This window comes from Caulobacter sp. Root343, from assembly GCF_001425745.1.
Classification (GTDB): Bacteria; Pseudomonadota; Alphaproteobacteria; order Caulobacterales; family Caulobacteraceae; genus Caulobacter.
In genome coordinates, this window is the sequence record NZ_LMDF01000007.1 from 561,642 (window position 1) to 676,984 (window position 115,343).

The 115,343-nt window shown below is 66.4% G+C and carries 92 protein-coding genes and 1 pseudogene (2 of these 93 cut by a window edge); 51 read left to right on the forward strand and 42 right to left on the reverse strand.

What is annotated here, in order from left to right; all coding sequences use genetic code 11:
* From ASC70_RS15255 to ASC70_RS15285, 7 genes are all read left to right on the forward strand, one after another.
* On the forward strand, positions 1–611 hold the 3' portion of the coding sequence (locus ASC70_RS15255) for a TonB-dependent siderophore receptor (RefSeq protein ID WP_056052797.1). Its footprint begins 1,804 nt before the window's first position; the window shows 611 of its 2,415 coding nt (coding positions 1,805–2,415); its start codon lies beyond the left edge, outside the window; the stop codon is at positions 609–611.
* A 62-nt stretch (positions 612–673) separates the two neighbouring features.
* A complete protein-coding gene (locus tag ASC70_RS15260) occupies positions 674–1,978 on the forward strand; it encodes a CynX/NimT family MFS transporter (protein WP_056052800.1) in 1,305 nt (434 codons plus the stop codon).
* 18 nt (positions 1,979–1,996) lie between these two features.
* The gene (locus ASC70_RS15265) at positions 1,997–3,061 is read left to right on the forward strand and encodes an LLM class flavin-dependent oxidoreductase (protein ID WP_056051471.1); all 1,065 of its coding nucleotides are present in this window, start codon (positions 1,997–1,999) and stop codon (positions 3,059–3,061) included.
* Complete coding sequence (locus ASC70_RS15270) at positions 3,058–3,711, forward strand: cysteine hydrolase (RefSeq protein ID WP_056051473.1); 654 nt, start codon at positions 3,058–3,060, stop codon at positions 3,709–3,711. The genes ASC70_RS15265 and ASC70_RS15270 overlap by 4 nt, the downstream gene beginning before the upstream one ends.
* A 2-nt stretch (positions 3,712–3,713) precedes the next feature.
* On the forward strand, positions 3,714–5,102 hold the full coding sequence (locus tag ASC70_RS15275) for a hypothetical protein (RefSeq protein ID WP_056051475.1): 1,389 nt from the start codon (positions 3,714–3,716) through the stop codon (positions 5,100–5,102).
* Positions 5,099–5,593, forward strand: coding sequence for a flavin reductase family protein (locus ASC70_RS15280; RefSeq protein WP_056051477.1), 495 nt, complete (start codon positions 5,099–5,101; stop codon positions 5,591–5,593). Before ASC70_RS15275 ends, ASC70_RS15280 begins: the two co-directional genes overlap by 4 nt.
* A gap of 15 nt (positions 5,594–5,608) precedes the next feature.
* Entirely contained in the window at positions 5,609–6,421 is an 813-nt protein-coding gene (locus ASC70_RS15285) for a TauD/TfdA family dioxygenase (RefSeq protein ID WP_047407018.1), read from the forward strand.
* An 18-nt stretch (positions 6,422–6,439) separates the two neighbouring features.
* Here ASC70_RS15285 and ASC70_RS15290 read toward each other — a convergent pair whose 3' ends face one another.
* Genes ASC70_RS15290 through ASC70_RS15300 form a run of 3 tightly spaced genes read right to left on the reverse strand, consistent with a single transcriptional unit; the run spans position 6,440 to position 8,642 of the window.
* Positions 6,440–6,931, reverse strand: a complete 492-nt coding sequence (locus ASC70_RS15290; protein WP_056051479.1) for a VOC family protein — start codon at positions 6,929–6,931, stop codon at positions 6,440–6,442.
* Positions 6,932–6,952: 21 nt separating this feature from the next.
* The gene (locus tag ASC70_RS15295; protein WP_056051481.1) at positions 6,953–7,777 is read right to left on the reverse strand and encodes an oxidoreductase; all 825 of its coding nucleotides are present in this window, start codon (positions 7,775–7,777) and stop codon (positions 6,953–6,955) included.
* Positions 7,778–7,784: 7 nt separating this feature from the next.
* Entirely contained in the window at positions 7,785–8,642 is an 858-nt protein-coding gene (locus ASC70_RS15300; RefSeq protein WP_056051482.1) for a TauD/TfdA family dioxygenase, read from the reverse strand.
* A gap of 268 nt (positions 8,643–8,910) precedes the next feature.
* On the opposite strand from ASC70_RS15300, the gene ASC70_RS15305 reads away from it, so the two are divergent.
* The 5 genes from ASC70_RS15305 to ASC70_RS25795 all read left to right on the forward strand — a co-directional run bounded on the left by ASC70_RS15305 (position 8,911) and on the right by ASC70_RS25795 (position 13,380).
* Positions 8,911–10,134, forward strand: coding sequence for an aromatic ring-hydroxylating dioxygenase subunit alpha (locus ASC70_RS15305; protein WP_056051484.1), 1,224 nt, complete (start codon positions 8,911–8,913; stop codon positions 10,132–10,134).
* Complete coding sequence (gene ygiD, locus ASC70_RS15310) at positions 10,131–10,925, forward strand: 4,5-DOPA dioxygenase extradiol (RefSeq protein WP_056051486.1); 795 nt, start codon at positions 10,131–10,133, stop codon at positions 10,923–10,925. Before ASC70_RS15305 ends, ygiD begins: the two co-directional genes overlap by 4 nt.
* Before the next feature lie 13 nt (positions 10,926–10,938).
* The gene (locus ASC70_RS15315) at positions 10,939–12,015 is read left to right on the forward strand and encodes an acetamidase/formamidase family protein (RefSeq protein ID WP_056051488.1); all 1,077 of its coding nucleotides are present in this window, start codon (positions 10,939–10,941) and stop codon (positions 12,013–12,015) included.
* A gap of 4 nt (positions 12,016–12,019) precedes the next feature.
* Positions 12,020–12,988, forward strand: coding sequence for an AraC family transcriptional regulator (locus ASC70_RS15320; protein WP_047405537.1), 969 nt, complete (start codon positions 12,020–12,022; stop codon positions 12,986–12,988).
* A gap of 266 nt (positions 12,989–13,254) precedes the next feature.
* Positions 13,255–13,380, forward strand: a complete 126-nt coding sequence (locus ASC70_RS25795) for a hypothetical protein (protein WP_255355035.1) — start codon at positions 13,255–13,257, stop codon at positions 13,378–13,380.
* Between the two features lie 72 nt (positions 13,381–13,452).
* On the opposite strand, the gene ASC70_RS15325 is transcribed toward ASC70_RS25795, so the two are convergent.
* Positions 13,453–14,331, reverse strand: a complete 879-nt coding sequence (locus ASC70_RS15325) for a transglutaminase family protein (protein ID WP_056051491.1) — start codon at positions 14,329–14,331, stop codon at positions 13,453–13,455.
* Between the two features lie 102 nt (positions 14,332–14,433).
* Positions 14,434–15,363 (reverse strand): transglutaminase family protein, encoded by a 930-nt coding sequence (locus ASC70_RS15330; RefSeq protein ID WP_056051493.1) that lies wholly within the window; start codon positions 15,361–15,363, stop codon positions 14,434–14,436.
* Positions 15,364–15,437: 74 nt separating this feature from the next.
* Between ASC70_RS15330 and ASC70_RS15335 the strand changes: the two genes are divergently transcribed.
* A complete protein-coding gene (locus tag ASC70_RS15335; protein WP_200939222.1) occupies positions 15,438–16,163 on the forward strand; it encodes an N-formylglutamate amidohydrolase in 726 nt (241 codons plus the stop codon).
* Positions 16,164–16,233: 70 nt separating this feature from the next.
* Here ASC70_RS15335 and ASC70_RS15340 read toward each other — a convergent pair whose 3' ends face one another.
* Entirely contained in the window at positions 16,234–17,409 is a 1,176-nt protein-coding gene (locus tag ASC70_RS15340) for an SGNH/GDSL hydrolase family protein (RefSeq protein ID WP_056051498.1), read from the reverse strand.
* Between the two features lie 324 nt (positions 17,410–17,733).
* On the opposite strand from ASC70_RS15340, the gene ASC70_RS15345 reads away from it, so the two are divergent.
* Positions 17,734–21,585, forward strand: coding sequence for a glycoside hydrolase N-terminal domain-containing protein (locus ASC70_RS15345; protein WP_082539729.1), 3,852 nt, complete (start codon positions 17,734–17,736; stop codon positions 21,583–21,585).
* 17 nt (positions 21,586–21,602) lie between these two features.
* A complete protein-coding gene (locus ASC70_RS15350; protein WP_235519410.1) occupies positions 21,603–22,997 on the forward strand; it encodes a glycoside hydrolase family 27 protein in 1,395 nt (464 codons plus the stop codon).
* 134 nt (positions 22,998–23,131) lie between these two features.
* Here the strand turns inward: ASC70_RS15350 and ASC70_RS15355 are convergent, their stop codons facing one another.
* On the reverse strand, positions 23,132–23,899 hold the full coding sequence (locus ASC70_RS15355; RefSeq protein ID WP_056051502.1) for an alpha/beta fold hydrolase: 768 nt from the start codon (positions 23,897–23,899) through the stop codon (positions 23,132–23,134).
* A gap of 194 nt (positions 23,900–24,093) precedes the next feature.
* Here ASC70_RS15355 and ASC70_RS15360 point away from each other — a divergent pair, with 194 nt between their 5' ends.
* The 3 genes from ASC70_RS15360 (at position 24,094) to ASC70_RS15370 (ending at position 26,386) form a co-directional block, all read left to right on the forward strand.
* Positions 24,094–24,621 carry an RNA polymerase sigma factor gene (locus tag ASC70_RS15360; RefSeq protein ID WP_056051504.1) on the forward strand — a complete coding sequence of 176 codons (528 nt, stop codon included), beginning with the start codon at positions 24,094–24,096 and terminating at the stop codon, positions 24,619–24,621.
* Positions 24,618–25,655, forward strand: a complete 1,038-nt coding sequence (locus tag ASC70_RS15365) for a FecR family protein (protein ID WP_056051507.1) — start codon at positions 24,618–24,620, stop codon at positions 25,653–25,655. Before ASC70_RS15360 ends, ASC70_RS15365 begins: the two co-directional genes overlap by 4 nt.
* A gap of 119 nt (positions 25,656–25,774) precedes the next feature.
* The gene (locus ASC70_RS15370; protein WP_056051509.1) at positions 25,775–26,386 is read left to right on the forward strand and encodes a hydrolase; all 612 of its coding nucleotides are present in this window, start codon (positions 25,775–25,777) and stop codon (positions 26,384–26,386) included.
* A gap of 52 nt (positions 26,387–26,438) precedes the next feature.
* Here the strand turns inward: ASC70_RS15370 and ASC70_RS15375 are convergent, their stop codons facing one another.
* The 4 genes from ASC70_RS15375 to ASC70_RS15390 all read right to left on the reverse strand — a co-directional run bounded on the left by ASC70_RS15375 (position 26,439) and on the right by ASC70_RS15390 (position 31,750).
* Positions 26,439–26,921, reverse strand: a complete 483-nt coding sequence (locus tag ASC70_RS15375; protein ID WP_056051511.1) for a cupin domain-containing protein — start codon at positions 26,919–26,921, stop codon at positions 26,439–26,441.
* Positions 26,918–27,853, reverse strand: coding sequence for an alpha/beta fold hydrolase (locus tag ASC70_RS15380; protein ID WP_200939223.1), 936 nt, complete (start codon positions 27,851–27,853; stop codon positions 26,918–26,920). Before ASC70_RS15380 ends, ASC70_RS15375 begins: the two co-directional genes overlap by 4 nt.
* Positions 27,854–27,944: 91 nt before the next feature.
* Positions 27,945–31,040, reverse strand: coding sequence for a TonB-dependent receptor (locus tag ASC70_RS15385; RefSeq protein WP_056051513.1), 3,096 nt, complete (start codon positions 31,038–31,040; stop codon positions 27,945–27,947).
* 236 nt (positions 31,041–31,276) lie between these two features.
* The gene (locus ASC70_RS15390; RefSeq protein WP_056051515.1) at positions 31,277–31,750 is read right to left on the reverse strand and encodes a GatB/YqeY domain-containing protein; all 474 of its coding nucleotides are present in this window, start codon (positions 31,748–31,750) and stop codon (positions 31,277–31,279) included.
* Positions 31,751–32,109: 359 nt separating this feature from the next.
* Here ASC70_RS15390 and ASC70_RS15395 point away from each other — a divergent pair, with 359 nt between their 5' ends.
* On the forward strand, positions 32,110–33,021 hold the full coding sequence (locus ASC70_RS15395; protein WP_056051517.1) for a hydroxypyruvate isomerase family protein: 912 nt from the start codon (positions 32,110–32,112) through the stop codon (positions 33,019–33,021).
* A gap of 157 nt (positions 33,022–33,178) precedes the next feature.
* Here ASC70_RS15395 and ASC70_RS15400 read toward each other — a convergent pair whose 3' ends face one another.
* Both ASC70_RS15400 and ASC70_RS15405 read right to left on the reverse strand, forming a co-directional pair.
* Positions 33,179–33,778: an NADPH-dependent F420 reductase gene (locus ASC70_RS15400; RefSeq protein WP_056051519.1), complete on the reverse strand. Its 600-nt coding sequence runs from the start codon at positions 33,776–33,778 to the stop codon at positions 33,179–33,181.
* Between the two features lie 53 nt (positions 33,779–33,831).
* Positions 33,832–34,566: an SDR family NAD(P)-dependent oxidoreductase gene (locus ASC70_RS15405; protein WP_056051522.1), complete on the reverse strand. Its 735-nt coding sequence runs from the start codon at positions 34,564–34,566 to the stop codon at positions 33,832–33,834.
* Positions 34,567–34,745: 179 nt separating this feature from the next.
* Here ASC70_RS15405 and ASC70_RS15410 point away from each other — a divergent pair, with 179 nt between their 5' ends.
* On the forward strand, positions 34,746–35,663 hold the full coding sequence (locus ASC70_RS15410) for a LysR family transcriptional regulator (protein ID WP_235519413.1): 918 nt from the start codon (positions 34,746–34,748) through the stop codon (positions 35,661–35,663).
* Positions 35,664–35,852: 189 nt separating this feature from the next.
* Here the strand turns inward: ASC70_RS15410 and ASC70_RS15415 are convergent, their stop codons facing one another.
* The 3 genes from ASC70_RS15415 to ASC70_RS15425 form a co-directional block, all read right to left on the reverse strand.
* Positions 35,853–38,330 (reverse strand): glycoside hydrolase family 3 N-terminal domain-containing protein, encoded by a 2,478-nt coding sequence (locus tag ASC70_RS15415; protein ID WP_082539732.1) that lies wholly within the window; start codon positions 38,328–38,330, stop codon positions 35,853–35,855.
* A gap of 130 nt (positions 38,331–38,460) precedes the next feature.
* Complete coding sequence (locus tag ASC70_RS15420; protein WP_082539733.1) at positions 38,461–41,439, reverse strand: TonB-dependent receptor; 2,979 nt, start codon at positions 41,437–41,439, stop codon at positions 38,461–38,463.
* A gap of 874 nt (positions 41,440–42,313) precedes the next feature.
* A complete protein-coding gene (locus tag ASC70_RS15425; protein ID WP_056051526.1) occupies positions 42,314–43,981 on the reverse strand; it encodes an MHYT domain-containing protein in 1,668 nt (555 codons plus the stop codon).
* Positions 43,982–44,323: 342 nt separating this feature from the next.
* Here ASC70_RS15425 and ASC70_RS15430 point away from each other — a divergent pair, with 342 nt between their 5' ends.
* From ASC70_RS15430 to ASC70_RS15445, 4 genes are all read left to right on the forward strand, one after another.
* On the forward strand, positions 44,324–46,075 hold the full coding sequence (locus ASC70_RS15430) for a PAS domain S-box protein (RefSeq protein WP_056051528.1): 1,752 nt from the start codon (positions 44,324–44,326) through the stop codon (positions 46,073–46,075).
* A 979-nt stretch (positions 46,076–47,054) separates the two neighbouring features.
* Complete coding sequence (locus ASC70_RS15435) at positions 47,055–49,970, forward strand: TonB-dependent receptor domain-containing protein (RefSeq protein ID WP_082539735.1); 2,916 nt, start codon at positions 47,055–47,057, stop codon at positions 49,968–49,970.
* Positions 49,971–50,038: 68 nt separating this feature from the next.
* Entirely contained in the window at positions 50,039–51,646 is a 1,608-nt protein-coding gene (locus ASC70_RS15440; RefSeq protein ID WP_056051533.1) for a carboxylesterase/lipase family protein, read from the forward strand.
* A gap of 14 nt (positions 51,647–51,660) precedes the next feature.
* Positions 51,661–53,916, forward strand: a complete 2,256-nt coding sequence (locus ASC70_RS15445; RefSeq protein ID WP_056051536.1) for a beta-glucosidase — start codon at positions 51,661–51,663, stop codon at positions 53,914–53,916.
* A 102-nt stretch (positions 53,917–54,018) separates the two neighbouring features.
* Here ASC70_RS15445 and ASC70_RS15450 read toward each other — a convergent pair whose 3' ends face one another.
* Both ASC70_RS15450 and ASC70_RS15455 read right to left on the reverse strand, forming a co-directional pair.
* The gene (locus ASC70_RS15450; RefSeq protein WP_056051538.1) at positions 54,019–54,969 is read right to left on the reverse strand and encodes a LysR family transcriptional regulator; all 951 of its coding nucleotides are present in this window, start codon (positions 54,967–54,969) and stop codon (positions 54,019–54,021) included.
* Positions 54,970–55,131: 162 nt separating this feature from the next.
* The gene (locus tag ASC70_RS15455) at positions 55,132–55,902 is read right to left on the reverse strand and encodes a DeoR/GlpR family DNA-binding transcription regulator (protein WP_047405431.1); all 771 of its coding nucleotides are present in this window, start codon (positions 55,900–55,902) and stop codon (positions 55,132–55,134) included.
* 174 nt (positions 55,903–56,076) lie between these two features.
* Here ASC70_RS15455 and ASC70_RS15460 point away from each other — a divergent pair, with 174 nt between their 5' ends.
* From ASC70_RS15460 to ASC70_RS15475, 4 genes are all read left to right on the forward strand, one after another.
* Positions 56,077–57,594: a glycerol-3-phosphate dehydrogenase gene (locus ASC70_RS15460; protein WP_056051542.1), complete on the forward strand. Its 1,518-nt coding sequence runs from the start codon at positions 56,077–56,079 to the stop codon at positions 57,592–57,594.
* Complete coding sequence (glpK, locus tag ASC70_RS15465) at positions 57,591–59,111, forward strand: glycerol kinase GlpK (RefSeq protein WP_056051544.1); 1,521 nt, start codon at positions 57,591–57,593, stop codon at positions 59,109–59,111. Before ASC70_RS15460 ends, glpK begins: the two co-directional genes overlap by 4 nt.
* Positions 59,112–59,221: 110 nt before the next feature.
* Positions 59,222–61,567, forward strand: coding sequence for a TonB-dependent receptor (locus tag ASC70_RS15470; protein WP_056051545.1), 2,346 nt, complete (start codon positions 59,222–59,224; stop codon positions 61,565–61,567).
* Positions 61,568–61,661: 94 nt separating this feature from the next.
* Complete coding sequence (locus tag ASC70_RS15475) at positions 61,662–62,594, forward strand: alpha/beta hydrolase (protein ID WP_056051548.1); 933 nt, start codon at positions 61,662–61,664, stop codon at positions 62,592–62,594.
* A 60-nt stretch (positions 62,595–62,654) separates the two neighbouring features.
* On the opposite strand, the gene ASC70_RS15480 is transcribed toward ASC70_RS15475, so the two are convergent.
* The 3 genes from ASC70_RS15480 to ASC70_RS15490 all read right to left on the reverse strand — a co-directional run bounded on the left by ASC70_RS15480 (position 62,655) and on the right by ASC70_RS15490 (position 68,652).
* Positions 62,655–65,072, reverse strand: a complete 2,418-nt coding sequence (locus tag ASC70_RS15480; protein ID WP_056051550.1) for a TIM-barrel domain-containing protein — start codon at positions 65,070–65,072, stop codon at positions 62,655–62,657.
* Positions 65,073–65,074: 2 nt separating this feature from the next.
* Positions 65,075–66,322, reverse strand: a complete 1,248-nt coding sequence (locus ASC70_RS15485) for an MFS transporter (RefSeq protein ID WP_056051553.1) — start codon at positions 66,320–66,322, stop codon at positions 65,075–65,077.
* A gap of 677 nt (positions 66,323–66,999) precedes the next feature.
* The gene (locus tag ASC70_RS15490) at positions 67,000–68,652 is read right to left on the reverse strand and encodes an alpha-L-fucosidase (protein WP_056051555.1); all 1,653 of its coding nucleotides are present in this window, start codon (positions 68,650–68,652) and stop codon (positions 67,000–67,002) included.
* Positions 68,653–69,193: 541 nt separating this feature from the next.
* Here ASC70_RS15490 and ASC70_RS15495 point away from each other — a divergent pair.
* The 11 genes from ASC70_RS15495 to ASC70_RS15545 all read left to right on the forward strand — a co-directional run bounded on the left by ASC70_RS15495 (position 69,194) and on the right by ASC70_RS15545 (position 85,261).
* Positions 69,194–72,295 carry a TonB-dependent receptor gene (locus ASC70_RS15495; RefSeq protein WP_056051556.1) on the forward strand — a complete coding sequence of 1,034 codons (3,102 nt, stop codon included), beginning with the start codon at positions 69,194–69,196 and terminating at the stop codon, positions 72,293–72,295.
* Between the two features lie 503 nt (positions 72,296–72,798).
* Positions 72,799–73,707 carry a LysR family transcriptional regulator gene (locus tag ASC70_RS15500; RefSeq protein WP_056051558.1) on the forward strand — a complete coding sequence of 303 codons (909 nt, stop codon included), beginning with the start codon at positions 72,799–72,801 and terminating at the stop codon, positions 73,705–73,707.
* Between the two features lie 82 nt (positions 73,708–73,789).
* A complete protein-coding gene (locus ASC70_RS15505; protein WP_056051560.1) occupies positions 73,790–75,004 on the forward strand; it encodes an MFS transporter in 1,215 nt (404 codons plus the stop codon).
* Complete coding sequence (locus ASC70_RS15510) at positions 74,994–76,073, forward strand: alpha/beta hydrolase (protein ID WP_156396225.1); 1,080 nt, start codon at positions 74,994–74,996, stop codon at positions 76,071–76,073. Before ASC70_RS15505 ends, ASC70_RS15510 begins: the two co-directional genes overlap by 11 nt.
* 72 nt (positions 76,074–76,145) lie before the next feature.
* A complete protein-coding gene (locus ASC70_RS15515; protein ID WP_056052818.1) occupies positions 76,146–76,556 on the forward strand; it encodes a cyclophilin-like fold protein in 411 nt (136 codons plus the stop codon).
* Positions 76,557–76,780: 224 nt separating this feature from the next.
* On the forward strand, positions 76,781–77,290 hold the full coding sequence (locus ASC70_RS15520; protein WP_056051562.1) for an RNA polymerase sigma factor: 510 nt from the start codon (positions 76,781–76,783) through the stop codon (positions 77,288–77,290).
* Entirely contained in the window at positions 77,287–78,264 is a 978-nt protein-coding gene (locus ASC70_RS15525; protein ID WP_056051564.1) for a FecR domain-containing protein, read from the forward strand. Before ASC70_RS15520 ends, ASC70_RS15525 begins: the two co-directional genes overlap by 4 nt.
* A 100-nt stretch (positions 78,265–78,364) precedes the next feature.
* Entirely contained in the window at positions 78,365–80,869 is a 2,505-nt protein-coding gene (locus tag ASC70_RS15530; RefSeq protein WP_235519414.1) for a TonB-dependent receptor, read from the forward strand.
* 66 nt (positions 80,870–80,935) lie between these two features.
* Positions 80,936–82,651: a sulfatase-like hydrolase/transferase gene (locus ASC70_RS15535; protein WP_056051566.1), complete on the forward strand. Its 1,716-nt coding sequence runs from the start codon at positions 80,936–80,938 to the stop codon at positions 82,649–82,651.
* On the forward strand, positions 82,648–84,297 hold the full coding sequence (locus tag ASC70_RS15540; protein WP_056051568.1) for a sulfatase: 1,650 nt from the start codon (positions 82,648–82,650) through the stop codon (positions 84,295–84,297). Before ASC70_RS15535 ends, ASC70_RS15540 begins: the two co-directional genes overlap by 4 nt.
* 19 nt (positions 84,298–84,316) lie before the next feature.
* Positions 84,317–85,261 carry a formylglycine-generating enzyme family protein gene (locus tag ASC70_RS15545; RefSeq protein ID WP_056051570.1) on the forward strand — a complete coding sequence of 315 codons (945 nt, stop codon included), beginning with the start codon at positions 84,317–84,319 and terminating at the stop codon, positions 85,259–85,261.
* A gap of 367 nt (positions 85,262–85,628) precedes the next feature.
* On the opposite strand, the gene ASC70_RS15550 is transcribed toward ASC70_RS15545, so the two are convergent.
* A complete protein-coding gene (locus tag ASC70_RS15550; RefSeq protein ID WP_056051572.1) occupies positions 85,629–86,003 on the reverse strand; it encodes a helix-turn-helix domain-containing protein in 375 nt (124 codons plus the stop codon).
* A 104-nt stretch (positions 86,004–86,107) separates the two neighbouring features.
* On the opposite strand from ASC70_RS15550, the gene ASC70_RS15555 reads away from it, so the two are divergent.
* Positions 86,108–86,842, forward strand: a complete 735-nt coding sequence (locus ASC70_RS15555; RefSeq protein ID WP_056051573.1) for an NADPH-dependent F420 reductase — start codon at positions 86,108–86,110, stop codon at positions 86,840–86,842.
* Positions 86,843–87,231: 389 nt separating this feature from the next.
* On the forward strand, positions 87,232–87,582 hold the full coding sequence (locus tag ASC70_RS15560) for a lysozyme inhibitor LprI family protein (RefSeq protein WP_056051575.1): 351 nt from the start codon (positions 87,232–87,234) through the stop codon (positions 87,580–87,582).
* A 60-nt stretch (positions 87,583–87,642) separates the two neighbouring features.
* Here ASC70_RS15560 and ASC70_RS15565 read toward each other — a convergent pair whose 3' ends face one another.
* The 3 genes from ASC70_RS15565 to ASC70_RS15575 form a co-directional block, all read right to left on the reverse strand.
* Positions 87,643–88,173 (reverse strand): DUF4303 domain-containing protein, encoded by a 531-nt coding sequence (locus ASC70_RS15565; protein WP_162247229.1) that lies wholly within the window; start codon positions 88,171–88,173, stop codon positions 87,643–87,645.
* A gap of 70 nt (positions 88,174–88,243) precedes the next feature.
* Positions 88,244–88,837 (reverse strand): hypothetical protein, encoded by a 594-nt coding sequence (locus tag ASC70_RS15570; RefSeq protein ID WP_056051579.1) that lies wholly within the window; start codon positions 88,835–88,837, stop codon positions 88,244–88,246.
* A 160-nt stretch (positions 88,838–88,997) separates the two neighbouring features.
* Complete coding sequence (locus tag ASC70_RS15575; protein ID WP_056051581.1) at positions 88,998–89,828, reverse strand: SEL1-like repeat protein; 831 nt, start codon at positions 89,826–89,828, stop codon at positions 88,998–89,000.
* A gap of 227 nt (positions 89,829–90,055) precedes the next feature.
* Between ASC70_RS15575 and ASC70_RS15580 the strand changes: the two are divergent.
* The 6 genes and pseudogenes from ASC70_RS15580 to ASC70_RS15605 form a co-directional block, all read left to right on the forward strand.
* Positions 90,056–90,373: pseudogene (locus ASC70_RS15580) on the forward strand (tyrosine-type recombinase/integrase); the annotation flags it as partial.
* Between the two features lie 424 nt (positions 90,374–90,797).
* Entirely contained in the window at positions 90,798–92,510 is a 1,713-nt protein-coding gene (gene kdpA / locus ASC70_RS15585; protein WP_056051585.1) for a potassium-transporting ATPase subunit KdpA, read from the forward strand.
* Positions 92,511–92,537: 27 nt separating this feature from the next.
* Complete coding sequence (kdpB, locus tag ASC70_RS15590; RefSeq protein WP_056051587.1) at positions 92,538–94,622, forward strand: potassium-transporting ATPase subunit KdpB; 2,085 nt, start codon at positions 92,538–92,540, stop codon at positions 94,620–94,622.
* 28 nt (positions 94,623–94,650) lie between these two features.
* A complete protein-coding gene (gene kdpC / locus ASC70_RS15595) occupies positions 94,651–95,223 on the forward strand; it encodes a potassium-transporting ATPase subunit KdpC (RefSeq protein WP_056051589.1) in 573 nt (190 codons plus the stop codon).
* Positions 95,224–95,227: 4 nt separating this feature from the next.
* Positions 95,228–97,906, forward strand: coding sequence for a sensor histidine kinase KdpD (locus ASC70_RS15600; protein WP_056051592.1), 2,679 nt, complete (start codon positions 95,228–95,230; stop codon positions 97,904–97,906).
* A gap of 7 nt (positions 97,907–97,913) precedes the next feature.
* Positions 97,914–98,606, forward strand: coding sequence for a winged helix-turn-helix domain-containing protein (locus tag ASC70_RS15605; protein ID WP_056051593.1), 693 nt, complete (start codon positions 97,914–97,916; stop codon positions 98,604–98,606).
* Positions 98,607–98,783: 177 nt separating this feature from the next.
* Here ASC70_RS15605 and ASC70_RS15610 read toward each other — a convergent pair whose 3' ends face one another.
* The 5 genes from ASC70_RS15610 to ASC70_RS15630 form a co-directional block, all read right to left on the reverse strand.
* Complete coding sequence (locus ASC70_RS15610) at positions 98,784–99,533, reverse strand: DNA-binding domain-containing protein (protein WP_056051596.1); 750 nt, start codon at positions 99,531–99,533, stop codon at positions 98,784–98,786.
* Positions 99,530–100,369: a DUF692 domain-containing protein gene (locus ASC70_RS15615; RefSeq protein ID WP_056051598.1), complete on the reverse strand. Its 840-nt coding sequence runs from the start codon at positions 100,367–100,369 to the stop codon at positions 99,530–99,532. The genes ASC70_RS15610 and ASC70_RS15615 overlap by 4 nt, the downstream gene beginning before the upstream one ends.
* A gap of 67 nt (positions 100,370–100,436) precedes the next feature.
* The gene (locus ASC70_RS15620) at positions 100,437–100,706 is read right to left on the reverse strand and encodes a hypothetical protein (RefSeq protein WP_056051600.1); all 270 of its coding nucleotides are present in this window, start codon (positions 100,704–100,706) and stop codon (positions 100,437–100,439) included.
* A gap of 289 nt (positions 100,707–100,995) precedes the next feature.
* The gene (locus ASC70_RS15625; RefSeq protein ID WP_056051603.1) at positions 100,996–102,342 is read right to left on the reverse strand and encodes an ATP-binding protein; all 1,347 of its coding nucleotides are present in this window, start codon (positions 102,340–102,342) and stop codon (positions 100,996–100,998) included.
* A 2-nt stretch (positions 102,343–102,344) separates the two neighbouring features.
* Positions 102,345–103,064 carry a response regulator gene (locus ASC70_RS15630; protein ID WP_056051605.1) on the reverse strand — a complete coding sequence of 240 codons (720 nt, stop codon included), beginning with the start codon at positions 103,062–103,064 and terminating at the stop codon, positions 102,345–102,347.
* Positions 103,065–103,221: 157 nt separating this feature from the next.
* On the opposite strand from ASC70_RS15630, the gene ASC70_RS15635 reads away from it, so the two are divergent.
* From ASC70_RS15635 to ASC70_RS15650, 4 genes are all read left to right on the forward strand, one after another.
* Positions 103,222–103,629 carry a hypothetical protein gene (locus ASC70_RS15635; RefSeq protein WP_056051606.1) on the forward strand — a complete coding sequence of 136 codons (408 nt, stop codon included), beginning with the start codon at positions 103,222–103,224 and terminating at the stop codon, positions 103,627–103,629.
* Positions 103,630–103,710: 81 nt separating this feature from the next.
* Positions 103,711–104,127 carry an EF-hand domain-containing protein gene (locus tag ASC70_RS15640; RefSeq protein ID WP_056051608.1) on the forward strand — a complete coding sequence of 139 codons (417 nt, stop codon included), beginning with the start codon at positions 103,711–103,713 and terminating at the stop codon, positions 104,125–104,127.
* Positions 104,124–105,053 (forward strand): alpha/beta hydrolase, encoded by a 930-nt coding sequence (locus ASC70_RS15645; RefSeq protein WP_056051610.1) that lies wholly within the window; start codon positions 104,124–104,126, stop codon positions 105,051–105,053. Before ASC70_RS15640 ends, ASC70_RS15645 begins: the two co-directional genes overlap by 4 nt.
* A gap of 71 nt (positions 105,054–105,124) precedes the next feature.
* On the forward strand, positions 105,125–105,988 hold the full coding sequence (locus tag ASC70_RS15650) for a S9 family peptidase (RefSeq protein WP_162247230.1): 864 nt from the start codon (positions 105,125–105,127) through the stop codon (positions 105,986–105,988).
* Between the two features lie 151 nt (positions 105,989–106,139).
* On the opposite strand, the gene ASC70_RS15655 is transcribed toward ASC70_RS15650, so the two are convergent.
* From ASC70_RS15655 to ASC70_RS15705, 12 genes are all read right to left on the reverse strand, one after another.
* Complete coding sequence (locus ASC70_RS15655; protein WP_056051614.1) at positions 106,140–106,754, reverse strand: recombinase family protein; 615 nt, start codon at positions 106,752–106,754, stop codon at positions 106,140–106,142.
* A gap of 433 nt (positions 106,755–107,187) precedes the next feature.
* Entirely contained in the window at positions 107,188–107,757 is a 570-nt protein-coding gene (locus tag ASC70_RS26005; RefSeq protein ID WP_082539740.1) for a 4'-phosphopantetheinyl transferase superfamily protein, read from the reverse strand.
* Positions 107,732–108,547 carry a hypothetical protein gene (locus ASC70_RS15660; RefSeq protein ID WP_056051617.1) on the reverse strand — a complete coding sequence of 272 codons (816 nt, stop codon included), beginning with the start codon at positions 108,545–108,547 and terminating at the stop codon, positions 107,732–107,734. Before ASC70_RS15660 ends, ASC70_RS26005 begins: the two co-directional genes overlap by 26 nt.
* 9 nt (positions 108,548–108,556) lie before the next feature.
* Positions 108,557–109,189, reverse strand: a complete 633-nt coding sequence (locus ASC70_RS15665) for a C1 family peptidase (RefSeq protein ID WP_056051618.1) — start codon at positions 109,187–109,189, stop codon at positions 108,557–108,559.
* Positions 109,186–110,088 (reverse strand): ImmA/IrrE family metallo-endopeptidase, encoded by a 903-nt coding sequence (locus ASC70_RS15670; protein WP_156396228.1) that lies wholly within the window; start codon positions 110,086–110,088, stop codon positions 109,186–109,188. The genes ASC70_RS15665 and ASC70_RS15670 overlap by 4 nt, the downstream gene beginning before the upstream one ends.
* Positions 110,089–110,194: 106 nt before the next feature.
* A complete protein-coding gene (locus tag ASC70_RS15675; RefSeq protein WP_056051621.1) occupies positions 110,195–110,551 on the reverse strand; it encodes a helix-turn-helix transcriptional regulator in 357 nt (118 codons plus the stop codon).
* A gap of 10 nt (positions 110,552–110,561) precedes the next feature.
* Positions 110,562–110,951, reverse strand: a complete 390-nt coding sequence (locus ASC70_RS15680; RefSeq protein ID WP_156396229.1) for a hypothetical protein — start codon at positions 110,949–110,951, stop codon at positions 110,562–110,564.
* A gap of 76 nt (positions 110,952–111,027) precedes the next feature.
* A complete protein-coding gene (locus ASC70_RS15685; protein WP_056051625.1) occupies positions 111,028–112,323 on the reverse strand; it encodes a hypothetical protein in 1,296 nt (431 codons plus the stop codon).
* A 61-nt stretch (positions 112,324–112,384) separates the two neighbouring features.
* A complete protein-coding gene (locus tag ASC70_RS15690) occupies positions 112,385–113,587 on the reverse strand; it encodes a nucleoside triphosphate pyrophosphohydrolase family protein (protein ID WP_056051627.1) in 1,203 nt (400 codons plus the stop codon).
* Between the two features lie 9 nt (positions 113,588–113,596).
* The gene (locus ASC70_RS15695; RefSeq protein WP_056051629.1) at positions 113,597–114,049 is read right to left on the reverse strand and encodes a hypothetical protein; all 453 of its coding nucleotides are present in this window, start codon (positions 114,047–114,049) and stop codon (positions 113,597–113,599) included.
* Positions 114,042–114,824 carry a hypothetical protein gene (locus ASC70_RS15700; protein WP_056748837.1) on the reverse strand — a complete coding sequence of 261 codons (783 nt, stop codon included), beginning with the start codon at positions 114,822–114,824 and terminating at the stop codon, positions 114,042–114,044. The genes ASC70_RS15695 and ASC70_RS15700 overlap by 8 nt, the downstream gene beginning before the upstream one ends.
* Positions 114,825–114,897: 73 nt before the next feature.
* A protein-coding gene (locus ASC70_RS15705) for a nucleotide kinase domain-containing protein (protein WP_162247232.1) crosses the window boundary here: on the reverse strand, positions 114,898–115,343 show its final stretch. The gene runs 562 nt beyond the window's last position; the window shows 446 of its 1,008 coding nt (coding positions 563–1,008); its start codon lies beyond the right edge, outside the window; its stop codon occupies positions 114,898–114,900.

A 115,343-nucleotide genomic window follows, 5' to 3' on the forward strand; every position in this document is an offset into this window, starting at 1 on the left:
GGTCGCTGGCGGGCTATCGCCAGAACCGCACCCAGCTGACCGGCATCACCGGCACGCCGACCGGCACGCGGGCCAAAGGCGTGGAACTGGAAGTGCGCTGGCTGGCCAGCGAGCACCTGAGCTTCACCTTCGCCGGCAATACGCAGCACACGACCGTGAAGGGGCCCGACAATTCGTTCCAGTACATCCCGGCCTATACCGCCGGCGTGTCCGGCGCGCAGGGCTATGGCGGAACCTATGTCGTTTGGGCCTTCAGCAGCCTGCCGGGGCGGTCGGGCGACTACGACTACACCCTGATCCCGAAGTCCGTGGTCAGCCTCTATGGCGCCTACACCGGCGACGAGCACGACTGGGGCAAGGTCGGCGGCGCGCTGGGCGTCACCCACGTGACCAAGACGTCGGGCACGGTCCAGAATGCGGTGACCTATCCCGCCTACTGGGCGGCCAGCGGCAGCGTCTATTACGAATACGGCCCGTACACGGCCACGCTCAACGTCGATAACCTGTTCGACAAGCTCTACTTCACGCCCGACGCGGACAGCTACGCCAACCTTGGCGCCCTGCCCAGCAAGGGCCGCGAGTGGCGCGTGACCCTGGCCCGGAAGTTCTAGTTCCCCACGCGGCGCGTCCCCGCGAGGGCCGCGCCGCGAGCTTGCATGGAGGCTCGATGGCGATGTCGACGATCCAATGGCGTTCCTGGACCTTGCTGGGCGCGCTTTCCCTGCTGTTGTTCCTGATCACCGCCTCGACCTTCTCGTCGCTGGGCGTGGTGCTGCCGGCCATGATCAAGGACCAGCGGTGGAGCTTCGCCTCGGCCTTCCTGGGCTTTACTCTGCTGGGCGCGTTCTGCGGCGGCTCGTCCTGGCTGCCGGCCCTGCTGATCCGCAAGGTCGGCGTGCGGGCCACGATCATCGCCGGCTCGGCCGTGATGATCGCCGGCTTCGTCTGCCTGACCCTGGCCCACGGGCTGCCGGTCTATCTGACGGGGACGGCGCTGCTGGGCGTCGGCTACCAGATGATGGCGCTGATCCCGGGCACGCACCTGCTGTCGATGCTGTTCAAGAAGCGCGCCCTGCCGTTCGGGATCTATTTCACGATCGGTTCGCTGGGCGGCGTCGTCGGTCCCTGGATGGCTCTGGTGGGCCTGGAGATCGCCGGCGGCGCCTGGCGGCCGTACTGGGCCTGGCAGGCCATCGCCTCGGCCGTGGTCGGCGCCCTGGCCGCGGCCCTGGTCGGCGGCAAGGCCTGGCTGGAAAGCGCCGCTGTCGAGACCGACAAGGCCGTGGCCGAGGCGGCCGCCGTTCAGCCGGCCAACGCCCGGATCTACCGAACCCAGGTCGATTGGACAGTGAAGGAAGCGATCCGCACGCCGCAGTTCTACGTGATCGTCGCGGCCTATTTCGCCCATCTCCTGGGCGGGGTCACCGCCGTCAGCCTCGCGCCCAGCCACTTCGGCGAGATGGGCGTGGCCTCGGCCGTCGCCATCGCCGCGCTGAGCCTGGAATCCCTGATGCAGGTGGCGGCCCGGATGAGCGGCGGCCTGCTGGCCGACCGGATCGATCCGCGCTGGCTGCTGGCGGGCGCCCAAGGGATGATGGCCGCGGGCCTGCTGGTCCTGGCCCACGCCACGACCTGGCCGATGATGGTGATCTTCGCCCTCGGCGTCGGTGTCGGCTTCGGCATGACCGTTCTGGCAGTCAGCATCCTCCTGCTCAACTACTACGGCCGGAAGAACAATCTCGAGCTCTTCTCGATGGTCTGCCTGGTCGGCGCCGTCTCGGCCCTGGGCCCGGTGATCGGCGGCTTCATGCGCGACCGCCTCGGCGGTTTCGCGCCGACCTTCCAGATCTTCGCCGCCGTCATCGGCGTGATCTTCGTGGCGGCGCTGTTCATGCGTCCTCCGCGCAAGACGAGCCAGGAGACCGCCGCCGCGCCGGTTCCGGCCCCCACGCCCGTCCTGCTCAGCGACGCGGCCTAGATTTCGGAGAGTAGCGCCATGTTCCACCGTCCCTCCCAGCACAAGGACTTCGGGGTCTTCCTGCCGGTCGCCAACGGCGGCTGGATCATCTCCAAGACCGCCCCGACCCTGGACGGCCTCTATGCCCAGAACCGCGCCGCAGCCGTGAAGGCCGACGAGGTCGGCATGGATTTCGTGATGTCGATGGGCAAGTTCCGCGGCTTCGGCGGCGAGACCGACCATTGGGGCACGGCCCTGGAGTCGGTCACCATGATGGCCGGCATCGCCGAGGCCACCAAGACCGTGAAGATCTGGGCGACCATCCATCCGCTGCTGCAGAACCCGGCCGTGGCCGCCAAGATGATCGCCACCCTGGACCACATCAGCGGCGGCCGCGCCGGCCTGAACATCGTCGCCGGCGCCTACAAGGGCGAGTTCGATCAGATGGGGGCCTGGGACGAGCGCCTTTCGCACGATGACCGCTACGCCTTGACCGAGGAATGGACGACGATCGTCAAGCGCCTGTGGGCCGAAGACAGCGTCGACTTCGACGGCAAATACTTCCAGATGAAGGACTGCCAGTCGAAGCCCAAGCCCCTGTCCAAACCACGTCCAGATCTCGTCTGCGCGGGTATGTCGGATCGCGGCTTCCAGTTCTCGGTGCGCGAGGCCGACATCTGCTTCATCGGCGGCCGCACGCCGGACGAGCGCCGCGACGCCTCGCTGCGCGCCAAGCAGGCCGCCGAGGCCATGGGCAAGACCATAAAGACCTTCGCCATGTGCACGGTCGTGCACGGCGACACCGACGCGGACGCAGAGGCCAAGGTCGAGCAATACAAGAGCGGCGCCGACATGGGTGCGATCCTGGCCATGCTGGAGAGCTGGGGCGTGCCGGCCGAAAAGCTCTCGACCGTGGCCAAGGCCCAGGGCGCCTTCATGACCCACACCGTGGTCGGCTCGCCCCAGACCTGCGGCGCGCTGATCGAGGACTTCCTCCGCTACTGCGAGCTGGACGGCCTGATGATGATCTTCCCCGACTATGTCGAGGGGCTCACCATGTTCGGGGCCGAAGTTCTGCCCGGCCTTCGGGCGGTGTTCTCGTGAACGCCGTCGCGACTAGATCCGGAGTCCGCGATGACTTCGCCGCCTGGATCGCGCCGTCGCGGACGGCGGTGCTGATCATCGACATCCAGGTCGACTTCGCCTCGCCCGACGGAGCCCTGGGCGCCTATGTCGACATGGCCGTCGTGCAGCCGGCCGTCGCGGCCGCCGGGCGGCTGGTGGAAGCGGCTCGCACCGCCGGAACGCCGGTGATCTTCATCGGCCTGTTCACCATGCCGGAGACCGACTCCTCCAGCTGGAAGGAACGGATGCGTCGTCGCGGCGGCGATCCGGACGGTGAAAGCGCCCTGTGCCGCGTGGGCCAAACCGGCTCCGACTTCTACGGACCCAAGCCGTTGCCCGGCGAACCGGTGGTGAAGAAGACCCGCTACAGCGGCTTCGTCGGGACGGATCTCGACGCGCGGCTCAAGGCGCTGGGCGTCGACACCCTGATCGCGGCGGGCCTGACCACCGAGTGCTGCGTCGACAGCACCGTCCGAGACGCCTTCAGCCTGGACTACCACGTGTTCGTCGCCGCCGACGCCTGCGCCGCCTACGAGCCCGACATCCACGCCGCCTCCCTGAAGGTGATGGACCTGAACAGCGCGATCCTGACCGACACGGCCGCGATCGCGCACGCCTGGAGCGCCTGACCATGGCCGACGGATTTCCGGACCTGGGGGCCGGCGCGCCCTACGCCGTCACCGAAGCCGACCGCGCGGCGATCGCCGCCGCCATCGACGAGGCCGAGATCGTCGAACTGGCTCTGACCCTTGGCAACATTCCCGCCCCCTCCGGCAAGGAGCTGGCGGTGGCCAACTACGTCCACGACTGGATGGCGCGCGAGGGCTTCTCACCGCGCAAGGTCGGGGCGACGCCCGAACGGCCGAACATCATCGGCACGCACGGCGGCAAGGGCGTTGGGAAGAACCTGCTGTTCACCGCCCACCTCGACACCGAGGCGCCGACCTGGAACCCCGACCTCGACGCCTACAAGTACAGTCCCGACACCCTGGCCAATCCCGAATGGGAGACGTGCTGGCTGGAGGACGGCAAGCTCTACGGCTATCCGATTGCCAACGATCGCGGGCCGATGAGTTGCTTCCTGATCGCGGCCAAGGCCTTGAAGACGGCCGGCTACGAGCTGGCCGGCAAGATGTACCTGACCGCCTGTCCTGGCGAGATCGGTCCCGAACCGATCGAGGAGCATCGAGGCGTCGCCTATATGGGCAAGGACATCGGGGCCCACTACCTGTTCCACCACGGCGGCGTCGCGCCCGACTACGCCATCGCGGCGGAGGGCTGCGACTTTGGCCTGACCTGGGTCGGTTGCGGCTATGCGGTGTTCCGTTTTCAGGTCTGGGGGGAGGGCGTCTTCACCCCGCTGCTGGAGCATCCGGCGACGGCGGCCCAGCATCCCAATCCGATCTACAAGATCGGCAAGCTGACCGAGGCGATCCACGCTTGGAGCGGCGCATACGAGAAGAACAATCGCTACGACAGCCCCGGCGGCGTGGCCCAGCCGAAGTCCCAGATCGCCTCGATCCGTGGGGGCATCCCTTACGCCTTCGGGGCGGGCACCGAGCTGGTGAACCTCTATCTGGAGGTGGGCCTGACGCCCAGGCAGCGGGTCGCCGACGTCCAGCATTCGCTGGAGGCCATGGTTCGCGAAGCGGGCCTGGGCCGCGTCGACATCGAGCCGGTGGTGGTTCGCCACGGCTTCGAGGCCGACGCCCAGGAGGTGGCGCCGTTGGTCGGGGCCGTGGACGTCGCCACCCGCCTGGGTCTCGGCCATCCCGTCGCCTTAGCCAACCCGGTCTATTCCAGCATGTGGCGCGACCACAACGTCTTCAACATGCACCGGATTCCGGCCATCACCACCGGCTTCCGCCGCTGGCGGCCGACGCCCAAGGATTTGGTCGACAGTGCTCTGATCTACGCCCTGACCGCTCTGGCGATCTGCGGCCGGGCCGATCCCGACGATAGCGCGCCGCGCGCCGCCTCGGCGGTCTATCCCGACAACCCGTTCGGGAACGAAGGATGAGCGCCGCAACCTCGTCCCACGCGCCGGCCTCGGCGGACTTCCGCAAGGCCATGGGCGGCTTTCCGGCCGGCGTGACGGTGGTCACTGCTCGCCACGACGGCCGGCTGGTCGGCACGACGGTGAGCGCCTTCAGCTCGGTGTCGATGGATCCGCCGCTGGTCATGGTCTGCCTGAAGCGCGACAGCCGAACCCTCGCGACGCTGAGCCTGGCCCGCGCCTTCTGCGTCAACATCCTGGCTCGGGAGCAGGGCGACCTGGCCCACCGCTTCGCCAAGAGCGGGGCCGACGATCGCTTCGCCCTGACCGCCGTCGAGCCCGGCCTCTGTGGCGCGCCGCTGCTGGCTGGGTGTGTGGCGAATGTCGAGTGCGAGCTGCGCGCCGTCCACGACGGCGGCGACCACGAGATCCTGGTCGGGCGCGTCCTGCGCGTCGTGACAGACGAAACCAAGACGCCGCTCGTCTATGTGCGCGGCGGCTTTCTCGATATTTAGTTGGAGTTTCGCCGCATGGCCTATGACGTGCTGGACGTGAAGCCCATGACCCGCCGGATCGGCGCGGAGATCTTCGGCGTCGATCTGGGCAAGCCGCTGTCGAACCACCAGTTCGAGGAGATCCACCGGGCGCTGACGCAATACCAGGTGATCTTTTTCCGCGACCAGGAGATGTCGCACGAGGCGCACAAGGATTTCGGCCGCAAGTTCGGGAACCTGGCCATCCATTCCGGCGTGCCCGGCCTGGCGGACCATCCCGAGATCGTGGCCATCCATGCCGACGCCAATTCCAAGTTCGTGGCCGGCGAGAACTGGCACTCGGACCTGACCTGCGACCCCGAGCCGCCACTGGGCAGCATTCTCTACATGAAGGTCCTGCCCGACGACGGCGGCGACACCTGTTTCGCCAGCATGTACCGGGCCTATGAGACGTTGTCGGACCGGATGAAAGCCTATCTGGAAGGCCTGTCGGCTGTGCACGACGCCAATCCGGTCTACAAGGCGATCTTTCCGGACATCGATCGCAAGTACAATTGCTCGACCCACCCGATCGTGCGGACCCACCCGGTCAGCGGCCGGAAGAGCTTATTCGTCAATCCGTCCTACACCACCCACATCGCGGGCGTGTCCAAGGCCGAGAGCGCGGCGATCCTGGGTTACCTCTACCAGCACGCCAGCAACCCGGATTTCCAGGTGCGCTTCCGCTGGAAGCGGAACTCGGTGGCCTTCTGGGACAACCGCTGCACTTGGCACCAGGCGATCTGGGACTATTTCCCCGACACTCGCACCGGCTACCGGGTGACGGTCGCGGGGGACAAACCGTTCTGAGCCGGGGCGAGGGGAAGACTATTCCCGCGTGAAGTCGTCTGGCACTTGCGGATTCTGGCCGGCCTTGCCCCACAACACGATCTCGTTGCCCCACGGGTCGCGGAAGGCGTGGTTATAGCCGTTGAATTCTTGCCAGTAGTGGTTCCGCCACAGCACGGTCGCGCCCAGGCCTTCCGCCGTTCCGAGGATGCGGTCGGCGCTGTCGTCGTCGCTGATCAGCACCCAGACGCGCGGCTTGCGCCCGTCCGTGCCGAGCGTCCGCGGATCGACGCCTTCCGGCTCCGGATGGGGCCGAGCGTTGGCGGCCTTGAAGATCCCCAGGTGCAGGTTGCCGATCTCGCTATCGGTCCCATCCGGCTTCTGGAAGAAGCCGCCGGGCACCATGCGATGGTAGACTCCCTGGGGGCGGGCGTCGTTCTGCCAGCCGAACACCTGGGCGTAGAAGTCGCCGGCGGCGGCCGGGTCTTGGGAAGCCAGGTCGACGAAGATCAGAGTGTTGGGCTTGGTCACGGAAAAGGCTCGCGTTTCGGGTCAGTCGTTAAAGTTTATGGAGAGGGAAAGGTCCCTCCAGGTGTCGATGTCGGCGGCCAGGCCCTGGGCGGCGTAGCGGGCGTATTTCAGGGCGTCCTCGCCGAGCAGCAGATGCATCGGCGGATCCTCGGCGTCGGCGATCGCCAGGATCGCCCGGGCCGCTTTGGCCGGATCGCCAGGCTCATGACCGGCGTGGTCGGCCATGATCCGCTCGGCGTCGCGCGCCAGGCCCTCATAGTCGGGAAGCTTGGTCGCCACGATGGCCTTGGAGCTCGAGGCGAAGCCGGTGCGCAGACCGCCAGGCGCGACGTTGACGACCTTGATCCCCAGTTCGGCGACTTCCTGGGCCAAGGTTTGGGTCAGGCCTTCCAGCGCCCACTTGCTGGCGCAATAGACGCCCGTGCCGGCCCAGACCGCCAGGCCAGAGACCGAGGTGATGTTGATGATCCGCCCCGCACGGCGGGCGCGCATGGCGGGCAGGGCGGCCTTCAACACCGCCAGCGGGCCGAAGACGTTGGTCTCGAACTGGGCGCGAACCTCGTCCAGCGAGGCCTCCTCGACCGCGCCCACCAGGCCGTAGCCGGCGTTGTTGACCAGTACGTCGATAGCTCCGGTCACGCCTTCGGCCCGAGCGACGGCGGTCCTCACGGCCGCCCCGTCGGTGACGTCGAGGATCAACGCATGGCCGCCCAGCGCCTCAAATGCGGCGGCCGCTTCAGGCTTGCGCACCGTGCCTATCACCACGTCCCCACGCGCCAGCGCGGCGAGAGCGATCTCGCGCCCCAGGCCGCCGGAGACGCCGGTAATCATCCAGGTCTTGGTCATGTCGGCCTCAATAGGGCTTGTCGCCCTTGACCCACAGGCGATGCATGGTCCGGGTGTACTTGGCGTCGTCGTAGAGCGTGCCCGTGTGCAGGGTGCAGCGGTTGTCCCACATCAGCAGGTCGCCGACGCGCCACCTGTGGCGATAGACGAACGCATCCTGGGTCATGAACGCGACCAACTCGTCGAGGAGCGCCAGGCCCGCCGGGCCGGGCATGCCGATCACCTCGGTCACCGTGCCGGTGGACGGCCACAGCGCCTTCCTGCCGTCCGCGGGATGGGTGCGGATCAGCGGGTGCTCGACGTCGGGATTGGCCGCCTCCAACTCGGGCGAGAGGGTCTGCTGCTGGCCGAACTGGCGGGTGGCCATGAAGTGTTTGTAGCTGTGGTGCAGCCGCAGTCTTTCCAGCATCGCTTGCCGTTCAGCGGGCAAGGCGTTCCAGGCCGCGCAGCCGTCGGCCAGCAGGGTGTCCGAACCCTCGCCCGGAACCTCGACCGCATAGAGCATGGTCAGCATGACCGGCTCGGGCTTGTAGCTGTAGTCGGTGTGCCAGCCGACCCCGTCGTTGTGGGCGCCGATCGGCTTGCCGTCCACGACCCGGTTGCTGAGGATAAAGATCTTCGGATAGCCGGGCAGGGTGAAGCGGGTCTGGGTGTGATCCTCGGGATCACCGAACCGAGCGATGAAGCGCATCAGGTCGTCGGGCGTCATCTTCTGATCGCGCAGGGCGATGGCGCCGTGGCGGTGGAAGGTGTCGACGACCTGGTCCAGGGTCGCGTCCGGGGCGGAGGCCAGGTCGATCCCCGAGATCTCGGCGCCGAAGCCGGCCTTCAGGTCCTTGATGGCGATGTCGGCGGTCAGCGTCATGAGGTCTCTCGGGGTGCGTATCCGTGAAGGCTAGGCCCGGGGAGGGGCGCGGTCTTGTCCCAGCGCGCACGACAGCTTTCCCGGCGGCGCGGGGAGTGACCCCTGTTTGGGCGCCCATCGGGACATCGGGGCGCCGAGCGCCCGCGAAAACGGCGTCGCGGCGCGCGGCGTGTCCGCCGACCAACTCTTCGTGCGCGCTGAGGCAAGACCGGTCCACGGTGGGGTCCTAGCGTGATGGTCGATTTCCGACCTCGTAGAGCGCTTGCCGATGACCCCGCGCCCATCCGTCCTCAGCGACGTCTTCTTCGACGGCCTTTCGCGCTCGACGCTCGGCGTCGAGGCGGCCGAGACCCTGCCGCCGGCCTGCTATGTCGATCCGGACTTCTACGCGTTCGAGAAGGAGGCGCTGTTCAATCACGAATGGCTGTGCGTGGGCCGCATCGATTGGATCAAGGAGCCCGGCGACTATTTCACCACCCGGATCATCGGCGAGCCGGTCATCGTGGCGCGTAACCGCGACAACCAGATCAAGGCGATGTCGGCGGTCTGCCAGCACCGGGCCATGCTGGTGGCCGAGGGGCGGGGCAACGCCCGCGGCTTCGTCTGCCCCTATCACCACTGGGTCTATTCGCTGAACGGTGACCTGGTGAATGCGCCGGCCATGGAACGCACCTGCGATTTCGACAAGAAGGCGGTCAAACTGCCGGCCTTCAAGGTCGAGGTCTGGCTGGGCTTCATCTTCGTCAACTTCGACGCCGAGGCCCCGCCGCTGGCCCCGCGCCTGACGGCGGTCGAGGCGGCCGTGGCCAACTACGATCTCGAGCGCGCGGACGGCCTGACGCCGCCGATGACCGGCCAGTTCGCCTGGAACTGGAAGGTGATGTTCGAGAACAACAACGACGGCTATCACGCCAGCAAGCTGCATCGCGGGCCGCTGCACGACTTCATTCCCAGCGAGCTGTGCAGCTTTCCCGAGGCGGGCGAGCGCGACGCCGGCTTCCTGCGTTACAACGGCACCCTGCATCCCGACGCCAGCTTCAATCCCACGCAGAAGGCGGTGTTGCCGCTGTTTCCGAGGTTGACTGACGAGGACCGCAACCGCGCGACCTTCGCCAACATCCCGCCGACGCTGTCGCTGGTGATGACCAGCGACATGGTCATCTACCTGATCCTGCGCCCGACCGGCCCCGAGACCATGGAGCAGGACACCGGCATCCTGGTCGCGCCCGGCGCGATGGAGAGCCCGGGCTTCGAGGAACGCCTCGAGATGATCATGACCTCGGCGGGCAAGATCATCGCTCAGGACATGCATGTCGATGCGCTGGTCCAGCAGGGCCTGCGCTCACGCTTCGCCATCCGCGGTCGTTACTCCTGGCAGGAGGGGGCGCAGGTGCAGTTCAACCGTTGGCTCGCGCCGCGCTACCAGAAGGCCTGGGCAGCCCTCAAATCCGGCGAACCGTCCGCGATCGCCGGCGCGGAGGCCGCCGCATGAGCCGCTTGCCCGTCATCTTCTTCGGTCACGGCAGTCCGATGATCGCGCTGGAGACCAACGACACCACCCGGGCCTGGAAGGCCATGGGCGAGGCGATCGGCAAGCCGAAGGCCATTCTCTGCGTGTCGGCCCACTGGCTGACCCAGGGGACCCTGGTGACGGCCATGACCCGCCCACGCACCATTCACGACTTCGGAGCATCCTTTCCCAAAGCTTTGTTTGATCAACGGTATCCGGCTCCTGGCTCTCCTCCGCTGGCCGCGCGGGTGCGTGATCTCCTGGATCCCACGCCGGTGGCGCTGGATGAGCAAGGCTGGGGCCTGGACCACGGGACCTGGTCGGTGCTGGGCAAGGCGTTTCCCGAGGCCGACGTGCCGGTGGTGCAGCTGAGCATGGACGCGACCAAGCCGCCGGCCTGGCATTTCGAGATTGGTCAGCGCCTGGCGCCGTTGCGCGACGAGGGGGTGCTGATCGTCGGCACCGGCAACATCGTCCACAACCTGCCGGCCATGGACTGGGGCGACCGAAATCGTGCGCCCTACGACTGGTCTCAGCGGTTCAACGACTACGTCAAGACTGCCATCCTCGAGGACGCGCCTCAGCGAGCGGTCGCGTTCGAGAGCCAGGGCCAGGACGCGGCCCGTTCGGTCCCGACGCCCGATCACTACTGGCCGCTGCTCTATGTGCTGGGCGCGCGCCTGCCGGGCGACGCGCCGACCTTCGCCCCCGACCACATCGAGCACGGCTCGTTGAGCATGACCAGCGTGACGCTGGCGAGCCCTGTCGCCTGACCCGGAGATCCCGATGCCCTTCATCTGCGAACCCGGCCAGACCCGTGCGGATATCGTCCCTAGCGCTCTGCACCACCTGCCGGCGACGCCACAAACCGTCCATTGGGGTTATTTCGACCCGTCGATCGCGCCGGCGTTGCGGATCAAGAGCGGCGACCTCGTCCAGGCCGAGGCCATCACCCACCACGCTGGCGATGCGCCCGAGCTGATGATGGACGAGGCGGTCACGCGGATCTTCAACGAAATCCCGGAGGATGACCGCAACCCGGGCGTCCACATCATGACCGGCCCCATCCACGTGGAAGGCGCCAAGCCCGGCGACGTGCTGGAGGTGCGCTACCTGCGCATGGTCCCGCGCAACAACTACGGCTCCAACCTCGCGGCAAACTGGGGCTATCTCTACAAGGAGTTCGGCGAGAAGGAGCGGGTGACGATCTACGAGCTGGACCCGAACACCAACACCGCCAGCGCCCTCTACGCCTATGATTTCGAGGGCAAGTACCTGATCCCGGGGACGATCACCCATTGCCCGGCGTGCGACCGTCAGCCGGCGCTGAAGGGCGTCCGTATTCCAGCCCGCCCGCACCTGGGCACCGCCGGCGTCGCGCCGGCCGTCGACGGTCGCGTCAGCACCATTCCGCCCGGCGAACACGGCGGCAATATCGACAACTGGCGCATCGGGGCCGGGGCCACGATGTACTACACCGTGCAGGTCGACGGCGGGCTATTCTCGATCGGCGACCCCCATGTCAGCCAAGGCGACGGCGAGCTGTCGGGCACGGCGATCGAGTCGTCGCTGAACGTCCTGCTGCAGATCGTGCTGCGCAAGGACATCCAGACTCCCGGCCCGCTGCTGGAGACGCCGAAGTGGTGGATCGTTCACGGCTTCAACGAGGACCTGAACCTGGCCATGCGCGACGCCTCGACCAAGATGCTGAGCCTGCTCAGCGATCAGGTCGGGCTATCCAGGAACGACGCCTATTCGCTGATGAGCGTTGCGGCCGACTTCGGCGTCACCCAGGTGGTCGACGGCACCCAGGGCTGTCACGTGCGCATCCCCCGCGACATCTTTCCGAAACTCAGGGAATAGGCGCGTGAGGGCCTGGTCGTTCAGCACCGAGAGCCATCCCCGCGCCCAGCGCGCCGAGGCCTGGCGCGAGGCGATGAACCGTCTTGGCCTGCCCATCGAAGGCCTTTCGAACGGCGAGCCGGCGGCCGCCTCGGTCGTCTGCCTGACGTCGCCGCTCGGCCTTGAATTCGCGCTGGTCGAGGCCGGCGCTCAGACGATCTCCGGGCGTCTGACGGGCCAGCCCGCGGCGGTCTGGCTGGCCGTCCTGCTGCACGGGGAAGCGACCCTGGTCACCGACGAGCTGGCCGTCAGCGTCGCCTCGAACGATATCGCCTTCGGGCCCACGGGGCAGGCGGCGGCCTTGCGGCTGGACACCCGCTCGCGCCTGCTTTTCGTCCGTGCGCCGCGGGTGGCGCTGGATCACCGGCTGATCAGGCCCTTCAACCTGCGGGTCGGATGGCTGGATGGCTCCAAGGGCGTCCCGCGCATCCTCTCGGGCCTGCTGCGCGCCACCGCCGAGGAATTGGAGAACCTCTCGGTCGACCAGCTCCGGCCGGTGGACCTGGCGTTCACGGAGTTCCTGGCCCAGTGCCTGCTGGAGCAGGGCGCGGCGGTCTCCGACAGCCTCGACGCCTCGACGCCGACGGCGCACCTCCAGCGCCTTTGCCAGACCATTGAGACCCTGCTGCCTGATCCCGAACTGTCGCTAAGGCGGGTGGCGAACGAGGAGGGGGTCTCGCCGCGCTATGTGCAGAAACTGTTCGCTTCGGCCAACGAGACCTTCAGCCACTATCTGCGGTCCCGCCGGCTCGAGCGCTGCCGGATCGACCTCGCCAGCCCCCAGCACGCCCGGCTGTCGATTTCCGAGATCTGTTTCCGCTGGGGCTTCAACGGCTCGGCGCATTTCAGCCGGGCCTTTCGCGAGCAGTATGGCCAGTCCCCGCGGGAATTCAGGCAGGGGCGCGAACCGAGCGGCGCCGAGACCTTGAACTGAAGCCGCAGCGTAGCGCAGCGCACCCACCTCCGCGAAGCGTTTCTCCGCGGCCCCTACGAAGCATGGCGCAAGGCGCGGGACTAGGTCATCGTCGACCACACTGCCCGCGTGCGATGTTCGGGAGCGGGCTGACCGTCAGGCGAGAGGCCTTGGGCGATGGCGGGGGCGATCGCTGGAGCGCCTTGATCGACTAGCGCCTCGCGGGGGAGGAGAGCGGCCTCGACATCGTTCGCGCCATCCGCGCCCGTCACGGCGAAGCCATCACGATGTCGCTGATCACCGGCGAAGCGGACCCTGAGATCTTCACCGCCGCCGAAAGCCTGGGAATGCGAATGCTGCACAAGCCTTTAAAGCCAATCCGCCTATGCGCCCTGCTGTCTGGGGGCGGTTAGTCTGGGCGTGTTTCATGGGCCGGATGTGCGCCGTCTTGGGCGTCGAATGGCTTCCAAAGGCGATTGGCGCACCTACAGCGGCGAGCGCGCACGAACCTCGCGGCCGGCCGCGCCGGTGGTGTCGATGATCCCGCCGGGCAGGGCGCCGGCTTCGGTCTCATAGGCCCAGACCCGGAAGCCGTTCAGCTGGTGCGGCCCGAATGAGGTCAGCATGGCGACGTCGGCGGCGTCACGGCCGTGGGCGATTACGATCCGCCCGATACGCGGGATGTTGTTTCGCGGGTCGAACGCCCACCACTTGCCGCCGAGATAGACCTCCATCCAGGCGCTGAAGTCCATCGGGTCGACGCGCGGCACGCCGATGTCGCCAAGATAACCGTTCACGTAGCGGGTCGGGATGTTCAGGCAGCGGCACAGGGCGACGGCGAGATGGGCATAGTCTCGGCACACGCCGACGCGACCTTCATAGACCTCGTAGGCGGTGCGGGTGGAGCTGGCGGTCTGGTAGTCGAAGGCGATGTGCCCGTGCACGAAGTCGCAGACAGCCTGGGCCCGCGCCCAGCCCTGCTGGATGTGGCCAAATCGGTCCCAGGCGATCTGGCTCAGGCGATCGGTTTCGCAATAGCGACTGCCCATCAGATAGACCAGGCAATCGTCCGGCAGGTCTGCCACCTCGTGCAGCGCGGCGTCGGGCGCGGCCGGGTCAACCGCGCCGCTGTCTTCGATGACGCTGTCGCTCCACAAGGTCAGGACGCCGGTCGGGGCCACGAAACGTCGGCAAACATTGTCGAACAGGTCGCGATAGGTCGCGGTGTCGATCTGGGGCGAGGTGAAGAACGACTCCGCGATCCGCAGCTGGCGCTCGCGTCCATCCCGAAGGCCCAGCAGCGTCACCATCGCGGTCGGCTGCTGGCAGTGAACGCTGATCTCGTAGCCGTAGCGGATAAGCATGGTGGTCTCACGGTGCGAGCCGGCGCACCAAACAGGCGAATCCGGGATTGAAGCGAGCAGGCCTGATGCGAACGCGCGGACGCGGTGAAAGGTGCGGTGTCTTCAGCCGAAGGCGCTGAAGGACGCCGCCGGATAGGCCTCGCCTTCCAGATCGGTGACGTCGACCTCGACATCCATGCCCAGATAGTCGGCGGAGAAGCCGGACCAGGTCCCGTGCACCGGCGGCGCTTGGCGTGGATCGCGCACCACGGCCACACGGATCAGGTCGGTATTGCCGACAATGCCGTTGGTCGGGTCGAACTCCACCCAGCCGCACGACGGCAGATACACTCGCAGCCAGGCGTGGGTGTGGCCGCCGCCCGTTCGCTCGGCCTGACCCTGCTTGCGCGAGGGGCTGTGGATATAGCCCGAGATGAACTGGGCCGCGAGACCCAGGCTCCGCACCGCCTCGATCATCAGCACCGCGAAATCGCGGCAGGTGCCGCCCCGATTTTCAAGCGTGGCGAGCGGGGCCTGAACCCCGTGTTCGAAGCGCTTGCCATAGCGGAAGTCGGCATAGATCGCCTGGGTCATCTCGGCGAGCAGGTGCTGCAGGCTCGTGGCGCCCGCCGGCTTGACGAAGCGCAGCGCCCAGCGCTTGAGCGCGCCATCGGGGTCGTCGTGCTGCGGGGCGATCGACTGGACCAGGTCCGGCAGATCCTCGGCGGGATACGCAAACGGCCGGCCCGCCTCGAAGACGTCGAGGTGGCCGGGCTGGTCGCCGAAGGCCGGCAGCGGCATGTGGTCGAGGGTAAAGCAGCTCTCGAAGGTCAGCTCGCTGGCCCGCCCGCGAAAACTGGCTACGCCCACCCAGTTGCCCAGCACGTCCTGCACGTATCGCAGCTGCGCGGGGTGGGGTGTGATGATCAGCTCGGAGGACAGCAGACGCTGATCGCAACCTTCGCGCGGACGCAGCATCATGCGATGGTCGCCGAACGCCACGGGATTGCGATACCGGTAGCGCGTCAGATGGCGGACCGAAAGCACAGGCATTGACCAGAAGTGGCGGGGATTCTGGCGCGGGGTCGAGCCGCCTTCTTGTCGCAGGTGATCCGGACCCGGTCATTGTGCTCAACGCGGGCGCCCCATCGGCGCTTCTGCTTCTTGGAGATCACGCGGGCCGCGAGATACCTGCGCGCTTAAACGGCCTGGGTCTCACCGCCGCGGACCTTGACCGCCATATCGCTTGGGATATCGGCATTGCGGGCCTCGGGACGCGGCTTTCGGCCCTGCTGAACGCCCCCTTCATCCGGCAGGTCTACTCGCGCCTTGTCGTTGACTGCAATCGTCGGCCGGAGGCCAAAGACGCCATCCCCGAGATCAGCGACGGCACGCCGATCCCGGGCAATCGTGACCTTTCGCCGCTGGCGATCGCCACGCGTTTGGCCGAGATCTACCAGCCTTACCAGGACGCCATCGCCGAGGCGCTCGAGCGCAGGGCGGGGCGGCGGACGGTGCTGGTGGCCCTTCACAGCTTCACCCCTTCGATGGCGGGGCAGGACCGGCCGTGGCGGCTGGGCGTCCTCCATCGGCACGATTCCGCGTTCTCTTCGGCGATGCTTGCGCGGCTGCGGGCCGATCTGGACGAGGCATTTGTTGGCGACAACGCGCCTTACGCCATGGACGAGACCGACAACACCATTCCCCTTCACGCCGATCCGCGCGGGCTGGACTATCTTGAGCTGGAGGTGCGCCAGGACCTATTGGCCGACGAAACGGCCCGGGCTGAGATGGCCCAATGGCTTGCGCCACGCCTACAGGCGGTTTTGGACGCGACCAGTATGTCCGAATAGGCGACGACTCGTCATTTCGCGCGCGCCCGTTACTGGGGCGCAGATTTGGCCTTAGACTTAACGGATGCGCCTAAGGGCGCGACGCGAATAAGGTTTCCGGAATGGCCGCGGCCATCGCCGCGTAACCGCTGTCGTTCGGGTGCAGCCAATCACCCTTCTGGAATTCAGGGCGCATGCGCTGCGGATCGGTCGGATCGGCGATAGCTCGGTTGAAATCGACCACGGCGTCGAACACCGCACCGGATCTTATAGCGGTGTTGATCCGCTCAACCGTGGCCAGGCCTGCTTCCGTCTGATTGTTCGTGCCCTTGTACGGCGTCAGCGTCCCGCCGATGACTCGAATGCCATGGGCATGCGCCCGCACGACAAGTTGGCGGTAGCCTTCCAACATTTGGCGGGCCAAGGCCTCGGCGTCAAAGGTCGTGGTCTCGGCGGCGCGGATGTCGTTGACGCCTTCGGCGAAGATGATGTCGGTCAATCCCGGCACGGCGAAGACATCCCGATCAAGCCGCATGAGCATGCCGGGCGAGCCGCCGTCCGAGAGAACCTTGTTGCCGCTGATGCCCGCGTTCACGACGACGACCTCGCAGCGCTTTCCGGATAGGCGGCGAGCGATGCGGCTTGGCCAGTTGTTGTGGGGCGTTGAACCGGAGCCCTCGGTTATGGAGTCGCCGAGGGCGACGACGACGCGACGACAGGCTGACTTGGGGGCAAGGGTTTCGACGGCGGAAACGATCGCGGCGGCACGCACGGGACTAACGTCGCGGCCCGGCGTAACGGCGCCTTGAGCGATGCGCACCATCGCGCGGTGGGCGACGGGCTCCGCCGGACCGGGATAGTGCACAGTAATCGCGACATCGCTGAACGCCGGAAGGGGCAGCTCGATGAAGTCGGTGTATCTGGCAAGTCCTGGCTCAAGCGTCGCGCCTTGGGCGCCGCCGAACGTCGCCAGTCGCGGCTCGCCAAGTTCTCCGTCCGGATAGACAGGGCGAACTTCGACCCTGTCGAGCGTGACAGGCTTGGCGCCGAGCTCATTCGTCAGCCGAAGCGAAATCCGGGTCGTTGGCGCCTGGACGCGAATGTCTTGCCTCACCGATTGTCCGTCATAGGCGAGCACCTCTCCCTCTTTCGCCTTCGCCGGTTTGAACGAGGTCGAGGAAATCCAGGCTGGGATGACGGGCGCGGCCATTGCCTGCGCCGCGCCCGCGGACAGCATCAAAGCGGCGGCGAAGGCGGCGATTCTCATCGTTTCTCCCATTCACGCTCGGCGCGCAGGCGTGGTTTATATAAGAAATAGAAAGTTGCAGGTAAAATTTCTATCCTTGCGGTATGCGCCTGTGGGAGGAATGGGCAGTCGGACCTTCGGCAGCCCAGCTGCCACGAGCGCGGTCTCCAACGGGGGGACCGTCTAGCCATGGCGTCGGCGCCGCGCATCGCTGCATCCCTCCCGCCGCGCTTGCGACTTGCCGGGCGCCGCGAACCTGGCAGTCAGTTTATAAGTAAAACATAAATTGACAAGTGAATGACGCGAGGCAACAAAAGGATAACGATATAAATTACAGGGGGTGAAATGCGCACCAAGCTGGGTCTCGCCGGTTCGACGACGCTAATCAGCCTTGCCTGCCAGTCAGCGCTCGCGACATCGACCGCCGCCCAGACGTCGAAGGCCGCGGCGAAAGCGAGACACGTCATGAAGCTGTGGTTGCGGGTCACGGTCATGATGTTGGCCGTCGGCGTCGCGATAGGCGCCCAAGCGCACGCCGCCCAGCCCAGCGATCCCTCCGTGGCGGCGCCGAAGGCCATGCGGCTCTGGTACCAGACCCCGGCGGAGGACAGCGTCCAAGGGTGGCTGGATCAGTCCCTGCCGCTCGGCAATGGCTATTTCGGCGTCAACGTCTTCGGCGGCGTCGCGCGCGAGCGTCTGCAGATCACCGAAAACAGCTTGGTCGACACGCCCACCGACGGCATTGGCGGACTTAACAACTTCGCGGAAGTCGCGCTTGAATTCCCGCACGCCGCGCCGCGGGACTATAGCCGCGATCTCGATCTCAATACCGCCACCGCCCATGTCCGTTATCGCGATGGCGACGTCGTGTTCACGCGCGAATATTTCACCAGCTACCCCGACCGGGTCATGGTGATCCGCCTCTCGGCCTCGCGTCCCGGCGCCCTGGACTTCACGCTTCGACCCAAGGCTCCCTACCTGACGCCGTTCCGCCGCACCGAGGGCGACCGACGCGGCAAGCACGCGACCGTCAAGGCGCAGGGCGATCTGATCACGCTGAACGGCGTGATGGATTACTATGGGATCAAGTTCGAAGCGCAGTTCAAGGTCATCCCACAAGGCGGCGTCCTCAGCGCCAGCAACGACCAGGATGGCGGCGCCATCTCCGTCCGCGGCGCCGACAGCGCCGTGATCCTTGTCGCGCTCGGGACGAATTATCGGCTCGCTCCTCAAGTCTTCTCCGAAAAGGACCCTCTGGCGAAGCTCAAGGGCTTTCCGGATCCCCATGACCAGGTCACGGCGATCCTGGACGCCGCCGCCAAGCGTTCGTTCGCCGACCTGAAGGCGCGGCAGCAGGCCGATTACGGCGCGCTCTATGGTCGGGTCCTGTTCGATCTGGGCGACACCGCGCGCGCGATCCCGACCGACCGCCTATTGGAAGGCGCGCGGCGGGGAGAAGCGACGCCATATCTGGATGAACTGGCATTCCAGTTTGGCCGCTATCTCCTGATCTCGTCCTCGCGCGTCGGCGCCTTGCCGCCCAATCTGCAAGGCGTCTGGAACGTCCATCAGGATGCGCCCTGGTCGGCGGGCTACTGGCACAACGTGAACCAGCAGATGAACTACTGGCCGGCGTTCGTGACCAACCTGCCGGAGCTCTTCGACGGCTATATCGACTTCTACAAGGCCTACCTGCCCGCGCACCAGGCGCGCGCCACGCAGTACCTCAAGGAGTATCATCCCGCCGGCCTCTCGCCCGATGGCGACAACGGCTGGGCCATGGGCAACTCCATGCGTCCCTTCGAACCCAGCGGCAAATCCGCTCACTCGGGCTTCGGCACCGGGCCCTGGACGACCATGCTGTTCTGGGATCGGTACGACTTCACCCGCGACAAGGCGCTGCTGCGCGACGTCGTCTATCCGGCCATGCGCGGGCAGGCGGACTTCCTGTCACGTTTCCTGACCGAGAAGGACGGCAAGCTCCTCGCCGCGCCCTCGTCGTCGCCGGAGAATGCCGGAAGCCTGCAGTCGGTCGGCACGACGTTCGACCAGCAGATGATCTTCGAGAACTACCGCGACACGATCGCCGCGGCGGGGTTGCTGGGCGTCGCCGATGATCCGGTGATCGCGAGGATCGCCGCCCAACGGGACAAGCTCGACCCGATCCTCATCGGCGCGTCGGGCCAGATCAAAGAGTACCGGGAGGAAACGACCTACGGCTCGATCGGCGACCCCAAGCACAGGCACATCTCGCAACTGCTTGGCGTCTATCCCGGACGGCTGATCACCAGCGAGACGCCCGCCTGGCAGGACGCCGCCAAGGTTTCCCTGCGAAGCCGCGGACCGGTCGGGGGCACCGGTTGGGCCCAGGCCGAGCGGATCGAGACGTGGGCGCGGCTGGGCGAGGGCGACACGGCCTACCAGTTCTACCGCTATTGGATGAGCCATCACGCCATGTCCAACCTGTGGAACAATCACAGGGACTCCCTCACGACGAGATTGTTCCAGATCGACGGGAATTTCGGTGTGAGCGCCGGCGTGGGGGAAATGCTTCTGCAGAGCGCGGACGGTGTCGTCGCGCCGCTGGCGGCCCTGCCGAGCGCCTGGCCCGACGGGCGTTACCGCGGCCTGTTGGCGCGTGGAGGCTTCGAAGTCTCGGCGACCTGGTCCAAGGGACGCGCGACCCGACTGGAGATTCTTTCGAAGGTCGGCGGGCCCTTGACGCTGCGATACCCGGGCATCGCTCAGGCGACGTTCCGCACGCGCGACGGACAGCGCGTCTCCCAGCGTCCCGATGCTCGTGGCGACGTCAGCTTCGACACCCAGCCGGGCGAAACCTATGTGGTGACGTCCATCCCGTCGGCGCCCAAAACCTCACCTGTCGAGGACGTGAAGATCGCCGTCGACGGCTACGACGCCGTGCTGTTGAACTGGCATGAGGCTTCCCGGTTCAAGACCTACGCCGTCGAGCGGGCGGTCGGCGATTCCGCGACCTACGAGCGGATCGCCAGCGGCCTCACCCAGTCGCGCTATGTCGACAAGTCCCCGCCGGTCGGCGCGGCTCAACATCTTCGGTATCGGATCATCGGCACGACAGTCGCCGGAAAGACGGTTGCCGGCGAGAGCGTCTTCCGAGACCGACCGGCGCAAGGCGATGTTCGATACCTTCGGGTGGACGACGATCTTGTCGCTTACGACGCCGGCGACGGATCCCTACGCGCTTCCATGTCCGACGGCCGCTACGGCGTTGATCTGGCTTGGTCGCAGGGCAACCTCACCGAGGTGCGTTTGTCGCCTAGGGGCTCGGGCCAGGTTCGATTGCGATCGCCCTTGTTTCGCGGACCCGTCGAGATCTTCGGCGCGTCGGGAAAGCGGCTTTCGTTCTCCCGATCCGGCGACGGCGTCACGTTCGACGCGAATGCCGGAACGGCCTACCGTATCGCCGCGCAAGCGGTTGTTACGGTCGCGACCGAGCCGACCCCATCACTCGGTCGGGTGACGGTCGCCGTCACGGTTCGGGCCGTCGACCAGGCGCTCGCCGCCTCCACGGTGACGCTGCGTGTTCCGACCGACTGGCGCGCGACGCCCGCGAAGGTCGAGCTGGAGCCCATCGCGGCAGGGAAGACCTTGATGGCGAAATTTGATGTCGAGCCACCGAAGACTGTCGTGGATGGTCGCTATTTGGTCGAAGCGACTCACGCCACCGGCGACGACGCTGTGACCGCGGCTTCCAGCGTTGAAATCCGCATCCCGAACCTCGCGCTCGGTCGGCCCGCCAAGCAATCCAGCACCGTGCGGGGCGAGGGGGCGGCGCGTGCGGTCGATGGTCGGACCCTCGGTCAGATCGAGGCCGGATCGGTGACGAGCACCGAGACCGAGGATCATCCCTGGTGGGAGGTCGATCTCGGCTCGGAGCATCAGATCGGTGACGTCGTCGTATGGCCCAGAATCGACACCTGCTGCCGCACCGCGCTGCCCGATCTCGTCGTCGTGGTGTCGCGGACGCCGATCGGCGACCTTGACCTCGCCGAGGCCGCCAAGCGCGCCGACGTCGGCGTCTATCATCTCGCGGCGACATCCGCGCCAAGCGGCAGGGCCGTCGTCCAAAACCAAAGTCGCTACGTCAGGGTATGGGGCGCGAAGCGGCAGGAGCTCAACCTGTCGGAGGTGCAGGTGTTTCCAGGTTTCGGCCATTGATCGTGACGAGGGATAAGGTGATCAATCGCAAGTCTCGATCCGTCCTGCGGATGATTTCGTACGGTCTTGTGGTGTGTGCGGCCCTGGCGAGCGTCACGCTTATGGGGCCGCCGGCTGCCCAGGCTCAGAACGCCGCCCCAGCCGGCGCGGCACAGAAGCGCTACGTCGCGCGTACGGCGGAGGAAGTCGCGGTCGCGCGGGCCAAGCGCGTGTACGACACGGTGCAGCCCTCCAATCCGACGATCGTCCGGCCTTCGCTCGACAACAAGCGGACCGCCAACGGCCTCGCTCCTACGCCGCCGATGGGCTGGAACAGCTGGAACAAGTTCGGCTGCAAGGCCCTCACCGAGCAGGTGGTCCGCGACACCGCGAACGAGATGGCCTCCAACGGGATGCGCGATGCGGGGTATACCTATTTAATCCTCGACGATTGCTGGGCGGGGCCGCGCGATGCGCAGGGCAACCTGACCGCCGACGCCGAGAAATTTCCCTCGGGCATGAAGGCGCTGGGCGACTATATCCACTCGAAGGGGCTGAAGTTCGGCATCTATTCCGATGCGGGCAAGCTGACCTGCGCCAAGCAGCCCGGAAGCCAGGGCCATGAGTATCAGGACGCGATGTCGTTTGCATCCTGGGGCGTCGATTACTTGAAGTATGACTGGTGCCACACCGGATCGCGCAACACCGAAGAGGCCTATGCGCTGATGGCCGACGCCTTGCGTGCGACCGGGCGCGACATCGTCTTGTCGATCTGCAACTGGGGCGTCGACCGTCCGAACGAGTCCGACAGGTCGCTGCCCTGGGAATGGGGCATGAAGATCGGCAATCTCTGGCGCACCACGAGCGATATCCGCAATGACTGGCAAGGACGCGTGCGATTTGGCATCGGCGTGCTCGACATCGTCGACAAGAACGAGCCGCTCTACCCCTATGCCGGACCCGGGCACTGGAACGACCCCGACATGCTCGAGGTCGGCGTCGACAAGAACGAGGGGCTTACCTGGGAAGAGCAGCGCTCGCACTTCAGCCTTTGGGCGATGATGGCCGCGCCGCTGATCGTGGGCAATGACCTGACCGTCATGGACGATGCGACGAAAAACATCCTTCTCAACAAGGAAGTCATTTCGGTCGACCAGGACCAGCTTGGCGCGCAAGGCCGCCGTGTCCGCGACGACGGCGATTTCGAAGTGTGGTCGAAACCGCTCGCCGACGGCGGCCGGGCGGTGCTGCTATTCAACCGCTCCGGCAACCGCGCGCGCATAGCGACGAAATGGTCCGAGCACGGCTATCCCGACGCGCTGCAGGTTGCGGTGCGCGATCTGTGGGCGCGTCGCGATCTCGGCCGGATCAAGGGCGGTTTCGCCGCCGAGGTCCCGTCGCACGGCGTGGTAATGCTTCGAGTCAAGCCGTAGGGCTCAAGCCGGCGCGCCTCTGCCTCGCGAGTTCTAAAGGTCGCCCGAGCATCAAGGAGACCGCGCATGCCGCCGGTCGGGTAGGCATCCGCCGCTAGTGATCGTCCACCCATGCGTTTTGCGACGCGAAGAGTTCAGCGCGCCGCGGCTTCGATCAGCTTGGCGACCTCGTGGGGGTGAGAAATCATGACCACATGCGAGGCGCCGGGAACGATGGCCACTTTCTTGGCGTGAGCGCGCTCGGCCATCCATTGCATGGCGGCCGGCGGGATGTTTCGGTCGGCGTCGCCATAGGCCCACCACGAGGGAATGACCTTCCAACCGGTGGCGATCGCCTTTTCCATTCCGGCCACATCGGTGAGCGGACGTTGAGCCACGGCCATCAATCTGGCCTTGGCCAACGGAACGTCGGCGGCGAATTGGGCCGGGAATTTATCCTGCTGGATGTAGAGATCATGGGCGCCGCCTGGCAGATCGACGGGTTTGTCCAACGCGCCAGACAGGGTGCTGCCCTGAAATTTCCCCGAGAGTTCGAAGATGCTCTCGCCGACCTCGGGGGCGAAGGCGGCGACATAGACCAGCGCCTTGACGTTGGCCGCGCCGTCGCTGGCGGCCGAGATCACCGCACCGCCATAGGAATGGCCGACCAGGACCACTGGGCCTGGGATCGCGTCGAGCACCGCCCGCACGGCGGCCGCGTCGCTGGCCAGGCCGCGCAAGGGATTGGCCGCCGCCACGACGGGGTAACCGTCGCGGGTCAGGTCGGCGACGACGCCGTCCCAACTGCTGCTGTCGGCGAAGGCGCCGTGGACCAGGACCACCGTCGGCTTGGTCTGGGCGTGCGCGGCGGCGAGGCTCGTCAGGCTCAGGGCCAGGGCGAAGGCGAACACTTTCTGGGTCATGGCGATGTCCTCGGGAGAGCGGGGAAGGGGCTCGTTGTCTGGTCGAACGCAGGTCGCCGAAAAGTCCTCACCCGTCGTCGGCAGCCAAGGTGAGGATTTCGCCCGGCGATGCGTTCTGCCTTCCCGACACGGGTAGCCCTTTGGTCGTTGGACAGAAGGCGGAGTCTCTGATGGGAATGGCGCGAGAGGGGCCCATGAGCGACGCTTCCGACGCCGCCGCGCGCGCGGACGCCTTCGCCCGGCAGGCCGCGGCGATGCGCGGCCCGCTGGGCGCCTATTTCCGCCGCCGGATCCGCAACGCCGGCGAGGTGGAGGATCTGGTGCAGGAAGTCTTCCTGCGCCTGACGGTGCGCGGCACGCCCGACCATGCCGACCACGCCAGCGCCTACATCTTCCAGATCGCCGCCAGCGTGCTGGCCGACCGCTATCGCCGCCGCGTGGTCAGGCGCGCCGACGAGCATGTCGCGCTGGACCCCGACCTTCAGGGCGAGCAGGATTTCGATCCCGCCCGCATCTATGCCGGCAAACAGGCCCTGAACGCCGCCGCCGCCGCCCTGATGACCATGCCCGAACGCACGCGGACGATCTTCCTGCTGCGCCGGATCGACGGCCTTCGCCACCAGGCCATCGCCAAGCAGCTTGGCCTGTCGGTCAGCGCGATCGAGAAGCATATGGTTCGCGCCATCGAGCATCTGATGGCCCATGCGGGAGGCGCCAGATGACCCGTGACGCCCTGACCCCGGCCCAGTCCGCAGCCCGATGGCTGGCCCGCGACGACCTCGACCAGTCGCCCCAGCGCGAGCAGTTCGCGGCCTGGCTGGAGGAGAGCCAGGAGAACCGCGACGCCTGGACCCAGATCCAGCGACTGTGGGATGTCTTCGACGACGCCGACGACAGCGATCTGATCGCCGCCATGGCGCGGGCGGCCAAGAAGGCCGGGCCCGGCCCGGGGGCCGGGCCCCTTCGGCCCTGGCTGATCGCGGCCTCGGTCGCCGTCGCGGTGGTTTCGGCGTCGCTAGTCGCGGGCGCTTGGCAGGGCTGGTTTGACCGTTCGGCCAAGTCGGTCCAGGTCGCGGCCGGCGCGACGTCGTCGCTCGCCGCCGTCGGACGGGCGGACTACCTCACGGGCGAAGGCCAGAAGTCCATTGTCGACCTGCCGGACGGAACGCGCGTCACCCTGGACGCCGACAGCGCCCTCGACGTCGCCTTCGCCGGCGGTCGGCGCGACGTGCGTCTGCTGAAAGGCCACGCCTTCTTCGACGTCGCCCATGACCGCGACCGTCCGTTCGCCGTGCGGGCCGCCGGGCGCGTGGTCACCGCGCTGGGCACCCAGTTCGACGTGCAGCTGGCCTCGGGGACCTTGCGGGTCGTTCTGGCCGAAGGAAGCGTGTCGGTGAGCTCGCTTCCGGGGGAGCCGTCCGCGCCGCCGATCAAGCTTTCGCCAGGCCAGGCCTTCTCCATCCAGCGGGACGGTGTCGGCAAGGTGTCGCCAGCCGACCTGGACGAAGCCCTGGCCTGGAAACAGGGCGTGGTGGAATTTCGCGACCAGCCGCTGTCCGAGGCGGTCGGCGTGCTGAACCGCTACACCCGGGCCCAGATCGTCATCCGGGATCCCAAGGTCGCGGCCTTGCGTATCACTGGGGTCTTCAAGACCGGCGACATCAAGCGTTTCGGCCGTTCGGTCTCGCAGGCCCTGCCGGTGCGAATGATCGCCCGCGACGGCGAAACCTACGAGCTGGTCTCGACGCGGCCCTAGGCGGTATCCGTTGAGGAATTTCGCAAAGGCCGCGTTCTCCCTAGTAGAGCGCCGCGGGCCTGGGGGTCTCCTCTCGCTGACATCCGTCGTCGCTCGAAACCCATGAGCGAGGACCCGACATGACATCGCCCCAGACCCTCCGCGATCCGCTGGCCGATCACCTGCTGACACCCCAGAACGCCGCGCTGGTGATCATCGACTTCCAGCCGGTCCAGGTGTCGTCCATCGTCACGATGGAGAAGCGCCTGCTGATCGCCAACGTCACGAACCTGGCTAGGACCGCCAAGCTCTACGACCTGCCGGTCGTGCTTACTACGGTGAACGTGGCCACTGGCCTCAACACCCCGACGATCAAGCCGATCACCGACGTCCTGCCCGACGCGCGGCCGATCGATCGCACCGCCATCAACGCCTGGGAGGACGAGGACTTCGTCGCGGCCGTGAAGGCCACGGGCCGCCGTAAGCTGATCATGGTCGCGCTGTGGACCGAGGTCTGTCTGGCGTTCCCGGCCCTGGACGCGTTGGCCGAGGGGTTCGACGTGTTCGCGGTCGTGGACGCCGTGGGCGGCACCTCGGAGCTGGCCCACCGCGCCGGCCTCGATCGGGTCACGCAGGCCGGCGGCAAGCCGGTCAGCTGGATCCAGGTGGCCTGCGAGCTGCAGCGCGACTGGAACCGCAAGGCGACCGCCGAGGGCTTCGCCGACATTGTCCTGCGCGCGGTCGGCCACTGAGGCGACGGAACGGGAACAAGGCTTGGCGGCCTTGCTCCCGGCATCCTCGAAGCTAGGGCTTGGGCGCGTCGGCCGCCTCGACATAGTCGGTGCTCGTGGGGCCCTGGCCGGAGATGTAGACCGTCGCCCCTTCCGGTCCGGTCATGGCGAAGTGCGCGACGCCGGCCGGCTCGCTGTAGAAGCTCCCGGGCGGCAGGATCCTGACCAGGCTCTCGTCCGCCTTGCGCCCATAGCCGAACCGCCAGAGGCCCGCGACGACCACTGCGGTGCGGTCGTCGCGATGGCTGTGGGCGGCGATGCGGACATTGGGCGGCGCCCGCAGCGCGATCGTGTAGGGACCGGCCTTGGTCGGATCACCATAGAGGATCGCGGTGCGGATACCGGCCACGCCGGACGTTCCCGCCGTGGCGCCGCCCTGGACCAGGCCTTCGATGTCCGACGGGGTCAGGCGCAGCAGGCGCTCCTGGGCGGAGGCGGCGCCCGCGAAGGCCACGAGCAGGAGCGCGGCGCCGATGGATGCGAGGCGGCGGCTCATGGCTTGGCGTCCAGGAACGCGCGGACCATCGCCACGGTGGCCTTGGGGTTCTCTTCCATGATCCAGTGGCCGGAATCGGGAACCACGCCTTCGGTGACGTTGCTGGCGGCGAAGCGCATCACGGTCGCCATCATCGGTCCGAACGACTTCTCGCCGCCCAGGGCCAGCACCGGCATGGCCAGCTTGCCCTCGGCCACGAAGGCCTTGTTGTCGACGGCGTCCTGGTCGAAGGCGGCGAACTGCGAGAAGCCGCCATGCATGGCGCCGGGCAGGGCGTAGAGCTTGGCGTAGTGCTGGCGCGAGGCCTCGGTGAAGCGGGCCGGGGTGGCCGAGAACTCGTTCCAGAAGCGGTCGAGATAGATGCGCTCGCGGCCGGCGACCAGGCGCTCCATGTCGGGGCCGCCGAACCGGAAGTGCCACAGCAGCGGGTTCTTGAGGATCTCCTCCCACGGCCCGACGCCGGGCAGCGGCGCGTCGATCAGCACGAAGCGGTTCACCCGGTCGCGATGCTCGGCGGCGAAGGCGTAGCCCACCATGTTGCCGATGTCGTGGGTGACCAGGTCGACCTTGGTGACCTTCAGGGCGTCAAGCACGCCCGCCACGTCGCCGCCTTGGGTCTTTTTGTCGTAGCCGCCGGACACCGGCTTGGACGACAGGCCAAGGCCGCGAAGATCGGGCACGATGACGGTGTGGTCCTTGGCCAGATCGGCGGCCATCGGCTCCCACATGTCGCCCGTCTCGCCATAGCCGTGCAGCAGCACGACCGCCGGTCCCTTGCCGCCGACCCGGACGTGGATCGTCGCGCCGTTGGTGGCGATCTCCTGGGTCTTGAAGCCGGCGGGGAACGGTTTGACCTGCGCCATGGCCGGGGAGACGGGAGCCGCGGTCGAAAGGAATAGGGTCGCCAAGGCGACGGGGATGAACTTGAACACCTGCTGTCCTCCGGAGGGCCGGGCGTCCGGTCGGACGCCTTCACCAGGGGGAACGCAGGCTTTCCAGGAAGCCTCACCGGGCTCGTCGCGCCTAGAAATGGCCGGAGAGGCTGAGCTCGAAACGCCGCCGCCGGGGATCGCCGCGATAGTCGTAGCCCATGTTGTTGGCGTCGGCGACGATGGGCGGGGTGGTGTCCAGCAGGTTCTGGACGGCGATGCGCATGTCCAGGGACCGCAGGGCATGGCCCGCCGCGAGGTCGAACCGCCGGCGGGCCGCCAAATCCAGATAGGCCCGCGACGGGATGTAGGTCCGCGCCTGGTTGAAGGCCGCGTTCTGGACCACGACGTTGCTGAACGGCGAGTAGCGCGGGCTCGAGCGCCCCTGGTACTGCAGGTTCAGTTCCACGAGCAGCGGCCCGCGCTCCCACTGGACGCCCGCATTGCCGCGCCATCGCAGGGGGCCGTCGAGAAAGCCGACGCGGTCCAGCCATGGCAGGCCCGGCCGGCGCCGCGTCCGCAAGGTCGGCTGCCAGGTCCCCGCGCCGTAGACCCGTGTCTCGCCGCCCATGACGGTGGGAAGCGTCCAGTCCAGTTGCGCCTCGACCGTCTCGGCGACCGTTCGCCCGAGGTTGGCCAGTCCGCTGTAGAGCACGATGATCCGGCCGGCGGTGTAGCCCAGGGCCGCGTCGGCGGCGGACAGGGGCTCGCGGACGACGCGGCCGGGATAGCTGGCTTCGGCGTCGATCACCTGCTGGGGATTGAGGCCGGACGTCCCGATTTCGTCGCGGATCTCGACACGGGAAGCGTCGACGGACAGGCGCGGCCCGCTCCGGCCCGAAGGGTTCAGCACCAGGCCGAACGACTGGGTCAGGCCCTTCTCCTGGCCGATCTCATGCCATCCGCTCCGGCCCCATCGATAGGGGCCGTCGGCGGTGATCTTCCGCCCGCCGCGCTTGGGGTCCGTTTCGGGATTCAGCGGGCTGGTGGTCTGGATGGTGACCTCCTGGAGATGCGTCATGTCCGGCGGCGACTGGCCCGTCGCCGCGCTGGCCCGCAGCATCAGCCAGCCGGTCGGAAAGGCGCGGGCGCCGAAGGTGAACACATCGGCCTGATGGCGGACGCTGGTGCGAACATAGGTGGCGACGCCGGTCAGCAGCGTGTCCGGGAACGTCGTCTCGACCGCGTCGCGACGCAGGGCCAGCTGCAGCTCCAGACCGCGCAGCGGCGCCAGCCGGGACTCTGGGGACAACAGCGGCGCGCGGAGCTCGACATAGCCGGAGCTGACGCGCTGCACCCGGTCGGGCGTGCGGGTCCTGGTCGCGCCGCCTTCGGCAAGGCCCAGAATGTCGGTCTCGGGCATCCGCTCCCGCCGGACCTCGGCCAACACGGTCGCCGTGAGCGGACCGCCCGGCAGGGCGATCACCGGGCCGGCCGCGCGCACGACGCCGCTGCTGAACTGCGTGGTTTGCCGGCTGTGGCTGGTGTTGGGCAGGGCATAGGCCATCATCGCCGACTGAAGGCCGGCATAGTCGCCGAGCGGTACGACCGGGGCCTGGCCGCGCGCTCCGGCCAAGCCATCCCATAGAGGGACGCCAATGGTGGAGATCAGGATCCCTCCGTCTCGCCGGATCTCCAGCAGCGATCGCCCGACCGTATAGTCGGCGGACGCTTGCCAGCGCCCTGGCAGGGGCGCGATCAGACCGCCGGTAAGGCGTCGCACATCGACGGTGACCGCCTTCCGGTCAAAGAGGTCCGGCAACGGGAAATAGAAATAGACCGAGTTGGCGAACAGATTGCCGGTCGCGTTGGCGTGGGTCACGGCGCGGAAGCCTGGTGCGCGAGGCGTCACCGCGCGTCCTTCGTCGTGGAAATCGAAGCCGTCGATGAACGCCTCGACCCGGTCGCCGATCCGGCGCCGGGCGCTGAACAGGACGGAATAGGTTCTGGGCTGGGCAATCAGCGAGGTGTCGTCGCCCGCCAGCCCGACGGCCGGCTCGGTGGGCAGGCGCCCTGCGTTGGCGACCAGAACCGCAGCCTTCTCCTGCTCGGTCCCCCGGAAGTCGAGCGGCAGGAAACTATAGCTGCCGCCCAGGACGGTTCCGCCGTAGGCCGCGTCCAGCCGCAGGGGCTCGCCCAGGCTGCTGCGGACGGTGATCGCGTTGACGGGTCTCTGCTGCAACAGGAAGGCGGCCGGACTGTTCCGGGCCTGCCAGTCGAGCGACCGGCGGGCATAGTCGCGCTGGCCGACGGTCAGCTTTTGCGCGGCCGAATAGGACGCGGCCAGCATCACGTCCGTCCGTCCATCGTCGGGGGTGAAGCCCAGGCGCGCTTCAATTCGTCCGCGGCCCGCGTCGCCGCGACTGGATAGGCCCGAGACCACGGTCAGGTCGGCGCCTCGATAATCACGCTTCAACACCACGTTGACGACCCCGCCGATGGCGGTGGGGCCATGAATGCCGCCGGCCGTGGCCGTCAGGGTCTCGATCCGCTCGATCGCGCCCAGCGGGATGGCGTTGACATCGCTCTGTTCCAACCCGGTCACGCGGGACGGCAGGCTGGGCAGGCGGCGGCCGTCGACCAGAACGAGGGTCCGCTGCAAGCCGACGCCGCGCAGGTCGATCGCCGAATTGGGCGCGCCCGTGAAGTTCACGTTCTGGCTGGGCGAGATCACCTGGCCATTGGCCGGCAGGCGCTCGCGCAGGTATTGGTCGACGTTGTCCTGCGCCGCCACCGCCAGGTCCCGAGGGCCCACGACCTGGTAGGGCTGGATGTCGTTCTCGGTGCGCCGGATGTCGGCGTTCTGGGTGCGCCGGCCCACGACCAGCACTTCCGAAATCGCGCCGTCACCCGGGTCGGCGATCTCGCGCCCCGGCCGTTCGAACAGCACGAAGACGCCGTCGGACGTGATCCGATAGCCGACTCCGGAGCCTTTCAGCAGCAGGGCGACCGCCTGTTCGGTGGTGAGCCGTCCCTTGACGGCTGGCGTTCGTCGACCTTTGACCAGATCCGCCGAATAGAGGATGTCCGCGCGGTTCTCACGGGCCAGTTCGGCCAGAACGTCCTGCAGAGCGCCGGCGCGGAGATCGACAAGGCCGGGCGAGGCGTGGGCGCTGCTAGCGGCCTGCGCCGCGACCAGTAGCGCACCGGCGCAAGCCCAGAGGCGACGTTGGCGTCGATGCGAATGCATACCTTCCCCCAAGGCGCAGGACCAATCGCGCCCTGGTCTAAGGCGTCAAACGCACTTCAAAGAGTAGGGCGGATATTATCGTTGTACTGCAAGGGGCGGAGCCTTGCCTCGTCTGACTTCGCGCATCGGCGTCGCTGGATGCGGATCATGATCGCGACGGGCCTTTCAGCAACTATCCGCGAATGAACAGAACGTCGCTTCCACCCCCGCCGCGAGACCGCGTAGTTGCCCCCAATTCAAGCCTTGGCCAACGTGCTGGCCGCCTTGCCGTCATACTGGCCGCCGAAGCTAGCCTTCAGGTGGGCCATGATCGTCCCGACGTTGGCGCCGGGGTTCTTGGCCCGGAAATCGCTGATGGCCTCGCGCAGTTCCGATTCCGTCATCTGCTTTGGGCCATACGAGGACAGGATCGCCAGTTCGGCTTCAGCCGCCTTGGTCCGCTCGTCCACCTTCGACGCATCGTCGCCGGCTTCGATCAGGCGCGCACGCTCGGTCGCGAGGTTTTCCAGCGTCAGCTTCGTGTTCTTCAAGAACTTCGCGACGGTTGCGACGACCTTTTCGTCAGTGACTTCCGTCACGCCCCGCTTGAATTCTTCGGTCGTGATCTGCGTGGCTTCGCCGATCAATGTGGTGAGCACGTTGGCCCTCAAGCGGTCGTTCAGCTTGCGCGCCGCTAGTTGGTCAGCTTTGAGCTCGTCGAGCAAAGCCATGTCGTCGTCCTCTCGGTTCACTCTATTCGATAATGCTGTAGTGGATAGGGACCGCAGCTCTTTAAGAGCACGGGCGAGGCGTAAATCACGAGGTGTTATCCAAGCTAAATCCCCGCCCCGCCAGCGCAACGATCCTATATATCTCGGATAACGCGGGGGGCGCATGGCTGAACGTATTTTGCCGCCAGTCCTCTGGCGTGACGGGATCGCGCCGGAAAGCGCGGGCGTAGGCATTTCCGCACATCGCCCTCTGCGGACGGCGAGCGGAAGAGCTAAGCCTCTCGGCGCCTATTGTTGACCGGTGGGTGGCGTGTGATGGCTTTTTCTGGCGCGATCGTCGCCTAGCTAGGGAGCCGGAAATGATCATTCGTCGTCGGACCGTGCTTGCTGTGGGCGCCGCCGCCTCCCTGGCGCCGGGACTGGCTGCCGCCCAGGGCGGCGGGTCGAACGCGGCGCGCTTTTCGCTCGCCTTCGCACCGCACGAGGGCAGCTTCGCCAGCCGGGGCGGACTGATCGAGCAGATCGCCTTTGCGGCGGATCAGGGGTTCACCGCCTGGGAGGACAACCAGGCGCGGGACCGGCCTGTGGAAGAGCAGGAGCGAATGGCGCGGGCGCTCAAGCAGCGCGGCATGACGATGGGGGTCTTCGTCGCCAGCATGCCCAAGTGGGCTCAGTTCCGGCCCGTGCTCGGCGGCCCCGATGACGCGGAGCGGGACGCGTTCCTGGCCGATATCCGTGCGTCCGTCGACGTGGCCAAGCGGCTGAACGCCAAGTGCATGACGGTGGTCACTGGGTTCTTGGATCCGAAGACGCCGCTGGATATCCAAACGGCGCGCATCATCGACGTGATGCGCCGAGCGAACGACATCGTGGCTCCACAGGGCCTGATCATGGTGATGGAGCCGCTGAACACACGCACCGACCATCCCAACATCTACATGCAGACGATCCCGCAGGGTTTCGCGATCGCACGCGCCTTGAACAGCCCGGCCGTGAAGGTCCTCGCCGACCTCTACCATGCGCAAATTCAGTTCGGGAATCTGATCCCGACGTTGGAGGCCTGCTGGAGCGAGGTCGCCTATGTGCAGTTCGGCGACAATCCCGGCCGCAAGGAGCCGACCACCGGCGAAATCAACTACACCTCGATCGTCCGGTGGCTGAAGTCCCGGCGTTATGGGGGCGTGATCGGCATGGAGCATGGCAATTCCCTGGCCGGCCGCCCCGGCGAGGAGCGCCTGGTCGCCGCCTACCGCGAAATTGATCGGGGATAAGGACCCTCCGCTGACGCGGTGGCTTGCTTCGGACGGATGGCGCTCGGCAACGGCGCGGATGGCCGCCCCGTTGGCAAAGGGCGCCGCCCAGCTACAGACCAAGAGGTGGGGGCGGGAAGGGCGCTGAGACACCCCTCCCTCAATTGCTGCAAGTCCGCTACTGCTCCTTCTTGAACATGTTCTGGAAGATGAGCGGACCCCAGACGGACCCGCGGGCGTGAACCAGCGCGCCGCCCTCGTCGAACCGCCCCAAATTGACGGGAGCGAAGCCGAGCTGTCTGGCCAGGGCCGCCACGGGCGCGACCGCATCTTCGTCGTCGCTTGCGAGGAAGACGACGCGATAGCCGCCCGCGACGACTGGATCCGCCGCCAGGGCGGTGGCGCCCAAGTGGTTGAAGCCCTTCACGACCTTGGCGCCGGTGTAGAGTTTGGCGACGAACGCGGAGGACAGCAGGCCGTCCATCTCTTCTAGCGGAGCCTGCGAGTTCGTCGCGTCGACGAGGGTCTTACCTTCCCAGCTCGGCAGAGCTCTGGCGACATCCCGATGAGACTCGGAACGAACAGCCAGAAATATCGTGTCGGCCTCGAGGGCGTCCTGCAAGGACTTGGCGATGACCGTCGGGCCGATAGCCCTTGCCTGTGGCGCCAAGACCTCGGGCGCGTGGCGGCTAGCCACGGCCACCTCGATATTCCTGCGGGCGAAGGCGTGGGCTAGGGCCTGGCCGATCTTGCCGAAGCCTATGATCGCATAGCTCATGATGGTTCTCCTGTGGTGTTGGGATCAGCCGCTCGGGGCGATCCGACGCGAATTCAGATGGCCGAGAAGCCGCCGTCGACCGCCAGCTCCACCCCGTTCACGAAGCTCGAATCGTCCGAAGCCAGGAACAGGGCGGCGGCCGCGATTTCCTCGGGCTGGCCCATCGTTCCTCTCGGGATCAGGGACTCGAACATCTTCTTGGCCTCTTCGGTCAGGACCTGATCCTGCATCGGCGTGGCGATCGGCCCCGGATGCAGCACATTCACCCGGATGTTTCGGCCCTTGAGCTCGTTGAGCCATCCGCGTGCGAAGGCGTGAAGGGCCGCCTTGCTGGCCGCATACACGCTGTAGCCCGGAAACCCTTTGATCGAGGCCACCGACCCGGTCATGAAGATCGACCCGCCGTCGTTGAACAGCGGCAAGGCCTTCTGCACCGTGAAGAGCGTGCCACGCGTGTTCAGGCCGAAGGTCGTATCGAAGTGCTGCTCGGTGATCTCGCCAAGCGGGACAGCTTCGCCCGTACCGGCGCTCGCGTAGAGCACGTCGATCTTGCCCTTCTCGCGCTTGACCGTGTCGAACAGGCGGTCGAGGTCGTCGAGATTGGCCGCGTCGCCGCGTACGCCCGTTACGTTCCGGCCGATCGCCTTCACCGCATCGTCCAGCGCCTCCTGCCGCCGGCCGGTGATGAACACATAAGCCCCTTCCTCGACGAAGCGTTTGGCGCTGGCCAGCGCCATGCCGCTCGTTCCACCCGTAACGACCGCTACTTTACCGTCAAGCTTGCCCATGACCTTCTCCTTCTAGGCTCCGTTTGGTCGCCACAGGACGATCCAAGAGCCCCGAAATAGGCCTGTCGGCGCCAGACATTCAGTGCGGAACGACGCACATCGGTGGTGCGAAAACGATCCACAGTGTTGATGAAACTCTTTGGAGCGGGCGACCAGACCTTTCCGGGTTGGGCGCCACGGTGCAATATCACACCATGGAAAAGGTCGACTGGGACGATGTCCGCTACTTCCTCGCCGTCGGGCGCAGCGGCTCGGTAAGGGCCGCCGCCGAGCGTCTCGGCGTGAACCACGCGACCGTGCTCCGGCGCATTGCTCAGCTGGAGCAACGGCTCGGGGTGCAGGTTTTTGAGAAACGGCCTTCGGGCTACCAACTAACGGCCGCGGGCGAGGAAGTCGTCGAGTTCGCCGAGCAGATGGAAGTCTCGTCTCACCAGTTGGAGACGCGCGTCTTCGGGCGGGACCAGAGCGCTCGCGGACTTCTGCGGGTCACGCTGCCGCCGTTCCTGGCGACCCATCTTCTCATGCCGGACCTGGCCGATTTCGCTCGCCTGCATCCGGACATCGAGATCGAGATCCTGTCGACCGGCGAGGTGGCGAACCTGACCAACCGGGAGGCCGACGTAGCGATCCGCTTCGTCGTCGACCGCAAGACTCTGCCGCTCAATCTCCACGGCCTGATGGGGCCGCAGCTGGCCGGCGGGGTCTATCTGTCCCGCGATCTGCTGGCCAAGTGGCGGGCGGGCGCGACAGGGCCTATCCGGCCGATCGTCATCAACGATCGCGGCGTCCCCGACTGGGCCAACGCGGGCGAGGTCCGCGGGTCTGGAGCGCCTTTCAGGGCTCCGGACGCCGATGCGCAGGTCGCCGCAGCGCGGCAGGGAATCGGGATGACAAGACTGCCGTGCTTCGTTGGCGACACCGATCCCTTGCTGGCGAGGGCGCCGGGCATCGAACCACGTCTAAACGGCGCGCTTTGGATCCTCACCCAGGGCGAAACGCGCAAGACCAAGCGCGTGCGACTCTTCATCGAATTCGTGTCCCTGAGGCTCGCTGGCTACGCACCGCTGCTTGCGGGACGGTCCGCATTCGGTGACTGACGCGGGGCAGGTCACCGGCAAGCCATTGAACGCATACTGGCGTTCGAATTGAATTCGGAGCGGCAAGGCCGCACCGTGCTGAATGTCCGGTTCGCGCGGCGCGGCCAAGTTCCGCCGGCGCGACCTGGCCGGCAATGCAAACCTGCGGATCGGCATGGAAGGGTGGAGGTCGGACACCCCCTTTCCCGATCATTGACCCACGCTGTAAATGTCCGTCAGCCTTATGTCGTCCGATCCCGCGCCGACCATGATCTTGAACTGGCCCGGCTCGACCACCCATTGGTGCTTTTCGTTCAGGAGCGCCAAATCCTTCGGCCGCAACGTGAATTCGATACGGCGACGCTCGCCCGGTTTCAGGTGCACGCGTTGAAAGCCCCGAAGCTGCTGCTCATAGGTGATGACCGAGCTCACCACATCGTTGATATAAAGCTGCGCGACTTCATCGCCTTCGTGGCCTCCGGTGTTCGTGAGGTCGAAGCCCACCGTCACCATCGCGTCTCCGTTCGGAGCCGCCGGCTGAAGGGCAAGATTGCTGTAGGTGAACTGTGTGTAGCTTAGCCCATGGCCAAAGGCGTAGAGGGCGCCGTTCACCCGCGATAGCTCACCCTCCCATTGCGCATTGGGTTTGGTCGGGAAGTTAAGCGGAATCTGCCCGACGGTGCGTGGGAAGGTGACTGTAAGCTTTCCGCCGGGATTATAATCGCCGAACAACGCGTCCGCGATGGCCGTGCCACCTTGCTCCCCGGGGAACCAAGCCTCCAGGATCGCCGGCACATTCTCGTCAGCCCAATTGATCGACAGAGGGCGACCGTTGATGAGCACGAGCACCACCGGTGTGCCGGTCGCCTGCACGGCCTTCAGCAGTTCCAATTGACGCCCCGGCAGGTCGAGGCTGGTGCGGCTGCGGCTTTCTCCGACGGTCTGGCCGTTGTCGCCCAGGACCACGACGGCGACCTTGGCCCCCTTCGCGGCGGCGACGGCCTCATCGATGCCGGTCCTCTCCGCGGCGGACAGCGGCTCTGGCAAGGCTTCTGTACGGGGCCAGTTCGGGCTGACCACATCGACGCCCTTGGCGTAGCGCACCTCGGCTTTGCCGCCCAGCTTTGCCCGTATCCCTTCAAGGACGGTGACAGCCTTGCCGCCATGCGGGCTGTAGCGGCGGGCGGCATAGCTTGCGTCGTTCGCGTTCGGCCCGATGACGGCGACGATGTCCGTCGCCTTGCTCAACGGCAGCGCCGCATCCTTATTCTTGAGCAGCACGAGGCTTTCTCGCGAGGCCCGCAGGGCAAGTTCGCGATGTTCGGGGGCGCCAACCAGACGAGCCGTCGCGGCGGCGTCTTTCACATAGGGCCGGTCGAAGATGCCGAGCGCGAACTTGACGCGCAGGATATCGCGCACCCGGTCGTCGATCGTCGATGGCGCCACCAGCCCGCGCGCGACGGCCGCGCGCAGCGGCGTCACGTACTGCTCGGGAGGCGTGAAATCGGTGCGAACGTTCAGGCCCGCATTGACCGCCATGGCGGCCGCCTCGACCGGGCCGGCGGCGACCTTGTGCTTGCTGTAAAGATATTCGACCGCGCGGCTGTCCGAGACGACATAGCCGCGAAAGCCGAACTCGGTGCGCAGGCGATCGGTCAACCAATAATGGCTACCGGTGACGGGGATGCCGTCATAGTCGTTATAGGAACTCATGATCCCCATCAGCTTGGCTTCGCGGATCGCGGCCTCGAACGATGGCAGCTGGATGTTCTCGACCTCGCGCGGCGACAATTGCGGATCCGTGCGCGCCTCGCCCTCACGCGCGCCCTTGTTGGCGCTATAGACCGCGAAATGCTTGGCGGTGGACGCGACGGTCAGGTTCTCTTGGAGGCCGCTGACCATCTCGACGCCCAGGCGCGACACGAGGAACGGGTCTTCGCCATAGACTTCCTCCATGCGCCCCCAGCGTTGGTCGCGGGCGACGTCGAGAATGGGGGCATAGACATTGGTGTAGCCGAGCGCCCGCGCCTCGCGCCCGACGACTCTGCCGATATCGCGGACAAGCGGCGCGTCCCAGGTATGGCCGACGCCGATCTGGGTCGGGAAACTCGTGGCGTGGACGGCTTCGAGTCCGCCATTGGCTTCGTTCGTAAAGTCGGCGGGAATGCCGAGCCGGGTTTGCTCGATGAAAAAGCGCTGAACTTCGTTCATCGCCCAGACGTGCTTTTGAATATCGGTCGCGTAGATGCTCCGCGATCCCCGGCCCCAGCCATTGTGCATCTCATCGATATTGCCGACGCCGTCTTTCCAGATCTTCTGCTTCCACTCGACGGTAGGCAGTTCGTCACGCAACACACGCCCGAACCCGTACAGCGTCACCATTTGCGCCGTTTTCTCGTCCATCGTCATTTGCGACAGCAAATCATCGATCCGGCGCTCGGTCGGCTGCGTCGGGTCTTCGTAGATATCTTTTCCGCCGTTCTTGTTGAGGTCGATCCATCCACGCCGATAGAGTTCACGCCGCGATGCGAAGACCGGCTCCACTCCGGCGGTCAGGCTCGTCGTGGTCGGAAAGTCCTTGGAGGCTTTGACCTCGTCTTGCGTGGATTGCGCCAGCGCAAGCGCCCCTGCTCCGAGCGCGGGGACTAGGCAAAAGGCGACGCCCGCCAGTCGACAACGAATGCTCATGAGTTTGCCTCCCTGGCGCACAGCCCATCAATGCAAGGTATCGCTTGAACGCCCGCCCGCTGTTCGCGGGATCGCGATGATCCGCCCTCCCGTCCGCCGGGCGGCTGCCCGGCGAACGTCTTCTCGGCGGTCAGAACTTCATGTTCAGGGCGACGCGATAGGTGCGGCCGTCGTAGTCCTGGCGCCGGGCCATGTCCTCGACGCCCTGGTATTCCTGCCGCACCGCATTGGTGATGTTGAAAGCGCTGATCGAGATGCTAGCGCCCTCGCGGATGTTGAACGAGGCCGAGCCGTCCAGCTGGCCGCGCGCCATGACCCGCCGCGCCGCGCCGCCGAACCCGAAGATGGCCGCGTCCGGCACGTCGTAATCGGTGCGGTAGTTGTAGGTGAGGCGCACACCGAAGCGGTCGGTCTCATAATAGCCGATGACGTTGAAGTTATGCTTGGAGATGCCCGGCAGCGAGACCTTGGCGCCCGTCGGGCCGACGCCTTCCACCGTGGTGTAGGCGTAGTTGAATGCGCCGCCTAAGTGGCTCCAGAAGCCGGGCAGGAAGTCCAGGTTCTGCTGCACGTTGAACTCGGCGCCGCGCAGGGTGTAGGGCGTGGAGGAGTTGATGTAGCCGGTCAGGTTCACCGTCTGCAGGTCACCGCTCGCGTCGGCGCCAGCGCTTGTATAGCAGAGGTCGCCCTGCAGGCTGAGCGGGCCCAGGCCCAGGGTGCCGCCGTCCGCCGGACACAGCGCCTTGGCGCCGCTGACCTGCTGGACGAAGTTGTGCAGGCGCTTTTGGAAGACCGTCAGGGCCACTAGGCCGCCGGGGCGATTGTACCACTCCATCGACAGGTCTAGCGACGTGGCGGTGTAGGGCCGCAGGTCGGCATTGCCGAGGGTGGCGGTGATGACGTTGGAGTCGTTGGGCGTGCCCACCAGGGTGACCGGCGAGAACTGCCGCGGATGCGGGCGCACATAGGTGCGGTAGGCGGCGGTGCGGACGATGAAATCATCCGTCACGTCGAACACCGCGATCGCCGATGGCAGCCACTGGCCGTAGCTGTCCTTGTACTGGCGGTAGGCATAGTCCGAGAGGCTGCCCAGCGTGGTCGTCGAGGTCTTGATGCGATTTAGCGTATTCGTCGTCTTGTCGGTGTGCTCGTAGCGCAGACCGACCGAGCCGCGCACCGGGATCGAGAACAGGTGACTGGCGTATTTGCTTTCGACATAGCCGGACGCGACGTCGGTCTGGCTGGTGAAATTGTAGCGGCCGATGTTCACGTCGTCGTTCAGGGTCTGGTTGAACCCGTTGAACGCCAGCGGCGCGCCCTCGTACGGCGTGACCGGCTGCAGCGCCGAGAACAGCGCCTTGACGTCGGTGATCCGCCAGTTGGTGTTCATGCCGGGCAGCGAGCCGCCGAAGAAGTCGTCGACGGTGGGGCTGGTCTGGCGATAGCTGTCCTTGAGGTTCTGCGACTGGATGCCGACCGCGTTGATCTTCGAACCGCGCGAGGCGTACTCGTTCCGCTCGAAGCGGCCGCCGAACTGGATCGACGAGAGCGGACCAAACTGGGTCTGGCGCTCAATGTCCTGCTGGATCGCCTTGATCTTGCTGGTGGCGTAGGCCTGGATGCCGGTGATCTGGAAGCGAAGCCGGTTGGGCGTCCCGACCGGCGAATTATACCAGTTGGTGAACTCGGCGCTGCTGGTTGCGGCCGACCCTTGGATCCACGTCGGATTGCCGTCGACGTTGAACATCGGTGTGCTGCTGGTGAACGACATGCGGTACTTCGAGAAGTCGCCGCCGCCGCTTGAGAAACTGCCGTTGACGCCATTGCCAGTGGCGACCTGGACGCGGTTGAAGGTGACGTACTGTTCTTCCGAGGCGTTCTTGGCGCTGGAAATCGTGGCGATCGTCGATAGCCGCCAGCGATCGTTTTTGTATTCCAGCGTGGGATTGATGCCCCAGGCCTTCTGGGTCTGCGGGAAAAGGCGCGAGTCCTCGACCAGATTGACGCCGGAGAAGTCGAAACCCTGGATGTAGTACGAGCCATTAGGCCCGCGGTGCAGGTCGCCGGTCGGGGTGATCCTCGCCCCGGTCCCCGAATAGCTGACCGTGCTGAAGTTCTGGCTGGTGTTGCTCTGGGTGCGGCGTGTGAAGAGGCCTGTGACGCCAACCTTGAGCTCGTCGCTCACCTTCCACTCGGCGCCGCCGGCGCCCGAAAACTGGTCGCCGATGTTGACGCGCGAGTATTGTCGGCTTTGGGCGACGTACTGGACGCCGGTCTGGGCCAGCTTGCCCGTGCCGCCGGCCACAGCTACGCAGCCCGACACGTTGGCGTAGGTGGTCGCGCAACTGCCGGCCGGCGCGTAGTAGTCGGCGTAGCGGGTGATCAGGTCCGGCGTCAGCGTCGTCGTCAGCGTGCCGTAGCTGTTGAACAGCACGGAGTCGCGACGGAAGTTTTCGTGCTTGAACGCCGCGATCCCAAAGACCGCGAAGTTGTCGGTGATGTGCTTGTTGTAGCCAAGCGTGAAGCTGGGTTCCCCGCGCTTGCCGAGCACATTGTAGTCGTATGAGGCCTTCAGGCGGCCACCTTCGCGGCGCGACAAGGCGCCTTGGATCTGCAAGTCGATATTGCCGCTGACACCGCCGGACTGGCCGTGGGCCATGGGCGACTTCTCGATGCGCACGGCGCTGAACACGTCCGACAGGAAAGCGCCCAGCGGGGTCGAAGACTGCAGGATCGGCTCGGCGAAGGCCACGCCGTTCAGGGTGGTGCGGGCGAACTCACCGGGCAGGCCGCGCAGGTTGATGGTCGCGTCGCGGCCTTCGGCCTCGCGATTGATCTGGATGCCAGGCACGCGCTGCAGCGCTTCGCCAATGTTGAGGTCCGGGATGCGGCCCATGTCATCCGACGAGATGCCGTCGGTGATCTCTATGGCTGTGCGCTTGGTGCGAACCTCGTTGGCGTAACTCTGTTTGAAGCCGGTGACGACGACCTCGCTCACGGTCTCGGTCGCCTCGGTGTGCGGCGCGCTCTGTCGCGCCAAGGCGGGCGAGGCCGCCACCAGACTCGCCACGCTGACAGACGCTAACAGCATCGACTCGTGCAAACGCATGTTCCATTCCCCCCTGTTTTTTATATGTGATCGAGCTGGCGCGTTGAGCGCAGCCTCGTCAACAACTTTCTTCATAAGTGAATATGAATTTTGCTGCTAAAATCAACTGAGTTTTGGATTCAGAGCTGAGGTATCGGGACGCGCGCCTTCCTCGGCGGCCGAAAAGCGCTAGATCGGTCGCCCGGCCATCCGCGCTTAACCCTCATCGTTGGGGCAGCCGGTCGGGACGGCTGACGGCGTCGGGCATGGACGGGATCGCGCGGGATCGCGTCGAAATCGATCGCCGACGAAGAGGCCTTGCGCGCGGATGAAGGCATTCATCGCCCTTCATATGACCTCGAACGCCTGGACGTAGAGGTCGCAGCCTCAAGCGCGTCTAGGTGGCGCCGATGACGGGAACGTGGTGCCGGCCAGGCGGTCGACAATCCGTCGACGGCGGCCAGGCAGGCGCGTGGCGAAGGAAGGCTAGGCCGCGTCTTCGTGGCGGTTTGTCCACATCTGGATATCCGCTCGCGTCGCTGATGGAGGGAAAGTTCATCTATGAAATGCCCGAGCCTGCACTAGGTTAGAATGGTTCGGCGCGGTTCGATCCCTCCGGAGTTCTAGCCGCACATGATCAGCCCCGCCTCGGAGGCGAAAGGCGAGTTGCTGGAGTGGTCCTTGAGTCCGCTCCGGCGCTGTCCGGCCGCATCGCCAGCGGTCATCCGGATCGGCTACCTCCCCGCGTGGCCCGTCTTGCCTTGCATCTGGTCGTCAGAGCGAGGAGGGCAGAATCCCGAGTCCCACGAACCATCTATCGGCCAAAGCCGGCCAGGGTTCGCCCGAGTAGACGTTCGACGGCGAGGAAGGCCCGGGATCGGCAGCGCTGCGTCCGCTATAAGCCAAACGTGGTTTCGCGTTCGGGGATCGACTGCAGCGGCGCTTCAATCCGGCACACCAGGCCCGCGGGGTTGAACTCGAGCGCCAGTTTGCCCCTCAGGTCCTGTTCGACGCTGCTCTTGACGAGACGCGATCCAAACCCGGCTCTCGCGGGCGGCGAGACCTTCGGGCCGCCGGTTTCCCGCCACTCCAGGGTCAGCAACGGCGCGTCGCCGCCGATATCGAGGCTTGCCCATCGCACGTTCAAGCGCCCGGTGGCGGTGGCCAAGGCGCCGTACTTGGCCGCGTTCGTCGTCAGCTCGTGGAAGACCATGCCCAGGGCCAGGGCTTGACGTGCGGGAAGGCTGAGCGAGGGGCCCGCGACGCTAACCTGTTCGGCTGGGTAGGGCGCGAGTTCCTGGGCCAGGAGATCACCGACGTCAGCGGCCTCCCAGCTGGACTGGGTCAGAAGATTATGAGCCGCCGACAGGGCCAGCAACCGGTCCTCGAACGCTTGTCGAAACTCAGCGACCGAGGCCGCGCCGCGGGCGGTGTGCCGGGCGATCGACTGGATGGTGGCCAGGGTGTTCTTGACCCGATGATTGAGTTCGTTGGTCAGGAGGCGATGACGTTGTTCGCTGGCCGTGACGGCCGCGAAAGCCTGATGGCGGTCGGTGACGTCTAGCACCACGCCGATCATCCGCGTCGCGCGCCCCTGCGGGTCGCGGATCACCTTGCCGCGGACATTGACCCAACGATCCTGGCCCGTCAGACGGTACTCGGCGTCGTAGTCGGCGCCGCCGCGCTGAGCGCTTTCGACGGCCCGGTCGCGGCGGGCGCGATCCTCCGGCGACAGGCTTCCGAGCCAGTTCTGCAGCGTGAACTCATCGTCGCCGCGCAATCCGAACAGCGCCTTGACCTGGCTCGAAGCCTGAAGCGTCTGGCCGCGAAGATCATATTCCCAATAGCCGACGCCGCCCGCGTCCAGGGCCTGCAGGATGTTGCCGCGCTGGTCGTAGAGCGAGGCCATGATCGCCAGAAACAGGATCAGCAGCGTGCCCGCCGCGACGCCGACGCCGAGCAGGAAAGGCGGAACGCCCAACGGCGTCACGACGGAGGCGCCGGCGATCGGCGTCAGGTCAAGGGCGGCCATGGCCGTGTAGTGCATGCCCGCGATCGCCATTCCCAGCAGGCCGGCCGCCAGCAGGCGAGAGGCGGCGGCCCGCGGACGCCGCGCGACAAGCAGGCCGACCGTGGAGGCGACGATGGCGATCGCCAGCGACAGGGCCACGAGGCCGGGGCGGTAGTCGAGCGCCACGGCCGTTCGTAGCGCGGCCATGCCCACATAGTGCATGGCGCAAATGCCAAGGCCCATGACCGCGCCCGCGACCAGTACGCCGGCCAGCTTCGCCCCTGGCCGGGTCGCGGCCAGGAAAGCGCCCCAGGTGGAGCCGATCGCCAGGGCGAGCGACAGGACCGTTAGGCCCGGCGCATAGGCCACCGGCGAGCCTGGGTCGAAGCCCAACATGGCGATGAAGTGCATCGACCAGATCGACAGGCCCATGGCGGTGGCCGCCGTGCTGGTCCAGACCAGTCGCGCCCGGCCGATGTGGGCCTGAACCCGGCTGGCCAGATCAAGCGCGGTCCAAGATCCGAAGACCGCCACGGCCAAGGCCAGGGCCACGAACGTCCAGTCATGATGATGATGGTGCAGAATCGTCAGGCTCTTGGCTGGGCGTCCCTCTCGCGGACAAAGGGCGGCAGGGCGCGGGTCATGGCAAGAGCGATTTCACGCCCGCGCCGACACCGCGGCGAAGACAAGCGTCTTTTGTCCGCGTCGTATTGTTCCCAATGGCCATCGGCATGGCCGAGGAACGGCGTTTGTAGGGGCTTGGCGGCGCTCGCGCTGTCGCCATCAGCGCTGGAGGCGGTGTCGCTTCATAAAGAGCGATGTTTTATGAGTCGTTGAGGAAACCGGCGCGGTATTCGACGCCCGCGGCCACCGCGCGGGACGATGGAAGAGGGCATGAGCGACAACAAAAGCCAAGTCTCGCCCGTCGGTCTGGTTCTGGAGGCCGCACTCGACGCCATGGTCGTCGTAAGCGCCGATGGCCGAGTGCGCAATTGGAACCAACAAGCCGAAGCGATCTTCGGCTGGAGCCGCGACGAAGCCCTGGACCGCCAGATCGACGATCTCATTGTTCCCGAACCGGACCAGGGGGCCAGCGGCGAGGACGTGCCTAGGTATCCGGAGACCGGGTTGACGGCGATCGTGGGGCGTCGCGTCGAAGGCGTGGCGGTTCATCGCCACGGCCGCACCTTTCCTGTTGAACTTTCGTTCTCGAAAATCGACGAGGGCGGCAAGCCCGCGTTCATCGGCGTCATCCGCGACATCTCTGATCGCCTGAGCGAGCGGCGGGCGCTCAAGGCCGAACGCGATCGAAACCAGAGCGTGTTGGACAACATGCTCGACGCGTTCGTGCTGTTGGATTGGGACCTGCGCGTGCTTCAGGTCAATCAGGCGGCGCTGCGCATGGAAGGGCGCTCTGCGGAATCGATGCTGGGCAGAGCGCACGGAGACATTTGGCCCGGCCCGGCGGCCGAAGCGCTGCGGCGTAGATACCGATCGTCGATGCGTCGCCAGGAGGCGCTGTTCTTCGAAGAACAGTGGCGTGACGCGCGCGGGGTCATGTGGTTGGAAATTCGCACGCAGCCGACGCCGGAAGGGCTCGCGATATTCTATCGCGATGTCAGCAAGCGCAAAAAAGCCGAGGCGATCCTCAAGGCGAGCGAAACGCGGCTGCGCACCCTGGCCAATGTCGTGCCGGCGATGGTGTGGATGTCTTCGGACCAAGGCGACGTCGAGTTTCTCAATGAGCGCTGGTTTGCGTTCACCGGCGCGGAGCCGAGCCAAGACGATCCGGCCGTGCTCTCCTTCCTGCACCCCGACGATGTGCCGCGTGTCGCCACGCTCTGGGCAGCGGCCTTCGAGCGAGGGGAGGGGTTCGCCTCCGAGCTTCGAATACGTCGTGGCGACGGCCAGTTTCGGTGGTTCCTGTCCCGCGCCGAGCCGGTTCGGACGCCGAAGGGAAGCGTTTCCGGCTGGATTGGCGCGAGCATCGATATCGATGATCAGCGAATGGCCCATGAGCGCTTGAAATTGATGGTCAACGAGCTGAACCATCGCGTGAAGAACAACCTGGCGGCGGTTCAGGCGCTCGCCGCCCAGACCTTTCGCGGCGTCGACCCGCTGCCGAATGCGCGCGAAGCGTTCACGGCGCGGCTGGTCGCCCTTGGCAAGGCGCATGACATCCTGACGCGAAAGCAGTGGGAGGGCACCCAACTGATCGACATCGCTCGGGAGGTCCTGGCGCCCAATATTCCGGAGGCCGAGGCCGTAACCATCGAGGGCCCGCCCGTCTCGCTGGGGCCTAACGCCGCGCTCACATTGTCGATGGCGCTCCACGAACTCGTCACCAACGCGCTGAAGTACGGCGCGCTTTCGATGCCGGGGGGACGCGTAGCTCTGCGCTGGCGCGTTGACCTGGGAACCAAGCTGCGCCTGACCTGGGTTGAGACCGGCGGGCCTAAGGTCTCGCCACCGACCTCGATGGGGTTTGGCGCGCGTCTGCTCACGCGCAGTCTGGCCGCCGAGCTGCGCGGCGTGGTCAGTATCGACTATCAAGCAGACGGTATCGTATGCACGATCGAGGCCCCGCTCCAAGACGGCCGTCTTGGTCCGCCGGCGACGATGACCTTCGATGAGGCGCCGATCTGAAGGTCCACGTCCTGGAATGATCCCAGAGCCCGCAACTGGCGCAGTGTGGCGCTACATCTTCGCGATCGTTCGAGACTACAAGCTGAACGATAGACCATGGCTGGCGCGCCCTATGTCCATCTGGGGCGGCGGCGGGAGGCGTCTTATTCATCCGTGGATTGCCGGCGCGGCCGGCCTAGCCGGGTGAGCGCCATGACAGGACGGATTTCAAAATAGCCACCGCGGTCCTGCGCCATGGTCAGTACAGGGGCGGGGGCTTGGCCTTCCTCTGTCCATCTCTGGTGCGTGTAGTGCGCCAGGCGGCGCATCTGTTCAGCCGCCGAAACCGCCGTGGCCTGCAACAACAGCGCCGCGACTATGACGGCCCTTGATCGATCGCACGGCGAGATCCGCCCTTTCCCAGACTCCGCGGTCCGGAGCAGGCGGTCATTGCCGCTCTTTGGGCGCGCAATGGCAAGCCCCAGTTAGGGGGCGAAGCGCCTACTCATTGGGACGCGATGGGCGTGGAGCCGGCTTTCTGACGATGGTCCGCCATCGGTTCTTTCCGGCCAACCGTCCTAGTGAATGCCGTGTTTCTGGAGTGGCGCAGCGAGCCCGTCTCAATCGCCCGCTGGGGGCATTTCGCTATCACCTTGCAGCGCGCGACCGTCGCGCTCGCACGTTCGTTTCTTCGAAGCATCAGCTTTGTCCGCGGTGCATCGCGATCCATAGGCGCTTCTCTTCATTGGGCTGGCTTTCTTGGCGGCTTCTTTGAAGGCCTCGACGCCGTCATTCTTCGGCTGCGCCTATCAACTCTTCCAAAAAATCGTTTAGCGCTCCGAAGGCGCATCGGACAGCGTGACTTCGAGGTCAACGACAACGTTGTCGTTCGCCGGTGGCCTCACCGAAGCAGAGCATTGGCGATGAGCGGACCTGTCTGAACAGGCTTCCTCGATCACCTTTGATTCAAAAGAAAAAAAGACAAAAGGGGGAGTATGAAATGCCCATCGGGAGAACCCGTCGGACCGTGTTCAATCTGCTGGTCGGGGCGTCGTCGATCGCCCTGGTCTGCGCTTCGCCGGCATGGAGCCAGGAGCGCGTCACGGCGTCGGATCAAGCCAGGACCGGCACCGCAACGAAGAGCGACCCCAAGGCCGACCGGGCGGCCGTGGTCGAGGAAGTCGTCGTGGTCGCCACGGGGACCAACATCGCCGGCGTCAAGGCGGTCGGCAGCGAGACGGTGACCCTCACCGCGGAGGACATCCGCGCCACCGGCCTCACCGACATCCAGCAGGTGCTGCGCACCATGCCGCAGATACAGAGCACGCCCAATTCGGGCGGCTCGGGCCTGAACTTCCGCGAAGGCGGCACGACCGGCTACGGCGGCAACCCCACCCAGGGCACGGCCGTCAACATCCGCGGGATCGGCTATGGCGCGACCCTGACCCTGGTCGACGGCCGCCGGGTGGCGCCCAGCGGCGCCTCCGACGCCTTCACCGAAGCGATCCAGGTGCCGATCGCCGCCCTGGAGCGCGTGGACGTGATCGCCGACGGCGCGTCGGCCATCTATGGCGCGGACGCCGTCAGCGGCGTGATCAACTACGTGCTGCGCAAGACCTACGACGGGGCGGAGGTTTCCGTCCGCGCCAATACGAACCGCTTCTCCGAGGAGATCGGCGCGGCGTTCACGGTCGGCTCGCATTGGGACAATCGGCTGGGTCGCGGCAACGTCATCCTGACGGGCGACGCCATGCGCCGCACGCGCGGCAAGCGTTCGGAAAGCCCGTTCCTGATGCAGGACCTGCGGCGCTTCGGCGGCCAGGACAACCGCGTGCTGAACGGCGCGATTTCGTCAGGCGGGGTTGGCAATCTGGTGGTCAGCCAGAACGGCGCCGGCGGAACGACCTATACCTACTATGGCCTGCCGATCGGGGCCGGAACGGGCGTGACGGCCGCGCGGCTGACCGGGACCACCCTGGTCGACACGGCCGACTACAACGACTACCTGCCGGACGTGAAGCGACAGCAGTTCTCGCTGTTCCTGAACCAGGAACTGAGCAGCTGGCTGACGGCCTATTACGAAGGCTTCTACACCCATCGCAAGACCTCGACCTTCCAGTACGACCCCAACACCGGCAGCAGCATCACCGTCTGCGCGGGGACGCCGTTCTATGTCACGGGCGTTACGGGGACGCCCGGCTCGGCCACGGCCAACTGCCCGGGCGGCGGCGAGACCTTCGACATCAACTTCAACCGCTATGTCGGGCCGACCGAGACCTACAACCCCAACACCGCCTACACCCAGACCGTCGGCCTGTCGGCCACGCTGCCGGGCGGCTGGAAGGGCGAGGCCTATTATACGGGCGGCCTCGACCGCACCTGCGGCATCTGCAACCTCGGCAAGAACGTCAATCTCGACGCCTTCGCGGCTCAGGTGAACGCGGGGACGCTGAACCCGTTCAGCACCGCGCCCTTGACCTCGGCCCAGCTGGCCAGCTTCACCGGCTCGAACGTCCAGTACAGCCGCAACGTGATGAGCGACGCGGTGGTGAAGTTCAACGGGCCGCTGTTCCACCTGCCCGGTGGGACGGTGCGCGCGGCCGTGGGCGCGGAATATTCCGACCAGCACGAAAGTCTGACCAACGGGGCCAGTCGCGGCGCGGCCAATGTCTTCGGGATCGACAACCGCTCCGACGAGACCCGGCGGGTCAAGTCGTTCTTCGCGGAGATCTATGTGCCGATCGTCGGGCCGGACAACGCGATCCCCCTGGTCCAGAGCCTGGCGATCGACCTGGCGGGCCGCTACGACGACTATTCCGACTTCGGCGACACCACCAATCCGAAGGTCGGCCTGACCTGGAACGTCAGCGACACCCTGGCCGTGCGGGCCTCGGCCGGCACCTCGTTCCGCGCCCCGACCCTGACGGACAAGAGTCCCGTGGTCTATTCGGCCGAGCTGGTCGGCCTGCCCACGGTCAATAATTCCGGCGATCCCGCGATCGGAGCCCTGTTTCCCGGCTACACCAGCGCCCTGGTCGCCCTGGGCAACAATCCCGACCTGCGGCCGGAAACGGCCGACACCCTGTCGGTCGGCGTCGACATCACCCCGCCGGCGCTGCGCGGCCTGCGGATCTCGGGGACCTACTATCGGATCGACTACCAGAACCAGATCTCGAACCCGAACCGCGACCTCTATCTGGCGAGTTCCGCCAATCGGGCCGCGTTCGCCAAGTACATCACGCCGATCAGCAATCCAGCCGGCTGCGTGGCCAGCAATCCGGCCACCTACGATCCGAAGCTGCGCGACTACCTGGCCGGCCGGATCGCCGACTACGTGGTGCCCATCAGCGGCGGCTATTGCCAGATCAACGTGATCCTCGACGCCCGCAAGACCAACCTGGCCTCGACCTTCCAGGACGGCTTCGACCTACAGGCCAGCTATCTCTTCGACACTGGTTGGGGGCGATGGAACCTTGGCGGGTCGATCACCAAGATCCTGCACAACAAGGTCAAGGCCTCGCCGTCGGTGGCCGAGATCGACCGCCTGGACCAGCTCTACTATCCGATCAGCCTGCGCGGCCGGGCGAACCTGGGCTGGAACCGGGGCGGCTGGAGCGCCAACCTGTTCCTCAACTATGTCGGCGACTACGCCAACACCGCGCCACTGACGGTCAACACCGTGGTGATCGGCGATCCCAAGGTCGGCGCCTGGACAACCTTCGACCTGGGCCTGGCCTACATGGTCCCGCGGGATCGCGGCCCCGCTTGGCTGAAGGGCGTGCGCGCCTCGCTCAACATCCAGAACCTGGCGAACAGGGATCCGCCGGTGGTCCTGACGGCCGGCGGCGCCTACGACGGCAGCGCTCACAACGTGCTCGGCCGCCAGTGGTCGCTGCAGATCAGCAAGACGTTCTGATCCGCCGCGCGGGTTGAGCTTTCAGTGTGACATGCGGCGCCCGACCGGGCGCCTCGGGAGAAACGAAGATGAGAATGGTTTTGTGGGTTTCGGCCTGCGCCCTGGCCTTGGGCGTCGGAACCGCCGGCGCGGCGCCCGTTTCGGACGTGGTGACGATCGGCGCGGGAAAGATCCAGGGCGCGGTCGACGACGGCGTCCTGTCGTTCAAGGGCGTTCCTTTCGCTCAGCCGCCGGTGGGCGAACTGCGCTGGCGCGCGCCGCAGCCGGCCAAGCCGTGGACGGGCGTGCGTCCGGCTACGGCCTATGGCGCCGACTGCATGCAGCAGCCGTTCCCTAGCGACGCGGCGCCTCTGGGCACGAAGCCGGCCGAGGACTGCCTGGTCGCTAACGTCTGGCGGCCGGCGGGGGCCGCGGCCAAGAAGCTGCCGATCATGGTCTGGATCTATGGCGGCGGCTTCGTGAACGGCGGTAGCTCGCCGTCGGTCTATGACGGAAGCCAGTTCGCCCGCCGGGGCGTCGTCTTCGTCAGCTTCAACTATCGCCTGGGCCGGTTCGGCTTCTTCGGCCACCCCGCGCTGACCGCCGCCAACGCCGACGGCGGGCGCCTGGGCAACTACGGCTACATGGACCAGATCGCGGCCCTGAAATGGGTCAAGGAGAACGCCGCGGCGTTCGGCGGCGATCCCGACAACGTCACCGTGTTCGGCGAGTCCGCCGGCGGCGGCTCGACGCACATGCTGCTGACCTCGCCGGAGTCCAAGGGCCTGTTCCAGAAGGCGGCGATCATGTCCGGCGGCGGCCGGGGCAGCCTGATGGGGCCGCGGCGCCTCAGCCAGGACCTGCCGGGCGTTCCGTCCGCCGAGACGATCGGCGTCAACTTCGCCAAATCCGTGGGGATCGAGGGGACCGGGCCGGAGGCGCTGGCCGCCCTGCGCGCCCTGCCGGCCGAGAAGGTGCTGGCGGGCTTGAACATGGCCGCCATGTTCAATCCCAACGGCCCGCCGACCTACGGTGGCCCGATGATGGACGGCAAGATCGTGGTCGCCGACCCCGAGGCCGCCTACCGCGCCGGGACCCAGGTGAAGGGGCCGGTCATGGTCGGGGCGACCAGCGCCGACATCGGCTTCGGCTTCGCCCAGACCAAGGACCAGGTGTTCGACCCGTTCGGCCCGCTGAAGGACGCGGCCAAGGCCGCTTACGACCCCGCCGGCGACGCCGACGTGCGCCTGGTCGCCTACAAGGTGGCGATGGACAAGATGATGGTCGAGTCCGCCCGGTTCGTGGCCAAGGTCATCTCGGCCCAAGGCGTCCCGGCCTACGAGTACCGGTTCTCCTACGTCGCCGACTCGATGAAGGGCGAGTGGAAGATGGGGGCGCCGCACGCCACCGACATTCCCTACGTCTTCGACACCGTGAAGGCCAAGTACGGCGCGGCCCTGACCGCCAAGGACGCGGCCATCGCCAAGGCCGCCAATGCCTATTTCGCCAACTTCGCCAAGACCGGTGATCCGAACGGGCCAGGTCTGGCCAAATGGCCAGCCTACGACGCCAAGGCCGACGTCCTGATGGACTTTGGCGCGGACGGCGTGGCGACCGCCAAGTCGGAGCCTTGGAAGGCGCGCATGGACGTCACGGAGGCGGCCGCCAAGCCGTCGACCGCGACCGCCGGCCGGTAGGGCGAGGAGAACCCATGTTGCGACACATGCTTCTGGGCGGCGCGACGGCCTGCGCCGCGCTCGCCTTGGCTTGCCAGTCCTCGGCCCAGGCCCCTCCGGCCGAGCGCTCCTGGATGAACACCAAGCTTTCACCGGAAGAGCGCGCCCGGTTGCTCGACCAGGCCCTGACCGAGGACGAGCGCTACGGGCTGTTGCACGGCGTCATGCCGCTGCCGTTCTTCCCCGGGGCCAAGATCCCCGAGGACGCCGTCCCAGGCGCGGGCTATGTCGCGGGCATTCCACGACTGGGTGTGCCGCCTCTGCGCGAGACCGACGCCAGCCTGGGCGTCGCCAATCCCGGTGGGGTGCGCAAGGGCGATACGGCGACGGCCCTGCCGGCGGGCCTGGCCCTGGCCGCCAGCTGGAACCCGGACAACGCCTATGCCGGCGGCGCGGTGGTCGGCGAGGAGGCCGCGCGGAAGGGCTTCAACGTCCTGCTGGGCGGCGGCCTGAACCTGGCTGCTGAACCGCGCAACGGCCGCAACTTCGAGTATCTCGGCGAGGATCCGTTGCTGGCCGGGACCCTGGCCGGGGCGGCGGTGCGGGGCGTCCAGGACCGTCACGTCGTCTCGACCGTCAAGCACTTCGCCCTCAACGATCAGGAGACCGGGCGCAACGTCGTCAACGCCGTGATCGACGAGCAGGGCCTGCGCCAAGGCGAGCTGCTGGCCTTCCAGTTCGCGATCGAGAAGGGCCAGCCTGGCTCGGTGATGTGCGCCTACAACAAGGTCAACGGCCACTATGCCTGCGACAACGACCTCCTGCTCAACAAGGTGCTGAAGGGCGACTGGGCCTGGCCGGGCTGGGTGATGTCCGACTGGGGCGCGGTTCCCGGCATCCGCGCCGCCGCCAACGGCCTGGACCAGCAGTCCGGCGCGCAGCTGGATCGGCAGGTCTGGTTCGACAAGCCGCTGCGCGAGGCCGTCGGCAAGGGCGAGGTCGCGGAGGCCAGGATCCATGACATGTCGCGCCGGATCCTGCGCTCGATGTTCGCGGTCGGCCTGTTCGACACCGCGTCGCGCCAGGGACAGCCGGTCGACTACCTAGCCGGCGCCAAGGTTTCCAGGACCACGGCCGAGCAGGGCATCGTGCTGCTGAAGAACGACCGGGGCCTGCTGCCCCTGGCCAAGGGCGCCCGGAAGATCGTGGTGGTCGGCGGCTACGCCGACACGGGCGTGCTATCCGGCGGCGGTTCGGCCCAGGTGATCACCGGAACCGGCAACGCCGCCGCCGTTCCGGTGGGAGGCGAGGGGCCTTTGGCCGCCTTCGCCTCGCAAGTTTATCACCCGTCGTCGCCGTTGAAGGCGATCAAGGCCAAGCTCGGCAAGGAGACCATGGTCCGCTTCTCCGACGGGCGCTATCCGTCGGAGGCGGCGGCCCTGGCCAAGGACGCGGACCTGGCGATCGTCTTCGTGACCCAGTGGATGATGGAATCGATCGACGCCGGCGACCTGTCCCTGCCTTCGGGACAGGACGGTCTGGTGGCCGCCGTGGCCGCCGCCAATCCCAACACCATCGTGGTGCTGGAGACCGGCGGGCCGGTGCTGATGCCCTGGCTGGACCAGGTCGGCGCGGTGGTCGAGGCTTGGTACCCTGGCGTCAAGGGCGGCGAGGCGATCGCGGACGTGCTGTTCGGCGACGTCAACCCGTCGGGGCGGCTGCCAATCACCTTCCCCGCCTCGCTCGACCAGCTCCCCAACCGCCAGGTCGCCGGCTTCGGCTATCTGGGTCCCAGCTTCACCGATCCGCCCGAGGTCGTCGCCGAAAAGACCAAGAGCTTCGACGCCCCGCACCCGCAGGGGTCGGACATCGGCTATCGCTGGTATGCCCGCAAGGGCTTCAAGCCGTTGTTCCCGTTCGGCCACGGCCTGTCTTACGGCCGCTTTTCCTATGGCGCGCTAAAGGTCGCGGGCGGCGATACGATCACCGCCAGTTTCGACATCACCAATACCGGCGACAGACCCGGCGCCGACGTGCCGCAAGTCTATCTGACCGCGCGCTCGGGAGCCCCGGAGCTGCGATTGCTAGGCTGGTCGCGCGTCGAACTGCGGCCGGGTGAGACCAAGCGCGTCACCATCACCGCCGATCGCCGACTGCTGGCCGACTTCGACGTCAAGGCGCGGGGCTGGCGGATCGACGCGGGAACCTACGAGGTGGCCGTCGGCGCCTCGGCGGCCGCCTTGGACGCCAAGGCGGCCGTGAAGGTCAAGGCCGCGAAATTGAAACCCTGAGCGCCTGTCCTGCGCTTTGACGGCCGCCCGTTCCTCCGCGGGCGGCCGTTCTTTTTCACGGTGTGGCAAGGCGGCGGGCGAGCCTACGCCGCCGCCGTGGGATCATTCCGAGACCGCTGGGCGACTTGAGCGCACGGAGTCGCCGTGGACCCGGATGCTCTCGATGAACGCGGCGGCGATCCGGCGCATGGGCACACTGCGTCGGCGGATCAGCACGATGTGCCGGGCGAAGCCCGGGTCGTCGACCTGTCGGGCGACCAGATGAACGCTGCGCACCTCGGGTGAGGTCGAAGGCAGGACCGCAACGCCCAGTCCGGCCCCGGCCAAGGCCGCGGCGGTCAGGGTGTAGGTGACCTCGCAGGCGGGGGTCACGCTCAGGCCGTTGGCGGCGAAGGCGCGATCGACGGCCGCGCGGGCGCTGCTGTTGCGACAGGTCAGGATCAGGGGATAGCGCGCCAGGGTGCGGACGGTGATCCGCTCGACCTCGCTCAGCGGATGTCTCGGACGGAAGACGACCAGCAGGTCGTCCTGGAACAGGTCCTCGCTGTCCAGGTCGGCGTCCCCGTCGTGGCGGACGCAGATCCCGAAGTCCACGTCGCCGGAGCGGACCCGCGCTCGGACCTGCTCGTCCATCGCGTCCTCGACGACGAAGGTCGCCTCCGGTCGGTCGGCGCGAAAGCGGCGGATGATCTCCGGCAGCACGCTTGCGGCGCAGGACGGCAGGCAGGCCACACGGATCATGCCGCCGGCGCGGGCGGCGTGATCCCGGGCGTTGATGACGGCGCCCTCCAGATCGTTCACGATCCGCATGAAGACGGGCAGCAATTCGCGGCCGGCGTCGGTGAGCTCCACGGTCCGCGTATTGCGGTCGAAAAGGCGCAGTTCCAGGCCCTCTTCCAGTTGCTGGATACGGCTGGTCAAGGCTGGCTGCGACAGGTTCAGGGCCTCGGCGGCCTGCCGAAAGCTGTTCGTCGACGCCACTGTGACGAAGCCCCGAATTTGGCTGAAGGTGATCCGTAAGCCGTTGAGCAATGGCGCGACGCGGTCGTCCATCGGTTCGATCCTCCCGTACGCCGGCGTTGCTCACCGGTCTGCGGATGATCGAACGGCGGCGACGGATCGTCGTCCAGTGTAATCGACGTAATCTAGCGTTGAGACGGAGAGTCCTCGGTCAACGCGCGGACTATTTGGTGGTCTAGGAGACGTGCAGCCGACCTACTTGATCGCCGTTTCGATAACGCGCACCCCACGCGCTTCGCATTTCGCCGCCAGATCCGGGCTCTCCAGTCGGTCGGTGACGAACACGTGGACGTCGCCGATGTGCCCGATCCTCACCGGTGCCGGACGGCCCAGCTTCTGACTATCGGCGACCAGGATCACCCGTCTCGAACTCTGGATGATCGTCTGTGACACCTGCACCTCGTTGATGTCGAAGTCGAGCAGCGACCCGTCTTCGTCCATCGCCGACGCGCCGATGATGGCGTAATCCACCTTGAAGTTGCGGATGAAGTCGACCGCGAAAGCGCCGACGGAAGCGCGGTCGGCGCTGCGCACTCGCCCGCCAACCACGATCACCTCGATGCCGGGTGAAGACGCCAGGATGTCGACCACATTGAGATTGTTGGTGATCACCAGAAGGCCGGTCCGCCCTTGTAGGGCCCTGGCGACCTCCTCGGTGGTCGTGCCGATGTTGATGAACAGCGAGGCCTTTTCGGGGATTAAGGCCGCCGCGGCGACGCCGATGGCCTCCTTGGCCTCGCGCGCCAGAACCCGCCGCGCCTCATATTCCAGGTTGTCGACGCCGCCCGCGGCGATCACGGCGCCGCCGTGCACGCGCTTGAGCAATCCCTGGTCGCAAAGGTCGTTGAGGTCCTTGCGGATTGTCTGACGCGAGACTTGGAGTTGATCGGACAAGGCCTCGACCGTCACCCGTCCGCTTTTGCGGGCGAGCGCGAGAATCGCCTCGTGACGCTGCTCGATAGCCATCAACGCACCTCCAAGTCCGGCTTAGCGCGTCGGCGTCGCTGTTGGCCAGACGCCGTGCCCGATGCTTTCGAATGTACGCGCGATTTCGATAACAATTTTCGTTTTGTGATTGCGAATTTGCGATTTTCACAACAATGCGCTAACCACGGACTCAAAGCAGGAGGAACGGCAGGGATGGAGTTCGACCTTCTGGTCGTCGGTGGCGGCGTGAACGGCGCGGGCGTGGCCCGTGACGCCGCCGGGCGCGGACTGTCGGTCCTGCTGGTCGAGCAGAACGATCTGGCGAGCGCGACCTCGTCGGCCAGCACCAAGCTGGTGCATGGCGGCCTGCGCTACCTGGAATATTACGAGTTCAGGCTGGTCCGCGAAGCGCTCGAGGAGCGCGAGACCTTGCTGGCCATGGCCCCGCACATCATCTGGCCGCTGCGGTTCGTCCTGCCGCACGCCAACGCCACGCGTCCCGCCTGGATGGTCCGGCTGGGGCTGTTTCTCTACGACCACATCGGCGGTCGCCGCCGCTTGCCGGGATCGCGCGGGCTCAGCCTAAAGGGCGCGCTGGAAGGCGCCGCGCTGCGGCCCGACTACCGCCGGGCCTTCGCCTATTCGGACTGCTGGGTGGACGACGCGCGTCTGGTGACGCTGAACGCCGTGGACGCCCGCGAGCGCGGCGCCGTGATCGAAACCCGCACCAAGCTGGTCTCCGCCCATCGCGTGGGCGCGACTTGGGAAGCGCGCCTGCAACCGGCGGACGGCCCTGAGCGCCAGGTCCGCGCGCGCGCCATCGTCAACGCCGCCGGCCCCTGGGTCTCCGAGCTCCTGAGCGACGCCTTGAAGGTGACGACGGGCAGTGGGACCCGCTTGATCAAGGGCAGCCACATCGTGGTGCCGCGTCTGTTCGAGGGCGAGCACGCCTACATGCTGCAAAACCCTGACCGCCGGATCGTGTTCGCCATCCCCTACGAGGGCCGCTTCACCCTGGTGGGCACCACCGACGTGGCCTGGGACGCGCCGCCTGGGCCGGCCCAGATCAATCCGGAGGAGGTCGATTATCTCTGCGAGAGCATCAACCGCTACTTCGTCCCGCAGACCGCCGCCGAAGACGTGATGTGGAGCTATGCCGGCGTCCGGCCGCTGTTCGACGACAACGCCGACAGCGCCTCTGCCGTAACCCGCGACTACGTGCTGGAGGTCGACGCGCCGGAAGGGCAGGCGCCGGTGCTGTCGGTGTTCGGCGGCAAGATCACCACCTATCGCCGCCTGGCTGGCCAGGCGATGGACCGCCTGGCCGAGTTCTTCCCCGAGGCCCGCCCGTCCTGGACGCGCGGCGCCGTGCTGCCAGGCGGCGACCTGCCCGACCTGGACCGCGCGGCCTTCGGCCGCGCGCTACGCGCCGAGTTTCCGTTCCTTCCCGACGATCTGGCTGCCCGCTTGGTCCGTTCCTATGGAACGCGAGCGCGGCGCATCCTGGCTGACGCCAGGAGCCTGGCCGACCTGGGCGAGGACCTCGGCGCGGGGCTCCATGCCGCCGAAGTCGATTATCTCGTCGCCAACGAATGGGCGCGCACGGCCGAGGATATCCTCTATCGCCGAAGCAAGTTGGGCCTGCACCGGCCGCCCGAAGCGGTCGGCCGCCTGGAAGCCTATCTGAAGCGGAAAGCCGCGCCGCCGCTGGTCAAGGCGTTCAGAGCGTGACCGACGTCCGCTACATCCTGGCCATCGATCAAGGCACGACCAGCACCCGCAGCATCGTCTTCGACAAACAGGGGCGCGTCGCTGGAGTTGACCAACGCGAGTTCGCCCAGAGCTATCCCGAGTTGGGCTGGGTCGAGCACGATCCCGAGACCATCTGGCGGGACGTGGTGGACACCACGCGAGCCGCCCTCGCTGGCGCGGGTGTCGCCGCGAACGCGGTCGCCGCCATCGGCATCGCCAATCAACGCGAGACCGTCGTGGTCTGGGAGCGCCGAACGGGACGCGCGATCCACCCGGCGATCGTCTGGCAGGACCGCCGGACGACCGATCGATGCGAGGCGCTGCGGCAAGCCGGCCATGAACCCCTGGTCGAGGCCCGGACAGGCCTTCGCCTGGATCCCTATTTCTCGGCCAGCAAGCTGGCCTGGATGCTCGACCACGTCCCCGGCGCGCGCGAAGCCGCCCAGCGTGGTGAGCTGGCGTTCGGCACCATCGACAGTTTCCTCCTCTGGCGGCTGACCGGTGGCCGCGCGCATGCGACCGACGCGACCAACGCCTCGCGAACCCTGCTGTTCGACATCCACCGTCAGGCCTGGGACGAGGACCTGCTGCGGCTCTTCGATATCCCCGCTTCGATGCTCCCGGAGGTGCGCGACAACTGCGCCGACTTCGGGGAGACGCAGGCCGATCTCTTCGGCGTCCCTATCCCGATCCGAGGCATGGCCGGCGACCAGCAGGCGGCCCTCATCGGCCAGGCCTGCTTCGACGAAGGCATGATCAAGGCCACCTACGGGACGGGCTGCTTCATGCTGATGAACACGGGCTCGCGGCCGGTGACCTCGCACACGCGCCTCCTGACCACGGTCGCCTACCGCCTCGACGGGCAGCCCACCTACGCCCTCGAAGGCTCGATCTTCGTGGCCGGCGCGGCGATCAAGTGGTTGCGCGACCAATTGGGGCTGATCGTGCGGGCGTCCGACACTTCAAGCATGGCGACCCAAGTCCCCGATGGGCATGGCGTCTACATGGTCCCCGCCTTCGTCGGCCTGGGAGCGCCCTATTGGGATCCGCAGGCCAGGGGCCTGATCCACGGCCTGACACTGGACACCTCGGCCGCCCACATCGCCAGAGCCGCCCTGGAGTCCGTGGCCTTCCAGACCCACGACCTGATCGCGGCGATGTTCGCCGACGGCGCCTCGCGGCCCAGCGCCTTGCGCGTGGACGGCGGCATGGCCGCCAACGAATGGCTGTGCGCCTTCCTGTCCAGCATCATCGACGCCCCGGTCGAACGCCCGGTCAATATCGAGACCACCGCCCTGGGCGCGGCCTTTCTGGCCGGACTGGGGGCGGGCGTCTGGCCCAGTCTTGGCGCGATCGCCGAGGGTTGGCGCCTGGATCGACGCTTCGATCCGGAGATGGCGCCGCAGGCGCGCGAGCAATGCCTCGAGGGCTGGCGCGACGCCGTCGCCCGGACCCTCTATCGGCCAGAATCCCGCGACGAAGCGTCTGGGCCATGACGCCGCCTTCGTGAACTGTTCAGCCACTTTCAAGATTGGCTTGACCAGTCTCGAATGAGAGCGTACTAACAATAAATAACTTTTAAAAACAAATACTTAGGGAGGGTATCATGCATAAGTTGATCTTGCTGGCGAGCGCGGCCGCCGGTGTGCTGGCGATGCCGAGCCTGGCGGCGGCCCAGGACAAGACCGAGACCACCGGCCTGGCCGAGATCGTGGTCACGGCGACCAAGCGCTCGGCCAATCTGCAGAGCGTCCCCGTGGCAGTGACGGCCATCACCGGCGAGACGATCCAGAACCAGCGCATCAGCGAGTTCGCGGACCTCACACGCGCCGCCGCCTCGCTGACCCTGACCCAGAGCACGGCCTCGCCGAACAACGCCATCATCCTGCGCGGCATCGGCACCTACGCCTTCTCGATCGGCGTGGAACCCTCGGTGGCGGTCATCATCGACGACGTGCCGGTGGTCCAGCAGGCCCAGGCCTTCGACAACCTGTCCGACGTCGAGCGCATCGAGGTCCTGCGCGGCCCGCAAGGCACGCTGTTTGGCAAGAACGCCAGCGCCGGCGCGATCAACATCGTCACCCGCGACCCGTCGATCGCCTTCGGCGGCCACGCCTCGGTGACCGCCACCACGGACCACGGCTACAAGGCCGACGGCGCCATCTCGGGACCGATCTCGGAAAGCACCGGCTATCGCCTCGGCGTCTATTACAACCACTGGGACGGCAACGTCCGCAACCTGCACAACGGCCACCGCCTCAACGACAACACCTCGTACGGCGTGCACGGCAAGTTGCGGTCCGAGCTGACCGACAAGCTGGTGCTTTCGCTGAGCGGCTCGTACGCCAAGTCCAAGTCCGACGGCACGGCCGCCACGCTGCGCTACATCGACCTGAACTACCTGCCGGCCGGCGCGACCACGCCGGTGATCCCGCGCTACAACGGCGTCTCGATCCTGCCGGCCCTGGCCGACATCAAGCCCGGCGCCGACAACCGCCGCACACGGGTCGACAACGACGGCTTCACCGACAACAAGCAGGCCAGCTTCAGCGGCAAGTTGAGCTATGACCTCGGCTTCGCCAGCCTGATCTCCGTCACCTCGTACCAGGACTGGAAGTACGACTTCTCGGCCGACGTCGACGGCACCAACCTGGCCGTCAATGGCGCGGCGCCCAACGTCACCAACCCGGTCGCGCCGGGCTTGGGCGTCAGCAACTCGGGCCCGTATCACTCCAAGTCGCTTACCCAGGAAATCCGCCTGACGTCGAAGGGCGAGGGCCCGCTGTCCTACGTGGTCGGCGCCTTCTACGCGGACGCCAAGACCAACCGCTCGTTCCAGCGCGGTCCGGCCCTGATCCTGGCCAGCTGGTATGGCGAGCAGAGCACGCGCAGCGTCGCCGCGTTCGCCGGCCTGGACTACAAGTTCCCGACCAAGACCACCCTCAGCGGCGCGGTGCGCGTCAACAACGAGCGGATCGAGGATTCCTTCGTCAACCGCCTGCCGACCGCCACGGTGTACGTGTCGCCGACCAGCATCGGCACCTGCGGCGCCGGCAGCCAGCTGTGCGCCGGCAGCAACGAGGACACCGTCGCCACCTGGAAGCTGTCGCTGAACCAGGAACTGGCGCCGCGCGTCTCGGTCTATGCCAGCGCGGCCACGGGTTATAAGGGCTACGCCTACGACATCTCGTCGGGCTACACGCCGCTGCGCACCCAGAATCCGGTGCGGTCCGAGACCTCGACGTCCTACGAGACCGGCCTGAAGAGCCGCTTCTTCGACAATCGGGTGCAGTTGAACGTCGCGGCCTTCTACACCGACTACGACAACTTCCAGGCCCAGTCGTCGCAGTACATCAACGGCGCCCTGCAGCAGAAGCTGAACAACGTCGGCAAGCTGCGCACCAAGGGCGTCGAAGTCGAAGCCCAGGCCATGCCGGTCGAATGGCTGCGCCTGGACGCCTCGGCCGCCTATACGGACGCCCAAGTGCTCTCGTTCCCGAACGCCGCCTGCTATCCCGGTCAGGCGCAGACGGGCACGGGCTGCGCGCCCTCGACCAACCCGACGGGCCTGGGCAACGTCCAGGATCGCTCCAACACCCAGCTGCCCAACAGCCCGAAGTTCAAGATCAACCTCGGCGGCGTGGTCACCCGCGAGCTGGGCGGCGACATGAAGGGCGTGTTCGGCCTGAACTATCAGTACCAGAGCAAGGTCAATTTCGACCTGCTGGGCAACCCGCTGGCGGAGCAGAAGGCCTATGGCCTGCTCAACGCCTCGGCCGCGCTCGAGCGCGGCAACGTCAAGGCCACCCTGTTCGTCAACAACCTGCTCAACGAGCACTTCGTGGCGGGTATCGGCGATGGCTTCGGCTCGTACGGCGTCCACCTGGTGACCCAGGTGCTGTCGCGCGACAGCGACCGCTACTTCGGCCTGAAGGTGGACACCAAGTTCTAGGCTTCACCCTCCCCGGACGAACCACGCGATGGGGAGCGGGCCTGGCCTGCTCCCCCTTTTTTTGATCCGCGCAGCGACACGAAGGGATCTCGCCATGCGTAACGCACCTTCCCATCATCTGGTCGGTTTCCTCGCCGGCTTGGCGGTTTGCCTGGCCAGCCTGAGCGCCCACGCCGCCCCCGGCGACTGGGTCAAGGGCGTGACGCCCGCGCCGGCGCCCGAGGAGCCTCCCGCCATCGTGCTGCCCGTGGCGACCGAGCAGGCCAATCCCGCACCCGAGGCCTGGGCCCGCCAGGACGCCAGCCAGCGCCTCGTCTACAACGTCTCGCGGCCGAGCCTGACCCTGCTGCCGGGCGGTCCGGCGGGTGACAAGGCCGCGCCGGCGGTGATCCTGGTCCCCGGCGGCGGCTTCCAGTTCCTGGCCATGGACAACGAAGGCTACGACGTCGCCAAGCGGCTGGCGCCCCTGGGGGTGCGGGTGTTCATCCTGAAGTATCGCACCACGCCGCTTTCGGACGGTTTCGACGGCTTCAAGGCTGCGCTCGCCGCCACCTTCCAACGCGGCGAGGGCGGCGAGGCGCGGGCCCGCCAGACGCCCTACGCCATCGCCGACGCCCAAGCGGCTGTCCGCGCTGTCCGGGCCCATGCGCGAGAATGGGGCGTCGATCCCCAGCGGGTGGGGGTCCTGGGCTTTTCCGCCGGCGCGATGACGGTGCTGGGCGCCTTGCAAGCCAACGCGCCGGACGCGCGACCGGACTTCGCGGGCATGATCTATGGTCCGACCCAGTCGAGCGTGGTTCCGCCCAACGCCCCGCCGCTGTTCGCCGCCCTGGCCGCCGACGATCGCTTCTTCCGCTCGCAGGATCTGAGCCTGATCCAGAACTGGCGGGCGTCAGGCGCCTCGGTGGAGTTCCACCTGTACAGCGCGGGCGGCCACGGGTTCGCCTCGCAGCCGCACGGCACGACCAGCGACGCGTGGTTCGACCAGTACGCTCTATGGCTGAAGGCGATGAAGCTGACGCCCTGATGGGCCTCGACCTCTGAGTTCCGCTTCGGCCGGTGCCATCCTCGCGCCGGCCGTTTTCTTTCAGACCGCCCAGGTCAGGGCCAGGCGCTCGATCCCGATGACCTGGATTGGCTGCAAGGTCGCCATCGCGCCGTTCAGAGTGACCCGGCGGGCCTCGGTCCGCGGCAGGACGATCCGCAGAGCGTCGGCCGGCGGCGGAGTCGCTCCTGTCCAACCAGCCGTGATGGACAGGGTCTCGGCGCCGGCCTCAACCTCGAGGGTCCAGCCCTGCGGCGCGCCCGGATTACGCGGCGCGGCGTCGTTTTCGTCGAAGCCGCTCCAGGTCATCCGCCCCGTCTTCTCCGGCGGATAGAGCAGGACGCCGGGGAGGGGGGCGAAGTCGCGGAAACCACTGGGCGCCAGGTCGACGAGCAGGCCGGACCCTTCGCGCGCCAGCATCGGCGGCAGCCCGCTGAGCGGCGCGGCGAGATCGTATTCCGCGCCCCCCGCATAGACCCGGTCATCGCGGATGTCGCGCCAGGCCGTCCCCGCCGGCAGGTAGGCGCGCACCGTCTCCACGCCCTGGTCGAGGGCCGGGGCGACCAGTAGATCCGGTCCCAGCAGATAGACGTCGCCGTCCTCCCAGGCCCTCGGATCGTCGGGGAAGTCCAGCCACAGCGGCCGCGTCACCGGCTCGTAGTCGGCGTGGTGGCGCCACAGCAGGTCGTGCAGCAGCGGCTGCAAGATCCGGCGCAGCTGCATCATGCCGACGATGGCTTGTGTCGCCTCGGGATACATCCAGGGCTCGTTGATCGTGCGGTCGGTATTCCAGCTGTGGATCGAAAAGCGCGGCATCAGGACGCCCGCCTGAACCCAGCGCAGCAAAAGCTCGGGTTCGGGCGCGGGCCCGGCGAAGCCGCCGATGTCGTGGCCGGTGTTGGAGACGCCCGACAGCGCCATGCCCAGGCCCATCTTCTGATTGAAGCGCAGCGTCTTCCAGGCGGTGTAGTTGTCGCCCGACCAGGTCTGGGCGTAGCGCTGCATGCCGGCCATGCCGCTGCGGGTGACGACGTAGGGCCGCTCCTCCGGCCGATGCGCGATCTGCGCCGCGCGGCTGGCCCGCATCATCAGCAGGGTCTGGACCGGACGCTCGCCCGCCGCAGGACGCGCATCGCCAAAGCCGGCGATGCGGGCCCGCGTGTCCCAGATCTCGTATTCGTTGTTGTCGTTCCAGGTCGACCGGACCCCGTGGGCCAGCAACTGCTCGGTCACCTGCTGGCGCCACCAGGCGGCGGCGTCAGGATGGGTGAAGTCGACATAGCTGCCGACCTCGTCCCAGAACTGGCAGACCACCGGATCCCCGTCGGCGTCGCTGACGAACCAGCCCTTCGCGGCCAGTTCGGCGTAGCGCGGATGGCTGACCAGCAGCGCCGGCTTGATATTGGGAACCAGCTCGACGCCGGCGTCGGCATAGCCGCGCACGAAGCCTTCCACGTCGGGGAACTTGTCCCGGTTCCAGTGGAAGACGTAGCGACGGTCGCCGATCGAGGTGTAGCCCGACGACAGGTGGAAGGACTGGCACGGAATGTCGTGGCGGCTGACGCCGGCGATGAACTCGCCCATGCGCTCCTGGGCGTTCGGCGCGTCGGTGTAGGTCATGGTCGAGCCGGAATAGCCCACCGCCCAACGCGGCATCAGCGCTGGCCGGCCGGTCAGCCACGTGTAGCGGCGGGTGACGGCCCGGGCGTCGGGCCCGGCGATCATGTAGTAGTCGAGATCGCCGCTCTGCGCCCGCATGTAGCGGTAGTGCGGGTGGTAGTTGTCGTGCTCGTGGCCGAAGTCGAACACCGGGTCGGCGGTCGTGTCGTAGAAGACGCCGTGCGCCGCGCCCTCGGCGTCGACGACCAGCACGTACGGGATCGACTTGTAGAGCGGATCGTCTGCCGAGGCGTCGTAGCCCATCGGATCCAGGTTGGTCAGGCGGAACCGGCGTCCGGCCCGGTCCATGGCGCCGGCGCGTTCGCCTAGGCCGTAATAGCGCTCGCCCGGCCGCCGCGTGACGTAGTGATAGACGCCCCCGTCCCACCAGCCGAAATTATAGGCCTGGGTCGGCCGATCCTCGGCGATGACGCGCCAGCCGTCGGGGCCGGCCTGCGACCAGCGGCAGAAGAAGCCGGCCAGGGTGATCTCCAGGCGCAGGCGCGAGGTGGCCAGCACCAGCACGCCCTCTGTCTCCTCGAGCGTGAAGCCGGGAGCCGCGAAACCGGAGACGTCCATCCGATCGCGGCCCGGCTCGGCGATGTCGGTCTGTCCGGGGGCGACGGCCCAGCTGGGCGGCGATGTCGCGACGCCACCCGCCAATAGCAGGACCCGGACGACGTCTTCTTCCAGCACGAAGACATGGGCGACCGCGCCGGTGTCGGCGCGCAGGGTCACGCGGGGGCCGGCCCGCTCGACCAGGGTGAAGAGGGGCGGCTGGGCCAGGGTGGCTTTTCGCATCGTCAGGCCTCTTTCACGATCAGATGGCGGCGCATGGCGAACAGCCACAGGGCGCCCAGCAGGTCGAAGACGCCGAGGCAGGCGAACAGCGGCGCGAAGCCGATCTTGTCGGCCAGCTGGCCGATCGCCAGGGAGAACAGCAGGCCGCCGGTCCAGCCGGCCATGCCGACCAGGCCGTTCGCCTTGGCGATGTCGCCCTTGGCGAACACGTCCGCCGATAGGGTGTTGATCAGCACCGAGATCACCTGGTGGGCGAAGCCGCCGATGGCCAGCAGCGCGATCGCCGCCATCGGATGGCCGACCAGTCCGACGAAGCCCGGCGCGATCATCAGCACCGCGCCAAGCGCGACGCCGGCGATGCGGGAGGACTCCAGGCTCAGGCCGCGCCACTTCTGCAGGAACGGCGCGAGATAGCCGCCAAGCACACCGCCAGCGTCGGCGGCCAGGAAGGGCATCCAGGCGAACAGGGCGATGTGGGCGAGGTCCATGCCCCGCTCCTTGGCCAGGTACAGCGGGATCCAGAACGAAAAGGTCTGCCAAGCCGGCTCGGCCAAGAACCGCGGAACGGCGATGGCCCAGAACCGCGGGGTGACGACGATCGCCTTCAGGGTGGTGGCGCTGGCCGCCACCGGGCGCTGGCCCGCCTGGATCTCGGCCAGTTCGGCGGGCGAGACGTAAGCCGCCTTGGCCGGCGAGCGGTATAGACGGAACCAGACGCCGGCGAAAACCACGCCGAACAGGCCGGTGACGAAGAAGGCTCCCTGCCAGCCCCAGGTCTTGGCGACCAGCACGACCAGCACCGGGGCGATCACCGCGCCGAGCGAGGTCCCCGCATTGAACCAGCCGACGGCCACGGAGCGCTCGCGATCGGGGAACCACTCGCCGATCGACTTCATGCCGGCCGGGATGGCGGCGGCCTCGGCCATGCCTAGCATGCCGCGGAACGCCGCCAGGGACAGCCAGCCCCGCGCCGCGCCGTGGGCCATGTTGGCCAGGCTCCAGGCAAGGGCGAACAGGGCGAACCCGGCTGTCAGGCCAATTTTGTCGATCAGCAGGCCGGCGATCGGCTGCATGATCGTATAGGCCAGCTGGAACGCGCCGACGATGTAGCTGTACTGCTCGGTCGTGATCGCCAGGTCTTGCTTCAACTGCGGCGCCAGTACGCCGAGCGAGTTCCGCGCGATGTAGTTGATGATCGTGCCGACGATCACCAACAGGAGGATGCGCAGTCGCGCTGAGCGCCAAGTCATTGCTTTTCTTCCCTTATTATTCTTCTTTTGAGCGAAGATTTCTCAATTGCTTGGAACTCGACGACCGTGCCGCCCGCTCCGCACGACCACACTTCACTTACATACGGATTAGTGGGTCGCAGGGGCCCATTTGACCTCTTGGTCGGCCTCGAATTTCAGCGTGACAAGACCGGCCCAACCATTGCGCACTCGGCGGAGTGAATGCCAGAGGTCAGGGTCGGTACGGCCGAGTTATGTCGCGTTCCATCCATGACCAATTGAGATTGGCCTGTCAATTCTAACAAATTGTCCTGGCCAATTTGGCGACGATATCATGAGCTGCAAGCGACCTTGAGGCCGCCGACCGCACTGATGTGGGCCGAGGCGGCCAAGCCTACTTCGGCCAGCGACGCGGTGAGCCACACTCGGAAGACGCCGGGACGAGACCTTGCAACGTCACATGTGTACTGCGCCGGGGCATAGCGGAAACCGGGGTCGATGTCGGCTGGCGCGCAAGGTGCTAAATGTCCACTTCCTGGAGGCAACCTAACTTCCGCTGCTGGCGCTTGGCGTGACCAAACGCCCGGGCAGGCCGCCTTGGTCAGGCGCTTGAGGCCTGCGACCTTCGCCTGGTGCTGCAGTCTCGGCAAGGAGCCAGCCGGTCCATGGTCGCAGGCCATCAGTTCGTCCGAGCATCGCTACAAAACCCCCACGATCCTGAGCGCGACGCCGAACGGGTGCAGCGCGCTGTCGGGTAAGGTCACCCGCAGGCCGGCCTGATCCTGATGGAACGGCAAGGGCGTCTTGTCGCCGGCCAAAGTCACTTTCCGGACCGGCCGCTTGGCATGGCGTCCGCCTCTGGCGAGGGTGTTGACGACGACCTGTCCGCCTTCGGGCCGACCCAAGGTGATCGCGTAGAGCGCCGCACCCTTTGTCGTGAAGCGGATGTCCTGGGGTGTAAAAGGCTTCTGCTTGCCCTCGCTGAACATGCCGGCGGCAACGTCGGTCGGCCCTTCGCCAAAAATCGTCCAAGGCCGCGTGCCATGGATCGCGTCGGAGAACCGGCCCATCCAGGCGCCGATTTCCTCGACGATCCGCCGCTCCTCGGAGTCGATCGTGCCGTCGCCGCGCACGGGGATGCTGAGCAGCAGATTGCCGTTCTTTGAGACGATGTCGCAGAGCCGGTGGATGACCTCGGCCGCGGGGAGGTAGCGCTTTTGCTCGAAGAGGCGGCGATTGTAGTGCCAGTCGCCGATGCAGGTGCAGGTCTGCCAGGGTTCGGGGCTGATTTCGCGGCGCAGGCCACGCTCGACGTCGGCGACGATCCCTGGGCGGCGGGTGTCGTGGGGTTTGATGTTGATCACCGCCTCGAGCTTGCCGCGCCATCGCAGCGAGGCGTTGTAGTAGTGGGCGGCGATGTCCAGGCCGGCTTGACCAAGCGGCAGATCGAAGTTGTCGAAATAGATGAGATCGGGCTGGTAGCTGTCGATCAGGTCCTTGCACCGCAGATACCATTGGCGGGTGAAGGCCGGATTGTTCAGCGGGGGTTTCTCGGTCCAGACTCGGTCGTTGGCCTCGTGCCAGGCATTAGCCGCGGCGTTCGTTTCGATACCGTCCGGCAATGGCATGACCGAGCCGCCGTACAGCTGTTGCGGATCAAGGCCTTCCCACCATTGTCCTCGCCCGTCCGCGGCAAAGCGCTTGAAGGCGTCGTAGCGCTCGCCCTTGCGCGGCCCCTCGGGGTCATAGCCATACGCGGTCTGGAACCAGTGCCAGGCATGGGCCGAATGGTTCGAGACCCCGAACCTTAGGCCCTGCTTCCGTGCTGCCTTGGCCCATAGGCCGATGATGTCCTTCTTCGGACCAATACGAACCGAATTCCAGTCGTGGAACTTGGAGTCATAGGCGTCGAAATTGTCGTGGTGGTTGGCCATGGCCACGAAGTATTTCGCACCGGCCTTGGCGTAGAGATCCAGCAGGGCGTCCGGATTCCAGTTCTCAGCCCGCCATTGGGGATAGATGTCGATGAAGCCGGTGTCGGCCGGATGGCCGTAGGTTCTGAGGTGGTGGTCGTAGGCGCGCTGGCCGGGCATGTACATGTTGCGGGCATACCAGTCGCCCGCCTCCGGCACGCACTGGGCGCCCCAGTGGGCCCACAGCCCGAACTTGGCGTCGCGGAACCAGTCAGGCGTCCGATAGCCCGCGTCGAGCGACGCCCAGGTCGGCTCGAACGGCCCCTTGGCGACCTGATCGAACCCGGCGGGAACGAGGTCGGCCGCCAAGGCCTTCGAGGCGCCGATCAAGCCCGCTGCTGCGGCGCTTCCGAAGAGCGCGCGTCTTGTCGTCGTCATGCAGTTCTCCCGAACCTTGGATCTTCATTTCGCGCCGCCGACCGTCCGCGAGCCGGCGGTTGCGGCGACGGTCCAGCCGCAATGTCCCGACCGCCTCGCGCCGAGGGCGTGCGCTCTAGCGTCAGATGACCCCCTAGGCAGTGGTAAGGCCACATGGCTGTGAATCTGATTGGCCGTGGCTGAAAAGACGGCGTTGAACACGGGCCTAGACGGGTGATCTGCTAGCGCCATCATCGCTCCTGCCCGAACCAGGCGCGTGGCCTACGTCCCCTGGCTGCGGTTTACCACACGTTTCCCGATGCACTATGCACATGCAAAAATAGTTTGCGCAAATAAAACGGTACCGGTACCTTCCGGTTGTCAGACCTCAGTCGCAATTGTGGCCAAACCAATCCTGGCCACAGCGGGCGATGTGTTGGCTTGGCGTCATGTGCGCAGGGCCGAAGGGGCTGGAAGTGATCGTGCGTCGCCGCGCGATCGCGCCGTGAAAAAACAAACGATCGCTCGTCTCAGGCGGGCGGCGCAGGGAGGGACACGAAACATGACTCAAGAGCGCAATCGCGTTCGCATCGCCCTTTTGGGCGCCGCGGCGGCTCCGGCCTTGCTGCTGGCGGGCCAGGCCCATGCCCAGGCCGCCGCCGCCGCGACGTCGCCGGCGAGCGAGCCGTCGATCGTCCAGGAGATCGTCGTCACCGGCTATCGCCAGTCGCTCGAGAGCTCCGCCAACGCCAAGAAGAACACCACCAACTTCATCGACTCGATCTTCGCCGAGGACATCGGCAAGTTTCCCGATCTTAACCTGGCGGAATCGTTGCAACGCCTGCCCGGGGTGCAGATCGACCGGGACACCTCGGGCGAGGGGACCTACATCAACGTGCGCGGCCTGAGCGCCGGTTTCACGGTGTTGACGGTCAACGGCTTCGCGATCAGCACGTCCAGCAACGGCGGCAATGAGGGGCGCGGCTCGAGCCTCGACATCCTGCCCTCGGAGCTGTTCCGCCGCCTGACGCTCAGCAAGTCGCCGATCGCCAGCGGGGTCGAAGGCGGCACGGCCGGCTCGATCGACATGCAGCCGGTGCGCGCCTTCGATCGCAAGGGCTTCCACCTCAATCTGCAGGCGCAGGGCTCGTATCAGGACGCCGACGGCACCTCGACGCCGCGCGCCGCGGCGATCATGAGCAATACGTTCAGCACCAAGATCGGCGAGATCGGCATCCTCGTCTCAGGCGCCTATGCGGCGCGCAACTATCGCAGCGAGATCTTCAACACGGTCGGCTACACGACCATGAATCTCGGCGCGGCCTGCCGCAACACGGTGCTCGGCTGCAACTCGCTGACCCTGGACCCAAACGCCGCGCCGGCCACCAACCGCACCGCCGGCTATGGCGGCGGGGCAGGGGCGACCCTGACCACCGTCCCGACCAATGTCCCGAGCGAACTGGGCCTTGGTCTGGCCGGATCGGCGCTGGTCCAGTGCGGCAACGGCGTCGCTGGCGGTACGTCGAAGCTGTCGTGCCAGGACCTCAGCTACGCGATCGTTCCGCGCCTGGTGCGCGCCGAACAGGTGGTGGGCAAGCGCGACCGCACGACGGGCATGCTGAATCTGGAATGGCGGCCGTCGAAGCGCGTCCGGTTCAAGCTGGACTCGATCCTGACCGAGTCGAACAACGATTTTGGCCAGCACGATGTGATGCTGGTCGTGCGCAGCTACAACAACAACATCCCGATCGACTTCAAGCTCGACCAGAACAAGGTCCTGACCTCGGGCACGTTCGGCAACGCCTACTTCCTGAGCCAGAGCACCGACGCCCAGACCTACACCAAGCTGTTCTATCGCTCCTTGGCCGGTGAGTGGGACATCACCGACAATCTGCGCTTCTCCGCCGCGGCGATGATGAACACCGGCAAGTTCACCAACTATTCGATCCAGTACACGCTGCAATCAGCCCCGGGACAGACGAACTTCGTCACCTATGCGCCCGGCGTCGCCGCCCCGGCGGGCGGCGGTCCGGCCTCGAACCTGACGCCGCTGAACACCGGGCAGTACGCGACCTACAGCTACACCTCGGGCGATCTGACGCCGAAGGTCGGCTCGAACATCAACCTGCCGACCTACACCAACTGGTACTGGAACAGCATCCAGCTGATCCCGACCGTACAGGACCTGCACCAGAAGTCGTTCCGCGCCGACCTGGCCTGGGGTGACGCCCGACGCCTGCAATTGTCGGCGGGCGTGATGCGCTCGGAGTTCGAGCGCAACATCGTCACTTGGAATGCGTCGGACTGCGCCTTCCGCAACAACTGCACCTCGGTCTTCGCCTCGACCCAGACCTCATTGACGGGCGCGATCCCCAATTCGGCGATCCCGCAATATCTGACCGACCTGCCGTCGATGAATCTTTTCAAGAAAGCGCCTTTCGACGCCGGCTTCAACGGCGGCTGGAAGGTGCTCGACTTCGATAAGGTTCGGCAGGCGGTCAATTTCGACTATTACAAGAACGAGCTCAATCCGGGCGACCAGCCGGGCAACTACCTCAATACCTACTCGCCCAAGCGGCTGAACGAGAACACCACCTCGGCCTATCTGATGGCGGATGGCCGCCAGCCGATCTTCGAGCGCGAACTACGCTTCAACGCGGGCCTACGCTACACCGAGACCCGTCAGTCGGTGGCCGGCATCGTCAACGACTTCCTGGTCGGCGGCGGAACCCGCACCGCGCCCGCGACCAAGAGCTTCAGCCACAACTGGCTGCCCAGCCTGAACCTCTCGTACCTGCTCACCAACAGCCTGGTCATCCGGGGCGCCGCGGCGCGCACTGTGACGCGCGCCAACCCTGCCGACCTGGCGCCCACGTTCGGCCTGAGCCTGGACGGCGACGTCTTCACCAAGGGCAATCCCGGCCTGGCGCCGTTTTACGCCAACAACTACGACGTCGGCATCGAGTGGTATCCGAAGTCCAAGTCCGTCGTGACCTTCAACCTGTGGGCCAAGGACATCTTCGACTACCCGGCGACGATCGACACCAACACGCCGTTCGGTGAGACGGGACTGCTGTTTGATCGTCTGAGCGACCGGCAAAAAACCGGGATCACCAACCTTGGCGGCGGCGATCCCAACGCCGCGCGCCTGACCGTGCGCCAGAAGCTGAACTCGGATGTCGTCGTCAAGCTGGTGGGCCAGGAGGTCCAATGGGTCCAGCCGCTCGACTTCATCCGCAAGGGTCTGGGGTTCAACGCCAACGTCACCCACATTGCCCAGTCGCTTTCGGGCCAGATTCCACCGACCCTGAACCCGAAGTCGCTGATCGCGGGCCTGGCGCCGTGGACCTATAACGGCACGCTCTATTACGAGATGCGCAACGGCTTCTCGGCGCGTCTGTCCTACACCCATCGCGACGCCAACCTGTCGTCGGTCTGCCCTTGCAACAACATTCCAGGCGACCTCTACACGACCGCGACCAACTACATGGATGCACAGGTCAGCTTCCTGGTCCCCTGGTACCGGCGGGCGCGCGTGACGATGCAGGCGCAGAACCTGCTCAAGCAAGTGCAGTTCAATCGTTACGAAAACCGCGAGTCGATGGTCGATGGCGCGACCTACGCAGGCCGCACGTTCGTCGTTGGTGTCCGCGCCGACTTCTAGGCCAGGGGCGCAAGGGCCTGATCGTCTTCTGGGTGTTGATCTCGCCGTCGCTTACTCCCCTGGCTGGCGAGATCGGACTGGGCGGCGCGAACGCGCGTCGCCCACTTTTACGCGGCTAGTGTCCCCGCCAGCCGCGCCGTTGAAGCTGGTCGCGCGGAACGGACCCGATGGCCAGGGGTGTGTTCGACATGAGTTGGTCGCGCGAAATTCGCGTGCGTCATCGGATCTGCCAATGTGGGGGAGGTGGGGTTCTCGCCTGGTCGGAGATAAGTCCCGCCGAACTGCCTTTGGCAGGTCACCGGACAACGCAGGGGCTGAGTGTCCAGTTCTTGGCAGCAAGCCAGCGTCTGCTGTTGGCGCACAGCCGCCCGGATCCAGCTGCGTGATGAGGGGCGCCTGTGACCGCGATACGAGGGCTGCGGGCTATCTTCTTGCTCGCGCCGCGCGATGAGTCAGGTTCAACAGAGTTGCCAACTTCGGCCCGGTGAGCGCAGGCTTGCTCCATGACCTTGAGCCGCGGCGATCTGGCCGACTTCAGCTATTTCCTCGCCCTCGCCAAGCACCGCAATTTCCGCCGGGCGGGGCTGGAGCTCGGCGTGAGCGCCTCAGCCCTGAGCCATTCCCTGAAGGGACTGGAGGCGCGCCTCGGCGTGCGGCTCTTGAACCGGACCAACCGTAGCGTCACCTTGACCGCCGCCGGCGAAGAGCTGCAAGCCGCGATCCTAGGGCCGTTCGACGCCATCGACACGGCGGCCGACGGACTGAACCGTTATCGCGATGATCCTGCCGGCCGCATTCGCCTCAACGTGCCTGAACATGCCAGTACCCTGCTGCTCGCTCCGGTGCTGCCCGCCTTCACCGAGCGCTACCCGAACATCGAGATCGAGGTAGTGATCACCGAGAAGCTCGTCGACATCGTCGCCACCGCCGCCGACGCCGGGATCCGCTATGGGGGAACGGCGCCCCAGGACATGATCGCCCAGCGCCTGTCAGGCGATATCCGTTGGGTCGTGGTCGCCTCGGCGGCCTATCTCGAACGCCATAGCGCGCCGCAGCATCCGCGAGACCTGACCGCACATCGATGCCTGCGGTTCCGGCTCGGCGATGACAGCGTCTACAGTTGGGAGTTCGAGCGCGGCGACGAAGAGATCGCCGTCGCCGTATCCGGATCGATCATGATCGACAGCACCGCCTTCGCGCTGAACCTGGCCATGCAGGGCGCGGGTTTTGCCTACGTGCCGGAGCCTTGCGTCCGAGAGGCCGTCTCGCGCGGCGACCTGCGCACGGTGCTCGACGACTGGTCGCCGGTCGGGCCAGGCTTTCACATCTACTATCCGGGCCGGCGTCAGCTGCCGACCGGGCTGCGGCTGTTGATCGAGCACATCCGCCAACAACGTCCGCTGGGTCTTTAAGGCCCTGCGATGAGCTAAGCTCAACACCGCGATTAGGTCGCGGCGGATCGACCCTTCGCGCTGAGGGCCTATCTTCCGCGCCATGACAACGCCCGCCGCCACCGCTTTGCAGTCCGACGCCGAAGCCCAGGCCCGAGGCGGCTGGAGCGCCGTCTTCGCCCTGACGCTTTGCGTCGCGACCCTGATCGCGTCGGAATTCATGCCAGTCAGCCTGCTGACGCCGATCGCCGCCGACCTGCGCCTCAGCGAGGGCATGGCCGGCCAGGCGATCTCGATCTCCGGCCTCTTCGCCGTCATCACCAGCCTGGCCATCGGTCGGCTCGCCCGTGTCGATCGCCGCGTCCTGCTACTGGGCCTGACCGCCCTGATGGGCGTCTCCGGCCTGCTGGTGGCGCTGGCCCCCAACGCACCGCTGTTCATGGCCGGGCGCGCGCTGATCGGCGTGGTCATCGGCGGCTTCTGGTCGCTGTCGGCGGCGACCGTCATGCGGCTGGTTCCCGGCAAGGATGTCCCGCGCGCCCTGGCGGTGCTGAACGGCGGCAACGCCCTGGCGACCATGATCGCCGCGCCGCTGGGTAGCTATCTTGGCCAGTTCATCGGCTGGCGCGGCGCCTTCTTCCTGGTCGTACCACTGGCCTTGGCCACCTTCGCCTGGCAGTGGCTGTCGGTCCCGACGATGCACGCCCCGCCCGGCGCGCCGGCCAGCCTGCTCGGCGTGCTGAGACGGCCGCGCGCCAAGGCCGGCCTACTCGGTTTGGCCCTGCTGTTCGCCGGCCAGTTCGCGCTGTTCACCTACTTGCGGCCGTTCCTTGAGCAGGTCGTGCACCTGAACGCCTCGGCCCTATCGTTCGCCCTGCTGTTGATGGGCGTGGCGGGCCTGGCCGGCACGGCCCTGATCGGCCGCGTGATCGGCAAGGGTCTGCGCCGCGTGCTGATCGCCGCGCCCCTGCTGATGGCGGCCGCGGTCCTGGCTCTGCTCCTCGCCGACGCCTGGCCTGTCGTCATCGCGATCCTGCTGATGGCCTGGGGCCTGGTGGCCACCGCCCTGCCGGTCGCGTGGTGGACCTGGCTGGCCCGCACGCTGCCTGACGACACCGACGCCGGCGGCGGGCTGATGGTGGCGGTGATCCAACTGGCCATCACCCTGGGCGCGGCCGGCGGCGGCCTGCTGTTCGACGCCGGCGGCCATCGCGCCACCTTTTCGGCCAGCGCCGCCTTGCTGGTCGCCGCCGCCATCGCCGGAGCATTCAGCACGCCCGGATCACCTCAGATGCAACGAGACGTCCATGCGACCTGACGAGACGAAATTCGACCGCCGCATCCTGCTGCAACTCACCGGAGCCAGCCTCGCCGTGCTCGGCGCGGCTTCCCTGTCCTCCAGCGCCAAGGCCCAGCCCATGCCCGACCATGCCGACAACTTCTACAAAAGCGACCGCGTGACCGTGCGCAAGGTCACCTTCAAGACCCAGTACCAGACGACGGTGGCGGGAAACCTCTTCCTGCCCAAGGACCTCGATCAGGGCGCCAAGACCGCTGCGATCGTGGTCGGACACCCGATGGGGGCGGTCAAGGAGCAGAGCGCCAACCTCTACGCCACCAAGATGGCCGAACAGGGCTTTGTGGCGATGTCCCTGGACCTGCCGTTCTGGGGCGAGAGCGAAGGCTTGCCGCGCAACGCGGTTTCACCGGACTTCTACGCGGAAGCGTTCAGCGCCGCGGTCGATTTTCTGGGCACGCGCCCGTTCGTAGATCGTGAGCGCATCGGCGCGATCGGGGTTTGCGGCAGCGGCAGCTTCGTGATCAGCGCGGCGAAGATCGATCCCCGAATGAAGGCCATCGCGACCGTCAGCATGTACGACATGGGTGCGGCCAACCGCGACGCGTTGAACCATTCCCTGACCCCGGCCCAGCGCAAAGTGATCATCGCCGCCGCCGCCCAGCAGCGCTACGCCGAGTTCGAAGGCGGCAAGACCGAATACACCGGCGGCACGACCCACAGCCTGACGGCCGACACCGATCCGATCCAACGCGAGTTCTACGACTTCTACCGCACGCCCCGCGGCGAGTTCACGCCCGTCGGCGGTTCGCCCCAGACCACGACGCATCCGACGCTGACCAGCAACGTCAAGTTCATGAACTTCTACCCGTTCAACGACATCGAAACGATCTCGCCGCGCCCGATACTGTTCATCAGCGGCGACCAGGCCCACTCCAGGGAGTTCAGCGCCGAGGCCTATCGGCGCGCCGTCGAGCCGAAGGAACTGGTGTGGGTCCCGGGGGCCGGCCACGTCGATCTCTACGACCGCGTGGACCTGATCCCGTTCGACAAGCTGACCGGCTTCTTCCGGCGACACCTGGCCGCATAGAGCGGCTCGCCTGGGCGGGAACGTCGGGCCTGTCCGGCGCTCCCGCCCTTGCAAAAGGACCAGGAGACCACCATGCACCGTTCGCTGTTGCTCGCCGCCGGTCTGGCCCTTGCCTCGACCGGAAACGCCATGGCCCAAGACCGTATCGTAATCGCCTCCGAATGGGGCAAGGTCACCGCCGAACTGGTCGACAACGCCGCCACGCGCGCCCTCGTCCGGAGCCTGCCTGTCACGCTCCAGATGCGCGATCACCTGCGGCAGGAGAAGACTGGCGCCTTGCCGGAACCCCTGCCGGCCGCCGCGCGACGGCGTGCGTTCGCCGCCGGAACCCTGGGCCTGTGGGGTTCCGACGACTTCGTGGTCTATTATCGCAAGGGCCAGGTTCCGCAGCCTGGCATTGTCGTCCTTGGCAAGGTCACGGGCGATGTCTCGATCTTCGATCGGCCCGGTGCGATCACCGTTCGAATTGAGCGTCTGCGATAGGCGTCGGTTCTTGCCGTCGCGGGTGATAGCCTTGATGCGTCAGACAGATCCTCCTAGGCCCCCGATGGCACGTCTCTCTGATCGCCCGGCAAACTGAACGTCGTGTTTCCGGAACGAGGCTTGATTCCGTTTCTGGCGCACACGGACCGAAAAATCATAAACCGGGGTGAGGTCTTTCGGATTCTGGGGCTCTAGCCTTACGGTGTTCCCCGTCCGGAGGATTCATGACGTCCGATCCTCTCAAGGTCCCGCAGCCGGCAACGCTGGATCTGCTGACCTATGAGCCTGGCCTACGACGCTATTTGCGGCGCCGTGCGCCGGCGGGCCAGGTCGACGACTTGGTGCAGGAGGTTTTCGCGCGTTTGCTCAGTCTGCGCGATCCAGCGGCCGTACAGGACATGGAACGGTATATCTTCGTCGTCGCCGCCAGCGTCCTGGCGCACCAGCATCGTCGGCGCGCGCCCTGGCGGACGGTAGACGATCTCGAGGGCCTGGGCCCGAGCGACGAGGTGACGCCCGAACGCTCGCTGATCGGCAAGGAAGGGCTGGAGAGCCTGTTCGCGGTGATCGAGGACCTGCCGCCGCGCACCCGGCACGTCTTCCTGCTGCACCGTTTCGAGGAAATGACGTATCAGCGCATCGCCCGTGAGCTGGGCATTTCGGTCAGCGCGGTCGAGAAGCACATGATGGCTGCCTTGAAGGCCTTGTTCCTGCGCAAGGCCCGCGACCAATGACCGGCCCGCTACGAGACCGCGCCACCGAGGTCGCCGACTGGTTCGCCCGCCGCCGTGTTGGCGCCCTGCCACCCGAGGACGAGGCGGCGTTCCAGGCGTGGCTGGACGCCGATCCGGAAAATCGCGCGGCGTTCGAGGCGGCCGGCGACCTGTGGAGCGACCTGGAAGGGCTGAGATGCGATCCGCGCCTGATGCGCCTGCGCGAAGAGGCCAAGGGCGCGGTCGGCCAGCGTCGCGCGCGACGCCTCTTCGGCCTGGTCGCCGCCTGCGCGGCATTGGTGCTGGGAGGCGCGGCTCTCTGGCAGGCGGGGCGCTACGTGATGGACGTGGTCGCGCCGAAGCCGACAGTCTACGCCACGCGGGTGGGGCAGACGATGAGCGTCAGCCTGCCCGACGGCAGCCTGGCGGTTCTGGACACCAATTCGGAGCTGCGCGCCTGGTCGCCGGGCAAGGAACGGCGTCTGGAGCTGATCCGGGGGCGGGCGCTGTTCAAGGTCGCCAAGGATCCCGCGCGGCCGTTCATCGTGCGAGCCGGCGGCCACAGCGTGACGGCGCTGGGCACCCGTTTCGACGTCGATCTGAGGCCGGCCAGCTTCAAGGTGGTGCTGGTCGAGGGCCGGGTCCGGGTGCGCTCCGACGCCCCGACGGCCGGCCCGGCGACCTCGGTTGACATGAACGCCGGCTATCAGCTGGTGGCGGGCGAGGGCGGCTGGAACCTCAGTCGCACCGACACGCGTAGCGCCGAGGGCTGGACGTCGGGCCGGCTGGTGTTCGATGACGCGCCGCTGGGCGTGATCGCCGCCGAGCTCAATCGCTATTCCGTCCAACCGATCCTTGTAGCCCCCGAAGTGGCCGGGCGGCGAATGAGCGCCGTCCTGCCGTCATCGGATCCGGACGCCTTCATCGCCTCGGCCGAAGCGCTGGGCCTGGCGCGCCGGGCGCCCACCGCGCGCTACGCCCTGGCGGCGCCTTGAGCGGGCGGCCAGAAATTTTTCGTCCTGTCGCTGAGGTGTTTCGACTGGGCCGACTCTAACCCTGAAACGGCAGCCAACATGCCGTGGGGAGGGAACCAAGATGATCCACCGTTCGAGGGGCGGCGTCGCGCCGTGGCTGATGGGGAGCGCCCTGGCGGCGCTCGTCGCGACGGGAGCCCACGCCGAGGCGCGCGCGTACCAGATCAAGTCCCAGGACCTGGCACGGGCCCTCAAGGAGTTCGGCCTGCAGAGCGGCCGTCCGATCTCGTTCACGGACGATCGCGTCCGCGGCCGCCGGTCGGTCGAGGTCGTCGGGACCTACGATGACGAGGCGGCGCTTCGCCGCCTGCTGCGCGACGCCGGCCTGACGTTCGTCCGCGCCCAGAACGGCTTCGCGGTGGTCCGCGCCGACGGGCCCGAGATGATCAAGGTGGCGACCCAGGCCGTCGCCCCGGCGACGACGCCCGCCCAGGTCCGGGCCGGGGCCGCGCCCGAGCCGATCCAGGTTGAGGAGGTCGTGGTCACCGCCCAGCGCCGCGCCGAGACGGTGCAGTCGGTGCCGCTGGCGGTGTCGGCCGCGACCGGCGAGTCCCTGGCCAAGCAGGGCGTCAAGAACATCGTCGACCTGTCCAGCCAGGCGCCTAGCCTGCAGATCAGCAATGGCGGCGGCGGCAACGCCCAGGTGTTCATGCGCGGCGTCGGCAGCACCAACACCACGGTGGTCGGCGACCCGGCGGTGGCCGTGCACGTGGACGGCATCTACGTCTCGCGCGCCAACGCGATCAGCGGGCTGTTCTACGACCTCGACCGGGTGGAGGTCGTGCGCGGCCCTCAGGGCACGCTCTATGGCCGCAACGCCACCGCGGGGGCCATCAACATCATCACCAACGCGCCCAAGCACGTCTACGAAGGCGCGGCGGACGTCGAGATCGGCAACTACTCCGCCCTGACCACGAGCGGCATGGTCAATGTGCCGTTAGGCGACGCCCTGGCCGTGCGCGCCGCGTTCCAGACCACCCGTCACGACGGCTATCTGAAGGCGGTGAACAAGGGCCCAGGGACGGGCGGCAACGACCGAAACGACCAGGACGATTCCTCGGCCCGGCTGTCGGTGCTCTATCAGCCCAACGATCGGCTGAAGATCCTGGTGCGGGGGGATTATCTGCATCGCGGCGGCGCCGGCTTCGCCGACGTGGCCTTCCCGCTCGAAACCGGCGACCCCTACGCGACCAACGCCAAGGTCAACATCTCGCAGGACAACACGTTCAAGAACCTGACGGTCGAGGCCAACTACGATTTCGACTGGGCGACCCTGACCTATCTGGGCGGCCATCGCGAGATGGACGTCAACACGGTCACCGAGAACCTGGCCTCGGACAACCATCGTCCGACCTATCAGACGCAGGAGAATTGGAGCGAGACCCAGGAGCTACGCCTGGGCGCCGATAGCGGCAAGCTGAAGTGGGTGACCGGGCTCTACACCTTCAAGGAAAAGAGCGCGACCGACACCCGCATCCTGCAGGCCAACGGCAACTACCTGGCGTTCTTCCAGCCCTACATCTTCTCGCGATCGGTCGCGGCGTTCGGCCAGGCGACCTATTCGGCGACGGAGCGGCTGAGGCTGACCGCCGGGGCGCGCTACACCCACGACCACAAGGGCCGCAACGGCAACACCTATCTGCTTAAGCCAGACTTCTCGATCCTGTCGCTGGTGGTGCGCAACCTGTCCGACGAGACCTGGAACGCGACCAACTGGAAGCTGGGCCTGGACTACGACCTCAGCGACACCTCGATGCTCTATGCCCAGGCGTCCACCGGCTACAAGGCTGGCGGCTATTTCGATGGCCTGCCGCCGAACGCCTACGAGCCCGAGCACATCACCGCCTACGAGATCGGGTCGAAGAACCGGTTCCTGGACCGTCGGCTGCGCCTGAACGTCGCCGGCTTCTACAATGAGTACCGCGATCTCCAGGTCTCGGCGGTCGAGAACATCGCCGGCCAGAACGCCCTGGTGACCCGCAACGCCGGCAAGGCGGTGATCTACGGCGTCGAGGTCGAGAGCGACTTCAAGTTCACCCGCGCCGACGTTGTCGATCTGAACCTGTCGTGGCTGCACGCCCGCTACGAGACCTTCGTGCTGCCGCTCGGGGACCCCTTCGTCAACTACGCCGGCAACGCCTCGGTCGATCGCTGCTACACGGCCAACTACGCCCTGCCGTCGCCGCGCGCGGCTGACTTCGCCGGCTGCCACATGGCGCGGACGCCGACCTGGAGCCTGACCGCCGGCTACGCCCATACCTTCGAGCTGGCCAACGGCGCCAACCTGACCGGTCGGGTGCAGAGCCACTACGAGAGCGAGAAGGAACTCGAGTTCCACGGCTTCGCCAGCAACCGCCAGAAGGCGTTCACCAAGACCGACCTGTCGCTGACCTACGCCAGCGGGGAGGGGCGCTGGTCGCTGATGGCCTATGTCCGCAACCTCGAGGACAAGGCGGTCCGCACCAATTCCAACGCCAACGCCACGACCGGGGTCACGACCAACGGCACGGCGTTCTATGCCCCGCCTCGGCTGTACGGCCTGCGGCTGTCGGCGAAGTTCAACTGACGACGCGTGAGGCGCCCGCCGACGCGCGGGCGCCGACTTTTCCCGATTGGTGACGTGAGGCGTTCGATGAGAAACAAGGCGATCTGGCTGATCGGCGCGGCGGCCCTGGCGCTGGCGTCGCCGTCCCTGGCCGGCGAGGTGACCGGCAAGGTGGTCGGACCGGATGGCGCGGCGGTGGCCGGCGCCAAGGTGGTGATCAACGATCTGCTGCGCGGCGACACGACCGGGCGGGACGGGGCGTTCGATCTGCCGCGGTTGCCGGCCGGGCAGTACGAGGTGCAGGTCACGGCCATGGGGCTAGCAAGCGCGCGCCAGCTGGTGACCGTGCCGGAGACCGGCCAAGCCAAGCTCGACATTGCGCTGAAGGCCAACGCCGCCCTGACCAAGGCCGCGGCGATGAACGCCGAGCCGGCGCCCGAGCACCTGACCCAGAAACAGGCCTATCTGTCGGCGATCCGGCCGGTCGCCGGGCGGCGGCCCAACATCGTCGTGCTGCTGTTCGACGACCTCGGCTACGGCGACCTGTCCTCGTACGGCAACCGCCTGATCCAGACGCCCAATATCGACGCCCTGGCGACCAAGGGCGTGAAGTTGACCCAGTTTTATTCGGGTTCGCCGGTCTGCACGCCGTCGCGCGCGGCCCTGCTGACCGGGCGCTATCCGACCCGCTCGCGGGCGGCCAACCACGTCTTTTTCCCGAGCGACAACCCGATGGCGCGGATCCGCCGCTCGGCCGGCTACGCCAACGCCATTCCCGCCGACGAGATCTTGCTGCCCGAGGTGCTGGCGCGGGCCGGCTATCGGACCGGCGCCTTCGGCAAGTGGCACCTGGGCGACGCGCCCGGTCATCGCCCGACCGACCTGGGCTTCCAGGACTATTTCGGCGTGCTCTACAGCAACGACATGACCCCGCTGCCGATCTATCGCGGGACGAAGGTCGACACCCCGGCCGACAAGACCGACCAGCGCACCCTGACCGAGCGCTTCACCGACGAGGCGATCGGCTTCATGCGGGCCAGCGCCGGCCAGCCGTTCTTCGCCTATGTGCCGTACACGGCGCCGCACCTACCGCACTATCCGAACCCCAAGCACCAAGGCGTGTCGGAAGGCGGCGTCTACGGCGACGTCGTCGAGGACCTGGACGCCAACGTCGGTCGAATCATGCAGGCCATCGACGACTTGGGGATCGCGGACGACACCATCGTCATCGTCACCAGTGACAATGGCGGTGACCAGGGTGGCAGCGTCGGCGACCTGCGCGGGCGCAAGGGCGAGACCTACGAGGGCGGCATGCGGGTGCCGGGCTTCGTGATCTGGCCGAGCAAGACCAAGCCCGGGACCGTCAGCGAGGCGATGGCGATGAACATCGACCTGTTCCCGACCTTGCTCGGCATGCTGGGGATCGCGCCGCCGGCCGACCGCATCATCGATGGGCGCGACATGGCCGGCCTGCTGGCGGGCGGGGCCTCGCCCCACGACGTCCTCTACTACGTCACGGCCTATTCGGGCGAGTTCCAGGCGGTGCGCGACACGGACTTCAAGTACCGGACCATGATCGCCGAGAAATGGCCGCTGGCCCCGACCGGGACCGCCGCGCCGTACGGGGCCCGGCCGGCGCTGTATCGCCTGAACGGCGACAACGAGTCCCACGACGTCAGCGCCAAGCATCCCGACGAAGCCAAGCACCTGGCCGCGCGGTTGGCCGCCTTCCGCGCCGAGGCGGAAGCCAATCCGCGCGGCTGGGCGTCCAAGCCCGCCGCCAGCGCCCAGGAGCGCCCATGACCCGATCCCTGATGTCCGCCGTGCGCGCCTTCGTGACGGCGCTGCTGGCCGCGGTCTGGGCGTGCGCCGCCCGCGCCGAACCGCCGCCGGCCACGCGGCCCAACATCGTCTTCATCCTGGTCGATGACCTGCGCTACGACGCCATGGGCTTTCTGACGCCGGGGCTGAAGACGCCCAATATCGACTTCCTGGCCCGGAACGGGGTCTATTTCCCCAACGCCGTGGTGACCTCGTCGCTGTGCTCGCCCAGCCGGGCGACCATCCTGACCGGCATGACCGCGCGCAACCACGGGGTGGTCGACAACAACAACTCGTCGGAAGCCGGGCTGACCTTCTTCCCCAAGTACCTGCAGGACGCCGGCTACCAGACCGCCTTCGTCGGCAAGTGGCACATGGGCGACGCCAGCGACGGCCCCCGGGCTGGCTTCGACCGGTGGATCAGCTTCCTTGGGCAGGGGAACTACTTCCCGACCGACGGCCTGACGCCACAGCAGATCGCCGCTGGTCAGCGCAATATGCTCAATGTCGACGGCAAGGCCGTGCCCCAGAAGGGCTACATCACCGACGAGCTCACCGACTATTCGATGGACTGGCTGGAGCACGGCCGCGACAAGTCCAAGCCGTTCTTCCTCTATCTGTCGCACAAGGCCGTGCATTCCGACGTCAAGGCGCCGGAGCGCTACGCCGACCAGTACAAGGATCTAGACATCAAGCTGCCGGCCAGCATGGCCGACACGCCCGAAAACAATCGCGGTAAGCCGATGTGGGTGCGCAACCAGCGCAACAGCTGGCATGGCGTCGATTTCTTCTACAACCAGGACCGGCCGCTGAAGGACTACGTGCGCGAGTATTACCGCGGCCTGAGCCCGGTGGACGACAGCGTCGGGCGGGTGCTGGCTTATCTGCGGGCCAACCACCTGGAGGACAACACCATCCTGGTGTTCTTCAGCGACAACGGCTTCCAGTTCGGCGAGCACGGCCTGATCGACAAGCGCGACGCCTACGAGGCCTCGATCCGCGTGCCGATGGTCGCCTATGCGCCGGGACGGTTCCCGAAAGGCGCGGTGGTCGAGAACCGGGTCCGCAACCTCGACCTGGCGCCGACCTTCTTGGACGCCGCCGGCGCGGCGCGGCCGCCGCAGTTCGAGGGCCGCAGCGTCCTGCCGCTGGCCACGGGCAAGGTCAAACCCGCGGACTGGGCGGAGGACGACTTCGTCTACGAATACTATTGGGAGTGGACGTTCCCCCAGACCCCGACGACCTTCGCCATCGAGCGCGGTCGCGTGAAGTACATTCAGTACCATGGGATCTGGGATCTCGAGGAGCTGTACGACTTGGCCAAGGATCCCGACGAGATGAACAACCTCATCGACGACCCGGCCTACCTCCAGACCAAGATCGAGCTGCGCAAGGCGCTGTTCGCCAAACTCGCCAACGCCAAGGGCCAGCACGCGGTGCCGTTCACCGAGCGCGCCAGCCAGGGCCAGGTGTTCCGAAGCCTCGACGGCGCCAAGGCGGCCGAATTCCCGCAGACGTGGCTGCGGCCGGCCAACCCTGTCGACCGTTTCGACGGGCTGTTCCCCGACTCCCCGGCCAAGCTGGAGGCCGAGAAGAAGGGCCAGCCCTACTTTCCCAGGCGTCAGTGAGCGGAAGGGGAGGGCGGAGATGAGCGAGACGCCGGCCACGTCGGGAATGATCAGGATCGAGGAACGCGACTTCGCCATGGGGTCGGACCGCTTCTATCCGGAAGAGGCGCCGGTCCGCCGCGTGCGGGTGGACGGCTTCTGGATCGACGAGACCCCGGTCACCAACCGGCAGTTCGCCGCCTTCGTACGCGAGACCGGCCACGTCACCGAGGCCGAGATCGCGCCCGACCCGCGCGACTATCCGGGCATGCCCGCGTCGATGGCCAAGGCCGGATCGCTGGTGTTCCAGGCGCCGAAGGGGCCGGTGTCGCTCGATGAGCCGCTGTCATGGTGGGCCTTCACCTTCGGCGCCCACTGGCGAAAGCCGTACGGCAAGGGCAGCTCGACCCTGAACCTGCAGGACCACCCTGTGGTCCACGTCTCGTACCGCGACGCCGAGGCCTACGCCGCCTGGGCGGGCAAGGCCCTGCCGACCGAGGCCGAATGGGAGCTGGCCGCGCGGGGCGGGCTGGAAGGCGCCGAGTTCGCCTGGGGCGACGCGCTCGCGCCCGAGGGCCGGATGATGTGCAACTACTGGCAAGGCGCCTTTCCGGGCGAGAACCTGCGCCTGGACGGTTTCGAACGCACCTCGCCCGTTCGCCGTTTTCCGCCGAACGGCCACGGCGTCTACGACCTGATCGGCAATGTCTGGGAGTGGACTTCGGACTGGTGGTCGCTACCGGTCCCCAAGGGGCCGGGCTGCTGCGCGCCCGCGAACCCGCGCGGCGGCCCCATGGAGGGCAGCCTGGATCCGGCCCAGCCCCAGACGCCGATCCCCCGCAAGGTGCTCAAGGGCGGCTCGCACCTGTGCGCCGAGAACTACTGCCAGCGCTATCGGCCCGCCGCCCGCATCCCGCAGACGATCGAGAGCGCCACCAGCCATGTCGGCTTCCGCTGCGTGGTGCGAGACGCCGCGCCGGGCTGAAGACGTCCGTTTCAATGCCGATCGAACTTCACGATCCTCGGGTCTCCCCTTGCCCCGGGGATCGCTTTTTATGGCGGAGGTCTGGACTGGCTCGAGGCTGTGTCGAGTGTCCGCTTCCGGCGAGGTCGCCAACGTCGGCTCATGGCCGCCAACGGTGGATTGCGGACCCCGGCGTTGAGCCGATGAGCACGAAACAGCGCGTTATGTTGTTGCTAAAATCGATGCCGTTAGGCAGCAGCAAGTCACCTCAGCGGGCGGCGGCGGGAGAACTTATTCCACCAGCGTTGGAGACTGAGGGGGTCTTGAACTCGGCTGGCGTTTGATCGATGGCGACGATGTCGCGCGTCCGGAAACGCTCCTATTAACCTCAAGCCGGCTCGGTAATCTCGGTTTTCACCGATCCCTGCTCGAACGCCCAATTGACCAAGGCTTCGATCGACGGGCCGAGCGCGTATCCTTTGTCGGTCAACCTGTACTCCACCTTCGGTGGAACCTGGGGATAGACGGTCCGCGTCAGGATGCCGTCCTTCTCCAACTCCTTCAGCTGCTGAATCAGCATCTTTTGGTTCACACCCTCGACGCGCCGCTCTAACTCGGAGAACCGCACTGGTGCTTTTGCCGCGAAGAGTTGGACGATGATCGCGATCTTCCACTTGCCTTCGAGCACCCGGAGCGTCTCGCTCGTTGCCGCTGCCCAGACAAGCTGTTGTCTCGGGTCCTGGTTATGGCAATCATGATCCATGCACTTACCTTTTGGTGTGTATCCCACCTTTTGGTGAGTTCTTGCGATCTCCCCAGCTATCGTTATTTCCGACGGCGAAGCAACTCTCATGATCGGAGTATCTAGTGAAAATCGGAATCATCGGCGCAGGAAATATCGGGGCAACTCTGGCTCAGCTCTTGGTAAAGGCCGGCCATGACGTGAAGCTGGCCAACTCAAAGGGGCCGGAGACTCTCGGGGACATCGTTGATGGTACGGCAATCGCTGCCGTCACCCGAGACAATGCCGTCAAAGACGTGGATGTGATCATCCTTTCCGTGCCGTTTGCTCGAAATCCAGAACTCGCGCCGGTGCTCGCTGATGTTCCCGCGAGCGTGATCATCGTCGATACATCCAACTACTACCCAATGCGGGACGGCAAGATTGAAGAGGTGGAAGAAGGAAAGCTGGAAACCGTCTGGAGCAGCGAGCAAGTGGGACGGCCCCTTGTGAAAGCCTGGAACGCGCTTCTGTCCTTCACTCTCGCCGAAGCCGGCTCGAAAAATGGCTCAGCTTCCAGACTGGCCATACCGATCGCTGGAGATGATGCGGCTGCTAAATCCGTGGTGGCGCGCCTTGTCGACGAAACGGGTTTCGATGCCGTGGACGCTGGCCCTATATCGGAATCCTGGCGTTTCCAGCCGGGAGCGCCCGCCTATTGCACGGAACTCGATGCCGCTGGCGTGGCGAAGGCGCTTTCGTCTGCCGATAAGGCCCGCTCGCCCCGCAACCTTGAACTCATCACCCAGGCGTTCGTCGATGGGAGCTTGGCGTTCGAACGTGAAGCGATGGTCGCCTTCAATCGCAAGGTATCAGGCTGAAGACAAGCCGAGGCTCGGGCCCGATTATCAGCAGCGCGTAAGGGCTGGCGACAGAGTTTTCCGCTTGCCCTTACGCGTGGTTTGATCGGCCACAGGAAGTCTGGAGAGCAACGTCAGAAGGTTCTTTGACGCAATGGGCGACCAGTTGGAAAACTTGGAGCAGATCAACCTCTGAGCCGGCATTGGGCCCGTTCGCCGGAAAGCGGACTGGCCCAATGTCCCCTAAGGGTCCTAGCAGACGCTAGCGGGCTGGGAACGTTCCCACGTACGAATGGAGCGCGAGCGTCGCGCGGCCATCAAAAGGGGGTTTCATGCCAGCACTAATTCTAGTCGGGCTACTGCTTGCTTCTTCCCAGGTCGAGCCGTCTTCGCAGGCGGAAGTCCGGGACATGTGCAGCTTGCAAAATTTCTCTCAGGTCGCCTTCGGCAAGTGCCTTAAGGCCTATGCTGGGGAGAGCGCGGCCCGCCTCGCCAAGGCCGAGAGGGAAGCAGCGGCGCGGATCGAGAACTGGGATGAAGATGTTCGCCATCGGGCGCAGGCTCGGAGCGCCTTGGCGACGTCGAATGCCGAGTTCCTGCGCTTTCGCACCCGAGAATGCGGTTTCGCGTCCGCGCTGGCCGGCGGGTCGATCGGGACAGCGCATGAGCATTGGCGGCTTGCTTGCGTCTATGAGCTCAATATCCGGCGAGCCGCGTCGCTTGACGGCTTCGTCGCCGGCCTCCCGCGGCGCGGTTCCTGATCACGCGATGCAGCACCTTGTTCGGCTCGGACGAGGACACGCGCCCTTCCAGGCGAACGCCTAGTCCAAGGGGCGGCCGAACTCGCCGGCGAGCGTTGTCGGATTCAGGCGATTGGCTGACCGCCGCTCAACCGCTTCAGCCTCTTCGCTGTCGGAGATCGTCACGAACAACGTAACAGCTTCGAGCGCCTGCGCCCGTTCGGCCCGCAGATGGGCGAGCGCATCGATCATTGCGTCAATGAGGTGGTCGAAATAGAGGCTGAAACCCTTGTCCGAATGGGCGCTTGCCGCGGCGAGGTCGCGATTGACGTCCGCGAAGTGGTCGTCGCCAAACATCTCGTACCGCCACTCGGCGGGGGCCCAGCGCAGATAGGCCGAGTATTCCGGGGTCATGTCCTCGATTTCGGCTTCGGAAGCGCGTTTCTCGGCGTACCCCTCCTCGGTGTTGGCGCAGAGCCCGACACTCATGCCGTCGTCCGCCGTCTGAAGGCAGATCGCGTAGAGGCGCTGGCCTTCGAGCAATGACCTCAGCGCGTCAGCCGTTGCGATCGTCGCCGTGCGAAGCTTCTCTACCTTTGCGTTCCAATCCACGCGCGCTTCCTTTCGATCATGGCCCATCGCGCGGCTGGTTTCCGAGGTCCACCCCGATAAGGGAAGACCGTCAAGCCACTTGCATCAAGGTTTGGATGCCGCGATCCCGCGCGTTGAAGAAGACATAGATCTGCGCCGTGTCGTGTGCGAGGCCCGAGGCGTCGAGCTGCCCGACAAACAGCAGCGGCGCGTCGCCGTCGAAGGGCCAGGACGGGGACTGGAGCCACTTGGGCGGCTTGTTAAGATAGCGGAAGTCCTTGGCGATCTTGTCCTTCGCGAAGGCGAGCTTCTCTCGTTTGCCGCCTAAGGTCTCGAAGCCCGCGATCAGCGTCTTGATGTAAGATTCCGGCAGCGAGAGCCAAGCGGGTGAAGCATCCAGAGCGAGCCCGTAGTTCTTGCGGCTGGACGTGTCGCTTTGGTGTTCGACGCCGAGCGCTGTCAGCAGCTTCGACAGCGCGTCCCGCAGGCCAATGTCGGTCGCCGGCTCCGAGACGTCCTGATCCATGATGTACAGGAACAGATTGCCCGGATTGGTATAGGGCGGAATGGACGCATCCTGCTCCAGGAACGTCTGCAATGCCTCGTCGTGCAGAACCCGCGTGTAGAAGTCGGAAAGGGGCATGCGCCCTTCCAGGTACTCGATGATCTTTTCCGCGGGGGTCATTTGCCGTTCCATGGATGTTGGGGTGGGAGGGGGGCGAGGTCTGCATGTTGCTCACGCGTGACCTTCACCGATTTCAACGGCGAGCGTCGGCGCAGGTCGCCGAAAATAGATATCGGAACCTTCGCTGGAATTGAGCTCGGCCGCACAGCGCTGATCGCGCTCAGAGCTCTTCCAGGAGTCGCTTGGCGCGCGCGAAGCCTTGGTCGGCCGATTTCGCCAACCAGTATCGAGCCTGGACGGGATCGACGCCAACCCACTGATTTCCGTCCAAATACATTTTACCAAGCTGGTACTGTCCGTGCGGATTGCCTTCCTCGGCGGGCGCGTAGAGGAAGTCGACTTGCAAGGTCTCGGTGTCGATCCGCCATTGGTCGCGCTTGTTACTGTGCCAAAGCAGGGCGTGGCGATCGTCTTGCCAGACGAGCTTGCCCGCCGCCGTGTCGATCTTGCCCAGGCCGATCGGCGAGGCGAGGAACGGCGCCCAGCGCGTCTCACCGCCCTTGGCGGTAACGGTGAAGCCGAGCTCGAGTTGGCGGCCTGTCCGCCATTCGACCCCGACGGCGCGGGTCCTGCGGGCGTTCCATTTGGGCTTGGTCCAGACGCCGTTGAACCGATAGTCGGCGTCCACCACCTGGCGATAGACCGCCTCAAGCGCGTCGAGATCCCATCCGCGGTCCACCCCCAGCTCACGCAAGGCGTGATGCGCCTCGCCGACAAAGCGCGCATGGAGAGACGGCAGGGCGTTGACTTCGGGATGCTCACCCAGCGGATGTTCGTAGCGCAGCACGTCGACCAAGTCTTCGACCTGGCGCTCCGCGGCCGGGGCGATCAGGATCACCTTGCCGATTCCGCTAGAGGCGACCTTCCCCTTCTGAAGTCGATATTCATATGCCGTCATCGCTTCGGCGACGCGCGAGCGAGCGCCGTCATCGCTGATCGCGGCGTACTCCCCTGAATAGTAGGGCTCCACAACTTGCAAATACTTGCCCATCTTCGATCCTAAATCCCTGGCCGCGGTTCAACCGAAGCGGTGCAAGAAACGGCCGGCAAGATCGGCCGCGTTGATGCGGGAAGCCGAGGCGTTCTCGATTTCCTCGGCGTCGTCGCTGTCCGTCACGGTCACAAAGGCCGTGACATCCGCAAGCCGCTCGCCCAGCGCCGCTTGGTCGCCACCAGCGCAGTGGTCATCGCTTCGATCAGATTGCCGAAGTAAGGCGGCTGGCTGTGTGGCTCAAGGTCCGCGGTCGCCGATACGACCACTGGCTGTTTCCCAGCCGTAGTCGGCGGGGCGAGCATGTCAGTACTCGGCGGTATGCCCGGCTTGTCGGCAAATGGGTGTCGATGATCGACCTTGAGCCTCGGATTTACGGAACCCACAGTCTCAGGCGAACGAAGATTGCGCTGATCTACAAAAAGACCGGCAACCTGCGGGCCTGCCAGCTTCTCCTCGGACATCAGAAGCTCGAAAGCACGGTTCGATATCTCGGCATCGAGGTCGATGACGCTCTCAAGATGTCCGAGCGGATTGATTTGTAAATCGGCACGTCGCCAGGCGGGGGTTTGAGGGCTCGGCGAAGAGCTTGAGACATCGAGGGCGCGGTGATCGCTCGAGGTCCATTGAGCAACGGGTTCGTCTCGTGTTGTTTGACGACGAGCCTAAGCGTGCGCGGTCTTTACGCCCCCCTTACGCCTTGAGGCCCTTCCCGCATGGCGCGCTTACGCGCCGCCGTGGTCTTCAAGCCGCCTATTCGAACGGAGGCGGCGAATGGCTGATCTGATCTTTCTGGCGCTGGGGGTGGGGCTGTTCGCGGCCTTCGCCGGCTTCGCCATGGCGCTAAGGCGCGTCTGACCATGCTGGTGAGCGTGCTGTGGGCGGCCGGGGCGATCGTCGTCGCGGCCTACATGGTCGCGGCCCTGCTGCGACCTGACAAGTTCTGACGGTTCCCCAAGAGGATTGGCCATGAATTGGCAAGGATGGGCGGAGATCGCCCTGACCCTGGGCCTGGCGGTCGCGATCGCCTGGCCCTTGGGCGCGTACATGTCTCGGGTCTGGAACGGCGAGCGCACCTGGCTGGACCCGGTGCTCAAGCCCGTCGAGGCCCTGTTCTATGCGGCCGGCGGGATCGACCCGAGGAAAAGCCAGACCTGGCACGGCTATGCCGGCGCGCTGCTCGCGTTCAACGCCGTGGGCTTCGTCCTGGTCTACGCCGTGCTGCGCCTGCAAGGCGTCCTGCCGCTGAACCCGCAGGGCTTCGCGGGGGTCTCGCCGCACCTGGCGTTCAACACCGCCGCCAGCTTCGTGACCAACACCAATTGGCAGAGCTATGGCGGCGAGACGACGATGTCGACGCTCAGCCAGATGCTGGTGCTGACCGTGCAGAACTTCGTCTCGGCCGCCACCGGCGCGACGATCGCGGCGGCGTTGGCGCGCGCCTTCGTCGCCAATCGCGGCGAGGGCGTCGGCAACTTCTGGGCCGACCTGGTGCGCACCACCCTCTACGTGCTGCTGCCGCTGAGCCTGGTGCTGGCGATCGTGCTCGTGGCCCTGGGCCTGCCCCAGACCCTGGCCGCCAGCGTCGATGCGACCACGTTGGAAGGCGCGCCGCAGAAGATCGCCCTGTTCGCCACCGCAAGCCAGGAAGCCATCAAGCAGTTGGGCATCAACGGCGGCGGGGTCTTCAACGCCAATTCCGCCCACCCGTTCGAGAACCCGACGCCGCTGACCGACCTGATCACGGCGGTGTCGATCAACATGCTGGGCTGGGCCGCCTTCTTCGCCTTCGGCCGCTCGGCCCTGGCGCGCAAGGACATCCGCGCCCTGGTGGCGGCGGCCATGATCCTGCTCTCGGCGGGCGCGGCGGCGGTCTATGTCACGGAGACGCAGGCCGCGCCGGCCCTGGTCGCCGCCCATGTCGACGCCTCGGTCAATATGGAGGGCAAGGAGGTCCGCTTCGGCGCGCCGGCTGCGGCCGCCTGGGTGGCGATGACCACCGGCGCCTCGAGCGGCTCGGTCAACACCATGCATTCCAGCCTGATGCCGCTGGGCGGCGCGGTGGCGATGTTCCTGATGCAGCTGGGCGAGATCCTGCCGGGGGGCATCGGCTCGGGGATCGCCATCATGGTCGTGATGGCTCTGCTGGCGGTGTTCGTCGCCGGCCTGATGGTCGGCCGCACGCCAGAATATCTCGGCAAGAAGGTCGAGGCGCGCGAGATCCAGTTGGCCATGCTGGCCGTGCTGGTCGTCCCGCTGTCTATGCTGGGCTTTTCGGCGGTCGCCGCCGTTCTGCCTGAGGCGCTGAAGGGCCTGATGCACGCGGGCCCGCACGGCCTGTCGGAGATCCTCTACGGCTATACCTCGGCCACGGCCAACAACGGCTCGGCCTTCGCCGGGCTGAGCGCCAACGCGCCGTGGTGGAACACCACCCTGGGGATCTCGATGACGCTGGGCCGCTTCGTCCCCATCGTCGCGGTGCTGGCCATCGCCGGCGCCCTGGCGGCCAAGCCCAAGCTCGCGCCGTCGGCCGGCGCCATGCCCACCGACGGCGGCCTGTTCATCGGTCTGCTGATCGGGGTGATCCTGATCCTGGGCGGCCTGCAATTCTTCCCCGCCTTGGCGCTGGGGCCGATCGTCGAGCACTTCCAGGCGCTCGCCCTGGTCGCCGCCGCCCACTGACACCGCTGATCGCAAAGGCGATTTGACATGACCATCCTGGAACCCACCCTCGGCGAGACCCGGCGCCAGTCGACCACCCTGGCCGGCGGCCTCTCGTCCGCCGTCCTGCTGCGGGCGACCAAGGACGCCTTCGCCAAGCTGGATCCGCGCCGACTGACCAGCAATCCGGTGATCTTCACCACCTGGATCGTCGCCCTGCTGTCGACCCTCTCGGCGGTCGCCGCGGTCGCCGACCGGCAGCCGGCCGGCTTCGCGATCCAGGTCGCGGCCTGGCTGTGGGCCACGGTGCTGTTCGCCAACCTGGCCGAAAGCGTCGCCGAGGGGCGTGGCAAGGCGGCGGCCGACAGCCTGCGGGCCACCCGCGTCACCACCAAGGCCAAGCTGATCATCGACGAAAAGACCGGGACCATCATCCCGACCCCGGCCCACAAGCTGGGCGTTGGCGAGATCATCCTGGTCGAGGCCGGCGACGTCGTCCCGACCGACGGCGAGATCATCGAGGGCATGGCCAGCGTCAACGAGGCGGCCATCACCGGCGAAAGCGCGCCCGTGATCCGCGAGAGCGGCGGCGACCGTTCGGCCGTCACCGGCGGCACCACCGTGGTCTCCGACTGGATCAAGGTGCGGGTCACGGCCGAGGCGGGCTCGACCTTCCTCGACCGGATGATCGCCATGGTCGAGGGCGCGGACCGGCGCAAAACGCCCAACGAGGTCGCCCTGGCCGTGCTGCTAGCGGGCCTGACCCTGATCTTCCTGATCGCGGTCGTCAGCCTGCTGGGCCTGGGCAAGTTCTCGGGCGTGGCGCTGGATCCGCTGGTGCTGGGCGCGCTGTTCATCACGCTCATTCCCACGACCATCGGCGGACTGCTGTCCGCGGTCGGCATCGCTGGCATGGACCGCCTGCTGAAGGTCAATGTCCTGGCGACCTCGGGTCGGGCCGTCGAGGCCGCCGGCGACGTCGACACCCTGCTGCTGGACAAGACCGGCACCATCACCTTCGGCAACCGCATGGCCACCGAGGTGATCGCCGCCCCGGGCGTGCTTGCCGAGACCGCTTTGCGCGCCGCTGTCAGCGCCTCGCTAGCCGACGAGACGCCGGAGGGCCGCTCGATCGTCGAGCTGGGGCGGAGCCTGGGACTGGTCGTCGAGGTCCCCGCCGGCGCGACCTCCATCGCCTTCAGCGCCACGACCCGCCAGTCGGGCCTGGACGCCCCGAATGGAAACGGAGGGCCGATGTCCTGGCGCAAGGGCGCGGTGGACGCCGTCTACCGGAGCCTGGCCCTCGACCCCAAGATGGTTCCGGCCGAGGTCGCCGCCGCCGTGGACCGCATCGCCCGTTCCGGCGGCACGCCGCTGGCCGTCAGCGAGAACGGCGTCCTGGTCGGCGTCATCCACCTGAAGGACGTCGTCAAACCCGGCGTGAAGGAGCGCTTCGCCGACCTGCGCCGCATGGGGCTGCGCACGGTGATGATCACCGGCGACAATCCGGTGACCGCCGCCGCCATCGCCTCGGAGGCCGGGGTGGACGACTTCCTGGCCGAGGCCACGCCCGAGGACAAGCTGCGCCTGATCCGCGAGGAGCAGGGCAGGGGCCGGCTGGTGGCCATGTGCGGCGACGGCGCCAACGACGCGCCGGCCCTTGCCCAAGCCGACGTCGGGGTGGCGATGCAGACCGGCGCCCAGGCGGCCCGCGAGGCCGGCAACATGGTCGACCTCGACAGCGACCCGACCAAGGTCATCGAGATCGTCGAGGTGGGTAAGCAGATGCTGATCACTCGCGGCGCCCTTACGACCTTCTCGATCGCCAACGATGTGGCGAAATACTTCGCCATCATCCCGGCGATGTTCGTGGTTTCGCTTCCGGCTCTGGGCGCGATGAACGTCATGCGCCTGCACAGCCCGGAGAGCGCGATCCTGTCGGCGGTGATCTTCAACGCCCTGGTGATCGTCGCCCTGATCCCGCTGGCGCTGCGCGGCGTGAAGTACCGCGCCGTCGGAGCCGGCAAGCTCCTGTCGCGCAACCTGCTGATCTATGGCCTGGGCGGTCTCGTCGCGCCGTTCGTCGGCATCAAGCTGATCGACCTGATCGTATCCGCCCTCGGCTTGGCCTAAGCTGAACCCTTCGGAGACTCACACAGCCATGCTCTCCCATTTTCGCCCGGCTCTGGTCTTGATGGGCCTGTTCACCGTTCTCCTTGGCCTTGCCTATCCGCTGGCGGTCACCGGCGTCGCCCAGGCGGCGTTTCCCGTCCAGGCTAATGGCAGCTTGGTGCGTGACACCAGTGGAACCGTCGTCGGGTCGACCTTGATCGGCCAGGCCTTCGCCGCGCCCCAGTACCTGCATCCTCGGCCGTCGGCGGCCGGCGCCGGCTACGACGCCTCGGCCTCCGGCGGCTCCAACATGGGACCGATTAACGAAGCATTGGCCAGGCGGGTCAAGGCCGACGCCGACGCCCTGCGGGCCGAGAACCCCGGCGTGGTCATCCCGGCGGACGCCGTGACCACCTCGGCCTCGGGCCTGGATCCCGACATTTCGCCGGCCTACGCCCACCTCCAAGCCGCCCGCGTCGCCAAGGCGCGCGGTCTTGCCAAGAGCCAGGTCGAAGCCGTGATCGACGCCCACGTGCAGGGCCGCCTGCTGGGCTTTATCGGCCAGCCGCGCGTCAATGTGCTGGCGGTCAACCGGGCGCTTGACGCCCGCGCACCGGGCTAGACGCTTGCCGGCCGACACACCGAAACGTCCGGACCCCGAGGCGCTCCTGGCCGCCGCCAACAAGGCGGGCCGGGGGCGCCTCAAGGTGTTTCTGGGCATGGCGCCGGGGGTCGGCAAGACCTACGAGATGCTGCGCGCCGCCCGGCGTCGCAAGGCCGAGGGCAAGGACGTCGTGATCGGCCTGGTCGAGACCCATGGCCGCCGCGAGACCGAGAGCCTGCTGCGGGACATGGAGGTCATGCCCCGCAAGCCGATCGACCATCGCGAGCGAGTGGTCATGGAGTTCGACCTCGACGCCGCCCTGGCGCGCCGGCCCAAGCTGCTGCTGGTCGACGAGTACGCCCACGCCAACGCCGCCGGCTCACGCCATCCCAAGCGCTGGCAGGACGTCGAGGAACTGCTGGCGGCGGGGATCGATGTCTGGACCACGCTGAACGTCCAGCACCTGGAAAGCCTGGTCGACGTGGTTCAGCGGATCACTGGCGTCCGTCAGCGCGAAACGGTGCCCGACAACGCCCTGTCGCGCGCCGACGCCATTGAGGTGATTGACATCACCCCCGACGAGCTGCGCGAGCGGATGGCGGCGGGCAAGGTCTATGTCCCCGAGACCGCGCGCCTGGCCTCGGAGAACTTCTTCAAGATCGAGAACCTCACCGCCCTCCGTGAGCTGGCCCTGCGTCGCGCGGCCCAGACGGTCGACGACCAGCTGGTCGCGACCATGCGCGAGAAGGGCGTCGAGGGCCCGTGGGCGGCGGGCGAGCGGATCCTGGTCCTGGTCAGCGGCGACGCCATGGCCGGCGGATTGGTGCGCACGGGTCGTCGGCTGTCGGACATGATGATGGACGCGCCCTGGACCGTGGCCCATGTCGATCGTCCCGACCGGCCGCCGCCCGGGCCTGCGGGCGCCGCGCGCGCCAGCGACGCCCTGAAGCTGGCCGAGCAACTGGGCGGCTCGACCATCGTGCTCACGGGGGCGGACGTCGTCGCCACGGTGATGGCCTATGCCCGGCGCAACAACGTCACCCAGATCGTCATCGGCAAGTCGGCCGACAGTCGCTGGCGCGAACTGCTGGGCAAGTCGCTGGCGCCCGCCTTGCTGCGCGAGGCCCGGGGCGCGGCGATCCACGTCGTTACCGAAGCCGCGCACGAAGCCGTGGTCGAACCACCTCGGCCGCGCTCGCCGGCGCCCTGGATGGGCTATCTGACCGGGGCGGGCTTCGTCGCGATCGCCAGCCTGTTCGCCTGGGGCCTGGACATCGCGTTCGACCGCGTAGACCTGGGGATGATCTTCCTGGCCGCCGTGTTGGCCGCCGGCGTGCTGCACGGCCTGCGCCCGGCGCTGGCGGCCGCGACCGTCGCCTTCCTCGTCTACAACTACCTGTTCCTGGAGCCGCGCCACAGTTTCGCGATCGGTTCACCGATCGACCTGCTGACGCTCGTCGTGTTCTGGGCCGTGGCCCTGGCCTCCGGAGGCCTGGCCGGGCGGGTGCGGGACCAGGGCCGGGATGCCCAGCGCCGCGCCTCGGCGGTCTCGGCCCTGCTGGCCGCCAGCCGGGTGTTCTCGGCCGCGGCCGGGCGCGAGGCGGCCGCGCGAGCCATCGCCGAACAGGCCGCTGCGGCCGCCGGCGGCAAGGCCGTGGTGTTGCTGTCGCACAATGGAGAACTGGAGTCCGCGGCCGGGGCGCCGTCTCTCGATGCCCTGGACGCCACGCCCATGGCCGCCGCGCGCTGGGCCTGGGAGAAGGGCGAGCCCGCCGGCTTCGGCACTGGCACGCTACCGCAGGCGCGCTGGACCTTCTGGCCGCTGGACGGCGTGCGCTCCCGGGCGGGGGTGGCCGGGATCGAGGCGGGAGCGATGGTTCCCGGATCGGACACCGAGCGGCTGGTCCTGGCGCTGCTGGGGCAGGGCGCGGTGGCCCTCGAGCGCGCCGAGCTGGCGACCGAGGCTGTCGAGACCGAGACCCTGCGCCGCGCCGACCGTTTCCGCTCGGCGCTGCTCAACTCCATCAGCCACGACCTGCGCACGCCGCTGTCGACGGTACTGGGCGCCTCGAGCACGCTGATCGACTACGGCAAGACCCTGAAGGCCGCCGTGCGCGACGACCTGATCCTCAGCATCCGCGAGGAAGCCGAGCGGCTGAACCGCTACGTCGGCAACCTGCTGGACATGACCCGGCTGGAAGGCGGCGCGCTGCGGCTGCGCACCGACTGGACCGACGTCCGCGACGTGCTCGGCGCCGCCGCCGAGCGCGTCACCCGCCGGCTGGGCGAGCGTCAACTGGTCCGCGACTATCCGGGCCAGCTCAGCCTGGTCCGTGTCGACGGCGGACTGCTGGAGCAGGCGATCGTCAACATCCTCGAGAACGCCATCGCCTACAGCCCGTCAGGCGCCCGGATCGAGATGGCGGCCTACGAGGACCGCGCCAATGTGGTCATCAGCATCGAGGACGAGGGGCGCGGCATCCCGGCCACCGAGCTGGAAGGGGTCTTCGAAAAGTTCCGCCGCATGGAGGAGCCGTCCGATCGCAGCCAGGGCGCCGGCCTGGGCCTGTCGATCGCCAAGGGGTTCATCGACGCCATGGGCGGCCGCATCGCCGCCGCCAGCCCGATCCACGATGGCAAGGGTACGCGCATGCTGATCAGCCTGCCCAAGGCGGTCGTCACGCCGCATCACCTGCTATGACCACGCCATGAGCATCTCGCGCCCGCGTATCCTCGTCATCGACGACGAACCGCAGATCCACCGCTTCCTCGGACCGGCCCTCGACGCCGCCGGCTACGAGCCGCTGCGCGCCGACGCCGGCCAGGAGGGCCTGCGCGGCATCGCGCTGTGGTCGCCGGACGCCGTGGTGCTGGACCTCGGCCTGCCCGACATGGACGGCAAGGACGTGCTGATCCGAGCGCGCGAGTTCTACGAAGGGCCGATCCTGATCCTGTCGGCCCGCGACCGCGAGGCCGAGAAGATCCAGGCCCTGGACAACGGCGCCAACGACTATCTGGAAAAACCGTTCGGTGTCGGCGAACTGCTGGCCCGCCTCCGCGCCGCCCTGCGCCAACGCGCTTCGGCCAGGGCGCCGGCCGGACCCATCCGCTCGGGCGACGTCGAGATCGACCTGGACAAGCGTCGCGTCACCCGGGGCGGCGCGGTCGTGAAGGTCTCGCCCAAGGAGTACGATCTGCTCGCGCGCCTGGCGCTCGGCCACGGCAGGCTCCTTACCCACAAAGACCTTCTGGTGGCGGTGTGGGGAGCGGCCCACGCGACGGACACCCAGTATCTGCGGGTGTTCATCGGCCAGCTGCGCCAGAAGCTGGAGGACGATCCGGCTCAACCAAAAATCATCGAGACCGAGCCGGGCGTCGGCTACCGGTTCATCTCGGACTGAGTAACGAAAGTCCGTATTCGGCCGTATTCCAATGACCGCTTCTGGCGCGGGTCAGTCCATGTCGATCATGTCTTTCGAGGGGGCTGAACTCCGCCGTGGGAAACGGGTTTGTCCCCCGAAACATGCGGTCGGACTCGCTATTGATCGCAACGGAGGGTGTTGGTCTCCCGGGGGACGTCATGCTCGAACGCCGCAGATCAGTCCGTCGTGCAGCCATGCGCCGAGAAGACCGCCCATGCGCGCGATGACGCGCTCGGCGTCGTCGGGCCCGGCGAGCTGTTCGCACAGGCGGGCAAAACCGCAGCCGTCCAGCGCCATGGCGAGGGCCAGTTGTTCGAAGGCGTCGATCGTCCTGTATTGGGGCGATAGGCCTTGTCGCCACACACGGATCGCGGCCGGGGCGGGCAGGCGTTCGACCGCTGGCGGCGCCTGCCCCTCGGCGAGCGCGCCCCAGATCGCGGCGCTGTTGGTCGCGACGGCGCCGATCGTGAGGGTCGGCGACAAGGTCAAGGCCGCGCTTTCCCAGTCCACCCGGGCCAGCGCCTCGGTCGTAATCGGATCGGCGTCCGGACCGTCGAAGGCGCGGCGCAGACTCCAGTCCAGCCAAGCCAGCTCGGCCACCTCCGGATCGTCGGGATAGAGCCCGGCCAAGGTCTGTGAAAAATCCTCGCTATAGGCGTCCAACGTCCAGCCCCCGGGCGGACGAGCCGCTATATGGCTGAGCGCGGCGGCGTCGAAGCCGTCGTCGCCCAGCCAGGACCAGGTGTGTTCGAACGTATCGCGCAGGCAGGCGACCAATTGAGCGCGATACGCGCGCCGATAGACCGCAAGGCCGGCCTCGCCGCTTGGCGCCACGCCGGCCGGGCGATCGCCTCCGCCAGCCAGGATATGGTCGCGCAGCCCGCGCTGGATCGCCAGCAGGCTCATGCGGCGCGCTCCATGCGGCTGGCGCGGGCGCGGGCGATGTCCAACTCGGCCAGCATCTCGCTCAGGGGCGGAATGTCGTCGTCGCGCTCGATCATCGTCGCCACGGGGCCAAAGCGCCGGCAAGCCGTCTCGTAAAGCGCCCAAACGGGATCAGGGACCGGCTGGTCATGGGTGTCGATCAGCAGGTCCTTGCCCTGGCTGTGGCCGGCCAAGTGGATCTGGCGCACCCGCTCGACTGGCACCCCGGCGATATAGGCGGCGGGATCGAAGCCATGATTGGTTCCGCTGACATAGATGTTGTTGATGTCGAGAAGGAGCGAACAGCCGGTGGCCTCGCACATCCGCGCCATGAAGGCGTGCTCGCTCATCTCGTCGTCGGCGAAGGTCAGATAGCTCGACGGGTTCTCCAGCAGGATCGGCCTTTCGAGAACCTCCTGGACCCGGGCGATGTTGGCGCAGACAACATCCATCGCTTCCTCTGTATAGGGCAGGGGAAGGAGGTCGTGGGAATTGAAGCCTTCCAGGCCGGTCCAGCACAAATGGTCGGACACCCACAATGGATCGACCCGATCGACGAGGGTCTTGAGGCGGCGCAGATAGTCCGGTTTCACGCCATCGGCCGAGCCGATCGACATCGAAACGCCGTGCATCGCCACCGGATGGCGCTCGCGCACGGCGTCCAGGATGTGCAATGGCCGACCGCCGCGAACCATGAAGTTCTCGGAGATCACCTCGACGAAATCGACAGGGACATCGCGCTCGAGAAACTCCGCGTAATGGGGCGGGCGCAAACCCAGGCCGAAGCCCTCGAAGGGCGCGATCACGCGGTCGGACATGTGAGCATCCTGAACAAGAGCGGAGCGGACGAGGCCCGGCCGGCAAAGGCGGCCGGGCCCACGCGCATTACATGGGCGCGGTCAGCGAACCGCCGGCCTTAACGCACGCCTTGCTGGTCATGGCTTTGAAGCCCATGCCCTTGCACTCGTTCTGGCCCTTGCAGTCGTTCTTGGCGGTCTTGCAATCCGACGTACCCTTGCAGGTGTTGACCCCATAGCAGTGGACCTTTTCGGCGGCGGTCTTGGGGGCGGCGGCGGCGTGGGTGGCCGCGACCATGCTGGTCATGGCGAACAGGGCGGCTGCCGAGGCGATCGTGGCGGACTTGAGGCTGGTCATGGAGGGCGTTTCCTGATGGTTGAGGCCGGCCGCTGATCGGCCCGACACCTCCCCATTCGCGGGAGCTTGGCTTTCGGTTACAGGCCGGTCGCCAGAAATTTTCCTCGGTCGCCCGCGCGCCATATTTTCAACGCGGCGTAACCTTGGCCGTTCGGCGCGCGAATGATCTGGCGGTGGCCTCGACATCCGTCCCCCACGGGAGGCCACGCGGACAGCGCTCGGTCGTCTCCTGTCGGGCGCTGTCCGCCGCTTCTTAAGCAGGCCGTAGGCTGAGCGTTCGCTGATGGTGCTAGCCGGCCGGCCGAGCCGGTAGATCGATCATCGCCGCCAGCCCCCCTTCAGGGCGGTTGGCCAGGGTCAGGCGTCCGCCCTGGCCTTGGGCCAAGGCTTTGACGATCGACAATCCCAGGCCTGCTCCGCCGGTGCGACGATTGCGCGAGACCTCGCCGCGTTCGAACGGGGCGGTGATGGTTTCCAGCACCGCGTCTGGCAGGCCTGGTCCGTCGTCCAGCACCGTGATTTCGACCCGGCGGCCCAGCGGGCGGGCGTCGACCGTCACCGCGCCGCCGTAGCGCGCGGCGTTGTCGACCAGATTGTCGATCATGCGGCGCAGGGCCAGGGGCGAGGCCCAGGCCGCGCCAGCCGCCTCGGACGCCAGCAGCACCACCTGGCCCATCTCCAAGCGCAGTGCGACCAGTGTCTCCAGTTCGCGGCGGATGTCGATCGACCGGGCGCCGTCGCCGCGTCCAGCATCCTGACGCGCGAACAGCAGGGTGTCGTCCAGCAATTGGGACATTTCCGCCAGGTCGGTCCCGGCCTTGGCGCGCTGGACCTCGTCGCTGATGAACTCCGCGCGCAGGGTCAGGCGGGTGAGGTAGGTGCGCAGGTCGTGGGCGATGGCGGCCAGCATCCGCGTGCGCTCGTCCATTAGGCCCCGGATCCGGCCCTGCATCGTATTGAAGGCGGCGGACAGCTCGCGCAGCTCGCGCGGCCCCCGCAGGGGCAGGGCCTTGGCGTCCAGATCGTCGCCGAACCGGGCCACGTCCTTGGCCAGCAGGCTGACCGGCCGGGTGGTCTGGCGCACGGCCAGGGCCAGCATCAGCAGGGTGACGACCAGCACGGTCGCGGCCGCCAGGGAGACGCGGCCGAAGAACTGGCGGGCGGTGTCGGGCGCGCGGCGGCGCAGGACCAGCACCTCGCCGCCGGCCAGCCGCACCGACAGCCGCAGGGCGTGCCGGCCGGGAAGGGCGCCTTCCTTCAGGCGCCCGCCGCGCCGAACGTCTATCCGCAGATCCCGCGCGCCCAGCGCCTGGCGATAGGCCTGGTAGCCCGGATCGCCGGCGTCGGCGGCGCGGGCGCGAAGCTGGAGAGGCGGGAAGGCCCCGTCCAGGGTCGTGCGGATCACGCCGGTGTCCAACGCCTTCACCACCTTGGCCCGTGCAGTTGGCGAGCTGGCCTCGACCGCCTCGACGATGGCCAGGGCCTCGGACGGGCGCGGCAACTGATAGAAGCGCACGCCGCCTTCGCCTCGACCTTGCGGCCAGACGAGCAGAGCTGCGCCGATCACCAGCATCACCGCCAGGCCCGCCAACAGGATGGTGGTCATCCGGGTGGAAAGATTGTCGGACAGCATCATGACTAGAGCCGTTCCGGGGGAACGCTGAACAGGTAGCCGCCGCCGCGCACGGTCTTGATCAGGGTTTCCCCGCCCGGGCCGGCGCCGAGCTTGCGACGCAGGCGGCTGAGCAATACGTCGACGGCGCGGTCGAATGGCTCGGCGCTGCGGCCTCGGGTCCAGTCCAGCAGTTGGTCGCGGCTCAGCACCCGTTGCGGATGGCGCAGGAAGGCCATCAGCAGGTCATGCTCGCCGCCGGTCAGCACCACGGGCCGGCCGTCCGGATCGGTCAGGTCGCGGCTGGCCGCGTCGAGCCGCCAGCCTGCGAAGCCCAGGATCTCGGACGGCGGCGAGTTGGCCACGCGGTGGACCTCCCGCGTGCGGCGCAGGATCGCCTTCACCCGAGCCAGCAGCTCACGCGGATTATAGGGTTTGGGCAGATAGTCGTCAGCGCCGATCTCCAGGCCGATCACCCGGTCGATGTCGTCGCCCTTGGCGGTGACCATCAGGATGGCGACGTCGCCGGCCGCCCGCAGGCGACGGCAGACCGATAGGCCGTCCTCGCCGGGCATCATGATGTCCAGCAGCACCAGATCCACTCGCCGACGGGCGGCCAGACGGTCGAAGGCCTCGGCGTCGGCGCAGCCTACGACCTCGTAGCCCTCGCGGCGCAGCAGGCCCAAGGTCAGGTCTCGGATTTCGGCGTCGTCTTCCACGACCGCGATCAGGGTGTTGTCGGCCATGGCCAAGGAGATGCCTCAAGCTCGGCCCCAGGGAAAGCTGTCCCAAGGGCCGTTTACACTTCGACATAGTTCGTCAGGCCCGCGCAAACGAGGGATTGCACGGCGGTTGTCCTATGGCGGCGTCGAGGGACACCGACGCCAATCCCATGGAGCCATCATGCGTAAGACTTCCATCCTGGCCGCGAGCCTCTCGACCCTCGCGGTTCTGACCGTGATGGTCGCCGTCCCAGCCCAGGCCGGCCAGCACGGCCGCCTTGTCAGTGTCCAGGGCGCGCGCGGCCACGGCCATGTCCATAGTCGAAACGTCAGCCGCCAGCCTGGCGCGATCTCGTTGTCGCGCGGGACCCAGACCAATTCCGGCCGTGGCGTCGCCAGCAGCCGTTCGGCCAGCTGGGGCGACGGGGTCTATCAGTCGGGCGCGAGCCGCACCTTCAACAACGGCGCTTCGGCCAGCCGCAGCACCAATGTCGTCAATAACGGCGACGGCACGGTCAGCTACGACCATTCGCGAACCGGATATGGCGGCTCGACGCGGTCCGTCAGCGGGACGACGACCCGCCCCTGATCGAACCCGTCCAAGCCCGCCGCGCCTCTCTCTTCCTCCCCCGATGCGGAGAGGCGCGGCGGGCATCTTCCGGAGCCCCAAATGAAGATCCTGATCCTGTCCATCGCCTGTCTGGTCCTCGCCGCCTCCGGCGCTCAAGCCGCCTCGCGCACGCCCGGCGCCGCGCTCGACAAGGCTGACGCCGATCACGACGGCTACGTCACCCGCGAAGAGTTCAAGGCCTCGCGCGCAGCGCAGTTCGTACGCCTCGATCGCAATGGCGACGGTGTGGCGACGCTGTCGGAGTTCCCGCGCCTGGCCAAGTCGAACCGACCCAAGGCCCAGACGCTGAAGGCGGTGATCCAGTACGCCGACCACGACGGCGACGGGCGGGTGACTCGCGCCGAGTTCATCGATGGGCCGTCCCCGCTATTCGACCGCGCCGACCGGGACCATGATGGCCGCCTGTCGCGCGGCGAGGTCACTGCAATTCGTAATCAGCTTGAGAGCCTGAAATGACCACCCGCCGATGCAAGACCGTGATGATCGCCTTGGCGGCGGCGCTGCTGGCCAGCGCTGGCGCGGTCGAGGCCGCCCAACTCGGCCCAGGCCTACGCGGTCAACTGCGGCAGCGCCTGCAGCAGAAGAAGGCCGAGGAGGAGCGCCCGATCGACCTGCAGGCGATCGCGCCCGGCGCCCGCAAGCAGACCGACGCCTACGGAACCGACGCCGCCCAGCGGCTGGACGTCTATATCCCGCCGGGCGCCCGCGACGCGCCGATCCTGATCATGGTGCACGGCGGGGCGTGGATGGTCGGCGACAAGGCCAACACAGGCTCGGTCGAGAACAAGCTCAAGCACTGGCTGACCCGGGGCTGGATCGTGGTCAGCGTCAACTACCGCATGCTGCCCGACGCCATGGCCTTTGAGCAGGCGCAGGACGTCGCTGAAGCGGTGCAGTGGGCGCAGGGCTATGCCGAGGATTGGGGCGGGGACCCCAGGAAGATCATCCTGATGGGCCATTCGGCCGGCGCGCACCTGGTGGCGCTGGTGTCGTCCAAACCCGAGCTGGTTGGTCAGCCGTGGGCGGGAACGGTGGTGCTGGACTCGGCGGTCATGCAGCTGTCGCGGACCATGGCCGGCCGCCACCCCGGCTTTTACGACCGGGCGTTCGGCGACGACCCGGCCTATTGGACCAAGGCCTCGCCGATGGACCAATGGACGCCCAAGGCCGTGCCGATGATGCTGGTTTGCTCGACCCAGCGTCCAGATGATCCCTGCGACGACGCCCGGCGGTTCCAGGCCAAGGCGGCGGCGGGCGGTCGCGACATGCCCGTCCTGCCCCAGGACCTGAGCCACGCCGACATCAACCGCACCCTTGGATTGCCCAGCGCCTATACAAACGCCGTGGACGCCTTCATCGCCCGCCGTTTGTCGTCACGGTAGTGGCGGGGCAGCGGCCGGCCAGCGCCAAGGTGGGCCTTTGCTGGCGGAGCATGGGTCGCGAAAAGCGAGTCTTGAAGTTACTGTCCCCCGTCAAGGATCCATCAGACGACATGCGCTCAATTCGCCAGATCGCCTTTTGCGTCATCCTGTTCCTGGCAGGCTGCTCCCGTCCGGCCTTGACGCAGGCCGAAACGATCGCTCATCCCGACAACAGCGCGGCGCGGGTGGAATATTTCGTGAGCAGGCCGGGCGGTGACGGGCCCTGGCCGACCGTCATCCTCCTCCACGGCTACCAGCCGCCAGACGCCCGGCTAGGCGGCAAGGCCTTCGTCGATTGGGGCGTCCTCGATCGTTTCGCGAAAAGAGGCTACGTCGCGGCCTCGGTTTCCTTGCCTGGATACGGCGGCTCCGGCGGTCCGGAAGATTTCGCCGGTCCCTTCACGCAGCACGCCGTGGAAGCGGTGATCAAAACCCTCGTGGCGGAGGGTTACACGTCACGGGACAAGGTCTTGATTCAAGGCGTTAGCCTTGGCGCGGTCACAGCGGCGTTGGTCGCGGCTCACGACCCAAACGTCGCCGGCCTCGTGCTCATCTCCGGTCTCTATGACTTCCCCTCATACTTTACCCGTCCGTTGTCGCTGGGCGCCTTGGGCGTCAAAAGCAGGCTCGTCGCTCAAACGGGTGGCGGCGAGGACGCCTTGCGCTCGCGCTCGGCGTTGCTGCTCGCGCCAGACATCAGGGCTTCGACCCTCATCTTGAATGGCGCGAACGACGATCGCACCGATCCGGAACAAGCCCGCCGTTTGGCTCAAGCGATCTTGGCCAACGGAGGGCGGGCGCGCGTTCACATTTATGAGCAGTTCGGACATGAAATCCCGGTGAAGGTCAGGGAGCCGGAGATCGACGCCTTCATCGACGAGACCCTGAAACACTGAACGCTGCTGCGGCGGCCAGGGCGCGCACCACGACGCGCTGACGGCACAGCTGCGACTCGCAGGAATAGGAGTCTGTCGCTGACTCCTAGATCGTAGATCCGACGGGCCAGCAGCACGAAACGCTTGCTGACTCTTTCCGCGCGACAGACTCCTACGTACCTGGTCGCGACTCCCATATGTGCGACGGCCGCTTGTAGCGCTTCTTCGGCGATCCCTTCGGGCGGTCCAGCGATCGATAGAGCGTCGAGCGGGCGACCCCCAAGGTCCGTGCGACCTCGGCGCCACTGACCGCCGAATCCGCCAGCAGCAGTTTGGCGTGGCTGATCTGCTGCTCGGTCAACTTGGCAGGCCGTCCACCAAGCCGTCCCCGAGCTTTCGCCGCAGCCAACCCCGCCAACGTCCGCTCGCACACCAAGTCCCGCTCCATCTCCGCCATCGCGGCCATGACATGGAAGAAGAACCGGCCTGCAGCTGTGCCTGTGTCGATGCCATCGGTCAGGCTGGCGAAGTTGATCTCTTTCGTCCGAAGCTCCGCCGTGAAGTCCACCAGTTGCCTGACGGTCCGGCCCAAGCGATCTAGCTTCCAGACAACCAGCGTATCGCCGGCGCGCAAATGCGACAGCGCGTCCGCCAGGCCCGCCCGATCACCGCGCCCGCCACTGGCGTGATCCGAAAAAATCCGTTCGCAACCGGCACGCGTCAGCGCATCGACCTGAAGATCGAGGCGCTGTTCGGCAGTCGAAACGCGGGCGTAGCCAATGAGCATGTCGCCATTGTCTCAAATCTCATCCGCACCTGTCGCTGACTCTTTAAGTTGCGACTGGCGCGCTCAATGATTGCTGCGCGGAGGCTGACTCAATATTCCGCGACTGACTCCAAAATCGCGCGATCAGACTCCAAAATGCGCGACTGATTTTTTGGCCCGTTTTGACTCTTAGGGGACCTTCGGGAGGTCTGCTCTAGGGACGTCGCGGGAGCTAAAGCTAGCGCATCCGTATCTGACTCAAGCGAGACCGTCGCACACCCTCTCACGCGTCGAATTGATCTGAGTGGTAGAACTGGTCTGCGGGAATATTTCATGATCGGAGTCAGCCTCAAGCGAAGCCGAACTGGAAATTTCAGCTAACCCGAGCGAGCGGGGCAGGCTTGGCCTGTCTCTTCACGTGGCGGCTAAGCCATCCCTGGTCGCTCATCGGAGGCTATTCGGCGCGGCAGCGGGCGATCGGAGCGCCTCGGGTAAGGCCAACCGCTTCAATAATAGCGAGGCAGGAAATGAGAGCTCGTGTCCCGCCAAGGCTGACCCTGATGCTAGCAGTATGGGCTAAGGGTGTCTTCGAAGCGAGGTGCTTGAGAGCACGGTCTCGCACGACGACGGGCTCCGCAACGTCGGACCGTCGCCACACGACGTGTCGCGGGTCGACGCCTTTCGCAAAGCCTGTTCCCAGAGCTTTCGAAACGGCTTCCTTAACAGCGAAGCCCTGCGCAAACGCAAAGCCAGGATCAGAGCTGGCATGGCAAGCGTCCCGCTCGCTGGAGGTGAAGACGCTGTCGATCCACATAGCCCCAAGGCCGTCGACAGATTTTCGTATCCTGATGACGCGACATAGATCGGTGCCCACACCCAGGATCACCGCTGTGCTCGCTCTTGCCATCGACTTAGGTGTCGACGCCAACGAACACCCGCCTTGCCACCACGAACCTGTTCGGCGGTTTCTCTCAAGATGCTGACCGGCGCGTAAGGCCTCACGTACACGCATCACCCGACGCATTGTAGATCGCGCGGCATTCACGGATGAGCTCAAGCGCCTCCATCTTATTCCACCTGCCGCCCGATCCCTCGTTCGAGCCGCCGCTGTCCAGGCGTGCAAACGTCGAGTTGATAGTAAGACCGCCCATGGCGAGCCCCGTCTCGCGGGCTATGAAGTATTGCAGTCGACCGAGGCCCACTAGGTTTCCCAAAAGACGTCGCACGTAATAGTGCGACCGGTAGGTCGCGTTAAAGCGGACCTTGCCATCATGAATCTTGATGCTCAAATGGCTCAAGCATGGCCCGCCGTACAGTCGCTTGCGGTCGGTCGCTCCGTCATAGATGGCGATATCGTCCTCGAAGGGTGATCCGTTGCCCAGTTCGAAGGACGCGCGATATTTGCCGTGCTGCTTGATCTTCTCGACTAGGTCCTCAAGGGGAACGTAGGTTTTGCCCGTCCCATCCTTCTGGCGCAAAATGCGGTAGGAATAGGACCCCCAGTTGCTGTCGCTCCTAGCCTTCTGGATGGCGCGGAGTTTCTCCGGATAGTCGCGGAAGACGCCACTAGCCCCGTTCCGGGTATACTCATCGATCGGGAAGATGGTCTCAGCGACCGTATGCAGACCGAAAGCCCCATGGGTCGTCAAGAAGGCGTCCACAGCCTTGTAGACCGCGGCGTCAGCCGAGGAAAGGACGGTTGGCTCTGCGACGTGTAAAAAAACATCGAAGTCCTCGGCCTTAGGCTGTGTAGCCAGGTATTCGGATGCGTTGAGCCAGACCTCTGGCGCAGTTGTTCCTTCGATCATCTTCATCGGCGTTTCCTAGGTCACCATGGCAGCTTCATGGAGCTGCCGTCTGACGTACGTTTGCGGTAGCCAGGCGTGGCCGTTGAGCCCCCATAGGTCGCCCCAGCTGTTGCGGATGAGCAAGGCAGACTGACCAGTGGTGGCCGCGCCATGACCTACGGCGAGAACCGCATGGCCGCCCCGCTCGATGACGGCGTTACCGTCGTCCACGATCCCGGCGGGATCAGGCCGATAGAATGCGTCGGTGATCACGAGGCCTAAGACCACGGGTCTTCCGGCATCGAGCGCGGCCACGATCCAGTCGAAGTCCGCTTGACCTGGTGTAAGGGTGGCCTTGTGGAACGGCGGCGAAATCGCGGGCACGGTCCACGGATCGACGGCCTGGGGCGTATATGGCCATGCCTGTTCCGGCGGCTGGCCTTCAGTCAGAAGGGCATCCGCGACAGCTGCTAGTGTAAGGCCTTTTGTGGCGCCGGTGACCATCCGCGCGGCACCTTGGAAGAACAGATATTCAACTGACAGATGCTCCACAGCGGCGATCTTGGCCTCGTGCGCGGACGATGTCGCGAAGGCTAGGCAGGAGTTTCTGTGGCCTTGGTGACGAACCGGATGAAGCTGGTTGCGTAGATCGACAGCGGGCGTGATCAAGTTAGAGCCCCTCTCCGCCGCCGCTCAGCGAGGGACAGTCCGCCAGCCTCGGGACCGTTCAGGGCCAAGCCGAGGGTGAACGAGGGATCTTCAATTGTGGGCGACCAAGGCTGGCGTTCCCGGAGAACAAGTTCGTCCACGCCGGACACCGGCGGACGGGCGATGACGGTCCGCAGAATTGGGCCGCCATAGTGCAGCGGATCCCGAGAGACTGCAGAGCTGTCTGACAAAACCTCGAAGCCGGCACCGACGAGAGATTCGATCTGCCACTGATATCCAGCCGAGGCCGCTTCCTTGAGCTCGATGCGTATCAGATCATCTGGATTGCCAAGAAGCTGCGCCCCATTGTCCTTTTCCGTCAGCCGCCACACGTCTGACCAGGACGACCCAGGTTTGAACTCGTCGCCAAGCGCGGTTTTCAGCTTGGCGACCTGCGCTTTGCGCAGGGCGTCGACCTCGCCGCGGGAAAGGATTTGGTGGCTGAGCAGGCCCCAGCAGGTCGCGTTGTAGCTCGCGCCCATGCGCAGCGACAGTTGGTAGACCGTCGCGGGATTCACTAGGTCATTGGCGACCGACCAACCCTGGTTGCGGATGTGATGCCTATAGAGCCAGCGGGGCAGAACAAATTCAGCGGCGAAGGCGTCGGCTGCAACTTCCTGCAGATCCCGACCCTTGCTCGGCGCGAGTGGGCCACGTTCCAAGATCTCTAGGTCAATACTGCCGCGATGCTCCATCACCGCGTGCCCCAGCTCATGGGCGGCCGTAAACCGCTGGATGTGGAGACCGCGCCGCGTGGTGATGAGTATTCCCCGGAGCGGAGCAGGCAGGCACAGCCCCAGCGCAGAGGTGAGTGGTTTAAACATCAGTGGTATGCCGAGATCCCCGATGGTCTCGAACACATCGACTAACCCCGCGCCCTCTGTCACTCGCCGACGGACGTCTAGCTCGGTGTGCAAGGCCTTGGCGGCAGCCGCGCCTTCCAGGCGCGTGGCATCGGCTGAGCTTCTAGCCACGGGACGGCGTCCTCGGCGGACGAAGCTGTAAGAACTGGGCGAATTGCAAAAGTTCGGCGCGGTCCTCGGGCGACAGATCCGTGGCCGCGCGGGCGAGAGCCTGCACGTTCTCCGGCAGCGGTTTGGCTTCGGTGACGCCGGTTAACGCTTCGATCGACTGGCCATATATCTCGGCGAACCGCGCCAGCTCCACGGCGTCGATCTTGCGCCGACCGTTTTCAGCCAGAGAAAGGGCGGATCGGGACAGGCCGACCGCGAGCGCTGCCTCTTCCTGCTTGAGTTCCAGATATTCGCGAGCCAATCGAAGCCGGTCGCCAATCTCCCGCCATCTGGCGCTCTCGTCGGTCATAGCGAAATCCTCACACGGGCTCAGGAATCTTGGCCGGCTCTGGAGCCTCAACGGGCTTCGGTTTGCGGACCTTGAGCTCGCCGGTGAATACCTTCTCCAGCTTCGGCACGATATCGGCGATCATTTCTGCGCAGCTGGCATATCCACCCGCCTTGATGATTTCCGGCGGCAGGTCGATGCCGAGCACCTTCTTTGTGATGGCCGTTGCATCGAGCACACGTTTGGAATCGATCGCCGGCTGCATCCCGATGATGGATCCGCCGGTTCCCGACGGCGCTTCCTCGGCGACGGCGCTATCGATCGCCTCAACCTCGTCCTCGAACCAGGCTTCAAGCTCGGACTTCAAGGTGGCCGCCTTCCCGGCGAACTCCTTCTTCAACTCGTCTCTGGTCGCGGTCATCCGCGCCTCCATGTTCGAATATCGAACATAGGTGAACCTCTCTGCGCGAAAAGTCAAATTGGTCAGCTGCCACCGATCAGATAGGCAGGTCCGAGATGTTCGATGCGGGCAGCGGTGTTCCAATCCTATTAGCAAACTCCTGATCTGACAGAGGCTCAAGGAAGACTGGTGCGTCACTCGCTGTGGCCGGATAGGCCGGCGTTGGGTTGGGTATTGAAAACGAAGGCGTGCCCACGCCGCCGGCTGCGCTCACCACAGCGCCAAAGGCGCTGACCGTCACAGACGCGACGTGATCGCCGCCGTAGTGACCAAACAGAGCGTAGGCGAGTATGCCGGCGCGGCGGCGAAGATGGGGGAGCATCAGATCTGCCGGCTCGATGCCATGGTCCTGAACCGCGATGAAGCCCGGCCGTGTCCTTGTGAACTGGTCCGCGGCCTTACGCAGCGCGTCGAGCATGGGTTTGGATGGATCATCCTCGCGCAGGCTGCGCATGACGACCACGCAGCCGCCTGTCGCAGTCAGGCCGCCGGACAGATGCAGACTGCGGCCGAACACGTTGGTGCAGGCGTCGTAGAGCTCATTCTCGTTCGAGATCGGTGTCGTTCCTAGAGCGCGTTCGAACGGTTGGCGTTGGACAGTGAAGCCAGACCCGTCGATCTGGTCTGGGCCGTCGGCGCTCAACACTTCGGCGGCGGCGAGACGCAACCTCTCCTGGTCGGAGGTGGCGGGCGAGAGCCGATGGTCCAAGGTGATCAAGAGGATATCCTTGCGATCCAGAGATCTTTGATCGACCAACGTGGGCTCGAGGGCATCGATAAAGCGATAGAAATCCTTCCGGTGAATATTCCGGCCGGCATCGGCCGACAGGCTTTTACATTCAACCTCGCCGACAAAGTCGCCCTGCTTAAATCTGTAGTCGAAGGGATGAGTGCCTTCGAAATCGGTGAAGGTCACATCACCGCCGCTGTCCATGATGCGTTGCGCTAGATCGAGCTCCAGATAGATGGCCGCGAAGCCGTTCTCGGCCTTGAGAGCGTCGCGGAGCCGACCCGTCATGATCGACTGTGCCCCGGACGAAAGTCGCCTATGCACCTCGACTGTCGTCGCGGCGAACCGTAGTGACGTAAAAATCAAACCGTCCACGAATTCGGGCCGAAGCCGTCCCTCCCTGGCGAGAACCTCTGCTTGGAATCCGACGGCCATTTCGAGCCAGTGGTAATCGGCGACGATTTTCCATCGATAAGGAGACCGGTCCTTTTCAATGGCCAGAATATCGAGTCGCTTCACCCAACGGGCCCGTCCCGCGAGGGCCATGAACGGCTCGATATAACCAGCCAGTCCATCCAGATCCGCAGGGATGTCAAAGCGCATACGTCATTCTCATGGGGAGGACGGAAGGCCACCCGAGGCCGCTTGCGATATTGCCGGGACCTTAACTGTCCTTGCGATAGGTCAGGGTGTGCGCCTTTAGGTCCGCGACGATGATGCCGCCGCGATTGTCGCGTAGTGCCCGGAAGACCCTGAACCCCTCCAGAATCGCGCGTTCCCACATCCATAGTGGGCGGCTTTCGACTTCATAGCCCTTCACCATGGCCCGGATCGTCTGCAGCAGCGCGAAATCCAGCGAGTTCGCGCCCAAGAAAGCCTGGCGCCGCACACCATGGGAGAAAATCCAGTTGGAAATGCCCTCCTCGGTAATCACGGCCCGGGCGCCGTCTTCGTGCTCGTCGACCACAGGCTTGCTCTTTCGCTTGAGGCGCAACAGAGCCCGCAAAACCGGGGACCACCCCAGTATGGCGGCATACGAAAGGTGGAAGACGTCGTGGTACCGGTAATAATCCTCAGACGAACTGTTGTCCGTCAGCCGGTCCCCGATGTTGACGCCGTTCCATTGCTGGATGACGAACCTCGTTCCCTTCTCAGTCCTCTTCTCCTTGAACCTCATCTCGATCAGGTCGGGGAGCCGCTCGTCCTCGTCGTCATCGGCGTCGAACCGCTCTCCCCAGTTCTCCTGAACAGGGTGGCGATCGAGAATTTTGTCGATGTTGCGCACCGCCGCGACATCGAGGCTGATGCCCGCGTCGTCGGCAGCTTCTACCAAGGCGTCGAAGACGCGGACGAGATCCTGCCTGAAGCCCTCAGCGTCCTGGTCGAGGCCTGCTGGACTCCAGCGATTGATTGCCTGGCCTGTGCAAACTGCCAGCGTGAGCAAGCGTTGCTCGGCCTGGGGCCCGACGACGGGTTCCTCGAACAGTTGGGTTTGCGCCTGGAGGTCAACGAAGGTGCGAGGTGCGGAGGGCCCTTTGGGCGATCCCGCAGCGATCTCCGACAGGGTCATCCCGGCCTTGGTGACCGCAGCCGAGAAATACCACAATACATCGCCCATCTCTTCGTGGGCTGAATCAGCATAGGATCTGAACGTATTCTGGTCCTTTTGCTTCTTCTTCATCTCGGAGAGCAGGCTGCCCACCTCGCCGAAGAGACCAAGTAGAACGAGGCTAGTGCTTAGCGCGGGGTTGTCCCCAGTCTTATCCGTGCGCTGAGCGAAGCGCTGATATTCATCCAGCCCGATGGGCCCGGGCGTTGAGGCGGACGGTTCGAGTTCGGTCCGAATGTCGGCAAGGGAAAGCGGCATTGAGGAGACCTATCGAGCGGGCTGGCTGTCGGCGGCTATCTGGGTGCCAGGCGACGAAGCTGTGATGACCACACTTGTATGGCGGCCGGCTTCTGCCTCGATCCATGAATTCGCCATCGCCATCGCCTCCCACGATATTAGTGCGGCCATCAAGCCCGCGAAGCACCAGAGCCAGAGTATGGCGTCCGGCGTCGTCTTCTCAGTCGCGCGTCCTGACCGACGCGTCAGGACAGAGCGCCCCGAGCCGTCGCCGAGCATGACCACGATGCAAAGAGCCAGCAAGGCTGCACCCGGCACAGTCAGGATCGAGGTCCGACCTATGCATAGGAGGGACAACCCAAGCGCGCCCAGAAAGAACGCGATGAAGACTGGGAACCAGCGACGCACCTTGAACACGGATGACATGCGCCTGGGCAGCGTATCCTTGGGCCTTGTGAACTCAGTGGTCTGCTGGTCAGGCATCAGGCTGTACCTCGTGGACGGTCTGAGCTGGAACCGCGGCGTTGGCCGTGGTCGTGCAGGTTCGGACCCCAAGTGCGATCAGGGCCGCCAGGACGAGAAGCGCTGCCCACCGTGTGATAGTGTGATCCCGCTCAATGGCGTGCAGACGTTCGATCAACCGTTCTTCGGTCTCGTCAATCTTCGTGTCGACACCTTTGAGGGTCAGTACTTGGCCAGACAAGGGGGACAAAAGGCTGCTGGGAATGCTGTCGAAGCCCGGCTTTTCCCTAACTCTTCCGGAAGCCCTGTCGAGCCCGGCGAATGAGATCATGAACCAGTCATCTCCCTGGCTGACATGCACGTCCAGCGGGCCGGCGTTGAAGACCGAGAATACGAGCTGACCTTTATAGCCCGGATCGACGTGGAAACCCGAAACATTGACCAAACCCCGCATCTTGGGGCCGGACCGAAGGCCGATGAAGCCTATCGTGTCGGCCGGAATCTGTACCTTCTGATGGGTTATGAGGATCGCGAACTGGCCGGAGGGGATGATGATGGTTTGACCGGCCGACAGCTGCTGCTTGGTCTTGTACTTGGGCGCGACGTCTTTGGAGTGGGGCGTAACGAAAATCTCGCTCCCCACGGTCAATCGGTATGACGCGGTATCGACCTTGCCTCTGTCAAACGGGAGAACAACTTGCTCGGCGCGGCCGCGCGACAAGATCGTCTCGCTGCTCCAGAACCCGACGGTGACGGGAGCAGTCATAGCGTCTTCCGCTTCGATCTGTTCATCCACTCCGCGTCCCCCTCCACAATTCGCCGTGTCGTAGCGCAAGCGGAGTTGTCAAACCATTAGTTGAGGGGGCGCGCTAGAGAAGAAATGCTTGCTCACCGGCCCAGGGTGCGACCGAAGCGAGGTGCGGCGGGACTGTCGGAGGGTTGAGTCGCCAGCGCGGCGGAAACATCGGCGTCCCGGGTCCGCGACCTGACGATTGGTAGTTCTGCTTGATCCGCTTTCGATCGTTGACGCCACGAACGCCGGGGTGAGCTACACGCGCATATTTGGAAACTTCGCAGAACAGATTCTGGCAGTCGATGAGATGCAACCGACGCCCAAACAAACCACCGAAATCTAACTCCAGTCGTTCAAATTCTCGATCCTGGACGTCGACCATGTGCTGGATCACCTCTGCTGGTGCCATGGTTTCGGCGTCTTTGAAACACTTGGCGATCCCATCGAGGGCCCCGGGACCGGCCACGACGAAATCATTCTCGTCGAAACTCAGCAGTTCGGAATAGTTCAGGTCGATCGCGT

Bases quoted from the DNA above. Each gene is read 5' to 3' on its own strand.
- ASC70_RS15260 (WP_056052800.1), top strand. From the start codon at position 674: ATGTCGACGATCCAATGGCGTTCCTGGACCTTGCTGGGCGCGCTTTCC.
- ASC70_RS15265 (WP_056051471.1), top strand. From the start codon at position 1,997: ATGTTCCACCGTCCCTCCCAGCACAAGGACTTCGGGGTCTTCCTGCCG.
- ASC70_RS15275 (WP_056051475.1), top strand. From the start codon at position 3,714: ATGGCCGACGGATTTCCGGACCTGGGGGCCGGCGCGCCCTACGCCGTC.
- ASC70_RS15280 (WP_056051477.1), top strand. From the start codon at position 5,099: ATGAGCGCCGCAACCTCGTCCCACGCGCCGGCCTCGGCGGACTTCCGC.
- ASC70_RS15285 (WP_047407018.1), top strand. From the start codon at position 5,609: ATGGCCTATGACGTGCTGGACGTGAAGCCCATGACCCGCCGGATCGGC.
- ASC70_RS15295 (WP_056051481.1), bottom strand. From the start codon at position 7,777: ATGACCAAGACCTGGATGATTACCGGCGTCTCCGGCGGCCTGGGGCGC.
- ASC70_RS15300 (WP_056051482.1), bottom strand. From the start codon at position 8,642: ATGACGCTGACCGCCGACATCGCCATCAAGGACCTGAAGGCCGGCTTC.
- ASC70_RS15305 (WP_056051484.1), top strand. From the start codon at position 8,911: ATGACCCCGCGCCCATCCGTCCTCAGCGACGTCTTCTTCGACGGCCTT.
- ygiD (WP_056051486.1), top strand. From the start codon at position 10,131: ATGAGCCGCTTGCCCGTCATCTTCTTCGGTCACGGCAGTCCGATGATC.
- ASC70_RS15315 (WP_056051488.1), top strand. From the start codon at position 10,939: ATGCCCTTCATCTGCGAACCCGGCCAGACCCGTGCGGATATCGTCCCT.
- ASC70_RS25795 (WP_255355035.1), top strand. From the start codon at position 13,255: ATGTCGCTGATCACCGGCGAAGCGGACCCTGAGATCTTCACCGCCGCC.
- ASC70_RS15325 (WP_056051491.1), bottom strand. From the start codon at position 14,331: ATGCTTATCCGCTACGGCTACGAGATCAGCGTTCACTGCCAGCAGCCG.
- ASC70_RS15330 (WP_056051493.1), bottom strand. From the start codon at position 15,363: ATGCCTGTGCTTTCGGTCCGCCATCTGACGCGCTACCGGTATCGCAAT.
- ASC70_RS15340 (WP_056051498.1), bottom strand. From the start codon at position 17,409: ATGAGAATCGCCGCCTTCGCCGCCGCTTTGATGCTGTCCGCGGGCGCG.
- ASC70_RS15345 (WP_082539729.1), top strand. From the start codon at position 17,734: ATGCGCACCAAGCTGGGTCTCGCCGGTTCGACGACGCTAATCAGCCTT.
- ASC70_RS15355 (WP_056051502.1), bottom strand. From the start codon at position 23,899: ATGACCCAGAAAGTGTTCGCCTTCGCCCTGGCCCTGAGCCTGACGAGC.
- ASC70_RS15360 (WP_056051504.1), top strand. From the start codon at position 24,094: ATGAGCGACGCTTCCGACGCCGCCGCGCGCGCGGACGCCTTCGCCCGG.
- ASC70_RS15365 (WP_056051507.1), top strand. From the start codon at position 24,618: ATGACCCGTGACGCCCTGACCCCGGCCCAGTCCGCAGCCCGATGGCTG.
- ASC70_RS15370 (WP_056051509.1), top strand. From the start codon at position 25,775: ATGACATCGCCCCAGACCCTCCGCGATCCGCTGGCCGATCACCTGCTG.
- ASC70_RS15375 (WP_056051511.1), bottom strand. From the start codon at position 26,921: ATGAGCCGCCGCCTCGCATCCATCGGCGCCGCGCTCCTGCTCGTGGCC.
- ASC70_RS15385 (WP_056051513.1), bottom strand. From the start codon at position 31,040: ATGCATTCGCATCGACGCCAACGTCGCCTCTGGGCTTGCGCCGGTGCG.
- ASC70_RS15390 (WP_056051515.1), bottom strand. From the start codon at position 31,750: ATGGCTTTGCTCGACGAGCTCAAAGCTGACCAACTAGCGGCGCGCAAG.
- ASC70_RS15395 (WP_056051517.1), top strand. From the start codon at position 32,110: ATGATCATTCGTCGTCGGACCGTGCTTGCTGTGGGCGCCGCCGCCTCC.
- ASC70_RS15400 (WP_056051519.1), bottom strand. From the start codon at position 33,778: ATGAGCTATGCGATCATAGGCTTCGGCAAGATCGGCCAGGCCCTAGCC.
- ASC70_RS15405 (WP_056051522.1), bottom strand. From the start codon at position 34,566: ATGGGCAAGCTTGACGGTAAAGTAGCGGTCGTTACGGGTGGAACGAGC.
- ASC70_RS15415 (WP_082539732.1), bottom strand. From the start codon at position 38,330: ATGAGCATTCGTTGTCGACTGGCGGGCGTCGCCTTTTGCCTAGTCCCC.
- ASC70_RS15420 (WP_082539733.1), bottom strand. From the start codon at position 41,439: ATGCGTTTGCACGAGTCGATGCTGTTAGCGTCTGTCAGCGTGGCGAGT.
- ASC70_RS15430 (WP_056051528.1), top strand. From the start codon at position 44,324: ATGAGCGACAACAAAAGCCAAGTCTCGCCCGTCGGTCTGGTTCTGGAG.
- ASC70_RS15435 (WP_082539735.1), top strand. From the start codon at position 47,055: ATGCCCATCGGGAGAACCCGTCGGACCGTGTTCAATCTGCTGGTCGGG.
- ASC70_RS15440 (WP_056051533.1), top strand. From the start codon at position 50,039: ATGAGAATGGTTTTGTGGGTTTCGGCCTGCGCCCTGGCCTTGGGCGTC.
- ASC70_RS15445 (WP_056051536.1), top strand. From the start codon at position 51,661: ATGTTGCGACACATGCTTCTGGGCGGCGCGACGGCCTGCGCCGCGCTC.
- ASC70_RS15450 (WP_056051538.1), bottom strand. From the start codon at position 54,969: ATGGACGACCGCGTCGCGCCATTGCTCAACGGCTTACGGATCACCTTC.
- ASC70_RS15455 (WP_047405431.1), bottom strand. From the start codon at position 55,902: ATGGCTATCGAGCAGCGTCACGAGGCGATTCTCGCGCTCGCCCGCAAA.
- ASC70_RS15460 (WP_056051542.1), top strand. From the start codon at position 56,077: ATGGAGTTCGACCTTCTGGTCGTCGGTGGCGGCGTGAACGGCGCGGGC.
- ASC70_RS15470 (WP_056051545.1), top strand. From the start codon at position 59,222: ATGCATAAGTTGATCTTGCTGGCGAGCGCGGCCGCCGGTGTGCTGGCG.
- ASC70_RS15475 (WP_056051548.1), top strand. From the start codon at position 61,662: ATGCGTAACGCACCTTCCCATCATCTGGTCGGTTTCCTCGCCGGCTTG.
- ASC70_RS15480 (WP_056051550.1), bottom strand. From the start codon at position 65,072: ATGCGAAAAGCCACCCTGGCCCAGCCGCCCCTCTTCACCCTGGTCGAG.
- ASC70_RS15485 (WP_056051553.1), bottom strand. From the start codon at position 66,322: ATGACTTGGCGCTCAGCGCGACTGCGCATCCTCCTGTTGGTGATCGTC.
- ASC70_RS15490 (WP_056051555.1), bottom strand. From the start codon at position 68,652: ATGACGACGACAAGACGCGCGCTCTTCGGAAGCGCCGCAGCAGCGGGC.
- ASC70_RS15495 (WP_056051556.1), top strand. From the start codon at position 69,194: ATGACTCAAGAGCGCAATCGCGTTCGCATCGCCCTTTTGGGCGCCGCG.
- ASC70_RS15500 (WP_056051558.1), top strand. From the start codon at position 72,799: ATGACCTTGAGCCGCGGCGATCTGGCCGACTTCAGCTATTTCCTCGCC.
- ASC70_RS15505 (WP_056051560.1), top strand. From the start codon at position 73,790: ATGACAACGCCCGCCGCCACCGCTTTGCAGTCCGACGCCGAAGCCCAG.
- ASC70_RS15510 (WP_156396225.1), top strand. From the start codon at position 74,994: ATGCGACCTGACGAGACGAAATTCGACCGCCGCATCCTGCTGCAACTC.
- ASC70_RS15515 (WP_056052818.1), top strand. From the start codon at position 76,146: ATGCACCGTTCGCTGTTGCTCGCCGCCGGTCTGGCCCTTGCCTCGACC.
- ASC70_RS15520 (WP_056051562.1), top strand. From the start codon at position 76,781: ATGACGTCCGATCCTCTCAAGGTCCCGCAGCCGGCAACGCTGGATCTG.
- ASC70_RS15525 (WP_056051564.1), top strand. From the start codon at position 77,287: ATGACCGGCCCGCTACGAGACCGCGCCACCGAGGTCGCCGACTGGTTC.
- ASC70_RS15530 (WP_235519414.1), top strand. From the start codon at position 78,365: ATGATCCACCGTTCGAGGGGCGGCGTCGCGCCGTGGCTGATGGGGAGC.
- ASC70_RS15535 (WP_056051566.1), top strand. From the start codon at position 80,936: ATGAGAAACAAGGCGATCTGGCTGATCGGCGCGGCGGCCCTGGCGCTG.
- ASC70_RS15540 (WP_056051568.1), top strand. From the start codon at position 82,648: ATGACCCGATCCCTGATGTCCGCCGTGCGCGCCTTCGTGACGGCGCTG.
- ASC70_RS15545 (WP_056051570.1), top strand. From the start codon at position 84,317: ATGAGCGAGACGCCGGCCACGTCGGGAATGATCAGGATCGAGGAACGC.
- ASC70_RS15550 (WP_056051572.1), bottom strand. From the start codon at position 86,003: ATGGATCATGATTGCCATAACCAGGACCCGAGACAACAGCTTGTCTGG.
- ASC70_RS15560 (WP_056051575.1), top strand. From the start codon at position 87,232: ATGTGCAGCTTGCAAAATTTCTCTCAGGTCGCCTTCGGCAAGTGCCTT.
- ASC70_RS15570 (WP_056051579.1), bottom strand. From the start codon at position 88,837: ATGACCCCCGCGGAAAAGATCATCGAGTACCTGGAAGGGCGCATGCCC.
- ASC70_RS15575 (WP_056051581.1), bottom strand. From the start codon at position 89,828: ATGGGCAAGTATTTGCAAGTTGTGGAGCCCTACTATTCAGGGGAGTAC.
- kdpA (WP_056051585.1), top strand. From the start codon at position 90,798: ATGAATTGGCAAGGATGGGCGGAGATCGCCCTGACCCTGGGCCTGGCG.
- kdpB (WP_056051587.1), top strand. From the start codon at position 92,538: ATGACCATCCTGGAACCCACCCTCGGCGAGACCCGGCGCCAGTCGACC.
- kdpC (WP_056051589.1), top strand. From the start codon at position 94,651: ATGCTCTCCCATTTTCGCCCGGCTCTGGTCTTGATGGGCCTGTTCACC.
- ASC70_RS15605 (WP_056051593.1), top strand. From the start codon at position 97,914: ATGAGCATCTCGCGCCCGCGTATCCTCGTCATCGACGACGAACCGCAG.
- ASC70_RS15610 (WP_056051596.1), bottom strand. From the start codon at position 99,533: ATGAGCCTGCTGGCGATCCAGCGCGGGCTGCGCGACCATATCCTGGCT.
- ASC70_RS15615 (WP_056051598.1), bottom strand. From the start codon at position 100,369: ATGTCCGACCGCGTGATCGCGCCCTTCGAGGGCTTCGGCCTGGGTTTG.
- ASC70_RS15620 (WP_056051600.1), bottom strand. From the start codon at position 100,706: ATGACCAGCCTCAAGTCCGCCACGATCGCCTCGGCAGCCGCCCTGTTC.
- ASC70_RS15625 (WP_056051603.1), bottom strand. From the start codon at position 102,342: ATGATGCTGTCCGACAATCTTTCCACCCGGATGACCACCATCCTGTTG.
- ASC70_RS15630 (WP_056051605.1), bottom strand. From the start codon at position 103,064: ATGGCCGACAACACCCTGATCGCGGTCGTGGAAGACGACGCCGAAATC.
- ASC70_RS15635 (WP_056051606.1), top strand. From the start codon at position 103,222: ATGCGTAAGACTTCCATCCTGGCCGCGAGCCTCTCGACCCTCGCGGTT.
- ASC70_RS15640 (WP_056051608.1), top strand. From the start codon at position 103,711: ATGAAGATCCTGATCCTGTCCATCGCCTGTCTGGTCCTCGCCGCCTCC.
- ASC70_RS15645 (WP_056051610.1), top strand. From the start codon at position 104,124: ATGACCACCCGCCGATGCAAGACCGTGATGATCGCCTTGGCGGCGGCG.
- ASC70_RS15655 (WP_056051614.1), bottom strand. From the start codon at position 106,754: ATGCTCATTGGCTACGCCCGCGTTTCGACTGCCGAACAGCGCCTCGAT.
- ASC70_RS26005 (WP_082539740.1), bottom strand. From the start codon at position 107,757: ATGCGTCGGGTGATGCGTGTACGTGAGGCCTTACGCGCCGGTCAGCAT.
- ASC70_RS15660 (WP_056051617.1), bottom strand. From the start codon at position 108,547: ATGAAGATGATCGAAGGAACAACTGCGCCAGAGGTCTGGCTCAACGCA.
- ASC70_RS15675 (WP_056051621.1), bottom strand. From the start codon at position 110,551: ATGACCGACGAGAGCGCCAGATGGCGGGAGATTGGCGACCGGCTTCGA.
- ASC70_RS15680 (WP_156396229.1), bottom strand. From the start codon at position 110,951: ATGACCGCGACCAGAGACGAGTTGAAGAAGGAGTTCGCCGGGAAGGCG.
- ASC70_RS15685 (WP_056051625.1), bottom strand. From the start codon at position 112,323: ATGCGCTTTGACATCCCTGCGGATCTGGATGGACTGGCTGGTTATATC.
- ASC70_RS15690 (WP_056051627.1), bottom strand. From the start codon at position 113,587: ATGCCGCTTTCCCTTGCCGACATTCGGACCGAACTCGAACCGTCCGCC.
- ASC70_RS15695 (WP_056051629.1), bottom strand. From the start codon at position 114,049: ATGCCTGACCAGCAGACCACTGAGTTCACAAGGCCCAAGGATACGCTG.